At 73.1% G+C, this 115,343-nt stretch carries 99 protein-coding genes (1 of these 99 running past the window's edge); 49 read left to right on the top strand and 50 right to left on the bottom strand.

Annotated features, from left to right (window positions below):
• The 4 genes from IRY44_RS03745 to IRY44_RS03730 form a co-directional block, all read right to left on the bottom strand.
• Positions 1-1,116, bottom strand: the 5' portion of a protein-coding gene (locus IRY44_RS03745; protein WP_194799063.1) for a prenyltransferase/squalene oxidase repeat-containing protein. The gene continues 585 nt to the left of window position 1, outside the view; the window shows 1,116 of its 1,701 coding nt (coding positions 1-1,116); it begins with the start codon at positions 1,114-1,116; its stop codon lies beyond the left edge, outside the window.
• Positions 1,113-2,150 (bottom strand): UbiA family prenyltransferase, encoded by a 1,038-nt coding sequence (locus IRY44_RS03740; RefSeq protein WP_194799062.1) that lies wholly within the window; start codon positions 2,148-2,150, stop codon positions 1,113-1,115. Before IRY44_RS03740 ends, IRY44_RS03745 begins: the two co-directional genes overlap by 4 nt.
• Positions 2,147-3,166: a polyprenyl synthetase family protein gene (locus tag IRY44_RS03735; RefSeq protein ID WP_194799061.1), complete on the bottom strand. Its 1,020-nt coding sequence runs from the start codon at positions 3,164-3,166 to the stop codon at positions 2,147-2,149. Before IRY44_RS03735 ends, IRY44_RS03740 begins: the two co-directional genes overlap by 4 nt.
• 252 nt (positions 3,167-3,418) lie before the next feature.
• A complete protein-coding gene (locus IRY44_RS03730) occupies positions 3,419-4,444 on the bottom strand; it encodes a methyltransferase (protein ID WP_194799060.1) in 1,026 nt (341 codons plus the stop codon).
• Between the two features lie 161 nt (positions 4,445-4,605).
• Between IRY44_RS03730 and IRY44_RS03725 the strand changes: the two genes are divergently transcribed.
• On the top strand, positions 4,606-5,469 hold the full coding sequence (locus tag IRY44_RS03725) for a TauD/TfdA family dioxygenase (RefSeq protein WP_194799059.1): 864 nt from the start codon (positions 4,606-4,608) through the stop codon (positions 5,467-5,469).
• A 7-nt stretch (positions 5,470-5,476) separates the two neighbouring features.
• Here the strand turns inward: IRY44_RS03725 and IRY44_RS03720 are convergent, their stop codons facing one another.
• Positions 5,477-6,688, bottom strand: coding sequence for a cytochrome P450 (locus IRY44_RS03720; RefSeq protein ID WP_194799058.1), 1,212 nt, complete (start codon positions 6,686-6,688; stop codon positions 5,477-5,479).
• A gap of 157 nt (positions 6,689-6,845) precedes the next feature.
• Here IRY44_RS03720 and IRY44_RS03715 point away from each other — a divergent pair, with 157 nt between their 5' ends.
• Positions 6,846-8,009: a nucleotide disphospho-sugar-binding domain-containing protein gene (locus IRY44_RS03715; RefSeq protein WP_194799057.1), complete on the top strand. Its 1,164-nt coding sequence runs from the start codon at positions 6,846-6,848 to the stop codon at positions 8,007-8,009.
• Between the two features lie 10 nt (positions 8,010-8,019).
• The gene (locus IRY44_RS03710) at positions 8,020-9,222 is read left to right on the top strand and encodes a cytochrome P450 (protein ID WP_194799056.1); all 1,203 of its coding nucleotides are present in this window, start codon (positions 8,020-8,022) and stop codon (positions 9,220-9,222) included.
• Positions 9,223-9,238: 16 nt separating this feature from the next.
• Here the strand turns inward: IRY44_RS03710 and IRY44_RS03705 are convergent, their stop codons facing one another.
• On the bottom strand, positions 9,239-10,648 hold the full coding sequence (locus tag IRY44_RS03705; RefSeq protein WP_194799055.1) for a condensation domain-containing protein: 1,410 nt from the start codon (positions 10,646-10,648) through the stop codon (positions 9,239-9,241).
• Between the two features lie 65 nt (positions 10,649-10,713).
• Here IRY44_RS03705 and IRY44_RS03700 point away from each other — a divergent pair, with 65 nt between their 5' ends.
• The 3 genes from IRY44_RS03700 (at position 10,714) to IRY44_RS03690 (ending at position 13,088) form a co-directional block, all read left to right on the top strand.
• On the top strand, positions 10,714-11,394 hold the full coding sequence (locus tag IRY44_RS03700; RefSeq protein ID WP_194799054.1) for a 4'-phosphopantetheinyl transferase superfamily protein: 681 nt from the start codon (positions 10,714-10,716) through the stop codon (positions 11,392-11,394).
• Positions 11,395-11,468: 74 nt separating this feature from the next.
• Positions 11,469-11,762, top strand: a complete 294-nt coding sequence (locus IRY44_RS03695; RefSeq protein ID WP_232236583.1) for a phosphopantetheine-binding protein — start codon at positions 11,469-11,471, stop codon at positions 11,760-11,762.
• A gap of 12 nt (positions 11,763-11,774) precedes the next feature.
• Positions 11,775-13,088 (top strand): glycosyltransferase family 2 protein, encoded by a 1,314-nt coding sequence (locus IRY44_RS03690; protein ID WP_194799053.1) that lies wholly within the window; start codon positions 11,775-11,777, stop codon positions 13,086-13,088.
• A 29-nt stretch (positions 13,089-13,117) separates the two neighbouring features.
• Here IRY44_RS03690 and IRY44_RS03685 read toward each other — a convergent pair whose 3' ends face one another.
• The 4 genes from IRY44_RS03685 to IRY44_RS03670 all read right to left on the bottom strand — a co-directional run bounded on the left by IRY44_RS03685 (position 13,118) and on the right by IRY44_RS03670 (position 16,985).
• Entirely contained in the window at positions 13,118-14,356 is a 1,239-nt protein-coding gene (locus IRY44_RS03685; protein WP_194799052.1) for a beta-ketoacyl synthase, read from the bottom strand.
• Between the two features lie 65 nt (positions 14,357-14,421).
• The gene (locus IRY44_RS03680) at positions 14,422-14,682 is read right to left on the bottom strand and encodes an acyl carrier protein (RefSeq protein WP_013286876.1); all 261 of its coding nucleotides are present in this window, start codon (positions 14,680-14,682) and stop codon (positions 14,422-14,424) included.
• Positions 14,683-14,778: 96 nt separating this feature from the next.
• A complete protein-coding gene (locus tag IRY44_RS03675; protein ID WP_194799051.1) occupies positions 14,779-16,032 on the bottom strand; it encodes a cytochrome P450 in 1,254 nt (417 codons plus the stop codon).
• Positions 16,023-16,985, bottom strand: a complete 963-nt coding sequence (locus IRY44_RS03670; protein WP_194799050.1) for a PaaX family transcriptional regulator C-terminal domain-containing protein — start codon at positions 16,983-16,985, stop codon at positions 16,023-16,025. The genes IRY44_RS03675 and IRY44_RS03670 overlap by 10 nt, the downstream gene beginning before the upstream one ends.
• Positions 16,986-17,222: 237 nt before the next feature.
• On the opposite strand from IRY44_RS03670, the gene IRY44_RS03665 reads away from it, so the two are divergent.
• Entirely contained in the window at positions 17,223-18,569 is a 1,347-nt protein-coding gene (locus tag IRY44_RS03665; protein ID WP_194799049.1) for a PHB depolymerase family esterase, read from the top strand.
• A gap of 78 nt (positions 18,570-18,647) precedes the next feature.
• Here IRY44_RS03665 and IRY44_RS03660 read toward each other — a convergent pair whose 3' ends face one another.
• The 10 genes from IRY44_RS03660 to IRY44_RS03615 form a co-directional block, all read right to left on the bottom strand.
• Positions 18,648-19,403, bottom strand: a complete 756-nt coding sequence (locus tag IRY44_RS03660) for a GntR family transcriptional regulator (RefSeq protein ID WP_194799048.1) — start codon at positions 19,401-19,403, stop codon at positions 18,648-18,650.
• A gap of 88 nt (positions 19,404-19,491) precedes the next feature.
• The gene (locus IRY44_RS03655; RefSeq protein ID WP_198033260.1) at positions 19,492-20,694 is read right to left on the bottom strand and encodes a dipeptidase; all 1,203 of its coding nucleotides are present in this window, start codon (positions 20,692-20,694) and stop codon (positions 19,492-19,494) included.
• Positions 20,695-20,724: 30 nt separating this feature from the next.
• Positions 20,725-21,714: an ABC transporter ATP-binding protein gene (locus IRY44_RS03650; protein WP_194799047.1), complete on the bottom strand. Its 990-nt coding sequence runs from the start codon at positions 21,712-21,714 to the stop codon at positions 20,725-20,727.
• On the bottom strand, positions 21,698-22,681 hold the full coding sequence (locus IRY44_RS03645) for an ABC transporter ATP-binding protein (RefSeq protein ID WP_194799046.1): 984 nt from the start codon (positions 22,679-22,681) through the stop codon (positions 21,698-21,700). Before IRY44_RS03645 ends, IRY44_RS03650 begins: the two co-directional genes overlap by 17 nt.
• Entirely contained in the window at positions 22,678-23,514 is an 837-nt protein-coding gene (locus tag IRY44_RS03640) for an alpha/beta fold hydrolase (RefSeq protein WP_194799045.1), read from the bottom strand. The genes IRY44_RS03645 and IRY44_RS03640 overlap by 4 nt, the downstream gene beginning before the upstream one ends.
• Positions 23,511-24,692, bottom strand: coding sequence for a Xaa-Pro peptidase family protein (locus tag IRY44_RS03635; RefSeq protein WP_194799044.1), 1,182 nt, complete (start codon positions 24,690-24,692; stop codon positions 23,511-23,513). The genes IRY44_RS03640 and IRY44_RS03635 overlap by 4 nt, the downstream gene beginning before the upstream one ends.
• 2 nt (positions 24,693-24,694) lie before the next feature.
• The gene (locus tag IRY44_RS03630) at positions 24,695-25,576 is read right to left on the bottom strand and encodes an ABC transporter permease (protein WP_262011951.1); all 882 of its coding nucleotides are present in this window, start codon (positions 25,574-25,576) and stop codon (positions 24,695-24,697) included.
• Between the two features lie 61 nt (positions 25,577-25,637).
• Positions 25,638-26,591 carry an ABC transporter permease gene (locus tag IRY44_RS30990; RefSeq protein WP_194799043.1) on the bottom strand — a complete coding sequence of 318 codons (954 nt, stop codon included), beginning with the start codon at positions 26,589-26,591 and terminating at the stop codon, positions 25,638-25,640.
• Positions 26,592-26,625: 34 nt separating this feature from the next.
• A complete protein-coding gene (locus IRY44_RS03620; protein ID WP_281599421.1) occupies positions 26,626-28,251 on the bottom strand; it encodes an ABC transporter substrate-binding protein in 1,626 nt (541 codons plus the stop codon).
• Entirely contained in the window at positions 28,248-29,450 is a 1,203-nt protein-coding gene (locus IRY44_RS03615; RefSeq protein ID WP_194799042.1) for a dipeptidase, read from the bottom strand. The genes IRY44_RS03620 and IRY44_RS03615 overlap by 4 nt, the downstream gene beginning before the upstream one ends.
• Positions 29,451-29,808: 358 nt before the next feature.
• Between IRY44_RS03615 and IRY44_RS03610 the strand changes: the two genes are divergently transcribed.
• From IRY44_RS03610 to IRY44_RS03495, 24 genes are all read left to right on the top strand, one after another.
• On the top strand, positions 29,809-30,189 hold the full coding sequence (locus tag IRY44_RS03610) for a helix-turn-helix transcriptional regulator (protein ID WP_194799041.1): 381 nt from the start codon (positions 29,809-29,811) through the stop codon (positions 30,187-30,189).
• Positions 30,143-30,610, top strand: a complete 468-nt coding sequence (locus tag IRY44_RS03605) for an SRPBCC domain-containing protein (protein ID WP_194799040.1) — start codon at positions 30,143-30,145, stop codon at positions 30,608-30,610. Before IRY44_RS03610 ends, IRY44_RS03605 begins: the two co-directional genes overlap by 47 nt.
• On the top strand, positions 30,603-31,028 hold the full coding sequence (locus tag IRY44_RS03600; protein ID WP_194799039.1) for a DUF6069 family protein: 426 nt from the start codon (positions 30,603-30,605) through the stop codon (positions 31,026-31,028). The genes IRY44_RS03605 and IRY44_RS03600 overlap by 8 nt, the downstream gene beginning before the upstream one ends.
• Before the next feature lie 136 nt (positions 31,029-31,164).
• Positions 31,165-32,295 (top strand): ABC transporter permease, encoded by a 1,131-nt coding sequence (locus tag IRY44_RS03595; protein WP_194799038.1) that lies wholly within the window; start codon positions 31,165-31,167, stop codon positions 32,293-32,295.
• On the top strand, positions 32,292-33,017 hold the full coding sequence (locus IRY44_RS03590) for an ABC transporter ATP-binding protein (RefSeq protein ID WP_194799037.1): 726 nt from the start codon (positions 32,292-32,294) through the stop codon (positions 33,015-33,017). Before IRY44_RS03595 ends, IRY44_RS03590 begins: the two co-directional genes overlap by 4 nt.
• Positions 33,018-33,077: 60 nt before the next feature.
• Complete coding sequence (locus tag IRY44_RS03585; RefSeq protein WP_194799036.1) at positions 33,078-33,662, top strand: TetR/AcrR family transcriptional regulator; 585 nt, start codon at positions 33,078-33,080, stop codon at positions 33,660-33,662.
• Between the two features lie 474 nt (positions 33,663-34,136).
• A complete protein-coding gene (locus IRY44_RS03580; protein WP_194799035.1) occupies positions 34,137-36,164 on the top strand; it encodes an FAD-dependent oxidoreductase in 2,028 nt (675 codons plus the stop codon).
• Positions 36,165-36,227: 63 nt separating this feature from the next.
• Positions 36,228-37,304 (top strand): class I SAM-dependent methyltransferase, encoded by a 1,077-nt coding sequence (locus IRY44_RS03575; RefSeq protein ID WP_194799034.1) that lies wholly within the window; start codon positions 36,228-36,230, stop codon positions 37,302-37,304.
• Positions 37,304-37,615: a hypothetical protein gene (locus IRY44_RS03570; protein ID WP_194799033.1), complete on the top strand. Its 312-nt coding sequence runs from the start codon at positions 37,304-37,306 to the stop codon at positions 37,613-37,615. Before IRY44_RS03575 ends, IRY44_RS03570 begins: the two co-directional genes overlap by 1 nt.
• Positions 37,615-38,001: a nuclear transport factor 2 family protein gene (locus tag IRY44_RS03565; RefSeq protein WP_194799032.1), complete on the top strand. Its 387-nt coding sequence runs from the start codon at positions 37,615-37,617 to the stop codon at positions 37,999-38,001. Before IRY44_RS03570 ends, IRY44_RS03565 begins: the two co-directional genes overlap by 1 nt.
• A 99-nt stretch (positions 38,002-38,100) precedes the next feature.
• Positions 38,101-39,210 (top strand): ABC transporter substrate-binding protein, encoded by a 1,110-nt coding sequence (locus IRY44_RS03560; RefSeq protein WP_194799031.1) that lies wholly within the window; start codon positions 38,101-38,103, stop codon positions 39,208-39,210.
• 76 nt (positions 39,211-39,286) lie between these two features.
• Positions 39,287-40,066, top strand: a complete 780-nt coding sequence (locus tag IRY44_RS03555) for an ABC transporter ATP-binding protein (protein WP_120573737.1) — start codon at positions 39,287-39,289, stop codon at positions 40,064-40,066.
• 12 nt (positions 40,067-40,078) lie between these two features.
• Positions 40,079-40,939: an ABC transporter permease gene (locus IRY44_RS03550; RefSeq protein WP_091417004.1), complete on the top strand. Its 861-nt coding sequence runs from the start codon at positions 40,079-40,081 to the stop codon at positions 40,937-40,939.
• A gap of 100 nt (positions 40,940-41,039) precedes the next feature.
• Complete coding sequence (locus tag IRY44_RS03545; RefSeq protein WP_194799030.1) at positions 41,040-41,786, top strand: SDR family NAD(P)-dependent oxidoreductase; 747 nt, start codon at positions 41,040-41,042, stop codon at positions 41,784-41,786.
• Between the two features lie 35 nt (positions 41,787-41,821).
• Entirely contained in the window at positions 41,822-43,186 is a 1,365-nt protein-coding gene (locus IRY44_RS03540; protein ID WP_194799029.1) for a M20/M25/M40 family metallo-hydrolase, read from the top strand.
• Positions 43,183-44,010 carry an alpha/beta fold hydrolase gene (locus IRY44_RS03535; RefSeq protein ID WP_194799028.1) on the top strand — a complete coding sequence of 276 codons (828 nt, stop codon included), beginning with the start codon at positions 43,183-43,185 and terminating at the stop codon, positions 44,008-44,010. The genes IRY44_RS03540 and IRY44_RS03535 overlap by 4 nt, the downstream gene beginning before the upstream one ends.
• Complete coding sequence (locus tag IRY44_RS03530; RefSeq protein ID WP_194799027.1) at positions 44,007-44,471, top strand: Ohr family peroxiredoxin; 465 nt, start codon at positions 44,007-44,009, stop codon at positions 44,469-44,471. The genes IRY44_RS03535 and IRY44_RS03530 overlap by 4 nt, the downstream gene beginning before the upstream one ends.
• Positions 44,458-45,447, top strand: coding sequence for an EamA family transporter (locus tag IRY44_RS03525; protein WP_194799026.1), 990 nt, complete (start codon positions 44,458-44,460; stop codon positions 45,445-45,447). Before IRY44_RS03530 ends, IRY44_RS03525 begins: the two co-directional genes overlap by 14 nt.
• A 45-nt stretch (positions 45,448-45,492) precedes the next feature.
• Complete coding sequence (locus IRY44_RS03520) at positions 45,493-46,350, top strand: IclR family transcriptional regulator (protein ID WP_135240658.1); 858 nt, start codon at positions 45,493-45,495, stop codon at positions 46,348-46,350.
• Complete coding sequence (locus tag IRY44_RS03515) at positions 46,343-47,542, top strand: CaiB/BaiF CoA-transferase family protein (RefSeq protein ID WP_194799025.1); 1,200 nt, start codon at positions 46,343-46,345, stop codon at positions 47,540-47,542. Before IRY44_RS03520 ends, IRY44_RS03515 begins: the two co-directional genes overlap by 8 nt.
• Before the next feature lie 31 nt (positions 47,543-47,573).
• On the top strand, positions 47,574-48,413 hold the full coding sequence (locus IRY44_RS03510) for a cyclase family protein (protein WP_194799024.1): 840 nt from the start codon (positions 47,574-47,576) through the stop codon (positions 48,411-48,413).
• Positions 48,406-49,812 carry an MmgE/PrpD family protein gene (locus IRY44_RS03505; RefSeq protein WP_194799023.1) on the top strand — a complete coding sequence of 469 codons (1,407 nt, stop codon included), beginning with the start codon at positions 48,406-48,408 and terminating at the stop codon, positions 49,810-49,812. The genes IRY44_RS03510 and IRY44_RS03505 overlap by 8 nt, the downstream gene beginning before the upstream one ends.
• Positions 49,813-49,834: 22 nt before the next feature.
• A complete protein-coding gene (locus tag IRY44_RS03500; protein ID WP_194799022.1) occupies positions 49,835-51,298 on the top strand; it encodes a dihydroorotase family protein in 1,464 nt (487 codons plus the stop codon).
• Positions 51,299-51,310: 12 nt separating this feature from the next.
• On the top strand, positions 51,311-52,168 hold the full coding sequence (locus tag IRY44_RS03495; RefSeq protein ID WP_228531439.1) for a CoA ester lyase: 858 nt from the start codon (positions 51,311-51,313) through the stop codon (positions 52,166-52,168).
• A gap of 58 nt (positions 52,169-52,226) precedes the next feature.
• On the opposite strand, the gene IRY44_RS03490 is transcribed toward IRY44_RS03495, so the two are convergent.
• The 13 genes from IRY44_RS03490 to IRY44_RS03430 all read right to left on the bottom strand — a co-directional run bounded on the left by IRY44_RS03490 (position 52,227) and on the right by IRY44_RS03430 (position 63,474).
• Positions 52,227-52,862 (bottom strand): GntR family transcriptional regulator, encoded by a 636-nt coding sequence (locus tag IRY44_RS03490; protein ID WP_013286904.1) that lies wholly within the window; start codon positions 52,860-52,862, stop codon positions 52,227-52,229.
• A 29-nt stretch (positions 52,863-52,891) separates the two neighbouring features.
• Positions 52,892-53,641 (bottom strand): SDR family NAD(P)-dependent oxidoreductase, encoded by a 750-nt coding sequence (locus IRY44_RS03485; protein WP_194799021.1) that lies wholly within the window; start codon positions 53,639-53,641, stop codon positions 52,892-52,894.
• The gene (locus tag IRY44_RS03480; protein ID WP_194799020.1) at positions 53,638-54,795 is read right to left on the bottom strand and encodes a CoA transferase; all 1,158 of its coding nucleotides are present in this window, start codon (positions 54,793-54,795) and stop codon (positions 53,638-53,640) included. The genes IRY44_RS03485 and IRY44_RS03480 overlap by 4 nt, the downstream gene beginning before the upstream one ends.
• Complete coding sequence (locus IRY44_RS03475; RefSeq protein ID WP_194799019.1) at positions 54,792-55,676, bottom strand: hydroxymethylglutaryl-CoA lyase; 885 nt, start codon at positions 55,674-55,676, stop codon at positions 54,792-54,794. The genes IRY44_RS03480 and IRY44_RS03475 overlap by 4 nt, the downstream gene beginning before the upstream one ends.
• Positions 55,673-56,104, bottom strand: coding sequence for a heme-binding protein (locus tag IRY44_RS03470; protein ID WP_013286908.1), 432 nt, complete (start codon positions 56,102-56,104; stop codon positions 55,673-55,675). The genes IRY44_RS03475 and IRY44_RS03470 overlap by 4 nt, the downstream gene beginning before the upstream one ends.
• A gap of 10 nt (positions 56,105-56,114) precedes the next feature.
• On the bottom strand, positions 56,115-57,323 hold the full coding sequence (locus IRY44_RS03465) for a CaiB/BaiF CoA-transferase family protein (RefSeq protein ID WP_194799018.1): 1,209 nt from the start codon (positions 57,321-57,323) through the stop codon (positions 56,115-56,117).
• The gene (locus IRY44_RS03460; protein ID WP_194799017.1) at positions 57,320-57,619 is read right to left on the bottom strand and encodes a NifU family protein; all 300 of its coding nucleotides are present in this window, start codon (positions 57,617-57,619) and stop codon (positions 57,320-57,322) included. Before IRY44_RS03460 ends, IRY44_RS03465 begins: the two co-directional genes overlap by 4 nt.
• Positions 57,609-58,649: an amidohydrolase family protein gene (locus IRY44_RS03455; protein WP_151498808.1), complete on the bottom strand. Its 1,041-nt coding sequence runs from the start codon at positions 58,647-58,649 to the stop codon at positions 57,609-57,611. Before IRY44_RS03455 ends, IRY44_RS03460 begins: the two co-directional genes overlap by 11 nt.
• Positions 58,646-59,743 (bottom strand): ABC transporter permease, encoded by a 1,098-nt coding sequence (locus IRY44_RS03450; protein WP_194799016.1) that lies wholly within the window; start codon positions 59,741-59,743, stop codon positions 58,646-58,648. Before IRY44_RS03450 ends, IRY44_RS03455 begins: the two co-directional genes overlap by 4 nt.
• Positions 59,740-60,516 carry an ATP-binding cassette domain-containing protein gene (locus tag IRY44_RS03445; RefSeq protein ID WP_194799015.1) on the bottom strand — a complete coding sequence of 259 codons (777 nt, stop codon included), beginning with the start codon at positions 60,514-60,516 and terminating at the stop codon, positions 59,740-59,742. Before IRY44_RS03445 ends, IRY44_RS03450 begins: the two co-directional genes overlap by 4 nt.
• Positions 60,513-61,721: a substrate-binding domain-containing protein gene (locus tag IRY44_RS03440; RefSeq protein WP_194799014.1), complete on the bottom strand. Its 1,209-nt coding sequence runs from the start codon at positions 61,719-61,721 to the stop codon at positions 60,513-60,515. Before IRY44_RS03440 ends, IRY44_RS03445 begins: the two co-directional genes overlap by 4 nt.
• Positions 61,722-61,990: 269 nt before the next feature.
• Complete coding sequence (locus IRY44_RS03435) at positions 61,991-62,368, bottom strand: metal-sulfur cluster assembly factor (RefSeq protein WP_194799013.1); 378 nt, start codon at positions 62,366-62,368, stop codon at positions 61,991-61,993.
• Entirely contained in the window at positions 62,365-63,474 is a 1,110-nt protein-coding gene (locus tag IRY44_RS03430; protein WP_194799012.1) for an amidohydrolase family protein, read from the bottom strand. Before IRY44_RS03430 ends, IRY44_RS03435 begins: the two co-directional genes overlap by 4 nt.
• A 336-nt stretch (positions 63,475-63,810) precedes the next feature.
• On the opposite strand from IRY44_RS03430, the gene IRY44_RS03425 reads away from it, so the two are divergent.
• The 6 genes from IRY44_RS03425 (at position 63,811) to IRY44_RS03400 (ending at position 69,527) form a co-directional block, all read left to right on the top strand.
• Positions 63,811-64,656 (top strand): ATP-binding cassette domain-containing protein, encoded by an 846-nt coding sequence (locus IRY44_RS03425; protein ID WP_194799011.1) that lies wholly within the window; start codon positions 63,811-63,813, stop codon positions 64,654-64,656.
• Between the two features lie 44 nt (positions 64,657-64,700).
• On the top strand, positions 64,701-65,810 hold the full coding sequence (locus IRY44_RS03420) for a substrate-binding domain-containing protein (protein ID WP_194799010.1): 1,110 nt from the start codon (positions 64,701-64,703) through the stop codon (positions 65,808-65,810).
• Positions 65,811-65,871: 61 nt separating this feature from the next.
• A complete protein-coding gene (locus IRY44_RS03415) occupies positions 65,872-66,798 on the top strand; it encodes an ABC transporter permease (RefSeq protein WP_194799009.1) in 927 nt (308 codons plus the stop codon).
• Positions 66,795-67,814 (top strand): ABC transporter permease, encoded by a 1,020-nt coding sequence (locus IRY44_RS03410; protein ID WP_194799008.1) that lies wholly within the window; start codon positions 66,795-66,797, stop codon positions 67,812-67,814. The genes IRY44_RS03415 and IRY44_RS03410 overlap by 4 nt, the downstream gene beginning before the upstream one ends.
• A 46-nt stretch (positions 67,815-67,860) precedes the next feature.
• Positions 67,861-69,066 (top strand): CaiB/BaiF CoA-transferase family protein, encoded by a 1,206-nt coding sequence (locus IRY44_RS03405; RefSeq protein WP_194799007.1) that lies wholly within the window; start codon positions 67,861-67,863, stop codon positions 69,064-69,066.
• A 41-nt stretch (positions 69,067-69,107) separates the two neighbouring features.
• Positions 69,108-69,527, top strand: a complete 420-nt coding sequence (locus IRY44_RS03400; RefSeq protein WP_194799006.1) for a heme-binding protein — start codon at positions 69,108-69,110, stop codon at positions 69,525-69,527.
• A 53-nt stretch (positions 69,528-69,580) separates the two neighbouring features.
• Here the strand turns inward: IRY44_RS03400 and IRY44_RS03395 are convergent, their stop codons facing one another.
• Both IRY44_RS03395 and IRY44_RS03390 read right to left on the bottom strand, forming a co-directional pair.
• Positions 69,581-70,210: an enoyl-CoA hydratase/isomerase family protein gene (locus IRY44_RS03395; RefSeq protein ID WP_194799005.1), complete on the bottom strand. Its 630-nt coding sequence runs from the start codon at positions 70,208-70,210 to the stop codon at positions 69,581-69,583.
• Positions 70,211-70,219: 9 nt separating this feature from the next.
• On the bottom strand, positions 70,220-70,987 hold the full coding sequence (locus IRY44_RS03390; RefSeq protein WP_194799004.1) for an enoyl-CoA hydratase-related protein: 768 nt from the start codon (positions 70,985-70,987) through the stop codon (positions 70,220-70,222).
• A gap of 216 nt (positions 70,988-71,203) precedes the next feature.
• Here IRY44_RS03390 and IRY44_RS03385 point away from each other — a divergent pair, with 216 nt between their 5' ends.
• The 11 genes from IRY44_RS03385 to IRY44_RS03335 are packed head-to-tail and all read left to right on the top strand — an operon-like array spanning position 71,204 to position 82,935.
• Complete coding sequence (locus IRY44_RS03385) at positions 71,204-72,358, top strand: acyl-CoA dehydrogenase family protein (RefSeq protein WP_194799003.1); 1,155 nt, start codon at positions 71,204-71,206, stop codon at positions 72,356-72,358.
• Complete coding sequence (locus tag IRY44_RS03380; protein ID WP_194799002.1) at positions 72,355-73,188, top strand: cyclase family protein; 834 nt, start codon at positions 72,355-72,357, stop codon at positions 73,186-73,188. Before IRY44_RS03385 ends, IRY44_RS03380 begins: the two co-directional genes overlap by 4 nt.
• Positions 73,185-73,823, top strand: a complete 639-nt coding sequence (locus IRY44_RS03375) for a TetR/AcrR family transcriptional regulator (protein WP_194799001.1) — start codon at positions 73,185-73,187, stop codon at positions 73,821-73,823. The genes IRY44_RS03380 and IRY44_RS03375 overlap by 4 nt, the downstream gene beginning before the upstream one ends.
• Positions 73,820-75,154, top strand: coding sequence for a phenylacetate--CoA ligase family protein (locus IRY44_RS03370; protein WP_194799000.1), 1,335 nt, complete (start codon positions 73,820-73,822; stop codon positions 75,152-75,154). Before IRY44_RS03375 ends, IRY44_RS03370 begins: the two co-directional genes overlap by 4 nt.
• On the top strand, positions 75,154-76,320 hold the full coding sequence (locus IRY44_RS03365) for a thiolase family protein (RefSeq protein WP_194798999.1): 1,167 nt from the start codon (positions 75,154-75,156) through the stop codon (positions 76,318-76,320). The genes IRY44_RS03370 and IRY44_RS03365 overlap by 1 nt, the downstream gene beginning before the upstream one ends.
• Positions 76,317-77,720, top strand: a complete 1,404-nt coding sequence (locus IRY44_RS03360) for a 3-hydroxyacyl-CoA dehydrogenase NAD-binding domain-containing protein (protein WP_194798998.1) — start codon at positions 76,317-76,319, stop codon at positions 77,718-77,720. The genes IRY44_RS03365 and IRY44_RS03360 overlap by 4 nt, the downstream gene beginning before the upstream one ends.
• Entirely contained in the window at positions 77,717-78,562 is an 846-nt protein-coding gene (locus tag IRY44_RS03355; protein WP_194798997.1) for an SDR family oxidoreductase, read from the top strand. The genes IRY44_RS03360 and IRY44_RS03355 overlap by 4 nt, the downstream gene beginning before the upstream one ends.
• Positions 78,559-79,353 (top strand): CoA transferase subunit A, encoded by a 795-nt coding sequence (locus IRY44_RS03350; RefSeq protein ID WP_194798996.1) that lies wholly within the window; start codon positions 78,559-78,561, stop codon positions 79,351-79,353. Before IRY44_RS03355 ends, IRY44_RS03350 begins: the two co-directional genes overlap by 4 nt.
• Complete coding sequence (locus tag IRY44_RS03345; RefSeq protein ID WP_194798995.1) at positions 79,350-80,078, top strand: co-chaperone HscB; 729 nt, start codon at positions 79,350-79,352, stop codon at positions 80,076-80,078. The genes IRY44_RS03350 and IRY44_RS03345 overlap by 4 nt, the downstream gene beginning before the upstream one ends.
• A complete protein-coding gene (locus IRY44_RS03340) occupies positions 80,075-82,189 on the top strand; it encodes an acyl-CoA dehydrogenase family protein (RefSeq protein ID WP_194798994.1) in 2,115 nt (704 codons plus the stop codon). The genes IRY44_RS03345 and IRY44_RS03340 overlap by 4 nt, the downstream gene beginning before the upstream one ends.
• The gene (locus tag IRY44_RS03335; protein WP_194798993.1) at positions 82,186-82,935 is read left to right on the top strand and encodes an enoyl-CoA hydratase; all 750 of its coding nucleotides are present in this window, start codon (positions 82,186-82,188) and stop codon (positions 82,933-82,935) included. Before IRY44_RS03340 ends, IRY44_RS03335 begins: the two co-directional genes overlap by 4 nt.
• Before the next feature lie 69 nt (positions 82,936-83,004).
• Here IRY44_RS03335 and IRY44_RS03330 read toward each other — a convergent pair whose 3' ends face one another.
• From IRY44_RS03330 to IRY44_RS03300, 7 genes are all read right to left on the bottom strand, one after another.
• Positions 83,005-83,904: an ROK family protein gene (locus IRY44_RS03330; RefSeq protein ID WP_194798992.1), complete on the bottom strand. Its 900-nt coding sequence runs from the start codon at positions 83,902-83,904 to the stop codon at positions 83,005-83,007.
• Between the two features lie 95 nt (positions 83,905-83,999).
• A complete protein-coding gene (locus IRY44_RS03325; RefSeq protein ID WP_194798991.1) occupies positions 84,000-85,454 on the bottom strand; it encodes an argininosuccinate lyase in 1,455 nt (484 codons plus the stop codon).
• Positions 85,455-85,495: 41 nt separating this feature from the next.
• Positions 85,496-86,317, bottom strand: a complete 822-nt coding sequence (locus tag IRY44_RS03320) for a creatininase family protein (RefSeq protein ID WP_194798990.1) — start codon at positions 86,315-86,317, stop codon at positions 85,496-85,498.
• Positions 86,305-88,053, bottom strand: coding sequence for an iron ABC transporter permease (locus tag IRY44_RS03315; RefSeq protein ID WP_194798989.1), 1,749 nt, complete (start codon positions 88,051-88,053; stop codon positions 86,305-86,307). The genes IRY44_RS03320 and IRY44_RS03315 overlap by 13 nt, the downstream gene beginning before the upstream one ends.
• Positions 88,050-89,123, bottom strand: coding sequence for an ABC transporter ATP-binding protein (locus IRY44_RS03310; RefSeq protein ID WP_194798988.1), 1,074 nt, complete (start codon positions 89,121-89,123; stop codon positions 88,050-88,052). Before IRY44_RS03310 ends, IRY44_RS03315 begins: the two co-directional genes overlap by 4 nt.
• A gap of 61 nt (positions 89,124-89,184) precedes the next feature.
• Complete coding sequence (locus tag IRY44_RS03305; RefSeq protein ID WP_194798987.1) at positions 89,185-90,237, bottom strand: extracellular solute-binding protein; 1,053 nt, start codon at positions 90,235-90,237, stop codon at positions 89,185-89,187.
• A gap of 205 nt (positions 90,238-90,442) precedes the next feature.
• A complete protein-coding gene (locus tag IRY44_RS03300; protein WP_194798986.1) occupies positions 90,443-91,591 on the bottom strand; it encodes an ROK family transcriptional regulator in 1,149 nt (382 codons plus the stop codon).
• A gap of 524 nt (positions 91,592-92,115) precedes the next feature.
• On the opposite strand from IRY44_RS03300, the gene IRY44_RS03295 reads away from it, so the two are divergent.
• Positions 92,116-94,833 carry a sugar-binding protein gene (locus IRY44_RS03295; protein ID WP_194798985.1) on the top strand — a complete coding sequence of 906 codons (2,718 nt, stop codon included), beginning with the start codon at positions 92,116-92,118 and terminating at the stop codon, positions 94,831-94,833.
• Between the two features lie 94 nt (positions 94,834-94,927).
• On the opposite strand, the gene IRY44_RS03290 is transcribed toward IRY44_RS03295, so the two are convergent.
• The 8 genes from IRY44_RS03290 to IRY44_RS03255 all read right to left on the bottom strand — a co-directional run.
• A complete protein-coding gene (locus tag IRY44_RS03290) occupies positions 94,928-95,506 on the bottom strand; it encodes a VanZ family protein (protein WP_269697200.1) in 579 nt (192 codons plus the stop codon).
• A gap of 83 nt (positions 95,507-95,589) precedes the next feature.
• A complete protein-coding gene (locus IRY44_RS03285; protein ID WP_228531437.1) occupies positions 95,590-96,891 on the bottom strand; it encodes an MFS transporter in 1,302 nt (433 codons plus the stop codon).
• Positions 96,888-98,153, bottom strand: coding sequence for a KamA family radical SAM protein (locus IRY44_RS03280; protein ID WP_228531436.1), 1,266 nt, complete (start codon positions 98,151-98,153; stop codon positions 96,888-96,890). Before IRY44_RS03280 ends, IRY44_RS03285 begins: the two co-directional genes overlap by 4 nt.
• A 100-nt stretch (positions 98,154-98,253) precedes the next feature.
• On the bottom strand, positions 98,254-98,466 hold the full coding sequence (locus tag IRY44_RS03275) for an MbtH family NRPS accessory protein (RefSeq protein WP_135240728.1): 213 nt from the start codon (positions 98,464-98,466) through the stop codon (positions 98,254-98,256).
• A 94-nt stretch (positions 98,467-98,560) separates the two neighbouring features.
• A complete protein-coding gene (locus tag IRY44_RS03270; protein ID WP_194798983.1) occupies positions 98,561-99,784 on the bottom strand; it encodes a cytochrome P450 in 1,224 nt (407 codons plus the stop codon).
• Positions 99,781-106,959 carry a non-ribosomal peptide synthetase gene (locus IRY44_RS03265; protein ID WP_194798982.1) on the bottom strand — a complete coding sequence of 2,393 codons (7,179 nt, stop codon included), beginning with the start codon at positions 106,957-106,959 and terminating at the stop codon, positions 99,781-99,783. Before IRY44_RS03265 ends, IRY44_RS03270 begins: the two co-directional genes overlap by 4 nt.
• On the bottom strand, positions 106,956-114,854 hold the full coding sequence (locus IRY44_RS03260) for a non-ribosomal peptide synthetase (RefSeq protein ID WP_194798981.1): 7,899 nt from the start codon (positions 114,852-114,854) through the stop codon (positions 106,956-106,958). The genes IRY44_RS03265 and IRY44_RS03260 overlap by 4 nt, the downstream gene beginning before the upstream one ends.
• A partial coding sequence (locus tag IRY44_RS03255) for a phosphopantetheine-binding protein (RefSeq protein ID WP_194798980.1) occupies positions 114,851-115,343 on the bottom strand: 493 nt, incomplete at its 5' end. The genes IRY44_RS03255 and IRY44_RS03260, both read right to left, overlap by 4 nt.

Here is a 115,343-nt window from a genome sequence, read left to right as displayed (position 1 = left end):
GTCGCGGACCCACAGGCTCCACGAGCCGCGGCTGTCCTGCCGGCCGACGAGCCACGCCAGGCCCTGACGCAGCACCGGGTCGGCGCCGGCGCCGGGGAGTCCGGCGAGCGCGGAGAGGATCTCGGCGGACTCCAGCGTGACCGGCCAGCCCCGGGCGTTCGAGTAGCTCCACCCGCCCGGCGGCACGTCCAGGACCTCGAACGCCTCCGTCTTGCGGGCGGCGTGCAGGAACTGCCGGGTGGCGTGCAGCTGGGGGTCGTCGGCGTAGCCGGCCGCGATCAGCCCGGTCGCCGCGTACCCGGTACGGGTGAGGTCCAGATTGGTGACCGCGTCCCAGGAGCCGTCGGGGCGTACCGCGCGGCGCAGCCAGCCGACGACGGCGCGGGCGATGTCGGGGGCCTCGCCGCTGCGGGCCAGGCCGAGCAGGACGAGCGCGGCCGGCCACGGGTCCTCGCTGAGCGCGCCGGTGCGGCCCTCGTGGTCGTGGATGGACCGCAGCAGCCGTACCGCCGCCGGACGGGCGCGGCGCAGCGTGGCCCGGCGCAGCCGACCCGCGGGCAGCATGCCGGCCTGCATCAGGGCGAGCCCGACGAACGGCGCGGTACGGAACGACAGGCGCTGCCGGCGCACCCGGTCGAACAGCACGATCTCCAGCGGCAGCCGGCGCAGCGGGCCGGCCTCGGCGGTCATCCCGGCCATCGTGAGCAGTTGCCGGCACAGCAGCGAGATGGCCGGGTCGGTGATGGTGTCGACGCCGCCGAGCGCGGCCAGCCGGGCCCGGCCCGCCGCGATCGCGTCGGCGCTGTCCGCCGGTGCGCTCAGCGCCAGCGCGGCGACCGCCACGGCGGTGGGTACGACGGCGGTGCCGGCGCCCACCACGCCACCCCAGCCGCCGTCGTCGTGCTGCGCGCGGCGCAGCCAGGCGGTTCCGGCGTCGACCAGGTCGGCGCAGCCGGACGGGTCGGCGGCGTGCACGGCGGCTACCGCGCCGGCGGTGCCGAGCACCGAGGCGGGCGGGTCGTCGCCGAAGGCGCCGTCGGGGCGGCGGCGGCGGAACAGCGCCTCGGCGCCGTCGGTGAGGGCCTTCCCGACGGCCTCGGCGGTCACAGCGGTCATGGCGCGTCCTCCAGCGGCAGTCGACTGCGGGTGGCGAGGGTCAGGCCCGCCACCGGCGGGCCGAGTTCGTGTCGGACGCGCATGCCGCGCTGCGCCAGCCAGGTCAGCAGCACCATCGGCAACGCGAGCGCGAGCTGCACGGCGACGCCGAGGCCGAGCCCGACCGCCGCCGAGGCCAGCACGACCCGCTCGACGACCAGGACCGAGTGGGCGCGCAGCGCCACCAGGACGGGCATCCCGTCGCGGCGCGCCACCAGCGGGGCCAGCGCGACGACGCCGGTGGCCAGGACGACGAGCACAGTCGCCAGGTACGACATCCGCGTGCCCGTGCCGGCCAGCAGTCCGGCGGTCACCGCGGCGCCGATCGTGACGGCGTAGAGCGCCACCACGGTCCGCACGGCCACCGGCACGCCCCGGCCCACCGGCAGCGTCCGGTAGCCGCCGGCACGATCGCCGTCGATGTCGCGCAGCGCGCCGACCAGGTTGGACATGGCGTCGTGCGACCAGAACGCGACGACGAGCGCGAGCAGCACCGGCACCGCCCAGGCACGGTCCGGCGCGATCCCGGCGGCGAGCGCGCCGTAGCCGAGCGCGACCGCGCCGAGCGCGCCGCGGACCAGGTTGCCGGCGATCCCCCGGGCCTTGAACCACCTGCTGTACGCCACGATGCCGCACCCGGCAAGCAGCGCCGCCAGCGTGGTGCCCCATCCGTCCAGCACGGCGAGGACGCCGAGCGCGGCGAAGCAGGCGCTGCCGCACCACAGGGCCGTGCCCGCGCGCAGCCGGCTGGACGGGATCGGCCGGTGCGGTTTGCTGCCGGCGTCGAGATCCCGGTCGAAGTAGTCGCCGAGGTAGTGGCCGCCGAGCCAGCCGGCGGTGGGCGCGGCCCAGGCCGACAGCAGCAGCCACGGGTCGTGCCGGCCACCGGCCACTGCGGCGCCGGCGAGGCCGACCAGTCCGACGTACCAGAGGGTGTAGGGCCGCCAGGTCTCCACGTGAGCCCGCAGTGCTCGCACGGCACCGGCCGTGCTCACGCCATCTCGCTCGTCATCCAGGCCGCGATGCCGGTGAGCACGTCCGCGCTCGCGGACGGGGTGAGCGCTGCGAGTTCGGCGCGGGCCCGCTCGGCGTGCTCCACCATCCGCCGCCGGGCGCCGGCGACCGCGCCCACGTCGTCGAGCAGGGCGGTGACCCACTCGACGTCGCCGGGGCCGGCGCCGCGGCGGTGCAGCACCGCCAGCAGCTCCACCCGTGCGGTGTCGCCGATCGCGTCGTACGCCAGCAGCAGCGGCAGCGTGGGCCGGCCGTTGTTGAGGTCGCTCGTCGCCGGTTTGCCGGTCTGCTCCGGGGTGGACAGGTAGGACAGCAGGTCGTCGCGGATCTGGAACGCGGTGCCGAGGTGCTCGCCGTAACGGGCCAGTGCGGCGGAGAGCAGCGGGTCGGCGCCGCCGAGCAGCGCGCCGATGTGGCACACGGCGCGGAACAGCGAGCCGGTCTTGAGCCGGATCATCTCCGGATACCAGCGGGCGCCCGCGTCCAGGTCGCCGACGAGCCGCGCCTCCAGCGCCTGGCCCCGGCACAGGTCCTGGCCGGCCTCGGCGAGCGCGGTGACGGCGGCGACGACCGAGGCCGCGGGGACCGCCCGGCCGCTCTCCACGATCGCCTGGAAGGCGTGGAAGATGAGGTGGTCGCCGGCCACGATGGCGCCGGGGATGCCGTACGCGACAGGGACCGCCGGGCGGCCGCGGCGCAGCGTGTCGGCGTCGATGATGTCGTCGTGCACGAGCGTCGCGACGTGCAGGTACTCGGTGCCGAGCGCGGCGGCGAGGACGTCCCGTGGCGATCCACCCACCGCCTCGGCGGCGTGCAGCGTCATCATCGGGCGGAGCATCTTTCCCGCCGGCAGCAGCGCGTAGCGGACGATCGCGTCGAGCTGGTCGGGCGTCTCCGGCCACCGCCGGCCGAGTTCGGCGCGCAGCAGCCGCCCCGATTCGCTACGGGCCAGGTCGTCGATGAAGGGCGGATATCGCGTGGAGCCAGCAACCGTCATGACGCGTCGACCCTTTCGCCAGGGATCGGCTAGTCGCCACGCGAGACGTTACCGGTAGGCCCTCCCCGGAACAACCATTGATAAATGCGCATGGACATGGGTGGCCACAAATGTCGTGACAGCATTCTTCAGCACATTGACCGAAGCACCGAGAAATCCACCGTTTGACCCACGGCCGCCATGTCGATGCATATACGTCAATGTTCGGGCGCACGGGGCGGCACCAGACAGGTACCACCCGCTCCGCCCGGGTCAGGCGCCGGCGGCGAACTCCATGAGCGTCAGCCCGTCGGTGCCGTGGTAGGTGCGCCGGGGCGTCAGACCCGCGGCGGCGGCCAGCGCGGTGAACTCGGGCACCCCGCGCTCCCGGCCGCCGACGAGCACCAGCATCCGCAGGTCGTACGGCGACAAGTGCGGCACGTGCGGCATCGTCGGCAGCACCTCGATGACGAGCACCCGGCCGGTGGTCCCGGCCGCCTCGGCGCAGCGCCGCAGGATCGCGGTGGCGTGGGCGTCGCTCCAGTCGGTGAGCGCGCGGGAGACCACGTACACGTCGGCACCGGGCGGCAGCGGGGCGAAGAAGTCCCCGACCACGGTCTCGGCCCGGTCGGCCAGCCCGCACGCGGCGAACGTCGCGGCGGCGGTGGCCACCGGCTCGTCGCGGTCGACGAGGGTGCCGCGCAGGTGCGGATGGGCGCCCAGCACCTCCCGCAGCAGCCCGCCCGCGCCGCCGGCCACGTCGACCACGTGGCCGGCCTCGTGCCAGGGGTAGAGCGCGGCGACCTCCGGCGCGGTGAACCGCTGCTGGCTGAGCATCAGCGCGTCGAAGTAGGCCCGGTGGTCCGGGTGGGCGTCGAGGTCGGCCCAGAAGTCGCGCCCGTGCACCTCCCGGTAGCCGGGCCCGCCGGTGCGGATCGCGTGCGGCAGGCCCGTCCAGGCCAGGTCCATCCGCGCGCCGAGCCCGGCGAGGTCCAGGTAGGCGCCGTGGCCGCCGCCGTCGCGGTCGCAGAGCAGCTCGCCGACGTCGGTCAGGCCGAACACGTCCGGCGACACCTCGACGAACACGCCCCGGTGCACGAGGTAGCGCAGCAGGCGGCCCAGCGCGGCGGCGTCCGCCCCGCAGGCGTCGGCCAGCTCGCCCAGACCGGTGACGCCCGCGGCGATCCGGTCCGGCACGCGCAGCGTCACCGCCGTGCGGACCGCGAACGGGGTGGCCAGGTCGGTGAGCCGGTCGAGCCGCTCCCGCGCGTCACCCTCGATCCGGGCATCGATCGACACCGGCGCCTCCTCCCGCGTCGCGGGCCGGCACCGCCGCCCCCGCCGGTGCGCATGCTTCCAGGCGTACGGCGGGTGAGTCAACGACGACGGCTGGTGAGGACATTCATGGACGTGGAACAATTCGCGGGCCAGCGCAGGCGCGCAGACCGGAGGGATCATCGATGACCACATCCATCGCGGCCGAGGTCCGGCTCGTCTCCGGCGCGCTGGGCGCCGAGGTCCACGGCATCGACCTGAACACGCTCACCGACGAGGGCTTCGCGCTGATCCACGACCTGCTGCTCAAGCACCAGGTGGTCTTCCTCGCCGGCCAGACCGGGCTGACGCCGCAGGCGCACGTCGCGTTCGGCCGCCGCTTCGGCGAGGTGGAGCTGCACCCGTACCTGCCCCGGCTGGACGGGCACCCGGAGATCGTCGTCATCGACTCCGCCGACGGCGGCAAGGTCGACGTCTGGCACACCGACATGACGTTCCACCAGAGCCCGCCGATCGCCTCGATCCTGCACCTGATCCAGCTGCCCGAGGTCGGCGGCGACACCATGTGGACCAACCAGTACCGGGTCTACGAGGCGCTCTCCGCGCCGATGCGGGACCTGCTCGACGGGCTGACCGCCATCCACGTCATCCGGATCGGCACCGAGTTCACCAGCCGCGCCGAACACCCGGTGGTCCGGGTGCACCCGGAGACCGGGCGCCGCTCGCTGTACGTCAACCGGTTGTTCACGTCGCACATCCCGCAGCTGACCCGCAACGAGAGCGACGCGCTGCTGGAGCACCTGTTCACCTTCTCCGAGAGTCCCCAGTTCACCTGCCGCTACCGGTGGCGGACCGGAGACGTCGCGGTGTGGGACAACCGGGTCACCCAGCACTACGCCGTGAACGACTACGACGGGCTGCGGCGCGGGCAGCGGATCACCGTGCTCGGCGACCACCCGACCGGCGACGAGCCCCGGTGGGAGCACTACGTCCCGGCGCCGGGCGAGCGCTACTGGCCGGGCCGGGTCAACGCGGTGGAGAGCTACTGACCGGCGGTCACCAGGTGACCGGAAAGGAGGCGATGCCGCCGTTCATCCGGTCGTGCCGCCACGGGATCTCCGCCAGCGGCACGGCCGGCGACAGCGCCGGCATCCGGGTCAGCAGCGCCCCGAGCGACAGCTCCACCTGCATCCGGCCCAGCGCCGTGCCGAGGCAGAAGTGCGGCCCGAAGCCGAAGGTCAGGTGCGGTACGCCGGGCCGGCGGTCGATGTCGAAGACGTTCGGCTCGGGGAAGAACCGGGGGTCGCGGTTGCCGGCCCACGGGATCGCCATCACGCAGTCGCCGGCCCGCATCCCGACCCCGCCGAGGACCAGGTCCGCACGGACCACCTGCACCCGGAACATGGCGCTCACCGACGTGTAGCGCAGGATCTCGTCGGTGGCCGTGGCGAGCTTGCCCGGCGCGGCGCGCAGCTTCGCCAGCTGCGCCGGGTGCTGGAACAACGCGCGCAGGCCCGCGCTCGTCGAATTGATCTCCAGCCCGCCCAGCAGCACGCCCATGGCCAGCTCGACCAGTTCGGCGTCGACCAGCTCGTGCGCGCCGCCGCCGCGGACCCAGGCCGAGAGCAGGTCGTCGCCGGGCTCGGCCCGCTTGCGCGTCAGCTGCCCGGCCAGGTAGTCCCGCAGCTCGGCCTGCGCGGTCGCGGCGGCGGCCGAGCCGTACGCGGTGACCGAGTTCAGCCCCTCGATCCAGGCGTAGAACCGGGGCCGGTCGGCGGCCGGGACGCCGAGTACGTCGCACACCACGAGCACCGGCAGCGGCGCCACCAGTGCGGCCACCACGTCGGCCGGGCGCGGACCGGCGAGCATGGCGTCGACCAGCTCGTCCACCAGCCGCTGCACGCGGGGCCGGAACGTCCCGATGCGCCGGGCGGTGAACGCGCGGCCGGCCACCCGCCGCACCACGGCGTGCGCCGGGCCGTCCATGTTCAGCTCCCGGGGACCGCCGCCGTCCGGTGTCGCCGTCGCGCCCAGCGGCAGCCGGGAGAAACGGGGGTCAGCCAGGACGGTGCAGCAGTCCTCGTAGCCGAGCACGAGCCAGGCCGCCCGCCCGTCGGGCAGCCGAACCCGGCTGACCGGCTCGGCGACGACCATCTCCAGCAGCTCGGCGGGAAGGTCACCGGTGAACGGTTCGAACGGATAGGAACGCAGCCCGGAATTGACTGTCACCGGGCCACCGGGCGGCTGATCGCGGTCCACCTCGGACATCGGCTAAGAGTCCAGCATCGGTTAGTCCGGCGTCAATATCCGCCGCGTGCGTCCGCAGCCTTCCGCGTACCGGCGTCGATCCCCTAGCATCGGTTCTCCAGGGCTGCCGTTTCGCCGCGCGGATTGGTGGGTTTTGACTGCGCCGCTGCGAATTCTGATGTCGACGTGGGGCTGGCGGTCGCATTTCTACAGCCTGGTCCCGCTCGGCTGGGCGTTGCAGGCCGCCGGTCACGAGGTACGGGTGGCGAGTCATCCGTCGATGGCCGCCACGATCAGCGCGGCCGGGCTCGCCGCCGTACCGCTGGGCGCGGACGTCGACTTCGCCGAGGCGTTCGCCGGCCGGATCGGCGCGGTGGCCCCGCTCGCCGGTTCCGCGCCGGCCGGCGCCGTCGAGCCGGCGATCACCGCCGACGGCGGGGTGGTCCGGTTCGCCGACGCCGTCCTCGACGACCTGGTCTCCTACGGCCGGTCCTGGCGGCCGGACCTGGTCCTCTGGGAGCCGTTCAACCTGGCCGCGCCGGTGGCCGCCGCCGCGCTGGGCGTGCCGGGCGTGCTGAACCTGTGGGGGCCGGACTCCTCGACCACGCTGCGCCTGGACCCGGACGAGGTGGTCGGGCCGCTGGCCGCCCGGTTCGGGCTGCGCGCCGCTGACGTACCGCTGGACGGCGTCCTGACGCTCGACCCGGTGCCGCCGCCGATGCAGGTGCCGATGCGGCGTCCCGGCCGTCCGGTGCGATTCGTGCCGTACAACGGCCCGGCCGTGGTGCCGGACTGGCTGCGCCGCCCGGCGGAGCGGCCCCGGGTGTGCGTCACGGCGGGCACCATGATGGCCGGCGCCGGGTTGCACGACCGGCTCGACCTGGGCGGGGTGATCCGTGCGGTGACCGGGCTCGACGTGGAGGTCGTCGTGGTGGTCGAACCGCGCCAGCACGAAGGGCTGGGCCCGCTGCCGGCCCGGGTCCGCCTGGTCGACGGGCCGCTGGCGGTCCGCCTGGTGCTGCCCACCTGCGCCGCTCTCGTGCAGCAGGGCGGGGCCGGCACCACCATGACCGCGCTCGCGTACGGCGTGCCGCAGCTCGTCCTGCCCCGGGTCAGCGACCAGCACTTCAACGCCGGGCGGCTGGCGGTCACCGGCGCCGGCACGTGGCTGGCGGGCGAGCAGGCCACCGCCGACGCGGTCCGGGACCACGTCGCCGGCCTGGTCGGCGACGGGCCCCGGCGGCGGGCCGCGGCGCTGATGCGTGACCGGGTCCGCGCCATGCCCGCCCCCGCCGGCCTGGTGCCGACGCTCGCCGCCCTGGCCCGGGGCGGCCCGATCTGAGGAGTCGCAGATGACGCAGGACCCACCCGCCATCCCGTACCCGCTCGCGCCGGCTCCGACGATCTACCACCCGTCGCCGGACTACACCCGGATGCGCGAGTCGTGCCCGGTGGCCCGGGTCGAGCTGCCCGACGGGGCGTGCGCGTACCTGGCCACCCGGCACGCCGACGTGCGCCGGGTCTTCACCGACCAGCGGTTCAGCCGGGCCGCCGCGGCCGGCCCGAACCGCCCGACCCGGGAACTCGGCTCGCTCGCCGAGGACTCGCTGATCGGGATGGACCCGCCGCGGCACACCACGATGCGCCGCGCCGTCTCGCACGCGTTCACCGTCCGCCGGGTGGAGGAGCTGCGCCCGACGGTCGCGGCGCTGGTCGACCGGATGATCGACGACCTGGAGGCGGCCGGGCCGCCGGCCGACCTGATCACGCACGTCTCCGGTCCCCTGCCGATCTCCGTGATCAGCACGCTGTTCGGCATCCCGGAGCGGGACCGGGAGCGGGTACGCCGGTGGTCGGACGCGCTCGTCGGCGACTGGGACGCCGACCCGGACGCGCCGCGGGCGGCGCTGGAGGCGTTCCGCGAGCTGATCGACCTGCGGCGGCGCGAGCCCGGCGACGACCTGATGAGCGCGCTCATCAAGGTCTGGGACGACCACGACGACCTGACCGAACGGGAGCTGGTGTCGGTCACCGCCGGAATCTTCGTGGGCGGGCACGAGACCACCACCAACCAGCTCAACCTGTTCCTGCTGGTGCTGGCCCGTCATCCCGAGCAGCTCGCCGGGCTGCGCGGCGACGATCCGGTGGCGGTGGCCCGGGCGGTCGAGGAGCTGTCCCGCTTCATCCAGCTCGGCGACAACGGGGTGCTGCTGCCCCGGGTCACGACCGAGGAGGTGGAGCTGGGCGGCGTACGCCTGCCGGCCGGCGCCGCGGTGCTGCCGGCGATCGCGTCGGCCAACCGGGACGCCACTGTGTTCCCGGGCGCGGACACGCTCGACCTGGGCCGCGTGCACAATCCGCACCTGGCGTTCGGCGCCGGCCCGCACCACTGCCTGGGCGCGGCGCTGGCCCGGATGGAGTTGCAGGAGGCGCTGGGCGCGCTGCTGCGAAGGCTGCCAGGGCTGCGGCTCGCCGTCGACGAGGCGGAGCTGCGGTTCCGGCCGGGGCTGGTGGTGCGCAGCCTGGAGTCGCTGCCGGTGACCTGGGACGCGTGACCGGAGGGGTGGCCGGTCAGCCGCCCGCCGATCCGGGGACGACCCGGGTCGGCGCGGCGGGGTCGAGCGCCGCCTCCACCGCCACCTCCTCCACGCCGCGCAGCAGCCGTTCCGCCTGCTCCTCGGTGAAGCAGCCGAAGTCGAAGATGACCTGGAGGTGGACCGTCTCGGGCTGGTCCTCGACGGTGATGAAGACCTGCTCGGGCAGGTGGTCCAGCGGGCCGTCCCAGACCAGGAACGTCTCGTCGGCCCGGCGGCGGATCCGCTCGGCGGTCACCGGGTCGTCGTGCAGCCCGCCGTCGGCCGCCTGCCGGGTGGTCACCCGCCGGTCGTTGATCCGGCAGCTGATCCGGGCCGGGTACCCGCGTTCGGCGTCCAGCCGGTCCGAGACCTCGGCGAGCTGTGCCGGGTCGTAGTAGGCGTACTTCCCGGCGGAGACGGCGGCCCGTCGGGCCCGCGCCACCACCTCGTCCACAGTGGTGTCCGCGGTGTCGACGCGCAGCACGCCGTTCTGGCTGAGCGGGGCGATGGCCTCGGCGAAGCCCGGCCGGAACCGGTTGCCGACGATGAGCTTGGCGGTGAGCGGGCTGACGCCGGTGGCCCGGCCGATCGCGATCGCGATGACCGCGAGCAGCACGCGCGAGGTGTCCGTGCGGGTCCGCGCCGCGATGGCCCGCACCGCCAGGTACGCCGCGGGCGAGCTGAACCGGCCGTGCCAGTACCGGTGGCCCCGGCGCCCACCGGCCGCCGGCTCGCCGAACGTCAGCGGCGGGACGTCCCGCAGGTGTTCGGCCCAGTGACGCACGGCCCGGTCGCTGAGCCGGCGCAGCGGCGGCGTCTCCTCCCGCCGGCCCAGTTCGAGGATCTGCACGGTACGCGGGTCGGCTACCCGGCGGACCGGCCGGCCGGCCAGGCCGAGGTCGGCCAGGATGAGGGACGTGGCGGTGCCGTCGACCACGAGGTGGTCGATCGTCAGCACCCGGTGCACCAGCGCGCCGCGGTGCCGGATCACCGCCATCTTCACCGACCAGTCCCGGTAGAGGTCGTAGTGGCTGAGCAGGCGGGCGTGACCCAGGTCGTAGGCGAAAGCGGCCACGTCGGCCGGGTCCGCGTCGTCGGGCACGTCCATCACGTCCAGGACCGTCTCGCCGCTCGCCGACACGACCTGGCACGGGCCGCCGCCGTCGCCCGCGCCGAGCCGCATCCGCAGCGCCGGGTGCCGGGCCATCAGCGCGGCGAACTCGGCCGCCACCTGCTCGATCGTGACACCGGCGGGCATCGGGTGGGCGCCGCTGACGTTGTGCGTCCAGCCGGTCTCCCGCATGTCCTGCATGATGGCCTTCTGCCCCCAGGTCAGGGGCGCGGTGCCGGCGCCCGGCCCGGCGAACGCCACGGGAACCTGGGCCTGGACCGTCTGCGCTAACACCCGCTCATCAGAGCAACGCGCATCGGTGTGTGTCAACGTGACGGCGCAGGGTTACGCTGCCGTCCATGCGGGACGCCGTCCGGGTCTGGATCGTCGCGGCCGCGGTGCCGGCGGACGAGCTGGCCCGGTACCGGGCGGTGCTCGACGCGGACGAGCGGGACCGGGCCGCGCGGCTCGGCGCCGGGGCGCTGCGGGACCGGTTCACCGTGGCGCACGGCGCGCTGCGCGTCCTCGCCGGGCGGGCCACCGGCGCGCCACCGGCGGCGCTCACCTGGCGCCGCGGCCGGTACGGCAAACCGGCGCTGACCGGCCGGTGGAGCGGCCTGCACACGAGCCTGTCGTACTCCGGCGACCTGGTGGCGGTCGCGCTCAGCGAGGGCCGCCCGGTCGGGGTGGACATCCAGCACGTCGCGCCGGGCGGTGACCCGGTGTCGGCGTCCGCGCGCTTCTTCGACCCGCGGGAGGCCCGGCACGTCGCCGCCGGACCGGACCCGGCCGGCCGGGCGCTGCGGTTCACCCGGCTGTGGGCGCGCAAGGAGGCCGCGGTCAAGGCGGCCGGGGGCCGGCTGTGGCCCAACCTCGCCGTGCCGGTGCACCGGGTCGACGTGGTCGAGTGCGTCGAGCCGACCGGCCCGCACCGGCTCGCCGACCTGCCCACACCCGCCGGGTACGCGGTGGCGGTCGCGCTCGCCGGCGACCGGCCGTACGACGTCGAGTGCCACACCGGCCTCCGTCACGATCGGTGACGATCGCCGCACCCGTTGACACCTGCCGATGTCCCCTGCTCTGATGACTCCATGCCGACGCGCATGATCGACTCGTGGGACGCCCGGTGCTAGAACACGACGCGCCGGCCGACGCGCCGCCCCGTGACCAGGTCGTCGACCGCCTGACCGTCCTGCTGACCCGCATGCTCCGGCCGGACGCGCCGGTCACCGAGCAGACCCAGCTGATGGACGACCTCGGCCTCAGCTCCTCGCTCGGCCTGGAACTGCTGCTGTCGCTGGAGGACGAGCTGGAGATCCAGATCGACGTCGAGGAACTCGACGAGGATCGGATGGCCACGCTCGGCGACCTGGCCGACTACATCACCGCCAACTCCACCCCGCGCTGAGCAGGCCGAGACGTGGACCGGCCCGGCCTGAGTGTGGTGGTGCCCGCGCACGAGAACGGCTCCGCGCTCGACGCGACGCTGCGGTCGCTGACCCGGCAGACGCTGCCGCCCGGCGACTTCGAGGTGATCGTCGGTGACGACGGCTCGGCCGTGGCGCTGGGCCCGGTGGTGGACGCCTACCGGGACCGCCTGCGGATCGACTACGTCCGCAGCGAGCGGAACCGGGGCCGCAGCGCCAACCGCAACGCGGCGGCGGCCCGGGCCCGCGCGGACACGCTGATGTTCCTGGACGCCGACACGGTGGCCCATCCCGGGCTGCTGAAGCGGCACCGCGACTTCCACGCCGGGCGCGCCGGGCGGCCCGGGGTGCTGCTCGGGCAGCGGTACGACCTGGACTGGGCCGGCGCGGACGCGCTGCGCCGGGGTGAACCGGTCGCCCCGGCGATGCTCGACGCCGAACGCGGCGACCCGCGGCTGGAGGACATCGCCCTCCCCCAGCGGACGGACGACTTCCCGAGCGCGCCCTGGGTGCTTGGCCTGACCCACAACGCCTCGGTGGACCACGAGTCGTTCCGGCGGGTCGGCGGCTTCGACGAGGCGATGGTCAAGTGGGGCTTCGAGGACCTCGACTTCTTCTACCGGGTGTTCCACCTGCACGGCGCGCCGCCGGAGCTGTTCCGGCTGGACGTCGACGCGCTCTCGTACCACCTGCCGCACTTCCGCAGGACGTCGAACGGGCTCGCCTCGATGGACAACATGAAGTACCTGCTGCGCAAGCACCTGCGCTACGACGTCGAGGTGCTGTACGGGCTCAACACGTTCGGCCGGCACCTGGGCCGGATCCGGCTCTACGGCCAGGCCATCGAGGCGTACCGGGCCGGTGGGCTGGGCCGGCCGGACGTGCTGCCCGCGTCGTTGCGCGAGGAACTGGCGGCGAGCGCGGCGCTGGTCGTCGGCAACGGCGTGTCCGCACTGGACCTGGGCGCCGGGTCGCACACGTACGACCACGACGCGCCGGTCGGCGAGACGAACTCCCACCTGCTCGGCACCGTGCTCCAGCAGTTCAAGGCCGGTGCGCTGGACCTGATCGTCAACGTCGACATGTGGCGGTGCCTGCTCCCCGAGGACCTGCCCGCGTTCCTCACCCGAGGGCTGCTCAAGGCCGACCGGATCGAGCTGGTCGCCACCCGGACCGGCCCGGACCAGCGCGCCCTGCTGCCGGTGCCGCTGGTCGCCGACCTCGACTACGTGGCCGAGATGCTGCGCCCGCACTTCACCGTCGCCGTCGCCGCGTCCGACGCAGCGACCGTGATCACGCTCCGCTGAGATCCCGGCCGGGCGGGCGGGCCGGCCGCTCAGGCGGGGCGGGCCAGCACGAGGCTCACGTTGTGGCCGCCGAAGCCGAACGAGTTGGACAGCACCGCGTCCACCGCCACCGCCCGCGCCTTCTCGCGGATGTGGTCGACCTCGCCGTCGCGCTCCGGGTCGTCCAGGTTGTGGGTCGGCGGCAGCAGGCCGCGACGCAGCGCCTCGACCGCGATCGCCGCCTCGATCACGCCGGAGACCCCGAGCATGTGCCCGGTCACGCCCTTCGTCGAACTCAGCGGCGGCGGGGCGGCGCCGTACACCTCGGCGAGCGCGGCCAGCTCGGCGGCGTCCCCGGCCCGGGTGCTGGTGCCGTGCGCGTTGACGTACCCGATGTCGCCGGGCACCAGCCCGGCGTCGCGGACGGCCATCCGCATGCAGCGGGCCGCGCCGGCGCCGTCGGGGCGCGGCGTGGTCGGGTGGTGGGCGTCGTTCGTGGCGCCCCAGCCGAGCACGTCGGCATGCCGGTGGGCGCCCCGCGCGGCGGCGTGCGCGGCACGTTCCAGCACGAACACCCCGGCGCCCTCGCCGAGGACGAGCCCGTTGCGGCGCCTGTCGAAGGGGCGGCTCGCGGCGGCCGGGTCGGCCCAGCCGCGGGCCAGCGCGCGGGCGTTGCCGAACGCGTCGGCGAACGTCGGGAACAGCGGCGCCTCGGCGCACCCGGCGAGCACCACGTCCGCCTCGCCGGCGCGCAGGATGCGCAGCGCCTCGCCGATCGACTGCGCCCCGGCCGCGCACGCCGTGCCGATCGACGACGTGTAGCCGTGGATGCCGAACTTGATCGCGATGCGGGCCGCGCCCATGTTCGGCAGCGTGCCGGGCAGCATGTACGGGCTGACCCCGAACCGGCCCCGCCCGGCGCGGGCGAGCACCTGCTCCTCCAGCGTGGACAGACCGCCGACGCCGGAGACGACGACCGCCACCCGGTACGGATCGACGTCCCGGCCGATCCGCAGCCCGGCGTCGGCGAGCGCGTCCTCGGCGGCGCGCAGCACCATCACGATCGACCGGTCCACGACGCGGGACTCCGGGCCGGGCAGCACGCTCGCCGGGTCGATCGCCGGAGCGAACGCGGCGACGTCGACGACGCCGTGCAGCGGATGGCCGGCCGGCGGCCGGGTGAGCCCGGACCGGCCGTCGCAGACCGCGTCGAACACCTCGGCGGCGGTCGCGCCGACTGGGCTGACCAGTCCGATCCCGGTGACGGTGACCGGTTCGCGCACGCTCACCGGACCCGCCGCGCCGGCGTGGGCGCCGGGACGCCGCGCGGCCGGGTGCCGTGCCCCGACATCGGTCAGTGCGCCGAGGCCGGTGCGATGCGCGCCGCCACCGTCCGGCTGAACTCGCCGACGGTCATCATGGCGAGGTCCTCCGCCTCGTCGTCGTCGAAGGCGACCCCGAACCGGTCCTCCACGCGTACGGCCAGCTCGGCCAGGCCGAGGGAGTCCACGTCGAGCCCGGCCGGGCCGAAGACGGTGTCGTCGTCGACGTCGGAGACGTCGTACTTCATCTCGGTGAGTGCGGCGAGGAGGAACGCGCGGATCTCGTCGGTCATGTCCGGTGTTTCCCTTCCACGGTGTCCTGGCGGCGCGCTCGACCTGCTCGACGGAACCTGTGAGGCGCGGAGCGGACACTCCGCGTAGCATCGACCTTACTCGATCGGCTTGGTTTGGCAAGGTGCCCGGTCGGTCAGCCGTACCGGAAGCCGGTCGTACCCGCGCAGCATCAGCGCGCGGCGCGGGCCGGGCTCGGCGGTCAGCGCCGGGAAGCGGTCCAGCAGCCGGGGCAGCACCAGCCGCCCCTCGGCGCGGGCCAGCGTCGCCCCGAAGCAGTAGTGCGGCCCGGCGCTGAACGCCAGGTGCCGGTTGTCGGCGCGGGACGGGTCGAAGCGGTCCGGGTCGGGGAAGCGGCGCGGATCTCGGTTCGCGGCGCCGGTCAGCACCACCACGGTCCGGCCGGCCGGCACCGGCAGACCGGCGACCTCGGTGTCCACGGCGGCGTAGCGGACCGCGAAGTGCACCGGCGGCTCGTATCGCAGGATCTCCTCGACGTACGACGCGGCCAGCGACGGATCGGCGCGCAGCGCGTCCCGGGCGTCCGGCCGCTCGGTGAGCAGCACCAGCCCGTTGCCGAGCAGGTTCGCGGTGGTCCGGAACCCGGCGTTGTACATGATGATGAGGTTGGCCAGCAGTTCGTCGGAGGTCAGCCGGCCGGGTTCGTCGTCCAGGCCGCGCAGCAGCGCCGAGACGAAGTCGTCGCGCGGCGCCGCCCGGCGCGCGGCGACCAGGTCGGTGAAGTACGCGGTCAGCTCCGCCGCCGCCACGTTGGCGGCCCGGACCTCGCGCATGGACCGGCGGCCGATCTCCAGCACCGCGTCGAACGCGCGGACCCGGGACGGGAACCACTCCCGGTCCGCCCGCGGCACGCCCAGCAGCTCACCGATGACGTCACTGGGCAGCCGGAGCGCGAAGCGCGCCATGAAGTCGACCGTCCGGCCGTCCGCGCCCTCGGCGGCGAGCCCGTCGAGCAGGTCGTCGGCGATGCGCCCGATGGCCGGTTCCAGCGCGGCGACCCGGCGCGGGGTGAGCGCCTGGGAGAACAGGTGCCGGATCCGGAGGTGGTCGCCCTCGGCGGCGTTGAGCATCGACGACTGGAGGATCCGGATCACCTGGTGCTCGCGCCAGCGCACGCCGGTCCGGTCCAGGTACTCGGCGCCGAGCACCCGGAAGACCGGGTCGCGCAGCACCCGGTTGACCGCGTCGTACCCGTGCACGACGAGCGCGTGCGGGTCGGCGGGCCGCAGCGCGACCGCCTCCCCCGCCTCGTGCAGCCGGGCGTAGAACGGGTACGGGTCACGCCGTACCTCGTCACCGAGCAGTTCGTCGAGGGAGATGGTCACGCGCACGGCCGCTCCTCGCGAATGCCGGCGAGCATGTCGGCGGTGGTGTGCGCCCGGATGCCCGGCGGCACCGGCTCGGCGAACCGCGCGACGACCGCCCGGACGTGCGTCTCGGCGGCCTCGGCCAGTCCGTCGTAGACGGCCGCGAACACGTCCCGGGCCGCCCGGCGCGGCCACCCGGCCGGGAGCAGTTCCAGCGGCAGCCGCGGGTCGAGCGTGGGGAACCGCCGGTACGTGTCCATCACCTCGGTCCGGGCCCGTACGGCCGCGGCGCCGTCGACAGTGCCGAGCCGCGACACCATCGGGGTCCACCGGCGCAGGAAGGCCTCGTACTGTCCGCTGATCGCGTCGACGTCCCAGGCGTCCACGGGGGCGCGCTGACCGATCGCGTCCAGCGCGTCCTGCCGTCCCCGGAACACCGTGACCGCGCCGAGGGCGAGCGGGGCGAGCCGGGCCCGGGCGGGCGCGGTCAGCTCGTACGGCGAGATCCACAGCCCGTCGTAGAGCGGAGCGAAGCCGAGCCAGCGCAACTGGCCGCGCAGCGCCCGGCGTTGCGTCCCGTGGTCCTGCGGCAGCGAGAAGGCGACGACGGTCCAGCATCCGTCCCACGTCTGGACGTCGGCCGTGGAGGCGATGATCCAGTTCCCGCCGGCGGACAGGTACTCGGCGGCGGAGCGGCTGAGCCGGTAGAAGCTGTTGCGGCCCCGCCGGCTGCCCTCGAGCACCCCCCGGCGGGCCAGCCGGCTGATCGCGGTACGCGCCCCGGCGCTCGTCACCCCGGCCTCGCCGAGCAGGGCGACGATCGCCGCGGACGGCAGGTCGGCGCGGGTGCGCAGCGTGTAGTCGGCGAGCAGGGTCACCGCGACGCTCTGCGGCGAGGTGCCGGCCTGCCGCCGGGGCAGCCGCGCGGCGGGCCCCTCGTCCGGGTAGATCTCCTCGATGTCGAACGGGTTTGCCACACGCGCTCCGGCTCGGCTCAGGGACGGTGCACCGACTGTAGACGAACGCCGCCGCAGCTCATCGGAGCACATCGATTGACACTTCAGCGCCCGGCGGGAACACTATGTGCCACACGACGGAGCCAGGGCCGGGCGAGACACGTCAGTGGGCGAGACGCGACACCGCGGCGGTCCGGGCCGCCGACGCGGCGCGCACCCGCCCGTCACCGCCCGCACAGGGCGATCGAAGGAGATTCCGTGAGAATCAGAGCCAAGATGGTGGTGGCCCTGGCCGCGTCGCTGGCGGCGGCCGGCCTGGTGATCCCCACCGTCCAACCCGCGTACGCGGCGTCGCTGACCGAGGTGACCAGCTTCGGCGACAACCCCGGCCGGATGCGCATGCACGTCTACGTCCCGGACACCCGCCCGGCCCGGCCGGCCACAGTGGTGGCCATGCACGGCTGCGGCGGCTCCGGCCCCGGCTTCTACTCCGGCAGCGAGTTCGCCGGACTGGCCGACCGGTACGGCTTCATCGTCATCTACCCCAGCGCGACCCAGCAGGCCGGCTTCGGCAACTGCTTCGACACCTGGTCCGACGCGGCCAAGCGGCGCGGCGGCGGCAGCGACCCGGTGTCGCTCATCTCGATGGTCCGCTACGTCCAGCAGCAGTACGGCGCCGACCCGGACCGGGTGTACGCCACCGGCAGCTCGTCCGGCGGCATGATGACCAACCACATGCTGGCGCTCTACCCGGACGTCTTCAAGGCCGGTGCGGCGTTCATGGGCGTGCCGTTCAACTGCTTCGCCGGCGCCGCCGACTATCCGCCCGGCTCCAGCCAGTGCACCGGCGGGAACATGAACCGCACCCCGCAGCAGTGGGGTGACGCGGTCCGCCAGGCGTACCCCGGCTACACCGGCCCCCGCCCCCGGGTGCAGTTGTGGCACGGCACCAACGACACGCTGGTGCCGTACTCGCTGCTCCAGGAGACGATCGAGCAGTGGACGAACGTGTTCGGGCTCAGCCAGAACCCCACCTCCACCGACACCCCGCAGTCCGGCTGGAACCGGCGGCGCTACGCCGACTCCACCGGCACCGTGCAGGTCGAGGCGTACAGCATCCAGGGCGCCGGGCACAGCCTGCCGTCGTCCGGCATGGCCGCGGCGGCGATCGCCTTCTTCGGCCTGACGAGCACGCCCGGGCCGACCACGCCCCCGCCGGGCCCGACCACGCCGCCGCCCGGCCCGACCACGCCTCCGCCGGGCCCGACCACGCCCCCGCCCGGCACCGGCGCCTGCTCGGTGCGCATCGAGCTGAACGCCTGGAACAACGGCCTGACCGAGAACATCACCATCAGCAACACCGGCTCGACCGCGGTGAACGGCTGGTCGCTGGCGTTCACGCTGCCCGGCGGCCAGACCATCACCTCCGGCTGGAACGCCTCGTACTCCCCCTCCTCGGGCCAGGTGACGGCGCGCAACGTCTCCTACAACGCGGCCATCCCGGCCGGCGGCTCGACCACCATCGGCTTCCAGGCCACGCACACCGGCAACACCGCCCGGCCCGGCTCGTTCAGCCTCAACGGCGCACCCTGCACACTCGCCTGACCGGCACTCCACACTCCGGCGTTCCTTCCCACGGCGCCGGGGGCGGCCCCGCGACCCGAGAGGTCGCGGGGCCGCCGTCTACTCGGCCGGCGAGGCCGGTTCCGGCTCCCCGCCGCGACTGATCCGCAGGGTCAACACGTCGGTGCGAACCGTGATGTGGCCGTGGAACAGCGGCGCGCCGCCCGTCCCGTAGCCGACCTGGGTCGCGGTGACCAGTGGGTGTCCGATCGCCACGCCGAGCCGCTCGGTGGCCTCCTCGTCGGCGAGCACCGCGGAGAGTTCGATCTCCGCCCGCCGCACCGGCATGCCGGTCGCGCTGGCCAGGAACTCGAACATGTCCAGGTCGATGCTGAGCAACCCGGACGGGTCGAGGTCGCGGCCGTCGAAGCGCAGCGGCAGGTGATCACGGATCCAGGCCGCCGGTACCCCGTCCACGGCGAAGAGCCGGTCGACCCGCCACACCGGCGAGTCCGGCTCCAGGCCGAGGACGCGGGCGCAGTCGGCCGGGCACTTCGCCCGGCTGACCGCCGCGTCCTGAAGCGTCGGACGGTGGCCCGAGGCGGTGATCCGGTCCCGCAGCGCGGTGACGTCCCCGATGGACACCGGCACCCGTTCGGCGTCGTCGTGCACGAAGGTGCCGATCCCCCAGGTCCGGGTGACCACCCCCTCGGCGACGAGCTGCCCCAGCACCTCGCGTACGGTCGCGCGACTGACCTCCAGACGCTCGGCCAGGTCCCGCTCGTTGGGCAGCTTCTCCCCCGACCGGAACTCGCTGCCGATCAGCTGCCGTAGCCGGCCGTGCGCCGCCTGTAGCGCGGTCTCCCGCCGAGCCATCCGCCCTCACCTCATCACTGCCCGCCGCCGCGTCGGCGTACGGAGTGTAGTTCGTCCGCGTGCGCTCAGCCGATCACCCGGGACGGCGTCACCAGACCTGCTCCAGCACCCGGATCGTGTTGCCGCCGATCACCTTGGCGATCTCGTCGTCGGAGTAGTCGTGCGCCACCAGCCAGCCCACGATGTTGCCGAACGCCTCGCCCGGATTCTCCAGCCCGGACACGTACTCCACCCGCGGGTGCTGCGGACGGTTGCCGGCGTCGTGGGCGTAGTTGCCGGCGTAGGTGTCGTGCACCCCCACGTGGTCGCCGAACATGGTGTCCGGGCCGAACGTGACGTGGTCGATGCCGACCAGGTCGACGCAGTAGGTGAAGTGGTCCATCACCGACTCGATCGAATGGTGCTGGTGCGCCTGCGAGAGCGTGGTGTGCGGGGCGGCCTCGATGCCGATCACGCCACCCCGCTCGGCACAGGCCCGGATCACCTCGTCCGGCTTCATCCGGGAGGTGTCCCAGACCGAGCGGGCACCGGCGTGGGTGATGAACACCGGCACCCGGCTGGCCTCGATCACATCCAGGCAGGTCTGGTCGCCGGAGTGCGAGATGTCGATGGCGATGCCGAGCTTGTTCATCCGGTCCACCGCACGCCGGCCGAAGTGCGTCAGCCCGCCGTCGTGCTTCTCCGACAGGCCCCCGCCCAGCATGTTCGCCTGGCTGTACGCGATACCGAGCTGGCGTACGCCGAAGCCGTAGAGGATGTCGATCCGGTCCAGCTCGTTCTCGATCGGACTGCTGCACTCCAGGCCGGCCACCAGGGCCAGCCGGCCGTCCCGCTTCGCGGCGTGGATGTCGTCCAGGGACGTGGCCAGGAAGACGTGGTCCTGCTTGTAGAGGTCGCTCATCCGCATCCCGAGGGCGTAGACGAGGTCGTTCCACTTCCAACCGTTCTCGCTCGTCACACAGGAGGCGCCGGCCATGAAGTTGTCGAAGACGGCGGTCAGGCCCGAGCGCGCCAGCCCCTCGTACCCGGTGCGCTGGCGGGCGGTGCGGTTGTAGGCCCGCAGCTCACTGACGTCGGCGGGCAGGACCACCGGATGCTCGTGCAGCGAGATGGCCGCGTGCTCGGTGAGCAGCCGCGTCACCCGCGCCCGCTGGGCGTCGGTCAGGCCGAGGTCGTGCTCCGGCACCCGGCCGATCTCCTCGGCCAACGTGAACACCCGGTAGTCCGAGTGCGGCTCCAGGTACGAGTACGACCTGTGACCCTTGTACCGGGGGGCGGGTTCTTGCAGCAAGACGCTTCTCCTTTGGGCGATCGCCGGCCGTCACGCGGCCAGCGGGAAGTGGCAGGCAACCGGATGCGGCCCGGCGGCCAGCGGCGGCTCGGTGCTGGCACAGGTGTCGGTCGCCTGCCAGCAGCGGGTCCGGAAACGGCAGCCGGAGGGTGGGTCGACCGGGCTGGGCGGGTCGCCGGCCAGCAGGATGCGCTGCCGCTGCCGCCGGCCGGCCGGGTCCGGCACCGGCACGGCCGACAGCAGCGCCCGGGTGTACGGGTGCCGGGGCGACTCGTAGAGGTTGGTCTCCGGGCCGGTCTCCACGAGCTTGCCCAGGTACATCACGGCGACCCGGTCGGAGATGTGGCGCACCACGGACAGGTCGTGGGCGATGAAGACGTACGCGACGCCGAGTTCCTCCTGGAGCCGCTCCAGGAGGTTGACCACCTGCGCCTGGACCGACACGTCCAGTGCGGAGACGGGCTCGTCGCAGACGATGACGTCGGGGTTCAGCGCGAGCGCCCGGGCGATGCCGATGCGCTGACGCTGCCCGCCGGAGAACTGGTGCGGGTAGCGGTCCAGGTGCAGGCCGGGGTCGAGACCGACCAGGTCGAGCAGCTCCTTGATCCGCTCGACCCGGCGCCGGCGGTCCAGCACGTCGGGATGGATCTCGAACGGCTGGAGCAGGATCTCCCGGATCGTGCGGCGGGGGTTCAGCGAGGTGTACGGGTCCTGGAGCACGATCTGGATCCGCCGGCGCAGGGCCCGCAGCTCCCGCCCCCTGGCCTGGTGCACCACTGACGTGCCGAAGCGCACCTCACCGGAGGTGGGCTGCTCCAGCCCGACGAGCATGCGCGCCAGCGTGCTCTTGCCGCAGCCGGACTCGCCCACCACGCCGAGTGTCTCGCCCCGGCGCAGGTCGAAGGAGACACCGTCGACGGCCTTGACCACGCCACCGGAGGTGAACGGGACCCGTCCCTTTACCGGGAAGTGCTTGACCAGGTTCTCGACCCGCAGCACGACCTCATCGCCGGGTGGCATCGAGCACCTCCTCGTGGTGGTGACAGGCGCTGGCGCGGTCGGCCGGCAGCGCCAGCAGCGGCGGCAGGACGACCCGGCACTCGTCGGTGGCCCGGGGGCAACGCAGGTGGAACGGGCAGCCGGTGGGAAGCCGAGCCGGGTTGGGCGGAGCGCCGGGAATCGCGTAGAGCTGCTCGTCGCGCCGGTCCACCCGGGGCATCGAGTTGAGCAGCCCTTCGGTGTAGGGGTGCGCCGGGCCGGCGAAGATCTGCTCGACGGTGCCTCGTTCGACGATCCGGCCGGCGTACATCACCGCCACGTCGTCGGCGACCTCGGCGACCACGCCCAGGTCGTGAGTGATCAGGAGCAGGCCCATTCCGCTGTCCCGCTGGATCTCCGCGAGCAACTCCATCACCTGGGCCTGCACCGTCACGTCCAGCGCGGTGGTGGGCTCGTCCGCGATCAGCAGGTCCGGTTCCAGGGCGATGGCCAACGCGATCATGATGCGCTGGCGCATGCCCCCGGAGAACTGGTGCGGATAGTCCCGGATCCGGTCCTTGGCCGCCGGGATCCGCACCCGGTCGACCAGTTCGACGGCGCGGCGGCGGGCGTCGGCCCGGGACATGCCCCGCCGGACCCGCAGCACCTCCACGATCTGGTGTCCGACGGTGAAGACCGGGTTGAGCGCGGCCATCGCGTCCTGGAAGACCATCCCGATCTCTTCGCCACTGACCCGCTCCCGCTGCTTGCGGGGCAGGGTCAGCAGTTCCCGGCCCCGCAGCTGGACCGAGCCGGTGACCGTCGCCGGTGGCACGTCGAGGATGCCCGTCACCGCCTGCGCGGTGACGCTCTTGCCGGAGCCGGACTCACCGAGGATGGCAAGGGTCTGGCCCGACTCGACACGCAGCGACACCCCGTTCACCGCGTTCACCGGGCCGGTCGGGCCCGGGAACGCGACCCGCAGGTCGGCGATCTCCAGCAGGCTCATCGGAGCACTCCGGCCCGGCTGAGGAAGTCCCGCACCACCTGCTGGAACCGCTCCGGCTCCTCCAGCTGCGGCGAGTGGCCGGAGGACTCGAAGACCACCAGCTCGCCACGGGGCACCAGGTCCGCGATGACCTGCGAGGCGGCCACCGGGGTACGCCAGTCGTGCCGGCCCACAGTCACCAGGGTCGGGCACGTGATCGACGGCAGCTTCGGCTTCAGGTCGTAGCGCGGCATGTTCTGCCCGAAGGCGGCGTTGTGGGTGCGGTAGTGGAACCGGGTGGCGGCCAGCCGCGCCTCGTCCTTGGCCGGATCGTGCTGGTGGTCGTAGAGCGGCAGGATCGCTCGCCAGTACTCGCGCAACTGCTCGTTGCTCTCGAACCGGCCGGTGCCGATCCGTTCGATGACCCACTCCGGGATCACCGAACGGTCGGTGTTGCGGGCCCGCTCCACCGCCAGGTGGTCGTGCGCGGTGTCCGCGGCGGTGTCCCGCAGCACCAGCGCGGAGACCCGGTCCGGGTGGGCGATGGCGTACTCCATGGCGATGAACCCGCCGTACGAACCGCCGGCCATGACGATGGTCTCGTAGCCGAAGTGCGCGCGGATGGCGTCCACGTCGGCCACCCACTGCTCGTGGGTGAACGGTCCGTCGTCGCTGGACTCGCCGGAGCCGCGGGCGTCGAAGACGATGACCCGCATCCGGTCGGCGAACGGGCCGAACGAGCGCTTCGGCTCCTGGCGGGAACCGAGGCCCGGGGCACCGTGGTGCACGATCATGGCCGGGCCGTCGATCGGGCCGAACGCCTCGACGACCAGTTCCGCTCCGTTGATTCTCATCGGATCCCCTCGATGATGTTGGATGCCAGGTCACGCGGGTACCGGGTGAGCCGGCGCGGGCCGTCGTCCTGCACCAGGACCGTGTCGGAGATGCGGTAGCCGGCGTGGCCGGGCACGTAGACGCCTGGCTCGCTGGACAGCAGCATCCCGGGGGCGAGGACCGTGTCGTCGCCGTCGGCGACCCACGGCGCCTCGTGGTTCTGCAAGCCGATGCCGTGGCCCTGCCGGTGCCGGATGTAGTCGCCCAGCCCTCGTTCCCGCAGTACGTCCAGGCAGATCCGGTTGACCTCGGCGCAGGTACGCCCGGCGACCATCGCCTGGGTGCCCACCTCCTGGGCCTCCTGGTCGGCCTCGTAGTAGCGCACCTGCTCGGCGCTGGGCTCGCCGATGACGAACGTCCGTTCGCTCTCCACGAACCGGCTGGCCACCGCCGCGCCGAGGGAGAGGATCAGGGTGTCGCCCGGCTGGAGCCGACGACGGGTCGGCAGGCCGTGCGGCAGGGCGGAGTTCGGGCCGGCGTAGACCAGCCCGCCGGCCAGCTTGGTGGTGTAGACGACCAGGTCGTACTCGGCGTACATCCGGTCGGTGCCGTAGCCGATCACGTGCCGGGCGATCTCGTCCTCGCGCGGCAGCGGCCCTCCGGCGGCGAGCGCCTCCTCGATCAGGGCCCGTCCGGCGGCCAGCATGTCGTCGCAGATCCGCGCGGCGGCCTCGTGGAACGGGATCTCCTCGGGGAACTTGCGCAGCCGCAGCTCGGCGACCGCGTCCGTGGTCTCCAGGGTGGCCCCGTCGATGGCCCCGGCCAGCGCCCGGAACGTGCCGACCGAAAGGCCCGCGCCCACGCCGATGCGGCGGACCGGGCCACCCGGGCGGGACAACGCCGAGGCGAGCGTCTCCTCGGCGGTGACCACGCCCGGGTACTCGAAGTAGGTGACGGTCGGGACCGTCACGCCCTGCTGGGCCGCGTACTCCTCGTCGAGGCGCGGGATCACCAGCAGCGGATCCCCCACACGCGGCAGCCAGAGATACACCGGACGTTCGGTGGCGATGTAGAAGAAGCCGCTGAGGAAGGCGACCTCCGCCGGCGAGGTGGCCAGGAACCCGTCCAGACCACGTTGTTCGAGCGCCTCGGCGAGCCGGCTTCGGACGCTGTGGTAGAAGCTCTCGGGCAGTCGCATGGTCAGCCTCCGTTGCGACGGGGGTCGCGGGTGTCGTTGAACCGGGTTCCGGCGAGGGTCGCCGCCAGCACCAGGAACAAGATCGCCAGGGACGGGAAGAGCGTCTGCCACCAGGCGATCGCGATCGTGCCGCTGCGCTGGGCGTTGAGCAGGATCCGCCCCCAGGACCAGGCGTCCGGGTCGCCGAGGCCGAGGAAGCTCAGGCCCGCCTCGGAGATCACCGCCCGGGAGGCGGTGAGCAGTACGCTGACCACCATCAGCGAGACGACGGCGGGCAGGATCTCCCGGGTGACGATCCGCCAGCCGGTGGCCCCGAGCACCCGGGCGCCGTCGATGTAGGGCATCGCGCTGATCACCAGGCCCTGCGACCGGATCAGCCGGGCGACCTCGGGCCAGGCGAAGAACCCGATGATCAGGGTCAGCGTCGTGACGCTCGGGCTCACCACCGCCGCCAGCATGATCATCAGCGGCAGGGTGGGCAGCGCCAGCATCACGTCGGTGATCACCGTGGCGACCGCGTCGAACGGCCGGAAGTACGCCGCGGCCAGCCCGATCGCGGTGCCCAGCACGATGGCGAGCAGTGACGCGGCCAGGCCGATCACCATGCTGGTCCGGGTGCCCCAGACCACCTGGGCGAAGATGTCCTGCCCGAGGTCGTCGGTGCCGAACCAGTGCGCCCCGGAGGGGGGTTGCAGCACGTCCGCGCCGGCGCCGGCGGGCTCGTCGGCGATCAGCGGCGCGAAGATCGCCAGCAACGCCATCACGAGCAGCACCAGCACGGACAGCGCCACGACGGGCTGACGCAGGTAGCCGGAGAGGAAGGACCGCTTGGGCGCGGCCGGGGCCGGCGGCAGCGCCTGCTCGGTCAGCACGGGGGCACTCACGGCACCCTCCCTTCGGTGGCGGCGGACGGATCCGGGCGACGTGCCGCGACGCTGCGCGCGTTCACAGCCGGATCCGGGGATTGAGGACCGCGTAGAGCATGTCGGTCAGGGCGTTGGCGATCACCACGGTGACGGCGAGCATGATGAACGCACCCTGGATGACCGGGTAGTCCTGCTGCCCGACCGCCTCGTAGATCAGCCGGCCGACCCCGGGGTAGGCGAAGACCGTCTCGGTCAGCACCGCACCGCCGACCAGGGTGCCCAGTTGCAGGCCCATCAGGGTCAGTGCCGGCAGGATCGCGTTGCGCAGGCCGTGCTTCCACACCCGGCGCCGGGCCGAGAGACCACGCGCCTGCGCGGCGCGGATGTAGTCCTCGCCGAGGACTTCGATCATGTTGGTACGGAGGGTCAGCGCGTACGGGCCGAGCTGCACCAGGACCAGCGAGAGCACCGGCAGCACCAGGTGGTGGGCCAGGCTCAGGTAGGCCGCCGCGCCCCGGGTGTCCGGGTCGATCGCCCCACCGATCGGGAACCAGCCGAGCTGGGCGCCGAAGAAGACCAGCAGCAGGATCGCGACGCTCGGCACGAACAGCGCGTTCGCGCTGATCCCGAAGCCCTGCAACGCGCGGTCGAGCCACTTGCCGCGGTTGACCGCGGCGGCCACGCCGATCGGGATACCGACGGCGATGGTCAGGACGAACGCGCTGCCGGCCAGCAGCAACGTCCAGGGCAGCCGGTCGAGGATGATGTCGGTGACCGGCTGGATCTGACGGAACGAGATGCCCAGGTTGCCCTGGACCAGCTCGCGCAGGTACGACACGTACTGCTCCCACAGCGGACGGTCCAGTCCGTACGTCTTGAGCAGCGCCGCCTGCATCTCCGGTGTCATGTCGCCCTCGACCATGAGGGTCGTGGGGTCCCCCGGCAGGAGCCGGAGCAGAAAGAACGTCGAAGTGATCGCAATCCACACGGTCAGGACGGCCTTCAGTGCCCGGCTGAGCACGAAACGCGCCACGGGGGACCCCTCCTCTCCCTCTAGGTTGGGTGGGTTACTTGACCGGAGTGACCTGGGCCAGCGAGTACGCGGTGACCATGCCGAGCAGGTCCGACGGCGACGGGACGAAGCCGGTGAACTTGCTGGCGTTGTAGGCGAACTGGAAGTTCTCCACGTACAGCGGGGTCAGGTACGCCTGCTCGTGCACGACCTTGTCAATGTTCTTGATCTTGGTCTTGAACGCCTCCGCGTCGGTGGTGCCGGCCGCGTCGTTGATCAGCGCGTCCATCTCCGCCGACTCGAGCAGGTTGTAGTTGATGCCACCCGGGTTGCTGGACAGGTAGGTGCTGCGCAGCTGGTCCATCGGGTTGTCGAAGACACCCCACTGCGAGGCGTCGATGTCGTACTCGCCGTTCTTGGTGCGGGTGAGGAAGGTGTTCCGCTCCACGCACTCGTTCTCCAGCTTCACGCCGGCCTTCGCCGCGCTCTCCCGGAACAGCTGCACGACCCGGGTGATGTTGGCGTTGGACTGGTCGCACGCCACGCCGAACGTCAGCTCGTCGAAGAAGCCGTCGTTGTTGGCGTCCTTGTAGCCGGCCGCGCTCAGCTTGGCCTTGGCGCCCGCCGGGTCGAAGGGGTACGGCTGCAGCTCGGTGTTGTCGTACTCGGAGAAGATCGGCGAGATCGGGCCGGCCATCTGCTGGCCGTCGCCCTGCAGCACGGCCGAGATGATCGCCTTGGTGTCGACCGCCATCGACAGCGCCTGCCGGACGTCCTGGTCGGCGAGGTACTTGTTCTTCATGTTGTAGGTCAGGTGCGCGAAGCCGAGGGCGCCGACCTTCTTCAGCTTGATCTTGTCGTCGTTCTCGAAGGTCTTCGCCGCCGAGACCGGCACCGGGGTACCCATCATGTCGATGTCACCGTTGCGCAGCGCCAGCATCATGGTGTTCACGTCCGGGTAGACCCGGTACTCGACCTGGCTCACCGCGGCCTTGCCACCCGGCGCGAGCGGGTAGTGCTCGTTGCGCTTCATGACGTAGCGCTGGCCCTTGGTGATGCTGTCCAGGACGAACGGCCCGGCGCCGACCCAGTTGGAGTCGTTGGCGAACTTGGACAGGTCACCGGCCGGCTCGAAGATGTGCTTCGGCACGACCGACATCCAGAAGCCGACGCCCTCGGCGAACGGCGCGTACGGCTGGGAGAGCTTGAACTTGACGGTGGTGGCGTCCGGCGCCTCGACCGACTCGACCCAGGTCAGCTTCGCCGCGACGTTGCCGAGCTTGTACTTCATGATCGACTCGGCGGAGAACTTCACGTCCTCGGCGACCACCGGCTTGCCGTCGGTCCACTTGAAGTCGTCGCGCAGCACGAAGACGGCGGTCTTGCCGTCGTCCTCGTAGCGGTACTCCTTGGCCAGCTCCGGCGACTTCTTCGCGTTCTCGTCGATCCGCAGCAGGTGCGGGTACATCGCGTTGAGGATCCACGAGTCCGTCTTGCTCAGCGACTGGAGCGGGTTGAAGTTGCTCACGTCGGTGGTGGTGCCGATCCGCAGCACCGAATCCGACGACGAACCGCCGGAGGAGGACGTCTCCTCGTTCAGGCCGCAGCCGGAGACACCGAGCGTGGCCGCCATGCCGAGCGCGACAGCGAGCCGCCACCGACCCTTGACTGTCTTGTTCACCAAACCTCCTGAAGAACCCGGATGATGTTGCCGCCGATGACCTTGGCGATCTCCTCGTCGGAGTAGCCGTGCGTGACCAACCACCCGACGATGTTGCTGAAGCACTCCGCCGGGTTCTCCATGCCACTCACGTACGGAACCCGGGGGTGGTCCACCACGCCGTGGGCCTTTCCGATCGCCAGGTGCTGGGTAAAGCTGTCGTGCAGTCCGACGTGGTCACCGAAGTTGGTGTCCGGGCCGAACGCGACGTGGTCGATGCCGACCAACTCCACGCAGTAGGTGAAGTGGTCCATCACCGACTCGATCGAGTGGTGCGGGTGGTCGCCCGAGAGGGTGGTGTGCGGAGCGGCCTCGATGCCGATCACTCCACCCCGCTCGGCACAGGCCCGGATCACCTCGTCCGGCTTCATCCGGGGGGTGTTCCAGACCGAGCGGGCACCGGCGTGGGTGATGAACACCGGCACCCGGCTGGCCTCGATCACGTCCAGCGACGTCTGGTCGCCGGAGTGCGAGATGTCGATGGCGATGCCGAGCTTGTTCATCCGGTCCACCGCACGCCGGCCGAAGTGCGTCAGCCCGCCGTCGCGGTCCTCGGAGAGGCCGGAACCGAGCATGTTCGCCTGGCTGTACGCGATGCCCATCTGGCGTACGCCGAAGCCGTAGAGGATGTCGATCCGGTCCAGCTCGTTCTCGATCATCGTGGCTGCTTCCAGGCCGGCCACCAGGGCGATCTGCCCGTTGCGCTTGGCCTCGAAGATCTGTTCGAGCGTGGTCGCCACCACCACGTGGTCCTGCTTGGCGACGTCGGCGAAGCGCAGGCCGATGTCGTAGATGACGTCGTCCCACTTCCAGGCGTGCTCGCTGGTCACGCAGCCGGTGCCGTTCATGAAGTTGTCGAAGACCGCGGTCATGCCGGAGCGGGCCAGGCCCTCGAAGCCGAAGGCGTTGCGGCCGGTCCGGTTGTAGTCGCGCAACTGCGTCACATCGGCCGGCAGGATCTTCGGGTGCTCGTGGAGCGAGATGGCCATGTGCTCACGCAGCAGCCGGGAGACCCGGGCTCGCTGCTCGTCGCTCAGGCCGAGGTCGTGTTCCGGCACCCGGCCGATCTGCGGCGCGAGCTCGAAGACCTTGTAGTCCACATGCGGCACCAGGTAGTCGAAGGACCGGTATCCGGCGTAGCGGGGGGCGGGTTCCTGCACTGGTCTGCTCACCTCGTCAGCTAGAGGCATGAGGATCGAGGTCTGACCTCATGCCTCGTGGAACGTACCGAGCACGACCGCGCCGCAGGAATACCTCGTGACCTTTCCGTTACCCGAATCGGGGAACATTCCCGCAGGTCGGGACAGGTGTTGCCGCCCAGGTCAACACAACCGAGCCAGACCGGACCGAACGCCCGAGGCCGTCGCGCCGAACAGGTGAGCGACCGCGATCCACCCCACCACCACCCGCGATTCCTCAAGGTGGTCAGACCACTGCGCAGCGGCTCGCAACCGAGGCGGATAGCCCCGGACCGGCAAAACGTTGAACCTATCGGTTCAGTGTCGTACGGTGAACCTTGTGGTTCAGCAAGAGACGCTCGACCGGGTGTTCGCCAGCCTGGCCGATCCGACCAGGCGCGACATCCTGATCCGGCTCGGCGCCGGCCCGGCCACCATCAGCGAGCTCACCGAGCCCACCGGGATGACCCTCACCGGCATGCGCAAGCACGTCCGCGCGCTGGAGGACGCGGGCCTCGTGGTGACGTGCAAGGTCGGCCGGTCCCGGCAGTGCCGGCTCAGCGAGGCGCCGCTGGACTCGGCGATGGCCTGGATCGCCTTCTACCGACGGCTCTGGGCCCGTCGTCTCGACGGCCTCGACGCCTACCTCACACTCACCACGGAGGACCGCGACCATGACGCTCCACATGCGAGTGACACGACACCTTCCGGGCACCCCTGACGAGGCGTTCGACGCCTACACCGACGCCGGCAAACAGAAGATCTGGTTCGGCATCCTCGACGAGGAGCCCGGCATCGTGGAGATCGACGTCGACCTGCGGGTCGGCGGAAGGCAGACCGCGGTCTGGGGTCCCTCCCCCGACATGCTGTTCCGCGAGACGCAGACGTTCCTGGAGATCGACCGCCCGCACCGGCTGGTCACCGAGTCGACGGGCACCGGCCCGGACGGCACGACCATGACCACACGCATCGAGGTCACCTTCGAGGCGCGCGACGGCGGCACGCTGATGACTGTGGTGCAGAGCGGCTTCCCCACCCCGCAGCTGCGCGACTTCTTCGTCGGCGAGGTCTGGACCGGGGCGTTCGCCCGCATCGAGGCGTACCTGACCCGAGCGCACGCAGAGGAGACCTCCCGTGGCTGACCTGTCCCGTACCGCCGTCGTCGCGCTCGCCACCGCCGTCGCGGTGGTCGTCAACCTGATCATGTACGGGATCGGCCGCGCGGCCGGCGGCAGCTTCCTGTTCACCGCCGACGACCGGCGGGTCGAGGTCGACGCGGTGACCGTCGCGGGCTTCAGCGCGCTGCCGCTGGCGCTCGGGCTCACCGCCGTCGCCGTGCTGGCGCCCCGATTCGCCTGGGTGGTCCGGGCGGCGCTGATCATCGGCCCGGCGCTCGCGGTCCTCACGATCGCCACCATGACGCTGCCCGCCGACCTCGACACCACCAGCACGATCACGCTGGCGGTCTGTCACCTCACGCTCGCCCCGATCATCGTGGTCGCGGTGACCGCCCTCGGCCGGCGCGCGCGTCGCGCCGCCGCGGGCCCGGTCGCCGCCTGACGCTGGGCACGACAGGCCGCGCATCACCGGCCCCGTCACGGAGTGTGGCCGGGTAGACAACCACCACCACCATCTTGCCGACACCGCGTTGCTAACATGGCGACATGGTGTCGACAAGTTTGAGAGGTGGCGGCTGATGTTCCTGGCCATTCGCGAGCTGGGGTTCGCGCGGCTGCGGTTCGCCCTGATGGGGGCCGTGATCGCGCTGATCTCGGTGCTGATGGTGATGCTGTCCGGCCTCTCCGTCGGGCTGGTCCGTGACGGCGTCTCCGGCCTGCAGAACCTGCCGGTCACCTCGTTCGCCTTCGCCCACGGCGTGCAGCACGACTCGGCGTTCTCGCGCAGCGTGGTGGACGCCTCGGCGGTGGACACCTGGCGCGACCAGCCGGGCGTGGCCGAGGCGACCCCGTTCGGCAACACGCTCGTCAACGGGCGTACCGACGGGGGCACCGAGGTCGACCTGGCCCTGTTCGGCGTCGAGACCGACTCGTTCCTGTCGCCCGCCGTCAGCGAGGGCGACCGGCTCGGCCCGGCGGACGGGATCGTGGTGAGCCCCACCGCCATCGACGCGGGCCTGCGCGTCGGCGACACCGTGACGGTGGACCGGCTGGGCACGCGTCTGCGCGTCGTCGGCGTCACCCAGCAGCAGGACACGTTCGGCCACGTCGACGTGGCGTACGTGCCGCTGGCGACATGGCAGGCGGTCAAGTCCGGCACCCCGGCCGGCGCGCAGACGCCGGCGCAGGCGGCCCAGGAGATCACCGCCGTCGCGGTCCGCGCGGCCGACGGCGACTCGGTGGACCTGGCCGCGGGCGACAAGGCGGCGGGCACGGAGAGCCTGACGCTGGACGAGTCCTACGGCGCCTCGCCCGGCTACACCGCCGAGACGACAACGCTCCAGCTGATCCAGGGCTTCCTCTACGCGATCTCGGCGCTCGTGGCCGGCGCGTTCTTCGCGGTCTGGGCGATCCAGCGCAGGCAGGAGGTCGCCGTGCTGCGGGCACTTGGCGCCTCGACCGGCTGGGTGCTGCGCGACGCGCTCACCCAGGCACTCATCCTGCTGGCAGTCGCCATCGCGGTCGGCATGGGGATCGGCCTCGGTCTCGGCGCGCTGATCTCGGGCGGCAACGTCCCGTTCGCGCTGCACCCGCAGAGCATCGCCGCCGCCGCGGCCGGCCTGCTCGTGCTCGGCCTGGTCGGCGCGGCAGCCGCCGTCGTCCGCCTCACCTCCATCGATCCGGCGACCGCCCTGGGAGGCAACCGATGAGCAGCCGGCCCACCTCGTCCCCCTCGACGGCGGGCACCGCCCCGGCCGACCTCGGCCTGGTCATGCGCGGCGTCCACCTGCGGCACGGCGACGGCGCGGAGACCGTGCACGCGCTCGACGACGTGGACCTGACCGTCGCGCCCGGTGAGCTGGCCGCGATCGTCGGGCCGTCCGGCGCGGGCAAGTCCAGCCTGCTCGCCGTGGCCGGCGGGCTGGCCCGCCCGGACGAGGGCACCGTCACCGTGGCCGGGCACGACATGACCGTGTCCAGCCGCCGGGCGCGCACCGAGCTGCGCCGCCGGCACGTGGGGTTCGTGTTCCAGTCGGGCAACCTGCTGCCCGCGCTGACCGCCGCCGACCAGCTGCGCCTGCCGCTGCGGCTGGGCGGGCGGCGGGAACGGGCCGGTCGTGACCCGCTGGAGATGCTCGCGCACGTCGGTCTGGCCGGTAAGGCCGACCGGCGGCCGCACCAGCTCTCCGGCGGCGAGCGCCAGCGCGTCGGCATCGCCCGGGCGCTGATGACCGAGCCGTCGGTGCTGCTGGTGGACGAGCCGACGGCGGCGCTGGACCGGGCCCGCAGCCACGACATCGTGCAGCTGCTCGCCCAGGAGGCGCGGGAGCGCTCGGTGGCCGTCGTGATGGTCACTCACGATCACGACGTGCTGCAATACTGTGACACCATCTACGAGATGATCGACGGCAAGCTCGCCACCAGCAGCTGACCGACGACCAGGGAGCGACGCGGGCCGGACACGGGCGGCGGGAGACACGGGGAGGTCGCGGTGCCGAAGATCCAAGCCTCGACCGTCGCGGAACACCGGGCCGCGCAGCGGGCGGCGTTGCTCGACGCCGCCCGCGCCCTGCTCTCCGAGCATCCGGAGCAGATCCCGAGCCTGGCCGACGTGGCCCGGCACGCCGGGCTGGCCCGGTCCAGCGCGTACTCGTACTTCAAGTCCCGCACCGACATGTTCGACGTGCTGGTCGCCGACACCTTCCCCCGGTGGTCGGCCTTCGTCGAGGAGCGGATGGCCGAGGCCCGCACGCCGGGGGCGAGGATTCTGGCGTACGTCGAGGCCAACCTGCAACTGGTTGCCCGGGGCGACCACGCGCTGGCCCGGGCACTGGCGTCGGCGGGCAACAGCGAGGTGTTGGCGACCTCCAGCCGGCTGCTGCACGACAGCCTCGAGGCGCCGTTGCGCGCTGCGCTCACCGAACACGGGGCGAGCGACCCGGACCGGATGGCGGAACTCGTCCAGTCGGTCGTCTACGCCCTGAGCCGCATGATCGAGAACGGTCTCGACCTTCCGGCGGCCACGGGCCTCGCCCGCGAGCTGCTCACCCCGTACCTGCGTCCGGACGCCGGCTGACCGCGCCCCTCCGGAACGGCCGGCGACCGCGCCTCCACCACATCCGCTGACGGACGACGGCCCGGGTCGTCGCGCCGGCCGCACCCACCGGCACGGCCGGGCGACGGCCCGGGCCGCTGCGTGCCCGCAGCCGCGCCGGGGAGACCTGCCGGCGCTCCCGGCGAGGGCCGCCGACGCGTCCGGTGCGGCCGTCCGAACGATCGGCACGGGCCGCCGACCGGCGAGCGGCGGCCGGCACTGTCGTCCGATCAGGAGGAACCGAACGATCGACCGCCGCATCGACGGTCATCATCGGTCAGCGTTCCGCCTAGTGGAACAGCAGCTCAGAGGCGGTGCGGTGAACTAAGTTACTGATCAGTAGCCCGTTGACGGCATGTGAACCCGGCCCTACCGTTCCACTCAATCGAACGGCGTACGGTTCATCCGAACGCTCTCGGCCTCGCCGAGTGCGGCCCGAAACAGGAAGTCCGAGGCATGCCTGACGACAAGCTTCTCGCTCTTCTCTCCCCCACCCGGCTCGGTCGTCTCACATTGCGGAACCGGGTCTTCGTCCCCGGCCACACCACCAACTTCGGACTGAACAACGTGCCCACCGCCCGCCACGTCGCCTACCACGCGGAGCGGGCGCGCGGCGGCGCCGGCCTGATCATCACCGAGGCCATCCGTGTGCACCCCACGAGCGCGGGCCGCAGCATCAGCCTCGGCAGCTTCGACGACTCGTCGATCCCGGCGTACGCGGCGGTGACCGAGGCCGTGCACGAGCACGGGGCCCGCATGTTCGCCCAGATCATGCACGCCGGACGCCAGGCCAACGGCGACGCGACGCGTACCGCCGCCTGGTCCTCGTCGCCGGTGCCGTGGGCGGCCGGCTCGCACGTGCCGCACGCGATGGGACGCCGGGACATCGCCGTCGTCGTCGAGGCGTTCGCCGCCGCCGCGCGGCGCATGCGCGAGGCCGGCTTCGACGGCCTGGAGGTGCACGCCGGCCACGGCCACCTGCTCCAGCAGTTCCTCTCGCCACACACGAACACCCGCGACGACGTGTACGGCGGCAGCCTCGACAACCGGATGCGCCTGACCCGCGAGGTGCTCACGGCGGTTCTCGCCGCCGCACCCGAGCTGCCCGTCGGGCTGCGGGTCAGCGCCGACGAGTTCCTGCCCGGCGGCCTCGACCCGGCCGCCGTGCTGGAGATCGTCGGGAAGCTGCGCGCCGAGTTCCCCCTCGCCTACGTGCACGTCAGCCACTCCGCCTACCACGGCAGCTTCTCGCTCGCGACGCAGATGGCGGACATGAGCTTCGGCCACGCCCCGTTCCGGCACCACGCGGCGCTGTTCAAGCAGGAGTTCCCGGACCTGCCGGTGCTCGCGGTGTGCCGGCTGGACAGCCTGCCGGAGGCGGCCGAAGTCGTCGCCGCGGGCGAGGCCGACCTGGTCGGCCTGGCCCGCCCGCACATCGCCGACCCGCACCTGGTCCGCAAGGCCGAGCAGGGCCGCCAGCACGAGGTACGCGCCTGCCTGGCCTGCAACCAGGGTTGCATCGGCCGGCTGGAGACCAGCCTGCCCATCTCCTGCGTGGTGAACCCCGAGGTCGGCGCCGAGCGGGAATGGGCCGACGCCTGGCCGGAACTGCCCGGGCCGTCCGGCGCGCGGGACGTCCTGGTCGTCGGCGGCGGTCCGGCCGGCTTGGAGGCAGCCCTCTCCGCGCACCGGGCCGGGCACCGGGTGACAGTGGTCGAGGCACGCGACCGGCTCGGCGGGCAGGTCGAGGTGGCCGCGCGCGTACCCGGACGGGAGCGGCTCGGGCTACTCACCCGTGATCTGGCCCGCGACGTCGAGGCCGCCGGCATCCCGGTCCGGCTCGGCCACCGCGCCGCCGTCGAGGACGTGCTGTCCGGCGGCTACCAGGACGTCGTCCTCGCCACCGGCTCCCGGCCCGCCCGGCGGGAGCTGCCCGGCGGTCCGCCGGTGATCGACATCTGGCAGGCCGTCGACCACCTGGCCGACCCCGGCTACCGGCCGGCCGGCACCGTCGTCGTGCTCGACGACGAGGGCACCTGGTCGGCGGCGTCGGTGGCGGAGGCGTTCGCCCGGCGGGGCGCCCGCGTCCACCTCGTCTCCCCCACCGCCACGGTGAGCGCCAAGATCACCACGTACTCACGGCTGGCGCTGCTCAAGCGCTTCGCTGACCTGGGGATCGCGGTCCACCCGATGCGGGCCGCCCGCGCCGCGGGCGCCACCGCGGTGGCGCTCGGCGGCCCGCTCGCCGGCGGCGACACGATCGTCGAGGACGTCACCACTGTCGTCGACGGCGGTTCGGCGCAGGCCGCGGACGAGTTGTACCGGCAGCTCGACGCGCTGCCCGACGGACCCCGCATCCACGTCGTCGGCGACGCGAACGCCCCCCGCACCGCCTTCGAGGCCGTCTACGAGGGACGGATGGCCGGCGCGTTCCTCGGCGCCTTCGACACCGCGTCCGCCCAGCGCGTGCGGTACGCCCACTGACCCGTCCACCCCGGTCGCGGTGCACCGCGGACCGGACCTCCCCCACCTGTAGAGGAGACAAGCATGCTGGACATCGAGGAGCGCCTCACCCTGGATGAGCGTTCCGCCGTGGACTTCGTCCTCGGCCTGCGCAAGCGATGGGCGGACACCGTCTACCCGGCGCTGCGCGACGAGTACGGCGCCACCGGGGCGTCGGCCACGACGATCGCCGACGCCGGTCAGGTGCTGCGTGGTCTTCCGCTCTACCCGTGGTTCAGCCACCTGGAGCGGGTGCAGCAGAAGATGCTCTGGAAGGTCGCGGGCGACGCGGTGCTCAGCCGCCGCGAGGAGCTGACCGACCAGCTCACCTCGCTGCCCGAGCAGCCGAAGGGCTCGCTGGAGCTGAACCCCGACCTGGAACTGCCGGACTGGTACACCGACTACGACATCCACATCCAGCCCGGCAGCTTCTTCTCCGACGACATGTCGGCCTACGTGTACGAGTTCGGCGCGCGCATCGTCATGCTGCGCGACAACGACGGCTACAAGTTCCACACGCTGTTCGCCAAGACCGCGCTGCCCGAACTGCCGGCGGCGACCCGGATCGTCGACATCGGGTGCGGTTTCGGCAAGAGCACCCGCCCGCTGCCGGCCAAGTACCCGACCGCGCAGGTGATCGGCGTGGACCTGGCCGCGCCGGGTCTGCGCCTGGCCCACGCCGAGGCCGAGGCGACCGGACTCGCGATCGACTACCGGCAGGCCGACGGCCGGGCCACCGGCATCGAGTCGGACAGCTGCGACGTGGTCACCGGCACGATGGTGCTGCACGAGATGCCGGCCGCCGCGATCCGGGAGACGATCCTGGAGGCCGCGCGCCTGCTCAAGCCGGGCGGCTCGCTGCGCTTCCTGGAGTTCATGCTCACCGGCGACCCGCTGCGCGACGCCACCGTCTACGAGCACGCCGAGCGCAACAACGAGCCGTTCTTCCACGACCTGTTCGGCTCCGACCTGATCGAGGTCTGCACCGAGGCCGGTCTGACCGACGTGTCGTGGACCCCGTTCGACGAGCGCCGCAACGGTGTCCAGCCGCAGGGCTGGGGCGACCGTCCCGAGTGGCACTTCCCCTGGGCCGTACTGGCCGCGACCAAGCCGGAGGCGTGATGAGCAACGAGTTCGACTACTTCGGAGACCCCAAGGTCGGCAAGCTGCTCGACCTGGTGCTGCAGCTCTCCACCGAGCTGCACGTGACCCGCCAGCGAGTACGCGTCGTCGAGGCGCTGCTGACCCGCTCCGGCGCGCTCACCGCGGGCGCCGTCGACGAGTTCGTCTCCACCGAGGAGGAGCAGCAGGTCCTCGACCGGGAGCGGGACGCGCTGCTGGCCCGCCTGATGCGCATCCTCACCGAGCACGGCCCCGCGGAGCACCCGCTGCGGGACCAGTGGGAGGCGGCGCTGAGCGAGAAGACCGGCTGATGAGCACACCGGACGCGCCCGGTCTGATCGACAGCTACCTGCAGCTGTGCGAGGACCGCGAACTCGACGAAGCGGGGCGCTTTCTCGCGGACGGGGCGCGGTTGGTCTTTCCGGGCGGCCGGGAGTACTCGTCGCTGCGGGAGATGGCGGCCGCGTCGACCGGAACCTACCGGTGGGTGCGCAAGCACCGGGACCGCTACCTGGTGGGCGAGACCGACGGGCGGGTCACGGTGACCTCGCTCGGGCGGCTGTACGGGGAATGGCTCGACGGCACTCCGTTCGAGGACATCCGCTACGCGGACGTCTTCGTGCTCGACGGCGGACTGATCGTCGAGCAGCACGTCTACAACGATCTGGCACTCGTCGCGCAGCAGCGCGACGCCTGACGGACAACGGTCGCGCGGCAGCGCGACAGCTGATTCCCCCACCTCCGCCGCTCCGGCGGCGGAGGTGGTCTCCCCCGACTCATGACGAGGTGTGTGCATATGAAACGAAAGTGGGCTCTGCTCCCGGCGGCGTTGGCCACCGCGCTGGTCCTGGCCGCGTGCGGCGGCGGCTCCGACGACGAGGCCGGTGGCGAGGGCAAGGAGGCGAAGCTGACCATGGCCATCGCCTCCGCCGTGATCGGCCCGAAGGAGGAGGTGGCCGTCTACGCGGTCGCCAAGGAACTCGGCTACTTCGCCGAGGAGAAGCTGACCGTCGAGACGATCAACGCCGACGGCTCGGTCGCCGCCCTCCAGGCGGTCGCGTCCGGCAGCGGCGACATCACCCCCGCCGACGCCGGCTCGGCGCTCGGCGCGGTGGAGAAGAACGTGCCGATCAAGGCCGTCGGCGGCCTGGTGCAGAACTGGCCGTGGGTGATGGCGGTCAAGCCGGACTCCCCGATCACCGGCGGCGCGGACCTGCGCGGCAAGAAGATCGGCGTGATCAGCCTGGCCTCCGGCTCGGCCCCGTACGCCCGCGCCTACGTCAAGGCCGCCGGCCTGGACCCGGCCAAGGACGTCGAGCTGCTGCCGGTGGGCGTCGGCGCGCAGGCCGCCGCCGCGCTCAACGACGGCAAGGTCGACATGCTGGCGCTCTACACCCAGGCGTACGCGGTCATCGAGAACGCCGGCACCGAGCTGAAGTACCTGACCAACCCGGACGTGTTCTCCGGCATCCGGTCGCTCACCTTCAGCGTCGGCGCCCGTGACTTCGACGCCAAGAAGGACTCGTACGAGCGGTTCCTGCGCGCGGCGTACAAGGCGATGCTCTTCTCGGCCAAGAACCCCGAGGCCGCCATGAAGATCGGCTACAAGGTGTTCCCGCAGATCCTCGCTGGCAAGTCCGCCGACGAGCGCCTCAAGGCGGACACCGAGAGCCTGGCCGCCTGGCTGAAGACGGCCACCCCGGCCAGCGGCGACCCGGAGCAGTTCGGCGACTGGGGCGCGATCAGCGACGAGGAGTGGGCGAAGACCCAGGCGTACACCAAGGAGGCCGGGCAGATCACCGGCGAGGTCGACCTCAAGAAGCTGTGGGACCCGAGCCTGCTCTCCGGCGCCAACAACTTCGACAAGGCCGCGGTGCTGAGCAAGGCCGCGAACTACACCGCCTAGGCAGCGGACAGCGGAAGGGATTTCGATGGCCATCAAGGCGACGGCCCGCCGGGCGCAGACGCAGGCTCCGGCATCGGTGTCGGAAGACTCCTGGATCGAGATCGACGGGCTGGACAAGGAGTACCGGCCCCGGAAGTCGGCACCGACCCAGGCGTTGAGCGACATCAACCTGACGGTACGTCGCGGCGAGTTCATCTCGGTCGTGGGACCGTCCGGGTGCGGCAAGACCACTTTGCTGAAGATCCTCGCCGGGCTCAGCCCGAAGTCCGGCGGCGCGGTACGGATCGCCGGGCGGGACGTGACGAAGCCCCTTCCCGAGGTCGGGATGGTGTTCCAGGCACCGACGCTGCTGCCGTGGCGCACCATCTTCGACAACGTGATGGTGCCGGCGGAGATCCAGCGACTGGATCCCCGCCGGCACCGGGAACGCGCCCAGCAACTGCTCGAGATGGTCGGTCTCAACGGCTTCGAGCAGAAGTACCCGCACGAGCTCAGCGGCGGCATGCAGCAGCGGGCCGGCATCTGCCGGGCGCTCGTGCACGACCCGGCGGTACTGCTGATGGACGAGCCGTTCGGCGCACTCGACGCGATGACCCGCGAGTACATGAACGTGGAGCTGCTGCGCATCTGGCAGGAGAGCAACCAGACGATCGTGCTGGTCACGCACTCCATCCCGGAGGCGGTCTTCCTCTCCGACCGAGTGGTGGTACTCAGCCCCCGGCCGGGCCGCATCGCGGAGGTCATGGACATCGACCTGGAACGGCCGCGTGACCTCGGTGTCATGTCGTCCGACCGGGCCGGGGTCTACGTGGAGCGGATCCGCCGACACTTCAACGCCGCCGGCGTTATCGACTGACGAGGGACAGCCATGGCAACAAGCAACCTGGTCCGCGAGCCGGCCCAGCCACCGGCGCCGTCCGCCCGGCCCGCCCGGCCCGCCCGGCGCAAGTTCGACCTCCGCGAGAAGCCCCAGCTCTGGCTGGTCCCGACGGTCTTCGTCGTGGTCGTGCTGGCCTGGGAGTACGGTGTCCAGCTCATCGGCGTCGACGAGTACGTCCTGCCGCTGCCGTCGAGCGTGGTCGAGTCGCTGTGGCAGCAGCTCGGCGACGACCAGTTCTGGGGTCACTTCTGGGTGACCACCCAGGAGGCGCTGCTCGGGTTCGTGATCGGTGTCGGGGCGGCGCTGCTCCTCGGCACGTTCATCTCCCAGATCAAGATCGTCGAAGCCACCCTGATGCCGTACATCGTGGCCTTCCAGACCGTGCCGAAGGTCGCCCTGGCCCCGCTGTTCGTGGTCTGGTTCGGTTTCGGCCTGACCAGCAAGGTGGTCATGGCCGCGGTGATCTCGTTCTTCCCGATGCTCGTAAACGTCATCGAGGGCCTGCGGGCGGCCGACGCCGACAAGATCCAGATGCTGACCGTGTTCGGCGCGAGCAAGACCCAGATCTTCCGGATGGTCCGGCTGCCCAGCGCACTGCCGTTCATCTTCGCCGGCCTGGACATCGGCATCGTCTTCGCCATCCTCGGCGCGGTCGTCGGCGAGTTCATCGGCGCCAAGGAGGGCCTGGGCTACCTGCTGCTGCAGACCAACTACAACTTCGACATCGCCGGCATGTTCGCCGTCCTGGTGGTGCTGTCGGTGATGGGTCTGGTGGCGCACTTCGTGATCCGGCTGCTGCAGAAGCGGCTGGCCTTCTGGGCCGAGGACACGAAGGTGATCGGCGCGTGACGACAGCTGACGGGACCGCCGTCACGCGTGCGGAGCACCGGCCGGGCGTGGTTCACGCCCGCCCGGCCGGTGGCCGAACGGGAAAGGCAGGACACAAGACATGAACACCGATCCGAACCGGTTCGACGGGCGGGTGGCACTGGTCACCGGCGCGGCCCGCGGCATCGGCGCCCGCATCGCCGCGACCCTCGCCGAGCGCGGCGCGACGGTGGCGCAGGCCGACCTGCTCGACGACTGGGCGGAGGCCGAGCTGACCGGCGGCGCGCACACCCGCCACCGGGTGGACGTCCGGTCGGCCGCCTCCTGCGCCGGCCTGGTGGCCGAGGTCGTGGACGCCCACGGGCGCCTGGACCTGCTCGTCAACAACGCCGGGATCGTCCGGCGCGGGCCCGCCGCGACGATGTCCGAGGAGGACTTCACCACCGTCCTGGACGTCAACCTGACCGGCACGTTCCGGATGAGCCAGGCCGCGTACCCGGCGCTGCGGCAGACCCGCGGCGCGGTGGTGAACATCGGCTCCACGAACGGGCACATCGCGGTGCTGAACACGCTCGGGTACTGCGTCAGCAAGGCCGGCGTGATGCACATGGCACGCGTGCTGGCGCTGGAGTGGGCGCCGGACCGGATCCGGGTCAACGCCGTCGGACCCACGATCGTGCCCACCGACATGACCGCCGACGTCCGCGGCGACGACGCGTACCTGGCCGACAAGATGGCCTCCATCCCGCTGGGCCGGATGGCGCAGCCGCAGGACGTCGCGAACGCGGTCGCCTACCTGCTCAGTGACGCCGCCGCCATGACCACCGGGCAGACGATCTTCGTCGACGGCGGCGTCACCATCCACTGACTTCCCCCTCTCCGACCCCTTCTGTGAGGACCACCATGCCCAAACCGGATACCGCGGCCGCCCTGGCGGCCGTCGACAAGCACTTCGACGAGTTCGTCGAGGAGCTCCAGCAGCTGTGCCGCATCCGCAGCCGCCGCCAGGAGCCGGAGCAGATGGAGGCCACCGCCGAGTTCATCGCCGGGTCGGTCCGCCGCTGGGGCGGCGAAGCCGAGATCATCCCGTGGGAGCAGTCGTACCCGTACGTGCTGGCCGAGGTGCCGGGCGAGGGTGACAAGGCGCTGCTGCACTTCACCCACTACGACGTGGAGGTCGAGCCGGCCGGTGACGACGCCGACTGGATCAGCCCGCCGTACGCGGCGGAGATCCACGACGGCCGGCTGTACGCCCGGGGCGTGGCCGACGACAAGGGCGTCGTCATGTCCCGCATCCACGCGGCGGCGGCCTGGAAGCTGGCCGGGCTGACCCCGCCGGTGACCAACCGGATCATCTTCGAGGGCAAGAAGTGGCTGCACAGCCCGGGTCTGGGCTCGTTCGTGCAGGCGCACGCCGACCGGCTCGCCAGCGACGCGGCCCTGTGGGAGAACTCCTGGCTCGACGGCGAGGATCGGCTGCTGCTCAAGCTCGCCGAGAAGGGCGTGCTCTACCTGCGGCTCACCGCGCAGACCCTGCCGCGCGACCTGACCAGCCAGAACACCGCGCTGCTGCCGGCCGCCACGGCCCGGCTGGCCGCCGCCCTGGCGCAGTTGCAGCGGCCCGACGGCACCGTGACGATCCCCGGTTTCGCCGACGACGCCCGGCCGCCGACGGACGAGGAGCGGGCGCTGCTGGAGAAGGTGGCGTTCGACGGGGACTTCCTGCGCAAGCGGGCCCAGGTCGACCGGTTCACCGGTGACCTGGACGACCAGGGCGCCGCGGTCGCCATCCGGACCGTGCCGACGCTCACCGTCGCCGGTTTCGCCGGCGGCGACATGCGCGACGACGTGACGCTCGGCATCCCGTCGACCGCCTCGGCGAAGCTGGAGATCCGGCTGGTGCCGGGCCAGGACCCGGACCGGGTGCTCGGCTGCATCCGCGACCACCTGGCGGCGACCGGCTTCGGTGACCTGCGCATCGAGGTGATGGCGACCAGCCGGCCCAACCTCACCGACCACCGGGACCCGTTCGTCGCGCTGGTCGCCGACGCGGCCCGCCGGGTGTACGGGACCGAGCCGGTGATCGAGCCGTACACGCAGTGGATCGGCAACCAGGGCGTGATCGCCGACCGGCCGATCGTCGGCGTCGGTGTGTCCCGCGCCGACTCCGGTGTGGACGGCCCGAACGAGAACATCCGGCTGGACGACTACAAGGCCGGCATCAAGCACGTCATCGAGGTCATGGCGGCGCTGGCGGTGACGGAGTGACCCGGGCCCGCGGCGTGGCCCGCCGCGCCTACGTCGACGTGCCGTGGGGTCAGGTGCACTACCGGCACGGCGGCGACGCCGACGCCCCGGTGCTGCTGATGCTGCACCAGTCCCCGCTCTCCTCGGCCACCTACGACGCGGTGATCGAGCCGCTGGCCCGCCGCGGCCTGCGGGTGATCGCCCCGGACACGCCGGGCTTCGGCATGTCCGACGCGCCCCCGCGCCCGTGGTCCATCCCGGAGTACGCGGCCGGGGTGTGGCAGTTCGCCGACGCCCTCGGGCTGTCCCGGGTGCACCTGCTCGGGCAGCACACCGGCGCGATCGTCGGCGCGGAGGCGCTGATGTCGGCGCCGCAGCGGGTGCACCGGCTGATCCTGCAGGGCATCCCGCTCTACGACGAGCAGGAGCGGGCGGAGAAGAAGCGGTCGTACGCGCCCGGCTACTCCCCGGCGCGCGACGGCGGGCACCTGAAGGTGATCTGGGACCGGGTGTACGGCCTGTACCCGCGCCTGACCCCGGAGGAGGCGAACCGCCAGGTCACCGAGTACCTGCTGACCGGTCCGGACTACGCCACCGCGTACCGGGCGGTGTTCGACCACCACGTGGACACCGCCGCCCTGGACGCGCTGCCCATCGTGCTGCTGCACGGCGCCGACGACCTGCTGGACCGGATGACGCCGCAGGTGCGGGCCGCGCTGCCCGGCGCCGAGCTGGTGACCATCCCCGGCGGCACCGACTTCGTGGCCGACGAGCAGCCGGAGGCGTTCGCCGACGCGGTCGCCGCGCAGGTGCACGCCGACCTCGGGCGGGAGGTGGCGGCATGAGCGCCGGCACCCCGGCCGCCGACGCGAAGGTCGTCCCGGCGAACACGCTCTACACCGCCACCGTCGAGGTCTCCGGCGGCCGGGGCGGCAGCGCCCGGTCGCGGACCGGGTCGCTGCGGGTCGACCTGACCCGTCCCGCCCAGCGGGGTCCGGACGCGCCCGGCACCGACCCGGAGGAGCTGTTCGCGGCCGGCTACGCGGCCTGCTTCGACAGCGCGCTCGCGGTCGCCGCCCGGCAGGCCGGCGTCAAGCCCGGCCCGACGACGGTGACCGCCTCGGTCTCCCTCGGGCAGACCGAGGACGGCCGGTACGCGATCGCCGTGGTGCTGGACGTGTCCGCGCCGCAGTGCCCGCAGGCCGACCTGGAACGCGCCGTGGAGCTGGCCGACCAGATGTGTCCCTACTCGAACGCCCTGCGGGGCAACACCGCGGTGGCGATCCGGGTCGATGGCCACCGCTGACCTGACCGAGCCCGCAGCGGTCCGCCACCCGGCGGATCCGCAGCGGCCCGCCGGCCCGATGGCCCTCGCCGTCGGGCTCGGCGCGGTCTACCTGATCTGGGGCTCGACCTACCTGGGCAACCGGGTGGCCCTGGACAGCATCCCGCCGCTGGTCGCCACCTCGGCCCGGTTCCTGGCCGCCGCGCTGCTGCTGTTCGCGGTGGCGGCGCTGCGCCGGGGACCGGCCGGGCTGCTGCTGCCCCGGCAGCAGTGGGGCGGGGTGGGCGCCAGCGGGCTGCTGATGGTCGGTGCGGGCAGCGCACTGCTAGCCCTGGGCCAGCAGTACGTGCCGACCGGGCTGACGTCGCTGGTGGTGGCCGGCATGCCGCTGTGGGTGCTGGTGCTGCGGCTGGCGGTCGGCCCACGGCCGTCGGCACTCGCGGCGGTGGGCGTACTGGGCGGTGTGGCCGGGCTGGCGCTGCTGTTCTCGGTGCCGACGAAGGGATGGCACCTCGGCGGGATGCTGCTGCTGGTGGTCTCCACGATGGTCTGGGCGCTGGGCTCGACGCTGTCGCAGCGGCTGCACATGCCGGCCGACCACCTGGTCGGCACCGGCTGGCAGATGCTCGTCGGCGGCGTCGCGGTGGCGGTGGCGAGCGTGGTCAGCGGTGAGCTGGGACGGTTCGACCCGGCCGGCGTCACCGGCCGGTCCTGGCTGGCGTGGACCTACCTGATGCTGGTGTGCACAGTGGTCGGCTTCAGCGTCTACACGTGGCTGCTGCGCAACGCGCCGATCCAGCTCGCGTCCACCTACGCGTACGTCAACCCGGTGGTGGCGGTCCTGCTCGGCATGATGGTGCTGGATGAATCGTTGTCCGGACGACAGGTGCTCGCCGGTGCCGTGGTGCTCGCCTCGGTGGCGCTCGTCATCGCGCGGGAGCGACCCCGGCAGGCCGACGGCCTTCCGCCCGGGAAGACCCCCGTCGCGCCCGCCTGACGCCCGGCGACCCCACGCACGTACGTCGACAGTGGAGGAACAGAGATGATCACGACAGCGGTCGTCGAGAGCACCGCCGGCCGGACCCGGTCCGGTCTGGGACGCGCCCTCGACATCGTCAACATCATCGCCGAACGGGCACCGGAGACCCTCGGCGTGTCGACGATCGCGCGGGAACTGGGCCTGCCGAAGGCGGTCGCGCACCGCATCCTCAAGGAGCTGGTGGCCGACAACTTCCTCACCTTCAACGAGGAGACCAAGCGGTACCGCCTCGGCACCGGCGCGCTGGCGGTGGGCCTGGCCGCGCTGCGTGCCCTGGACGTGCCGGACATCGCGCGCCGGTACCTGGTCCGGCTGGTCCGCGACAGCGGCGAGACCGCCACGCTGTCGGTGCGGCAGGGCTGGTCGCGCGTCTACATCGACCAGGTGCTCTCGCCGCACGAGGTCCGGATGTCGGTGTCCCTGGGCACCAGCCACGCGCTGCACTCCGGGTCGTCGTCGAAGGCGATCCTGGCCGCGCTGCCGGACGCCGAGGTCGACGACTACCTCGGTCACCACCCGCTGGACGCGGTCACCCCGGCCACCATCACCTCCACCGCCAAGCTGCGGGCCGACCTGGCCCGGATCCGGCGTCAGGGGTACGCGGTGAGCATGGGCGAACGGCAGAACGGCGCGGGGAGCGTGGCCGCGCCGGTGCGGTACGCGACCGGGCAGGTGTTCGGCTCGATCTCGCTGTGCGGGCCGCAGAACCGGTTCACCCCGGAGGTGTGCGCGGCGCACGGCGCGCTGGTCGCCGCGGCGGCGGCGGAGATCTCCGCCGAACTGGGTTTCCGGCCGCCGGCGCAGCGCGTCGCCGGCCGGACGGGTCAGGAACAGAACTGGGGAGGTGGAACAGGTGAGTGACGGACCGCTGACGGGCCTGCGGGTGCTTGACGTCTCGACGATCCTCGCCGGGCCGCTGTGCTGTCAGATCCTCGGCGACTACGGCGCCGACGTGATCAAGATCGAGCACCCGACCATGGGTGACAGCATGCGCGGCCACGGCAAGGCCAAGGACGGCCATCCCCTGTGGTGGAAGGAGATCTCCCGCAACAAGCGGCTGGTCGGGCTGAACCTGTCCGCGCCGGAGGGCGCGGCGCTGCTGTTGCGGCTGGCCGAGCGGGCCGACGTGCTGGTGGAGAACTTCCGGCCGGGCACGCTGGAGCGCTGGGGCGTCGGCCCGGAGGAACTGCACCGGGTCAACCCCGGTCTGGTGATCGCCCGGATCACCGGTTTCGGGCAGACCGGCCCGTACGCCTCCCGCGCCGGGTTCGGCACGCTGGCCGAGGCGATGAGCGGCTTCGCCCACCTGACCGGTACGGCCGACGGCCCGCCCACGCTGCCCGCGTTCGGGCTGGCCGACAGCATCTGCGGCATCGCCACCTCGTCGGCGGTGATGATGGCGCTGTGGCACCGGGAGCGCTCCGGCGGCCGGGGCCAGGTCGTCGACATGAGCCTGCTGGAGCCGATCATGACCGCTGTCGGTCCCGGCCCCACGGTCTACGACCAGCTCGGCGTGGTGGAGCAGCGGCAGGGCAACCGCTCGACGAACAACGCGCCGCGCAACACGTACCAGACCAAGGACGGGTCGTGGGTGGCGATCTCCACCAGCGCCCAGGCCATCGCCGAGCGGGTGCTGCGGCTGGTGGGCCACCCCGAGGTGATCGACGAGCCGTGGTTCCGTACCGGCGTCGGGCGGGTGGCGCACGCGGACCTGCTCGACGAGTACGTGGGGTCCTGGATCGCCGAGCGCACCCGCGACGAGGTGACCGCGGCGTTCGCCGAGGCCGGCGCCGCTGTCGCACCGGTCTACAGCGCCAGGGACATCGTCGAGGACCCGCACGTCCGGGCCACCGAGATGATCACCACGGTCGACGATCCGGACCTCGGCCCGATGCGGATGCACAACGTCATGTGGCGGATGTCGGAGACGCCGGGCCGGATCCGGTTCACCGGCCGCTCCCCCGGCGCCGACACCGACGCCCTGCTCGTCGAGGAACTCGGCTGCGACCCGGCCGAGATCGCCGACCTGAAAGCCCGTGGCGTCGTCGCCTGACGACGCCGACAGCCGAAACGCGAGGAACCCCGTGGGCACCACAGCCAGAACCGCCGACCGCCTGCTCGACGCCGTGCAGGCCGGTGTCACGATCTACGACCTGGGCCGGCGGCTGACCGTCGGCATGCCGCAGTCACCGAACCACCCGGCGTTCGGGCTCACCCTGCCGCGCCGCCACGGCGACATGGTGCGCGCCGACGGCGGCTCCGCCGCCAACGACCTGCTGGTGATGGGCACGCACGTCGGCACGCACGTCGACGCGCTCGCGCACGTCTCCCAGGACGGCCGGCTGCACGGCGGCGCCGACGCCGCCGCCGCGCAGGTCGGCGGCCGGTTCGACGAGCTGGGCGTGCACACCGTCGCGCCGATGGTCCGCCGGGGCGTGCTGCTGGACGTGCCCGCCGCGCTGGGCGTGGAGGCCTGCGAGCCCGGCTACGAGATCACCCCCGCCGACCTGGACGCCGCGGAGTCCCGGCAGGGCACGCCGGTGGGCGCCGGTGACGTCGTGCTCATCCGCAGCGGGTGGGGCCGGCTGTTCGACCACGAGGACCGCAACCAGTACATCGGCAAGGACTCCGGCGTGCCGGGGGTCGGCGCGGACGGCGCGACCTGGCTGGCGCAGCGCCAGGTGCACGCCGCCGGCGCGGACACCATCGCCTTCGAGTGCCTGCACCCGGGCAAGGGCCACAGCTCGCTGCCGGCGCACCGGATCCTGCTGGTGGAGCACGGCATCTACCTGATCGAGACGATGGCGCTGGAGGAGCTGGCCCGCGACGAGGTGCACGAGTTCACCTTCGTCATGGCGCCGCTGCCGCTGTACGGCGCCACCGGCTCCCCGGTGCGCCCGCTGGCGGTGATCAGCCGTGGCTGAGCCGACCCTGGGCCGCCACCTGGCCACCTTCGCCGCCGACACCGCCGCCGAGACGCTGCCCGACGAGGTGGTCGCCAGCGTCCGGGCCCGCGTCCTGGACGTGCTCGGGCTCTGCGTGGCGGCCCGGCCGCTGCCGACCAGCCAGGCGGCCCTCGCCTACGTCGAGGAGCAGGGCGGCCGTGGTCAGGCCACCGTCGTCGGCCTGGACGAGAAGGCACCCGCGGCGCTGGCCGCGTTCGCCAACGGCGTGCTGGCGCACTCGCTCGACTACGACGACACGCACCTGCCGTCGGTGCTGCACCCCAGCGCGTCGGTGGTGCCGGCCGCGCTGGCCGCCGCCGAGGCGTCCGGTGCGTCCGGGCAGGAGACCGTCGCGGCCATCGCGGTGGGCCTGGAGGTGTGCGTGCGGCTCGGCATGGCCGGGTACGACCCGGCCGCCGGCAACTCCGTCTTCTTCGAGCACGGGCAGCACGCCACCTCGATCTGCGGCACGCTCGGCGGCGCGGTGGCGGCGGCCCGGCTGCTGAAGCTGGACGCCGACGGCGCGCTCGACGCGCTCGGGGTGTCCGCCTCGATGGCGGCCGGTCTGATCGAGTCCAACCGCAACGGCGGCACCGTCAAGCGGATCCACTGCGGCTGGGCCGCGCACGCGGCGGTGAGCGCCGCGCAGCTGGCCCGGCACGGCGTGACCGGCCCGCCGACCGTGCTGGAGGGACGCTTCGGCTTCTTCCAGGCGTTCCTGCGCGGCGAGTTCGACGGCGACGAGATCGTCCGCGGGCTCGGCACCGACTGGGCGGTACCGGGCATCTTCTTCAAGCCGTACCCGGCGAACCACTTCACCCACGCCGCCATCGACGCGGCGATCGCGCTGCGCGAGCGCGGGTTGCCGCTGGACGAGATCGAGTCGATCACGCTCGGCGTGCCGACGCCGACGGTGCGCACCATCGGCCAGCCCATCGAGCGCAAGCGGGCGCCGCAGACCGGCTACGAGGCGCAGTTCAGCGGCCCGTACGCGGTGGTCGCCGGCCTGATCGGCGGCGGCGGTCTGGGCGTGGACCTCGCCGACTTCACCGACGCCCTGGCGCACGACCCGCAGCGGCGGGCGCTGATGGCGCTTGTCGACGTGGTGGGCGACGAGCGGTGCGACGCGATCTTCCCGCACCAGTTCCCGGCCGTGCTGCGGGTGGTCACCCGCGACGGGCGGGAGTGGGTGCAGGAGGTGCTCGCCAACCGGGGCGGGCCGCAGCGTCCGCTCAGCGACGCCGAACTGGCGGTCAAGTTCCGCACCAACGCCGCCGCCCTGCCGGCGGCGACCGCCGACCGCATCACCGAGGAGGTCCACCGGCTGGACCGGGCCCCCGACGTCCACGGCCTGATGGGCCTGATCAACCGCCGCTGAACCGAGCACGAGGAGCAACACCATGAGCACGTACGACCTGCTGCTGACGAACGTCCGCGTGGTCCGGCACGACCGGCCCGAACCCGAGCTGATGGACATCGGCGTCACCGACGGGCGGATCAGCCGCGTCGCGCCGCAGATCGACCGGGCGGAGGCCGCCCAGGTCGTCGACGGCGGCGGCCGGCTCGCCTTCCCCGGCGTGGTGGACGCGCACCAGCACTGGGGCATCTACAACCCGCTGAGCGAGGACGCCGTCTCGGAGAGCCGCGCGTCGGTGCAGGGCGGCGTCACCACGGCGCTGAACTACATGCGCACCGGGCAGTACTACCTCAACCGCGGCGGCCGGTACGCCGACTTCTTCCCCGAGGTGCTGGCCGCGACCGAGGGCCGCTCCTACATCGACTACGGCTTCCACCTCGCGCCGATGTCGCGGGAGCACATCGGCGAGGTGCCGTCGCTGGTGGAGGAGCACGGGGTCACCTCGTTCAAGATCTTCATGTTCTACGGCAGCCACGGCCTGCACGGCCGGTCCACCGACCAGAACTCGTTCCTGATGATCCCGGAGGGCGAGCGGTACGACTACGCCCACTTCGAGTTCGTGATGCGCGGCGTCCAGGCGGCCCGGGAGCGTTTCCCCGAGCTTGCCGACGAGATCTCGCTGTCGCTGCACTGCGAGACCGCCGAGATCATGAGCGCGTACACCAAGCAGGTCGAGCAGGACGGCACGCTGCGCGGGCTGGAGGCGTACCACGCGTCGCGGCCGCCGCACTCCGAGGGACTGGCCGTGTCGATCGCGTCGTACCTGGCGCACGAGACCGGTCTGCCGAAGATCAACCTGCTGCACCTGACCTCGGAGAAGGCTGTCGACGCGGCGCTGCGGATGGCGCGGGCGTTCCCGCACATCGACTTCCGCCGCGAGGTGACCATCGGCCACCTGGTCGCCGACATCGACACCGCGCACGGGCTGGGCGGCAAGGTCAACCCGCCGCTGCGCCCGCGCGCCGACGTCGAGGCGCTCTGGGGGTACGTCCTGGACGGCAAGATCGACTGGGTGGTCAGCGACCACGCCTGCTGCAAGGACGAGGTCAAGTTCGGTGAGCCGCGCGACGACATCTTCGTCGCCAAGTCCGGCTTCGGCGGCGCCGAGTACCTGCTGCCCGGCCTGGTCACCGAGGGCAACCGGCGCGGTCTGTCGTACCAGCGGGTGGCGGAGCTGACCTCGTGGAACCCGGCGCAGCGCTTCGGCCTGCGCAACAAGGGCGCGCTGCTGCAGGGCTACGACGCCGACATCTGCCTGGTCGACCCGGACTCGACCTGGACGGTGCGCGCCGAGGACTCCGAGTCGACGCAGGAGTACACGCCGTTCGAGGGCTTCGAGCTCACCGCCCGGGTCACCGACACCTTCGTCCGCGGGCAGCACGTGCTCGTCGACGGCAAGGTGACCGGCGAGCCGGCCGGCCGCTACCTCGCCCGCCCGCAGCGGTAGGGGGAACGACTGATGGCGGTGGCGCGCAGTTACCTGTACGTGCCGGGCGACCGGGCAGACCTGCTGGACAAGGCGGCCGGGCGGGGCGCGGACGCGCTCGTGCTCGACCTGGAGGACGCGGTCACGCCGGCCCGCAAGGCGCAGGCCCGGGAGACGGTCGCCGGGTTCCTGGGCGCCGCCGCGCCGTCCGCACCCGAGCTGTGGGTGCGGATCAACAGCGACCAGGTCGAGGCGGACGTCGAGGTCCTCTCCCCCGCCGCGGCCGGGGTGTGGGTGCCGAAGGCCGAGCCGGAACTGCTCGCCGAGGTCGACGCCGCGCTGACCCGGGTGCAGCGGCGGCTCGGCCCGGACGCCCCGGCGTTCCGGGTGGTGGCGCTGATCGAGACCGCCCGGGGCGTGCTCACCGCGCCGCGGGTGGCCGCCGCGCCCCGGGTGCTGCGGCTCGGCCTCGGCGAGGCGGACCTCGCCGGTGAGCTGGGGCTTCAGCCGGGGCCGGACCGGGCGGAGTTCGCCCCGATCCGCTCCCAGGTCGTCGTCGCGTCGGCGGCCGCCGGCATCGCCCCCGCGGTGGGGCCGGTGGAGACCACGCTGCGCGACCCGGAACGGCTGGAGCGGACCACCCGGGCGCTGCTGCGGCAGGGCTTCCGGGCCCGCAGCGCCATCCACCCCGGGCAGATCGCGACGATCAACGAGGTGTTCACCCCCACCGAGGCCGAGGTGGCCTCCGCCCGGGCCGTGCTGGCGGCGCTGGAGCAGGCCGAACGCGGCGGCTCCGGGGTGGCCACCGACGCCGGCGGGCGGCTGCTGGACCGGGCGGTGGTGCGCGCCGCCACCGAGGTGGTACGCCGCGCCGAGGCGTCCGCCGGATGACCCGGAACGCCGGGCCGGGGACCGTCGACGGGTACGACGTGTCCCGGCCCGGCGTGGGTCAGGGCGTGCCGAGGGTGGCGCGGGCGGCCAGGATGTGCGCCCGCATCACCGAGCCGGCCCAGGCCCGGTCGCGCGCCTCGAACGCGTCGATCAGCTCCCGGTGGTGCGACATGCTGCGCGCCATCGCCGCCTCGTCGTACCGGCGGAACGTACGGTTCACCAGCGGCGTCTGCACCACCGCCCCGAGCAGCGCGCTCAACCGGCGGTTCCGCCCGGCGCCCAGGATGATCTCGTGGAACTGCGCGTTGCAGACCGCGATCCGGTCCGCCCGGTCCCGCCGCTGACCGGCCGCGTAGCCCTCCATCTCGGCGCACAGCTCGCGCAACCGGGCGATCTCCTCCGGCGTGATCCGGGTCGCGGCCAGCTCGGCGCCGTACCCCTCCAGCAGGGCGCGCAGCTCGAAGATCTCCTCCAGGTCCTGCTCCCGCCAGGCCGGGACGGTGGCGCCCCGGTTGGCCTCCCAGTCCACCAGGCCCTCGGCGTGCAGCCGGCGCAGCGCCTCCCGCACCGGGGTGCGGCTCACCCCCACCGCGGCGGCGAGATCCTCCTCGGAGAGCTTCTTCCCCGGCTCGTACGCCCCGCCGAGGATGCGCGTCTTGATCGACTCGTACGCCGACTGCGTGGCCCGGCCCATGCGTCCCCCTCTGTTCACCGATGGTGAACCTACATCGACGCGGTGGAACCGCCGTCGACGGCGTACTCGGAGCCGGTCACCTGCCGGGCCCGGTCGCCGGCGAGGAACAGCACCACCTCGGCGACGTCCTCCGGCTCGTTCATCCGGCCCAGCGGCAGCCGGCGCAGCTCGTGCACGACGTGGTCGGCGGCGGCGGAGACGTCGATGCCGAGCCGGAGCGCGACCGACTCCAGGTAGGCGTGCATGGTCGCGGTCCGGGTCGGGCCGGGCGCGACGGTGTTCACCCGCACGCCCCGGGAGCCGTACTCCAGGGCGAGGCCCTTGGCGAGGCTGAGCAGCGCGGCCTTGCTGACCGCGTAGTCGAGCATGTGCGGCTTCGGGTGCCGCGCCGCCTCGGAGCCGATGGTGACCACGCTGCCGCCGCCCCGCTCGACCATGAGCGGCACGAGCGCGCGGCACAGACGTACGCAGGACATCACGTTCACGTCCCAGGTGCGCTGCCAGGCCGCGTCGTCGATGTCGGTGAACGCGTCCCGGTACGGTGCGAGCGCCACGTTGTTGACGAGCACGTCCGCGCCGCCGTACCGGCTGGTCACCTCCCGCACGACGGCGGCGACGCCGGCCGGGGTGCCCAGGTCGGCGGTGACCGGGACGCCCACGCACGCGGAGACGTCCAGGTCGGCGGAGAGCACCTCGGCGCCCTCGTCGGCCAGCCGCCGGGCCACGGCGAGCCCGATCCCCGATCCGGCGCCGGTGACGACCGCTACCCTGCCCCTCATCCGCTTCCCCCCTCGGTGCCGCCACCGGCGAGCACCTCGTCGGTGTGCTCGCCGAGCGTGGGTGCGAGCCGGCCGGACGGCAGTGGCGAGCCCGACATGACGATCGGCGAGGCGATGCTGCGCAGCCGCCCGGCCACCGGGTGCTCGACGATCGACACCAGGCCGGTCCCGGCCGCTTCCTCCGCGCGCAGGATCTCCTCGTAGCCGGCCAGCGGCGCGCAGGGCACGTCGATCGCGGACAGCTCCGCCAGCCACTCGGCGGTGGTACGCCCGCGCAGCACCTCGGCCACCACCCGGTAGAGCCCGTCGGCGTTGGCGATCCGCTTGCCGACGGTGTCGTAGTCGGGGTGGCGCAGCAGGTCGGCGCGCCCGACCAGGGTGAGGAACCGGTCCCACTGCCGGCCGGTGTAGATCAGCACGCACAGGTGCCCGTCGGCGGTGGCGTACGGACGGCGGTTCGGCGCTGCGGTACGCGGGTAGAGCGGCGGCCCGGTGGGTGGGTCGAACGTCCAGCCGTCGAGCTGTTCGAGCAGGCCGAAGGCGACCATCGTGTCGTACATCGGCACCTCGACGCGCTGCCCCTCGCCGGTGGCGTCGCGATGGCGCAGCGCGGCTAGCACGGCGGTGGACGCGGTGAGCCCGGTGATCTTGTCGGCGAGCGGCGTGACGACGTACCCGGGCTGGTCCTGGTTGACGCTCTGCAGCCGGGCGATCCCGGAGGCGCCCTGGATCACGTCGTCGTACGCGGGCCGGTCGGCGTGCCGGCCGGTGCCCCGGAAGCCGGGGATCGCGCAGTAGACGATCGCCGGATGCAGCGCGCGTACGTCGTCGTAGGTGAGCGCGAGCCGGGCCACGGCGGCCGGGCGCATGTTGTGCACAAGCACGTCCACCGTCGGCACCAGCCGGTCGAACGCGGCCCGGTCGGCGGGCGCCTTGAGGTCCAGCAGGACGCTCTTCTTGCCCCGGTTCATGTTGAGGAACACCGCCGCCATGCCGGGGGTGCGGGCGGCGCCGAGCTGGCGGGCGATGTCGCCGCCCGGCGGCTCCACCTTGATCACCTCGGCGCCCAGGTCGGCCAGCATCAGCGTGCAGTACGGACCGGAGAACGTGCTGGTCAGGTCCAGCACCCGCACTCCGGCCAGCGGCCCGGTCACGGGAACCCACCGGCCCGGCTCAGCATGCCCGGCAGCTCGGCGCCGAACACCTCGCCCAGCCACCTGGCGTTGCCGATCGCGGCCTCCTGCGACACCCCGGTCGGTGTCCCGGAGCGTTCCAGCGCGTACACCACGTCCTCGGTGGCCACGTTGCCGGTGGCGGCCGGGGCGAACGGGCAGCCGCCGATACCGCCGACGCTGGCGTCGATCGCCCGCGCCCCGGCCCCGACGGCGGCCAGGACGTTGGCCAGGCCCAGGTTGCGGGTGTTGTGGAAGTGCCCGCGCAGGCTCGCGCCGGTGCGCTCGCGCACGGCCGTGAACAGCCGCTCCACCTGGGACGGCACGGCCACGCCGATGGTGTCGGCGAGCGCCACCTCGTCCGGTGCCACCGGTGCCAGGTCGTCGACGACGCGCAGCACGCGCTCCGGCGGCGTCTCCCCCTCGAACGGGCAGCCGAACGCGGCCCCGACCGTGACCGACGCGCGCAGCCCCTGCTCGCGGGCGCGGGGCAGCAGCCGCCGCACCTCCGCGACCGCCTCCGCGGTGGTCGTGCCCTGGTTGCGCCGGCAGAACGTGTCGGTGGCGACCACCACGAAGTTGACCTCGGTGACGCCTGCGGCGACGGCCCGGTCCAGGCCGCGTCCGTTCATCACCAGGCCGATCGAGGCCAGGCCCGGCTCGTCACGGACCAGCGCCATCAGCGCGTCGGCGTCGGCGAGCTTCGGCACCTTCGCCGGGTTGACGAAGCTCGTCACCTCGACCCGCCGACTGCCCGCCGCGACGGCCCGGCGTACCAGTTCGGCCTTCTGCCCGGTGGTCAGCTCCGCCGGGTGGTTCTGCAGGCCGTCCCGGGGGCCGACCTCGACGATCTCGACGCTCAAGACAGCGCCTTCAGTCCGGCCTGCGCGACCTCCATGTCCTGCGTGTAGTGGCCGCCGCTGACCCCGATGCCGCCGACCAGCACGTCGTCGACCTTGACCGGATAGCCGCCGCCGAAGGTCACCAGCCGGTCGATCGCGGGCGGGGCGCCCATCGCCAGCGGGCCGTCGTCCTTGATGAAGTCGTACCAGCCGTCGCTGCTCAGCCCGAAACCGACTGCCGTGTACGCCTTGTCCTGCGCCAGCTGCACGCTCACCAGCGGCGCGCCGTCCATCCGCTCGTACGCCTTGAGCACGCCGCTCTCGTCGCACACCGCGACGGTGACCGCGAAGCCCATCTCCTCGGCCCGGGCGACGGCGGCGGCCACCATCGCCCGCGCGGCCGGCGCGGAGATCGAGCGCTTCTTCACCACGTACGGGTTCTTCGCCATGACTGCCTCCTCAGATCGCGCCGGCGGCGCGCAGTTCGGTGATCCGGTCGTCGGCCAGGCGCAGCACCTGGCGCAGGACCTCGTCGGTGTGCTCGCCCAGCCGGGGGCCCACCGAACGCAGCCGGCCCGGCGTGCGGGACAGCCGGGGCGCGACGTTCTGCATCGGGAACGCGCCCATCTCCGGGTGGTCGAGTTCGACGATCGCCTCGCGCGCGGCGAAGTGCTCGTCGGCCAGCATCTCCCGGGCGGTGTAGACCGACCCGGCGGGTACGCCGCCCAGATGCAGCAGCCGCAGCAGCGCGGCCGGCTCGAACGTGACGGTCCACGCCGCGATCAGGTCGTCCAGTTCGGCCTGGTGCGCGCCGCGGGCGGCGTGGGTGGCGTACCGCGGGTCGTCGGCCAGGTCCGGGCGGCCCATCACCGCCGCCAGGCGGCGGAACACCGTGTCCTGGTTCGCGGCGATCAGCACCGTGGCGCCGTCGCGCGTCGGGTACGCGTTGCTGGGTGCCACGTTGGGCAGGATCGAACCGGTCCGCTCCCTGACGTAGCCGGTGAGCGCGTACTCCGGCACGAGCGACTCCATCAGCGCCAGCACCGACTCGTAGATGGCACTGTCCACCACCTGCCCCTGGCCGGTGCTGCCCGCCACCCGCAACGCCATCATGGCGCCGAGCGCGGCGAACGTGCCGGCCAGCGAGTCGCCGAGGCTGACGCCGATGCGGCTCGGCGGCGTGGACGGGTCGCCGGTGACGTGCCGGATCCCGCCCATCGCCTCGCCGATCGAGCCGTAGCCGGCGCGGGAGGCGTACGGGCCGTCCTGCCCGAACGCGGTGACCCGCACGACGACCAGCCTCGGGTTGATCCGGTGCAGTTCCTCCGGCGCGAGCCCCCAGCGCTCCAGCGTGCCGGGGCGGAAGTTCTCCACGAACACGTCGGCGTCGGCGAGCAGGTCGCGCATGAGCTGCTGCCCCTCCGGCACCCGCAGGTTGCAGGTGACCGACTTCTTGTTGCGGGCCACCACCGGGAACCACAGCGACTTGCCGTGCGGCTTCTCCCGCCCCCACTGCCGCATCGGGTCACCGCCGTCGGGCTGCTCGACCTTGATCACCTCGGCGCCGAAGTCACCGAGCAGTTGCGCGCAGAACGGCCCGGCCAGCAGCACGCCGGCCTCCACCACCCGTACGCCGGTCAGCGGCCCGTCGGGAAAGCCGCCGGTCATCCGGCCGGCTCCGACAGTCCGAACATCTTCTCGATGCGCGCCTCGGCGAACCGGGAGACCGCGCCCGCCCGGGTCACCGAGCGGACACCCTCGATCTTCAGCAGCGCCGGGCGGACCAGCGAGCCCATGGTGACCGGCGCCGACGGGCAGGCCGCGCAGCGGCCGTGGAACGTCACCCGGGCGTCGCCGCGGGCGTCCACGTCGACTGTGACGCCGCCGCCGTGCGCCTCGACGAGCTGGCGTACCTTGCCGTCGAGCGCGCGGTCGGCGGCCTTCGCCGTCTTGTCAGCGCCCATCCTTGCGGCCCTTCTTCGCGGACTTCTTGCCGCTCTTGCCGTACAGCTCCTTCTTCTTGGCCTTCACGTCGATGCCGAGCACCCGGGCGAAGTTCAGGCCGAAGATCTTCTCCTTGATCTCGTCGGTCAGCTCCGGGTAGCCGTAGCCGTCCTGGAGGTCCTCCGGCATCTGCATCTCGGCGAACAGGTCGATGTATGCCTGCACCTTCGGCCAGACGAACGCCTCGGAGCCCCACAGCAGCCGGTCTGGGCCGACGTGCAGCAGGCACTTGCCGATGGCGTGCAGCGCGGCGCGGGGCGCGACCGGGTACTGGTTGATCCAGGCGGTGAGCGCGAGGTGGATGTTCTCGTACCGGGCGGCGATGTTGATCGTCTCGTTGATGAACGGCTCACCGAGGTGGTGCACGATGAACGTCATCTCGGGGAAGTCCTGCGCCGCGCGTTCCAGGTCGTACGGCGCCAGGTCGGCGATGTGCTGGGTGTTGAACGCCAGCCCCTTGTGGAACTGCACGTTCGTCACGCCGTGTTCGAGGGCGGTCTCCCACAGCGGGTACGCGACCTGCCGGTCGTCGATCTTCCAGGACAGGCCGCCGGAGTGCGCCTGGTAGAACTTGAAGCTGGTGGCGCCCCACTCCTCGATCTGCCGGATCATCTCGGTCACCGCGCCGTAGCGGCCGTGGGTGATCGGGTCGACGCCGCCGCAGAACAGCACCCGGTCCGGGTACGCCTCCTTGAGCTTGTAGTTGTTCTCCGCCGGCGAGAAACCCAGCTTCCAGCCGCCGTGGCTGGGCACCGTCTGGGCCATCGCCATGTCGGTGTCGGACTCCTCGAACATCAGCCGGTACGCGTCCTCGACGGACAGTTCGCGGCCGGAGATGTCGTCGTACGGGTAGCCCGGGGCGGAGTACTTGCGGGCGTACTCGACGAGCGCGTTCGTCGACTTCTTCCCGCCGTGGTTGAAGTCGATGTTCTCGTCGGTGAGCTTGTACATGTGGATCGCGTTGTCGAGGACGAAGAAGCCGTTCTTCATGGGGTGGGACGTCCCTTCGGGGTGGTGTCGTGCTCCAGGCGTTCGACGTGCCGGACCGCGAGCTGTCGGCGGCGCCGCACCGACCAGGCGGCGACCGAGACGCCGGCGATGACGGCGAGGCCGTTGAAGACGCGCTCGATCCAGGTCGCGGCGCCGAGGTGTTGCAGGCCGGCGATGGTGAAGGTGATGAAGTACGCGGCGATCACGGTGCCGAGGATGTTGACCCGGCCGGGTCGCAGCGCGGCGGCGCCGAGGAAGGCGGCGGCGAAGGCGGGCAGCAGGAACTGCTCGCCGACCGTGGGCTGGGCCGAGCCGATCCGCGAGGCCAGCAGCACCCCGGCGAGCGAGGCGAGCACCGCCGCGCCGACGAACGCGCGGACGGTGTAGCTGCGGACGTCGATGCCGGCCCGGGCGGCGCCGCGCAGGTTGCCGTCCATCGCGTAGAGCCGCTGCCCGAACGGTGTCCAGACGACGATGAACTCCAGTGCCAGCACCAGCACCACGAGGTAGATCAGCGGCAGCGGGATGCCGCCCAGGTCGCCGCGGGCGATCTCGGTGAACGCCGGCGGCACGTTCTGGTACAGCACCCGGCCGCCGGTGACCATGTAGAGCAGACCCATCAGCAGGCTGCCCACGGCGAGCGTCGCGATGATCGAACTCATGCCGAACTTCAGCACCAGCAGGCTGTTGAGCAGGCCCACGGCGACGCCGACGGCGAGCACCGCCAGCAGGGCCAGCCAGATCGGTACGCCCTGCACCGCGATCAGCCAGATGCTCACGCCCTGCGCCAGGCCGAGCATCGGGCCGACCGACGCGTCCAGGTAGTGCGCCAGCAGCGGCAGCGTGGCGGCCATCGCCACGATCACCGTCACGGTCTGGTTGACCAGGATCAGCCGGAAGTTCGTGGTGGTGAAGTAGGTGTCCGGGGTGAGCACGGAGAAGACCGCGATCACCAGGACGAGCATGCCGAGCAGCCCGAACCGGCTCACCCCCTCGACCGCCCGCTCCCCGGCCCCGGCGCGGGACCGGTCGGCGCTCTGCTTGACGACGGTCCGGCCGCCGCCCGGGGGCGTCTGCGTGGTGGCGGTGGTCATCGGACCGCCTCCCCCGCCGTGGCGAGCGTGCCGGCGACGATCAGCTGCACGCACCGTTCGACGTCGAGCCCTTCGGTGGGGCCGTGGTAGACGTTGCGGCCGCCCTTCATCACCAGCAGCCGGTCGGCCATCGACAGGATCTCCGGAATCCGGTGGCTGATCACGATGACCGCGTAACCACGGTCGCGCAGCCGGCGGATCAGCGCGTTGACGCCGTCGGACTCGGTGGTGCCGAGCGCGGCGGTCGGCTCGTCCATCACCATCACGCGCGGCTCGTTCTCGGTGACCAGCGCGCGGGCGATGGCGACCATCTGCCGCTGCCCGCCGGAGAGCCCTTCGACCAGCACGTTCATGTCGTGCAGGTCGATGCCGAGTTCCTCCAGCACCGCGCGGGTGCGCTCGCGCATCGCCCGCTTGCGCAGCACCGGCAGGCCGCGTACGCCGCCGGTCCACTCGCGACCGAGGAAGACGTTCTCGACGATGCTCAGGTTGTCGGAGAGCCCGAGGTCCTGGTAGATCATCTCGATCCCGGCGGACCGGGCCGCGCCGATGGTGTGCGGCGTCAGGTCCCGGCCGGCCACCCGCAGGCGGCCCGTGTCCGGCGCCAGCGCACCGCTGACCATGCTCATCAGCGTGGACTTGCCGGCGCCGTTGTCCCCGACGACGCCCAGGATCTCGCCCGGGCGTACGTCGAAGGAGACGTCGGTGACGGCGCGTACCCGCCCGTAGGACTTGCTGACGCCCACCGCCTCCAGCACCGGGGCGGCACTCATCGGGCTTCGCTCCACATCTTCTCGTAGCGCTCGGCGTAGTTCACGTAGCTGTTCCAGTCGACAGCGCCGTCCTTGGGCGCGTTCGACTTGTCGAAGACGGTGGCCGGGATGCCCTGCTCGGCGTCGGGCAGCGCGGGCTGACCGGCGGCGAGCCGGCCGACCTGGTCGATGGCGGCGTAGGCGTTCCAGCCGCGGATGGCGCCGAAGTCGGCGAGCTGGTCACCGGCGGCCACGCTGCCCAGCCGCTCCGGCTCGGCGTTCTTGGACAGCACCTTGATGTCGTTGCGTCCGGCGGCCCGGATGGCGGCGATGACGGACTCCACCCCGTTGCCGTACGGCGTGAGGATGTACTGCAGGTTGTCGCCGTGCTTCTGGATCAGCGAGGTGGTGATGTTCTGCATCTCGATCGGGTCGACCGCCTGCGCCAGCGTGCGCTCGCGGACCTCCAGCAGCTCGCAGCCGGTGCAGCCGGCGAGCACGCGCTTGCTGGCGTTGAGCGCCTCGACCAGGTGCGGGTAGCCGACGTCCCAGAGGAAGACGACCTTGGCCTTGCCGTTGGAGTCGGCGACGGCCTTCGCCGTGGCCAGCACCGCCTGGAACGTCTCCCGGCTGGACACGTGCGCGTCGTAGCCGACCGCGCCGCCCTCGGCGACGGCGGAGACGCCCACCACCGGGATCTTCGCCTTCTGCAGCTCGGCGATGCCGTCGGCGACCTGGTTCTCCGGGATGGCGACGGTGATGACGGCGGTGGGCTTGTTGGCGGCGGCGGTGGCCAGTGCCTTCTGGTAGCCCTCCGGGGTGCCCTGGCCGTCCAGGATCTCGGCGCTCCAGCCGAGCTTCTCGGCGATGGCGGTGGCGCGCTTGCCGACCTCCTCGCAGGAGGTGCCGATCTTGCAGACGATGATGTTGAGCTTGCCGTTCGCCGGCGGCTTCACCGAGGTCGTCGGTCCGGACCACTCCTCGTAGACCTTGATCTTGTCGAGGGTGATGTCGGCTTCCTTGCCCTCGAAGTAGAGCATTCCGCCGGTGCCGGCGGCGATCAGCTTGCGGGCCGTCTCGGTGTATTCGTCGTTGACCGCGGCGGGCGTGTCGGAGGCCGCGCTGTCCTCACCCGATCCGCAGGCGGCGGTGGTGAGCAGAAGGGCGGCCACCCCGAACGCGGCGGCGGCGGCGCGGAGCCGGCGGGCTCCGAAAGTGTGTGTCACGGTGCTACTCCCTCGGTGGGTGGCAGTCGTCGAAAGAAGCGAATCGATGAATCGGCGCAGGGAGGGGCGAAAATGAACCCGGCGCGTGACGGGCGCTTCGGGTTGCATGCAATCGCAGTCCAACACGATCAACATCGACAGTCAATAGTTCACAATGCCGAAACATAAGCCCTGTTAGCGAGCGTTTCGCCAGCCCACGAGGGAGGCGCATTCGCCCCGACCGGGCGGAGAAATTGTATTTTTCCGACGTGGAGCTCTCGGGGTACGCGTCAGCGGACGGGTGCTGCGGAACGCCCGATGCGCAGGATCGCGCGGCCGTGCTCGGTCATCAGCGCCTCGGACCAGCCGGTGCTGTCGCCCCACTCGACCTCGACGTCGTCGACCTCCGGCGCCACCCGTCCGACCTCCCGGCGCACGCTCTGCTCGAAGAACGGCGTGTACATGCAGAACGGACCGGTGGTGATCAGGTCGAGCGTCACCCGCAGCCGGCCGTCCGGCTCCCGGTGCGCCCGCACGTCGCGTACCAGCCCCATGTCGACGATGCCCACCCGCCGGCCGACGCCCAGCCCGCAGGGGTCGTACACGGCGTTGCACGCGGTCAGCAGCCGGGACCGCAGGTCGGCGGCGACCGGGTCGACGCCGTTCACGCGGCCAGCCGTTCCCGGTGCAGCGCCCAGGGCCGGGGCGCGTGCGCGAGGTAGTCCTCGCGACGCCGGGCCAGGTCGTCCCCGGCGACCGCCGCGCGGACCGCGCTCTCGTCCAGGCCGTGCAGGCGCAGCGCGTTGCCGCCCATCAGCTTGGCGAGCACCTCCGGGGTGAACTCCGGGAAGCCCCACCCCTCGACCAGGTCCCGGGGCATCTCGAACGCCGTCAGCGCCTCGATGATCGGCTGCGGGTGCGCGGACGGCACGCCGGTGGCGAACATGATGCGATCCGTGCCGCCGTGCATCATGAGCATGCCGACGATCTCGGCGAACCGGCGCGGCTTGCGCACGATCATGTTCGACACCGACTCGATCGTCGCCCAGATGTTCGGGTGCGTCCGCAGTTGCAGCGCGCAGTCCTCCAGGAACGCCCAGCCGCTGTGCACCACCTCGAACGTCAGGTCCGGGAAGGCGATCGCCGCGCAGGTCACGTCGTCGACGTGGTTGAGCACCCGCGGACCGGCTCCGGCCGGCACCGCCTTGTGCGCGCCGATGTGCCGGACGCCGAGGTCGAGCGCCTTCTGCAGGTAGGGGAACGCCAGCTCGCGGTCGTCGAGCAGCATCAGCTTCGAGGAGTTCACCTCCGGGTCGATCAGCCCGTTCGTCGGATAGAACTTGAACCCGTCGATGTCGTCCTCTTCGGCGCGCTGCTGCATCAGGTCCAGCTCGGCGGGACCGCGCAGCGGGTCCACCGGCGCGAACAGCAGCACCCGGTCCGGGTACCGCCGCTTCAGCTCGCGGCCCAGCTCGTACGGCGAGGCGCCGCCGTCGAAGAACCCGTCGATCTCCACGCCGTGGTAGATCATCACATCGACGGCGCTCTCCACGAACACGATGTCCGCCAGCTCCTCGGCGGTCCAGCCGGCGGTGAACTCGTCCCGCGTCATGAGGTAGCCGGGCGCCGGCGACTCGACCGAGGTGTGGCCGATGCGGTACAGCGCGTTCACCATGCCGTCGTACGCGGCTTGGGAGCAGTGCGGCGCCCGGTTCCCGGGCCGGAAGTCGTACCCGTGGACGACACCGTCCACCACGACCATCCCATTGATCATGTCAACTCCGTTCTCCTGTCGACGGGAGCGTGACGAGCGGTGGACGGGCGCGGCCGGCCACCGCGCCGGCCGCCCGTCGCGGCAGTGCGCGGCATGTGATCGCGGCCACCATCGGCCCGAGAATGTACACAACATAGGGGCGCAGGTCGGAGCGGTCAAGACGGTCTCGTCGTCGGTGCATGGGGCGAGCCCGCACCTCCACCGGCATCCTCACCTCGGAGTTTTCCCGATTTTCTCGACACGTCGGGTCGAATACGACTCGACGGTGAGCGCTGCGGCCATTGACCTGCCGCAGATCCTTGACAGTGATTGCATACATTGCTTGACTCTCTCGCCATGACAGAGCAGGCAGCGGCAGTCTCTCGTACCGGGGACGTCGAGCGCCGCCGGGACGAGGTCCCATCCCCCACCACCACACCGGTCCTGCAGGCGCGCGGCATCGCCCGCAGCTTCGGTGCCGTACGGGCCCTGCGCGACGCGTCGCTGACGTTGCGGCGGGGCGAGGTCATGGCGCTGATGGGCGACAACGGCGCCGGCAAGTCGACGCTGGTGAAGACGCTCGCCGGCGTGGTCACGCCGGACCGCGGCGAGATCCTGGTCGACGGCGCGCCCCGCCGCTTCGCCGGTCCCGCCGACGCGCTCGACGCCGGCATCGAGACCGTCTACCAGGACCTGTCGCTGATCGACTCGATGAGCGCGGCGGAGAACGTCTTCCTGGGCCGGGAACCACTGGGCCGCGGCCCGATGTCCCGGCTGCTGCGCCTGGTGGACCGCCGCGCGATGGCGGAGCGGACGCAGCAGGCCGTCGACCGCATCGGTGCCCGGCTGCCCTCGCTGTCCTCGCACGTGTCCTCGATGTCCGGCGGACAGCGCCAGGCGCTCGCCGTCGCGCGGGCGACCATGTGGGGCCGCAACATCGTGATGCTCGACGAGCCGACCGCGGCGCTCGGCGTCACCGAGTCCGGGCACGTCCTGGAGATCATCACCGCGCTCAAGCAGCAGGACGTCGCGGTGCTGATGATCTCACACAACCTCGAACACGTCTTCCGCGTCGCGGACCGGGTCACGGTCATGCGACAGGGACGCACTGCCGGCGAGCTGACCACCGCCGAGGCGTCCTCCGGCGACATCGTCGCCCTGATCACCGGTGCGGCGCCCGCCGTGCCGGTGCCCGAGTCATGACACCGGCCACACCGGCCGAAGCAAGCCCGAGAGAAGGGATCAGAGTGAGACGCAGATCGTTCGCGAGCGCCGCGCTCGTCGTCGCGCTGGGCATGACGGCGACGGCCTGTTCCACCGAGGGGGCCGCCCCGGCGGCCCCCGCGGAGGGCAAGGCGCTGGAGGCCAAGGACGTCCGGATCGGGTTCGCCAACTTCGCCGAGCCGGCCAGCCCCGTGCTCGGGGCCATCGACGTCGGCATGCGCAAGGAGGCCGAGAAGCGCGGGTGGGAGATCCTCGTGCTCAACAACGACCGGGACGGGCCGACCGCGGTGGCGAACGCCGAGACCATGGTCTCCCGCGGCGTCACCCACGTCGTGGAGTTCCAGGGCGATGGCAAGGTCGCGCCGCAGATCATGGACATCTTCAACAAGGCCGGCATCCCGGTCATCGCGATCGACATCGCCCACCCGGGCGCGCACTTCTTCGGGATCAACAACGTCGAGTCGGGACGGCTGTCCGGCCGGGCCGGCGGGACGTACGCGAAGGAGAAGTGGGGCTGCAAGCCGGACCTCGTGACGGTGCTGGAGAACGAGGAGTCCGGTGACGTGGCGCTGCTGCGCACCGAGGGCATCCTCAAGGGACTCAAGGAGGTCTGCCCGGACATCGACGGCGTCATCACCCGGCGCAACTCGCCGACGACGCCGGACGGCGCCCAGGGCGTCGCCCGCGACATCCTGGTCTCCAAGCCCGACGCGAAGAAGATCCTGGCGCTCGGCGGCAACGACAACATGATCATCGGCACCATCAACGCCGCGGAGCAGCTCAGCCGCGCCGGTGAGATCTACGGCTACGGCCTCGGCGCCGACCTCATGCTGTTCGGTGTCGACACGCCGGGACTCGGCGGCTCGACCGCGTTCTGGTACGAGGGCTACGCCAAGCAGATCTACACGATCCTCGACCGGATGGTCGGCGGCGAGAAGATCCCCGTGGTCGACTCGCCGAAGGATCCGAACGCGCTGTTCAACCCGGTCTGCGCGTTCCCGAAGGACGCGGTGTCGTCCATCCCGCCGCTCAAGGAGCGGATCGACGCGCTCTACGCCAAGGACGCCCCGGCCAAGTCTGCCGCCGAGCAGTACTGTCCCGCGGGCACCGAGACGTACGGGCTCGGCAAGTGAGCACCTGACCATGTCCGTGTCTGCCCCGCAGGCAGCCGTCCGGCGGAGCACGGGTCTTCCCGTGCTCCGCCGCCACGGCGCCACACTCGCCCTGGCCGTGCTCTGGGTGGCGCTGGTGCTGGCCACCGCCGTGAAGTCGCCGGCCTTCCTGTCCCACCAGACCGTCATCGCGGTGGCCTTCAACATGGCGTTCATCGGCGTCCTGGTCGTCGGCGTCAGCCTGGTGATGCTCAGCGGCGCCGAGTTCGACCTGTCCGTCGGCGTGACGGCGGTGGCCGCCGCGCTGATCGCCGCCCAACTGCTGACCGACGGCGCGCCGTTCGCCCTCGTGCTGGTCGCGGCGCTGGTGTTCGGCACGCTCATCGGCGTCGTCAACGCGGTGCTGATCGTGCGCGTGCGCATCCACCCCATCGTCGCCACCCTCGGCACGATGTTCCTGGTCAGCGGCACCACCCGGCTGTTCATCGAGTTCGTGCCGATCCCGCGCGACAGCTTCCTGCGCCGGCACGTCGCCGGCGACCTGTTCGGCGTACCCCGGGTCTTCTGGGTCATGGTGGTGCTGCTCGCCGCCGTCGCGTTCGTGGCCGGCCGCACCCGCCTGGGCCGGCACCTCGTCGCGGTCGGCGGCAACCGGCAGGCCGCGCTCGTGCGCGGGCTGCGGCCGGACCGGATCCAGGCCGGCGCGCTGGTGTTCTGCGGCCTGGTCGCCGGCCTGGCCGGGCTGGTCCTCGCGTCCCAGGGCGACATCGTCCAGTCCACGCTGACCCCCGGTACCGAGTTCCGGGTGATCTCGATCCTGCTGCTCGGCGGGATGGCGCTCACCGGCGGCCGGGGCAGCTTCCTCGGCGTCGCCGCCGCGCTGCTGCTGCTCAACACGCTGCCCACAGCGATCGTCACCTGGGGCGTCTCGTCCAGCTGGCAGCCGGTCGTCGAGGGAGTCGTGCTCGCGGTCGCGCTCGCCGTCAACAGCGTCAGGAGCGCACCATGACGACCACCGGTACCCGGCCCGGATGGACCGCGCTGCTCAGCCGCCCGTCCACCACGAGCGTGCTGCTGTTCGTGGTCGCCGTGGCCGCCGCGCTGAGCTTCGCGCCCGACTTCGCCACCCGCGCCAACATCTCCAGCATGCTCGGCGACCTGCTCGCCCCGGCGATCGTCCTGCTCGCGGCGAGCCTGGCGATGACCGGCGGCGTCGCCGACCTGAGCGTGGGCTCGGTCCTCGGCCTCGGCGCCGTCGTCTACGCCACCGTCTACACCGTCTCCGGCTCGTGGCAGATCGGCGTGCTCGCCGCTCTCGGCACCGGGCTGCTGGCCGGACTCACGAACGGCGGCCTCGCGCTGGTGTTCGGCGTCTGGCCGCTGATCGCCACGCTGGGCATGCTCGTCGCCGCCCGCGGCCTCGCGAAGGTGATCAGCGACGGCAGCTCGGTGGCCGCGTACACCCCGGAACTCAGCACCGCGCTGAAGACCACGATCGGGCCGCTGCCGGTTCCGGTCCTGGTGGTGCTGGGGCTCGCCCTGGTGTGCGGCGCGCTGGTCCGCCGGTCCCGCTGGGGAACCCACCTGCGCGCCACCGGCGGCGACGAGGTGGTCGCCGCCCGCGCCGGCATCCGGGCCGGCCGGGTCCGGCTGGCGCTGTTCGTGCTGACCAGCACCGCCGCGGCGGTCGCCGGCTGCATCCAGGTGATGCGCACCGGCGCCTCGGCCGTCACCCTCGGCGAGGGCACCGAACTGTACGTCTACGGCGCGCTGCTGATCGCCGGGTTCCGGCTGGCCGGCGGCGGGCACGGGAACCCGATCACGGCGTTCCTGAGCCTGCTCTCGCTGAGCATCGTGCTGAACATCTTCCGGCTGCGCGGCATGCCGTTGCCGCTGGGCGACATCCTGCTCGGCGTCACGCTGCTCGGCGCGGTGTCGCTCGGCTGGATCCGCCAGCGCACCCAGCGGCACTCCCCCGCGCCGGAACCCGAGCCGGAGGCCCGGCCGCACACCGTGCCGGCCTGACCTCCACCCGCACCACCGGAACGACCGACGAGAGAACAGGGACGACATGAACGACTATGCCCGCGGCCCGCTGTCCGGCTTGCGCGTGATCGAAGCCGGGGTCCTGCTGGCCGGGCCGTTCTGCGGCCAGATCCTCGGCGACCTGGGCGCCGACGTGATCAAACTGGAGGAGCCGGGCCGGGGCGACCCGATGCGCGAGTGGGGACGCGAGCGCCCGTACGGCAAGTCGCTGTGGTTCCCGGTGCTCGGCCGCAACAAGCGCTCGGTCACCCTCAACCTGCGCGTCCCGGAGGGGCAGGAGGTGCTGCGCCGGCTCGCCGCCGAGGCCGACGTCCTGGTGGAGAACTTCCGGCCCGGCACGCTGGAGCGCTGGGGCGTCGGCCCGGACGTGCTGTGGGACATCAACCCGCGGCTGGTGATCGTGCGGGTGTCGGCGTACGGGCAGTCCGGACCGTACGCCGAACGCGCCGGGTACGGCTCGATCGGCGAGGCGATGGGCGGCATCCGCTACACCACTGGTGACCCCGAGTCGCTGCCCAGCCGGGTCGGCATCAGCATCGGCGACTCGCTGGCCGGCACGTTCGCCGCCGTCGGCGCGATGGGCGCGCTGCGGGTGGCCGAGGCGACCGGCCGGGGCCAGATCGTCGACAGCGCCATCTACGAGTCGGTGCTCGCGCTGATGGAGTCGCTGGTGCCGGAGTACGCGATCGGCGGCTACATCCGGGAACGCACCGGCTCGATCCTGCCGAACATCGCGCCGAGCAACGTCTACGTCGCCTCCGACGGCGGCATGGTGGTGATCGCCGCGAACCAGGACACCGTGTTCCGGCGGCTGGCCGAGGCGATGGCGCAGCCGGAACTGGCCACCGACCCGCGGTTCACCGGCCACACCGACCGCGGCCGGCACCAGCGCGAGCTGGACGAGCTGATCGCCAAGTGGTGCGCCGGATACGCCGGGGACGAACTGCTGGAACTGCTGCACCGCCACGGCGTCCCCGCCGGCCGGATCTACACCGCCAAGGAGATGCTCACCGACCCGCACTTCACCGCCCGGGAGGCGATCGTCCGGCTGGAGCACCCGGACCTCGGCGAGTTCCCGATGCAGAACGTCGTGCCGAAGCTGACCGCGACGCCCGGCGGCATCCGCCGGGTCGGGCCCGAGCTGGGCGAACACACCGACGAGGTGCTCCGCGACGTCGCCGGACTCGACGGCGACGAGATCTCCCGCCTGCGCGCCGCGGGCGTCGTCTGAGCCCTGGCCCACCCCACCCACCACCACGGAAGGAACCTCTCATGGACAACTTCACCAAGACGTCGGTCACGATCGGCGCCGCCCAGCGGATCCTCGCCGCCGCGATCGCCAAGGCCGAGCAGATGACACTGCCCTGCGTCATCGCCGTCGTCGACGAGAGCGGCGTGCTGAAGGCGTTCGCCCGGATGGACGGCGCCGCGCTGCTGTCGGTGCAGGTCGCGCAGGACAAGGCGTACACGGCGGCGGGCTTCGGCATGCCCACCGACGGCTGGTACGACTTCATCAAGGACGACGCGCCGCTGGCCACCGGTGCGACCACCGGCATCGACCGGCTCGTCGTCTTCGGCGGCGGCTACCCGATCACCGCCGACGGCGCGGTGATCGGCGGCATCGGGGTCAGCGGCGGCCACTACACGCAGGACATGGAGGTCGCGCGCGCCGGCCTGGAGGCCGTGGCCTGATGCGCCGGCACCGGACTCGGGGGACCGCCGCAGCGGCGGTCCCCCGCCCCGGTTCACCCGACGCCGGCCAGCCAGGACTCGTAGTCCAGCGCGGCAGTCAGCTCCGGCCGGTCCCGGCCGCGCAGCGCGCGGGCCAGCGCGGACGCCGTGCCCGCGCCGATCGCGCCGACCCGTGCGGCGAGCGCGGCCCCGGCGTCCGGGTCGGCGGACACGGACCCGACCAGGCCGTGCCGCAGCGCCTCCTCGGCGTCGAGCGTGGCGCCGGTCCAGGCCAGGTGTGCCAGCACGCCGGTGCCGGCGACACCGGCGAGCAGCCGTCCGGCGCCGCCGGCCAGGAACGCCGCGGGCGAGCCGGTGCCGAACGTGGCGGTGGGCGCGGCGACGCGCAGGTCCGCCGCGAGCGCCAGGCCGAGCCCGAGGCCGCGTACCGCGCCGTCGACGTGGACGATCACCGGGCCGGGCGCTGCGTGCATCCGCAGCACCAGCTCGTGCAGCTGTCCGCGTACCACCGGCTGGGCCAGGTCGTCCGGCTCGTGCCGCCAGGCGTCGCCCTCCACGCGGATCAGCAGCGGCTCCCCCGGCGTACGGGCGTGGCGCTTGAGCGCGTCGAGCAGGTCGGCGCGGGCGGCCGGGCCGAGCCGTTCGCCGGCGCCCGGGTCGGTGGCCTCGTGTACCTGCGTCACGTGTCTCTCCTATCTGCCGGTGAAGCGGGCCGGACGCTTCTCCAGGAACGCGTCGATGCCCTCGATGTGGTCGTCGGTGGACAGCAGCGTCAGCAGCAGCGAACGCTCGTGGGCGAGGCCGGCGGTCAGGCCGACCTCCTCGGCGGTACGCAGGGCCTGCTTGCCGAGGCGGGCCGCGACCGGGCTGCGGGCGGCGATCGAGGCGGCCAGCGCGATCCCCGCCTCGACCACCCGTTCGGCGGGCACCACCTGGCTGACCAGGCCCATCCGCTGCGCGGTCCAGGCGTCCACCAGCCGGCCACCCAGCACCAGTTCGGCGGCCCGGAACCGGCCGGCGACACGCGCCCAGCGCTGGGTGCCGCCGGCGCCGGGGATGATGCCGAGGTTGATCTCCGGCTGGCCGAACACGGCGGAGTCGGCGGCGACCACCGCGTCACACGTCATGGCCAGCTCACACCCGCCACCCAGGACGTATCCGGCGACCGCGGCGACGGCCGGCTTGCCGAAGCGGGCGAACCGGTTCCAGCACTCCAGCCGCTCGGAGAGCAGGTAGTCGGCCGGGGACGTCCGGCGCAGTTCGCGGATGTCGGCGCCGGCGGCGAACAGCCGCGGGCCGCCGGTCAGTACCAGCACCCGTACCTCCGGGTCGGCCTCGGCCCGGTCCATCGCCGCGGCGAGCGCGCGCAGGACGTCGGCGCTGAGCGCGTTGCGTGTCTGCGGCCGGTCGATGGTGGCGACCGCCACCGCGTCGTGTACCGCGTAACCGACGGGTTCCACGGATCACCTCCCTGTCGTCCGCATCAGGCGAACATACTCGCGGGTATGTCGTCAAGATCCGCGCTGCCGTCGCAGGATGCCCGGCTTTACAAGGGAAAACAGCATCCGGGATGCGCTTGACACCGACAACAAGCACCGCCTAGACATCTCGACATACGCAGCGGTATGGCGCGGCGCGCAACGACCGGCCCGCGCCGGAGAACCGGGAGGCACCACGTGTCCGTGATCTGGGAGCCACGCCTGGACGACGAGGGACGCCACTGGCGCGACCTCGCCCGGGACGTGGCGGCGCGCCACTTCGCGCCGCTGGCCGAGGAACTCGACAGGGAGCAGCGCTACCCGTGGGAGAGCGTTCGGGTGCTCGTCGAGGAGGGGCTGGCCGGGCTGCTCGTGGAGCGCGAGCACGGCGGGCGGGGCGCGTCGTTCGTCACCGCCTGCGCGGTCATCGAGGAGGTCTCCCGCGCCTGCCCGTCGACCGGCGCGATCCTCACCGCGTACGCGCTGGGCGCCACCCCGCTGGTGCTGGCCGGCACCCCCGAACAGCGCGAGCGCTACCTGGGCGGTCTGGCCCGGGGCGAGGCGATCAGCTTCGCGCTGACCGAGGAGGGCGCCGGCAGCGACGCCGCCCGGATCCGCACCACCGCCGAGCGTGAGGGCGCAGGCTGGCGGCTGCGCGGCGAGAAGATCTACATCGGCAACGGCGGCGCATCGCGGTACTACGTGGTCTTCGCGCTCACCGACCCGCAGGCCGGCACCCGCGGCATCACCGCGTTCCTGGTGGACAAGGACGCCGACGGCGTGGTCATCGACAGGTACGAGGACAAGATGGGCATCCGCGGGACGCTCACCAGCAACCTCAAGCTGGACACCTGGGTGCCCGACGGCGACGTGCTCGGCGACCTCAACCGGGGCATGCGGCTGGCCATGCAGACGCTGTCCGCCGGGCGGATCAGCGTCGCGGCCCAGTCGCTCGGCGTCGCCCTGGCCGGCTTCGACGTCGCGTCGCGGGAGGCGACCCGGCGGGAGACGTTCGGCCGGCCGATCATCGACAACCAGGGCATCTCGTTCCCGCTGGCGGACGTCGCCACCGGCATCACCGCCGCCCGGATGATCACCTTCGAGGCGGCCCGGACGCACCAGGAGGGCGGCGACGTCGGCATCCTCGGCGCGATGGCCAAGCTGTACGCCAGCGAGGTCGCGCACCGCGCGGTCGACACCGCGGTGCAGGTGTTCGGCGGCGACGGCTTCTGCAAGCCCTGCCCGGCCGAGCGGCTCTACCGGGACCAGCGGATCCTGGAGATCTACGAGGGCACCTCGGAGATCCAGCGGCTGGTGCTGGGCCGGGCGATCAAGGCGTCGGTGGCGGCATGAGCGCGCCCTGGCGGCTGCGCGTCGACTGGCCCGCGTCCGGCCCGACCCGGGTGTTCGACCTGGCGCAGCAGATGTACACAGGCATCCCGCACCACCCGAACCACCCGCCGTACAGCTTCACGCTGACCAAGCGGCACGGCGAGATCATGTACCCGGACGGCGTCTCCGCCGCCGCCGAGATGATCACCACGGGCGGGCACGTGGGCACCCACGTCGACGGCCTCGCCCACGTCTCCCGGCTCGGCAAGGTGTACGGCGGCGTGGACGTCACCGCGAGCCAGTCGTACGCCGGCGGGGTGCCGGACGTGTCGGTGCACGAGCTGCCGCCGATGCTGGCGGCCGGTCACCTGGTGGACGCGACAGTCGCGCTCGGCCGGCCGCTGACACCCGCCGACGGCGTCGGCGCGGAGCTGTTCGAGCGCTGGTTCGCCGACCGGCCCCGCCCCCGCCCCGGTGCCGTGGTGCTGGTGCGCACCGGCTGGGACGAGAAGTGGACGGACAACGCCGCGTACCTCGGTGTCGCCACCGGCGCACCCGGCGTGGACGTCAGCGGCGCGCGCTGGCTCACCGACCACGGCGTGGTGGCGGCAGGCGCGGACACCATCGCGTTCGAGCACATGCCCAGCCCCGCGCTCGCGGTGCACTGCCACCTGCTCGTCGACCACGGCGTACCGATCATGGAGGCGATGAACCTCGCGCCGCTGGCTGCCGAGGAGGTCTGGGACTTCTTCTTCATCGCCGCCCCGCTGTCCATCCGCGGCGGCACCGGATCACCGATCCGCCCGCTCGCCGTCGTACCCGACACCACCGCACCGGAGACCACCGCATGACCGCCGACGACGACGCCACCGCGCGCCCGGCCGCCCCCGGCCGGCGGGACATCCTGGAAGCAGCCGCCACCGCGTTCACCCGCAACGGGTACGCGGCCACCACCATCGACGACATCGCCCGCGAGATGGGCGCCACGAAGGGGCGCGTCTACCACTACTACCGGGCGAAGGCGGACGTCTTCCTGGACATCGTCACCACCGGTATGCAGGAGCTGATCGACGGCATCGAACCGATCGCCGGCAACGGCGGCCTCGACCCGGCCACCCGGCTCTGGCGGATGGCGCACCACCACGCCGGGCTGATGATGACCCGCAACTCGTTCCAGCGGGTGGCGATGCGCGCGGTCGAGATGCGCCGCCTCGGTGAGGCCCCGGCCCAGCAGCAGGCGTTGGAGACCGTGATCGCCATGCGCGACCGGTACGAGCAGATCTTCGCCGACGTCATCGACGAGGGCCGGCAGGCCGGGGTGTTCCGCGAGGTGGACAGCCGGCTGGCCACCAAGCCGCTGCTCGGCGCGCTGAACTGGATCAGCCTCTGGTACGACCCGCAGCGCGGCGACTACAACACCCGTCAGCGGCTCGCCGACGAGTACGCCGACTTCATCGTCGGCGGGCTGCGCCGGAGCCCGCGATGACCGGGCCGTTCTCCGCGCGCCACTGGCACGAGGCCGAGACGTGGCCGCGCGAGCGGCTGGCCGCGTACCAGCTCACCCGCCTGAAGGCGCAGCTGTCCTACGTGTACGCTGCCAGCGACTTCTACCGCACCCGGTGGAACGCGCTCGGCTTCCACCCGGGCGACGTCCGGGACCTGGCCGACCTGCGCCGCCTGCCGCTGGTCGGCAAGGCCGACTACGTGGCCGATCTGGCCGCCCACCCGCCGTGGGGCAGCGCCGTCGCCGCGCCGGTGGCCGACCGCCGCCGGGTGCACTTCTCCTCCGGCACCACCTCGAACCCGACCCCGGTGCTGTGGACCGCGCACGACCTGGACCGTTGGGCCGACCTGTACGCGCGGGCCGCGTACAGCCAGGGCGTGCGGGACACCGACGTCTACCAGTGCCTGTTCAGCTACGCCTGGTTCGTCGGCGGGCTCGGCGCCACGGCGGGCTACCAGCGCATCGGCGTGACGCTGCTGCCCGCCGGGTCCGGCGACACCCAGCGTCAGATCGACACCATCTTCCGGTACGGCACCACAGCCGTCGGCGGCACGCCGTCGTTCATGCTGCACCTGGCCGAGACGGCGGAACGGGCCGGCACGCCGCTGCGCGACTCACCGGTGCGGCGGATCCAGGTCGGCGGCGAACCGGGCGCCGGGGTGCCGGCCACCCGCGCGCACATCGAGCAGCGGTGGGGCGCGAAGTGCTTCGACGGCTACGGCAGCCTGGAGTTCCAGCCGATCGCCTGGGAGTGCGAGGAACAGGCCGGCGGCCACCTGGCCGAGGACTTCGCGTACGCCGAGGTGCTCGACCCGTACACCCACGAGCCGGTGCCCGACGGCACCCCCGGCCTGCTGGTGCTCACCCACCTGGACAAGCGGGCGAGCCCGCTGGTGCGGTGGGCGACCGGCGACGTGGTGGTCCGCGACAGCACGGCCTGCCCGTGCGGGCGCACGCTCGCCCGGCTGCCCGGCGGCGTCGTCGGCCGGGCCGACGACATGCTGGTGGTACGCGGGGTCAACCTGTTCCCCTCCGCCGTCGAGCAGGTCGTCCGCGCCACGCCCGGCACCTGCGGCGAATACCTCATCCTCCTCGACGAGGACGTCACCGACCCGGCGACCGGCTACCTCACCGGCATCAAGCTGCGCGTCGAGGTGACCGGGGACGACAAGCGGGTGGCCCGCGAGCTGGCGCACGCCGTGCGCGCCGAGCTGACGGTGCGCGCGGTGGTGGAGACCGTCCCCGAGGGCACGCTGCCGCGCAGCACCCACAAGAGCAAGCGCGTCGTACGCGCCGACCGAGAGGCTCCGTGATGGACAGGCAAGCGTTCCTGGTCGGCGCCGTGCGCACCCCGCACGGCCGGTACGGCGGCGCGCTGCGCGACGTACGGGTGGTGCGCCTGGGCGGGCTGGCCGGCGCCGAGGCGCTGACGCGGGCCGGGGTGCCCGCCGAGGCGGTGGACGAGACGGTGGTCGCCAACTGCCGCCAGGCCGGCAACGGCCCGAACCCGGGTCGGCAGATCTCGCTCGCGGCGGGCGTGCCGGTGCCGGTGCCGGCCCAGACGATCAACATGGCGTGCGCCTCCGGCCTCAAGGCGGTGCAGCTCGCCCACCGGTCGGTGCTGGCCGGCGAGGCCGACGTGGCGCTCGCGGTGGCCGCGGAGAGCATGAGCACGATGCCCTACCTGGCGCCGTACACGCTGCGCTGGGACGGGGTGCGGCGCGGCGACGTCCTGCTCCAGGACGGCTGGCGCGACGGCGGCACCGACCCGATCTGCGGCATGAGCATGGGCGAGACCGCGGAGAAGGTGGCCCGTGAGTTCGGGGTGTCCCGCGCCGACCAGGACGCCTGGTCGGCGCGCAGCCACCAGCGGCTGGCCCGGGCCTGGGAGTCCGGCGCGGCGGCGCGGGAGGTGCTGCCGCTGGACGAGCTGGACCGCGACGAGACGGTACGCCCCGACACCACACCGGACCGGCTCGCCCGGCTGCGTCCGTCCTTCACCGACGGCGGCACGGTCACCGCGGGCAACGCCAGCCAGATGGCCGACGGCGCCGCGGCGGTCGTGGTGGCGAGCGGCGAGGCGGTACGGCGGCACGGGCTGACCCCGCTGGGCCGGATCGTCGGGTTCGCGGCGGTCGGCGTGGACCCGACGATGATGGGCGTCGGACCGGCCGAGGCCATCCCGCTCGCGCTGCGCCGGGCCGGGCTGACCGTCGGCGACGTGGACCTGTTCGAGATCAACGAGGCGTTCGCGGCGCAGATCGTGCAGAACGTCCGCGCGCTCGGCCTGGACGAGGAGCGGGTGAACGTCAACGGCGGCGGAATCGCCCTCGGTCACCCGACCGGCCAGAGCGGCGCCCGGCTGGTCGTCTCGCTGCTGCACGAGCTGGCCCGCCGCGACGGCCGATACGGCGTGGCGAGCCTGTGCGTCGGCGGCGGGCAGGGCATCGCCGCCGTGATCGAGCGGGTGACCCGGTGATCGCCGTCGTGGTCGGCCTGGGCCCGATGGGCCGGGGCATCGCACAGGTCCTCGCCGCGGCGGGGCACACCGTCCGGGTCGTCGACGCCACCGCCGAGCTGGGCCGCGCCGGCCTGGAGCGGATCCGCGCCGACGGCGCGACCGGCGACCTCGACGCCGCCGCCGACGTCGAGACCGCGCTCGCCGGGGCGGACGTGCTGGTCGAGGCGATCCTGGAGGACATGGCAGCCAAGCGCGACCTGCTCGCCCGGGTCGCCGCCGCGGGCGGCCCGGACCTGCTCGTCGCCTCGAACACCTCGTCGCTGAGCGTCAACGAGATGGGCCGCGCGTTCGGCGCCCCGAAACGCCTGCTCGGCCTGCACTTCTTCAACCCGCCCACCCGGATGCGCCTGGTGGAGGTGATCGTCGGCGCGGCCACCGACGCGACGACGGTGCGGCGGGCGCTGGCGCTCGTGGAGTCGCTCGGCAAGACCGCCGTGGTGTGCCGGGACTCGCCGAACTTCATCGTCAACCGGATCTGCCGGCCGCTGTACTACGAGGCGCAGCTCCTCCTGGCGCAGGGCGTCGAGGCGGCGGTGGTGGACGCGGTCGCCCGGGGCGCGCTCGGGCACCCGATGGGACCGCTGCAACTGCTCGACTTCACCGGGCTGCACACCCACCTGGCATCCTCGGAGACCGCGCTGCGCGAGTTCGGCGACCCCCGCTACCGGCCCATCCCCCAGGTGCGCGGCCTGGTCCGGGCCGGCCTGACCGGCAAGGCGGCCGGCCGCGGCTTCTACGACTACGCCACCGAGTCGCCGCGCGACGCCAACGCCCGGGTGGTCCGGCAGCCGGGGCAACCGAACGGCCCGGCGGCCCCCGTGGTCAGCCTCGGCGCGCCGACCCCGCAGCGGGTGTCGGAGCTGGCCGGGCTGGCGGCCCGGCAGAACGTGGTGCTGGACAGCTCGGACGCCGGCTGGGCCGACGTGCTTCCCCCGGAGGTCGGCTGGATCCGGCTGCACCGGCGCGCCGACGACGCCGTGTTCGCCGAGGTCGTCGAGGACCCGGTAGCGGGCATCACCGTCCCCGCCTTCGTCGACCGGCTGCTGGATCACCTCGGCGCGCCGTCGGTGCGGGTGCCGGCGCTGCCCGGCCTGGTCGGCGACCGGCTCGCCCACTGCCTGGTGAACGAGGCGGCCACGGTGGTCGAGGAGGGCACCGCCACCGCCGAGGACGTGGACGTGGCGTTGCGCCTGGCGATGAACCATCCGCGTGGGCCGTTCGAGACGCTGCGGTCCGCCGGGGCGGGGACGGTGTACGAGGCCCTGCGGTCGATGGCTGACGCGTTCGGCGACCCCCGCTACCGGCCGGCGCAACTGCTGCGGCGGCAGGCGATCGGCGAGGCGAGGGCCGCCCGGTGACGCGGGACGACGACAGCGACGTGCGCGTGCTGCGCCCGGGTGTGCTCGCCGGACGGCACGCGGTGGTCACCGGCGCCGGCAGCGGCATCGGCCGGGCGGTGGCGGTACGCCTGGTCGAGCTGGGCGCCCACGTCACCGGACTGGGCCGGCACGCCGACACGCTCGCCGCCACCGGAGAGCTGGCCAACGGCGGGGCGGCCACCGGCGAGGCCGCCGGCGGGGACGGCCGATACGCGTACGCGGTCTGCGACGTCCGCGACCACACCCGTACCGCCGCCACCGTCGCCGAGGTGGGCGACGCCCACGGGATCGACCTGCTGGTGAACAACGCCGGCGGGCAGTTCTTCGCCCCCGCCGCGCGGATCTCGGCGCGCGGCTGGGCCGCGGTGGTCGACCTGAACCTCACAAGCGTCTTCCACCTCACCACCGCCGCGTACCCGTACCTGCGGCGCAGCCGCGGCGCGGTGGTGAACATGTCGCTGTCCGGGGTGGAACGCGGCGGGCAGGGCATGGCGCACGCGGTCGCGGCCCGCGCCGGCGTGCTCGGGCTGACCCGCACGCTGGCCCTGGAGTGGGCCGCCGACGGCATCCGGCTCAACTGCCTCGGGCCGGGTACGGTGCTCACCGCCGCGCTCGACGCGGAGGCGGACCGGCACGTGCGGGACAACCTGGTGGACCGGGCCACGCCGCTGCGCCGCCCGACACGCGCCGAGGAGGTCGCCGAGCTGGTGGCGTTCCTGGCCGGCCCGGCCGCCGCCATGATGACCGGTCAGCTCGTCCAGCTCGACGGAGGCGCGCACCTGGGCCCGGGGCTGCACATGCTGGCAGAGGCGTACCGGTGAGCCGCGCCCTCGCCGACGCCGTCGCCGAGCACGTCGGCCCCGGCCGGCGGGTCTACCTGGGCAACTTCGGCGCGCAACTGTTCGCCGTGGGTCACGAGATGATCCGGCAGCGGATCCGGGACGTGGACGTCGTGATCGCCTCCGGCGGGCTGCTGATGGACCAGCTGCTCGGCGCGGGGGTGCTGCGCTCGGCCACGTACGGCCACTGCTGGAGCCCGGTCGGCCCGGCGCCGGCTTGGAACTTCCGGCGGGCCGCGCAGGACGGCGACGCCCGCGTCACGCTGCACGAGCTGAGCCTCGGGCTGCTCACCGCCGCGCTCACCGCCGGCGCCTGGCGGGTGCCGTTCATGCCGGTGCCGGACCTGCCCGGCACCGGCTACCTGGACGAGGACTGGAGCCGGGGCCGGCTGTCCCGGGTGGACTCGGCGTTCGGGGCGGCCCGGGTGGTCCGGGCCGAGCGGCCCGACGTGGCGTTCGTGCACGTGGACCTGGCTGACGAAGACGGCAACGGGGTGATCCGCGGTCCGCTGGGTGAGGTGCTCGTCGCCGCCCAGGCGGCCCGCCGCACGGTGCTCGTCGCCGAGGAGGTCACCGACGCCGAGACGGTACGCGCCGCCGGGATCAGCATCCCCGGGCTGCTCGTCGACACGGTGGTCGAACACCCCGGCGCGGTACGCCCCGACGGCGCGGTCGGCCGGTACCCGCGGGACGTGCGGGCGTACGAGCGGTACGCCCGCTGCTCGGCCACCGTTGACGGTTTCCGGCGGTGGCTGGCCGAGGAGGTGCGGTGAGCACCGCGGACTTCCTGGTCCGGGCGGCGCGCGAGTTCCGGCGCGGCGGCTGGGTGTTCACCGGCTTCCACTGGCCGGTGCTCGCCGGCCAGTGCGCGTACGCGCTGCCCGGCGAACCGTTCAGCCAGGTCTTCGAGGCCGGCGCCAGTGCGCACCGGCCCGGCGACGACGTGCCGACGAGCACCACCGACTACCCGGCGTACGCCGGCGGGTTCGGCTGGCTGGGCGGCACCGCCGACGTGCTGCTGGCGATGGGACACCGGTTCGACCGGGTGGTGCTCGACGCCGGCAACGTCGACCTGCGCGGCCGGATCAACTCGTCGTACCTGGGCCCCCGGGAGCGGCCCACGGTACGGCTACCAGGTGGCGGCGGCGCGGCCGACATCGCGGCGGCGGCACGGGAACTGGTGCTGCTGCACGGCGCCCGGGATCCGCGCCGGATCGTGCGGGCGGTCGAGCACGTGACCGCCGCGCCCGCGCCGGACGCGCTGGTGCGGCTGCACACCCGGTGGGGCGTGGTGCGGCTGGGCGCCGATCCCCGGCTGGAGGAGGTCACCGCGGACGGCGAGGTGCTGCGCGCCCACCTGGCCGCGCTCGGCGTACCGGTCGACGGCGCGGTGCCCCGGCCGCCGGTCGGCACCGCCGAACGCGCCGCGGCCGTGGACGTGCTGCGGCGGGCCGCCGTACGCGGCTACTCAGTGGCGAAGGGAACGGACAGAGGATGACTGACGACGATCTCGGTGAGCTGCGCCGGCAGGTGCGGAGCCTGGTCGGCGAGTGGCGCGACGGCGACCGGTTCCGACCGGTGTGCGACGCGTGGCTGCGCTCGTACGACACGGAGTTCAGCCGCGCGCTGGCGGACCGGGGCTGGATCGGCCTGACCTGGCCGCGCGAGTACGGCGGGCAGGCCCGCTCGAACCGGGCCCGGCTGGTGGTCACCGAGGAGCTGCTGCGCGCCGGGGCGCCGGTGGCCGCACACTGGATCGCGGACCGGCAGATCGGCCCGGCCGTCCTGCGGTACGGCTCCCCCACGCTGCGCGAGCGGTACCTGGCGGCGATCGCCGCCGGGAAGGTGACGTTCTGCCTCGGCATGAGCGAGACCGAGTCCGGCAGCGACCTCGCCTCGGTGCGTACCACCGCCCGCCCGGACGGCGACGGCTGGCGGCTCACCGGCGGCAAGATCTGGACCAGCCACGCCCACCGGTCCACGCACGCGTACGTGCTGTGCCGCACCGGCACCGGCGGCGACCGGCACGAGGGCCTGACCGAGCTGATCGTGGACATGTCCGCGCCCGGCGTGACCGTCCGGCCGATCGTCGACCTGCGCGGCGAGCACCACTTCAACGAGGTCCTCTTCGACGACGTGCACGTGCCCGGCGACCACGTGCTGGGCACCGCCGGCAACGGCTGGACGCAGGTCACCGAGCAGTTGTCCTTCGAGCGCGGCGGGATGGAGCGGGTGCTGAGCACGTACCCGCTGCTGGCCGCCACCGTCGACGCGTGCGCCGCGCGGCGGGACGCGGACGCCGCGCTGGGCGAGGCGCTGGCCCGGCTGGCCGGGCTGCGCGGCCTGGCCTGGCGGATCGCCGGTGAGCTGGACGCCGGGCAGGCCCCGGTGCACGCGGCGGCGGTGCTGAAGGACCTGGGCACCGAGTTCGAGGCCGACGTCAACGAGATCGCCCGTGCCGTGCTCGACGTCGAGCCCGACCCCGACGGCGACGGACCGGCCGGGTTGCTCGCGCAGGGGCTGCTGGCCGCGCCGGGCTTCTCCATCCGCGGCGGCACCACCGAGGTGTTGCGCACCATCATCGCCAAGGGTGCCGCCCAGGCGCCCCGGCACGGCGGCGACGAGCTGCGGGAACTTGCCGACGACGTGCTCGGCGGGCACGGCGGCGACCCGGAGGGCCTGCCCGCGCTCTGGTCCACGGTGCACCGGCTGGGCTGGACCGGCGTGTCGGTGCCGGAGGGCGCGGGCGGCTCGGGCGGCACGCTGACCGACCTGGCGGCGCTCGTACGCGGGCTGGGCCGCCACGGCGTCTCCCTGCCGCTGGCCGAGACCGTGCTGGCCGCCCGGCAGCTCGCCGCCGCCGGTCGCGGCCTGCCCGACGGCGTCGCCACGGTGGTCACCGGCGACGGGCTCGCGGTGACCGGCGGGCGGCTGCGCGGCACCGCCGCCCGCGTGCCGTGGGCCGCCGCCGCGCGGACACTGCTGGTGTACGCGGGCGACGACGCGTTCGTGGTGCCCGCCGACCACCCCGGCGTGCGGGTCACCCCCGGCCGCAACCTGGCCGCCGAGCCACGCGACGACATGACGCTCGACGTGCCGGTCACCGACGGCGTGCGGCTCACCGGCGTCGCGCCCGCCGCGACGGTACGCGCCGAGGCGGCGGTGCTGACCGCCGCCGCGCTCACCGGCGCGCTGGAGACCGCTGTGGAGCACACCCGGCAGCACGTGACGACGCGGGAGCAGTTCGGCCGGCCGCTGCTGGCGTTCCAGGCGGTCGGCCAGACGCTGGCCCGGATGACCGCGCACACGCTGCTGGCCGGCACCGCGCTGGACGCCGCGCTGGCCGGCCCGGACCCGCTGCGGGCGGCCGCCGCGCGGGTGCTCACCGGCCGGGCCGCGACCCTGGTGGCGCGCGGTGCGCACCAACTGCACGGGGCGATGGGCGTGACCCGCGAGCACCCGCTGCACCTGTCCACCCGCAGGCTCTGGTCCTGGCGGGACGAGAACGGCACCCAGCGGTTCTGGGCCGCCACGCTCGGCGCGGCGCTGGTGCCGCGCGGCAGCGCAGGCGTCTGGTCCTGGCTGACCGAGCAGGAGGATGAGTCATGAGCAAAGTGGAACTGCACAACGCGGACGGGCGCTGGACGCTCACGCTGAACGACCCGGACCGGCGCAACGCCATCGACGCGGAGATGCGCGACGCGCTCGGCGACGCGATCGCCGAGGTTGCGGCCGACCGGCACGCCCGCACGCTCGTGGTCACCGGCGCGGGTACGGCGTTCTGCGCCGGCGCCGACCTGCCCGCCATGTTCGGCGAGCCCGGCCGCAGCGTCGCGGAGATCCGCGCCGACCTGCACCGCGTCTACGACAGCTTCCTGCGGGTACTGGCGCTGCCGATCCCGACGATCGCCGCCGTGCAGGGACCGGCGGTGGGCGCCGGGCTGAACCTGGCGCTCGCGTGCGACACCCGGATCGTCGGGCCGAAGGCGAAGCTGATCGCCTCGTTCACGAAGCTCGGCCTGCACCCCGGCGGGGGCTGCACCTGGTTCCTCACCCGGGCGCTCGGCCCGGAACGCGCCCTGCAACTGCTGCTCGACGGCGGGAGCGTGGACGGCCCCGAGGCGGTACGCGTCGGGCTCGCCGCGACGCTCGCGGACGACCCGCTGGCCGCCGCGCACGAGCGCGCCGAACGGTGGGCGGCGCTGGACCCGGCGCTGGCCCGGGACATCAAGACGTCGGTGCGCACCGCGGAGACGGCCGGTTTCGCCGCCGCCCTGGAGTTCGAGTCGTGGGCGCAGGCGTCCTCGGCGACCGGGCCGGCGATCCAGGAGGCGGTAGCCGCGTTCCGCAGGTGATCCGGCCGCACCGGACCGGGCGGGGCGCACCGCTGCGCCCCGCCCGGCGGCGTTCCACGGTGGTGGCGGTCAGACCGCGGCGGGCTGGGCCTCAGTGGCCAGGGCGAGCGCGCCGAGCAGCGCGGCGTCCTGCGCGAAGTCCGACAGCACGACCTCCGGCGGGTACGGCAGCGTGTGCGTGAGCCGTTCGGTCAGCAACTCCCGCACCAGGTCGTTGCCGGCGACGCTGCCGACCAGCACGATCCGCTGCGGGTCGAGCAGCAGGCAGCAGGTGACCAGCTGGCGGGCCAGTTCGTCGACGCGCAGGCGGAGCTGCTCGCGTACCGGGCCGGGCTGCTCCGCGGCGGCGCACAGGCCGGCCGCCCGGCCGTCGACGCCGAGGCGCTGCGCCAGCTCGTCGAGGGCCCGGCCGGAGAACGTCGCCTCCAGCATCGGTTCCAGCCGGGGCGGCCAGCTGAGGTCGGTCAGTCCGTAGGCGATCTCGCCGGCCGCGCCGTGGCGGCCCGGCAGCACCTCGCCGTTCACCGTCACCGCCGCGGCCACCCCGGTGCCGAGCCCGACGACGAGTCCCGGATCGGCGTCGCGCAGCGCACCGAGCCGCAACTCGGCGTGGGCCGCCGCCTTCAGGTCGTTCGTCACCCGCACGTGCGCCAGGTTCAGGTGGGCGCGGACCGCCTCGGCCAGCCGCAACTGCTCCCAGCCGGGCACGTTCGGCGCCAGTTCGATGCCGTCGTCGTGGACGACGCCGGGCGAGGCGATGCCCGCCGCGACGATCGTGCCGCCGGTCTGCTCGGCGAGTTCGCACGCCCGGTCCAGGGCCCGGGAGAGGGCCTGCTGCGCGCCCTGCTCGGCGATCGTGGGCAGGCGCTCGGAGACGAGCAGCCGGCCGTCGGTGTCGCCCACGCCGATGGCCATCTTGGTGCCGCCGAAGTCGATGCCGAGCAGGCGCGGATTTGCCGGTCGTTCCATGGTGATGTCAGATCGCCCTTCGGGCCGTCGGTCCAGATCACGTGGTCGCCGCGACACGACGTCCGCGACCACGGCCAGCTGCGTCTGCCGCCCCGTCACGGGCCTACCCTCGCCGCGACCGCCTCGGCGAGAGCCGCGTCGGCACGGGTCAGCCGCTCGCGCAACGCCTGCGCCCGCTCCTGCACCGCGTCGAGCATTGTAGACAGTCGTCCGACCTGGTCCCGGACGGCCGCCTCGCCGGGGCCGTCGGCCTGGGCGCGGCGCAGCACGAGTTCGGGGCGGACCGCGGCGGCCAGCAGGTCCCGTACCGCGGCGTCGTCGAGCGCCAGGCCGAGGTCGGCGGCGGTGGACCGGACCAGTTCCTCGGTCCAGGTCGCCGGCGCGCCGCCGCGGACCAGCCGGCCGAGCAGCGAGTGGGCGCCCCGGAACGGCACGCCGTGGCGGGCCAGCGCGTCGGCCGCCGCGGTGGTGGTGGCGCCGGAGGCGACGATCTCCTCGCCGGACGGCGGGCGCTGCGGATCCAGCTTCTCGATCAGGCCACCGAGCAGGGAGAAGAAGCGGTACGCCCGGTCGTCGCCCTCCCAGAGCCGGGACTGCACGTCGGTGGTGGCGTTGTTCGAGTCCTCCCACCAGGCGGCGCCCACGTTGTTGAGCACGCTCGCCGCGTCGGCCGCGGCGGCGCCGGCCATCGAGACGAGGTGTTCCAGCACCACCGGGTTGCGCTTCTGCGGCATGATGCTGCTGCCCTGGGTGAACTCGCCGGGCGTGACCACCCAGCCCCAGCTCAGCCAGTCCATCAGGGTGCGGGCGAGCCGGGCGCCGGTGGCGAGCGCCTGCGCGTTGAGCGTGGCGACCCGGACCAGGTGGTCGGCGCCGGCCACCGCCTCGTACGAGTTGACGATGAGCTGGTCGAAGCCGAGCAGGTCGGCCAGCCGGCGCGGCGAGATGTCCAGGTCGGTGCCGGCGAAGGCGCAGGAGCCCAGCGGCGAGCGGTTCATCTCGTCCAGCAGGCCGGCGTACGCGGCGGCCTCGCCGGCGAGCGCCTCGGCGTAGCCGGCGAAGACGTGCCCGATGCTTGTCGGCTGGGCCGGGCGGCGGTGCGTGTAGCCGGTGATCACCACGTCGGCGTGCCGGTCCGCGCGGTCCAGCACGGTACGGCCGGTGGCCAGCAGGGCGTCGAGCACCTGGAGCAACTGGTCACGCAGCACCATCCGGAAGACGCCGGCGTCGAGGTCGTTGCGGCTGCGCGCGAGCTGCACGCTGAGCTGCGACACCTCGATGCCGGCCGCGGCGGCGAGGCGCTTCTCCAGCGTGTAGTAGACGTCCTCGACGCTGCCGTCGTACTCCAGTTCCTCGGGCCGGTCACCGGTGAGGGTGACCAGGCCGCGCAGCATCGTCGCGGCGGCCTCGTCGGAGATCAGTCCCTGCTCGGCGAGCATGACGACGTGGGCCTTGCTGGCCGTGACCATCGCCGGGTAGAGGTTGGCGACGTGGTGGTCGAACACGACGCGCAGGTGGTGCTGTTGGTAGACGGTCAGTGACGGGCTCATGGAGGCCTCCCGAGGTGGTGCGTGGTCCTGGGGCGTGACTGTCATCCGGTCGGCTGGTCGGGCCGGTCGGCGCCGGGCGGCCCCGGCAGCGGCGCGGCGAGCCACGCCCCGACCAGCTCGCGCAGGCGGGCGCCGGCGGTGGCGCGGATCCGGCCGCCGGCCTCCTCACCTGCCAGCGAGACGTGGCCCGACCAGCCCTGCCAGGGGTCGGGGCGCGACTCCACCAGCACGTACGGGTACGGGGTGGGCAGTTTCGGCTTGGGCGGCAGGTCCGGCGCCGCGTCCAGGCGTACCGCGGCCGGGTCGAAGCCGAGCACCGCGGAACTCTCGTACGCGCCGCCGTGTCCCCGGGCCGGCAGCTCACCGAACATCTCGGTGGTCTCGTCCGGGCCGACGAGCTGGAACCAGTTCACCAGCATCATGCTGGCCCGGTGCCGGCCGGACACCCACTCCATCGCCGCGCGGACGGTGGACATGTTGGCGTCGTGCCCGTTGACCACGAGCACCCGGGTGAAGCCCGCCTCGACGATGCCGGCGAGCACGTCGGCGAGGTAGCCGACGGCGATCTCCGGCCGCAGCGCCACGGTGCCCGGCCACGGGCGGGTCTGGCCCGGGCAGGCGGCGTACGGCGTGGCCGGGAACAGCACCGCCCGGGCGGACCCGGTGGCCAGTTCCCCGGCGAAGCCCTCGGCCAGGATCAGGTCGGTTCCGATCGGCAGATGCGGACCGTGCCACTCGACCGCGCCGACCGGCAGCACCGCCAGGTCGGCCGCCTCGGTCACGGCGGCGAACGCGTGCCCGGGTACCCGGGTGACCGGGAGCAGCCCTCCCCCGGTCCGCCACCGCTCGATCAGTTCGTCCACTGCTCGGCCCTCCGGGTCGCGGTGCGGCTGCTCTCCAGCCGCCCGGAGAACCACATCACCACGAAGATGAGCAGCACCTGGAGCATGCCGTAGGCGGCCGCGGTGCCCAGCTCGAAGCTGTACATGCGGTTGTTGATGGCCACCGAGATCGGCACCGTCGACGAGGTGTAGATCAGCACCGAGGCGACGAACTCGCCGACGCCGTGCACGAACGCCAGCAGCGCGCCGGCGAGCACACCGGGCAGCATCAGCCGCACGGTGATCGTGTAGAAGGCGCGCAACCAGGAGGCGCCCAGGTTGCGGGCGGCGTCCTCCAGCGACGGGTCGATCAGCGCCAGCGTCGCCGAGCTGGACCGGAACACGATCGGCAGGAACCGCACGAAGTAGGCGAGCGGCAGGATCCAGAACGTGCCGACCAGCACCTGCCCGAAGCTGAACGCGTTGCCGGTGCTGAACGCCGAGATCAGGTTGATCGCCACGACCGTGCCGGGCAGCGCCCAGGCGATCATCACGGCCACGTCGAGCAGGCCGCGTCCGACGAACGTGAGCCGCCGCACCGCGTACGCGATGAGCACGCCGATCACCACACAGCCGACGACCGCCAGCAGGCTCATCTGCACCGAGTTCAGGATCGGCTCGAACGCCTTGGGGTCGGTGAAGATGGTGACGAAGTTCTCGAACGTGTACGTCGGCGGCAGCACCTCGGTGGTCCAGGACCGGTCCTCGGAGAACGCGACGAGCGCGATCGCGCCGACCGGGGCGAGCAGCACCAGCGTGGCCAGCACCGAGGCGAGCGGGGCGAGCCAGCGGCCGATCGGGTTGGTGATCTCCCGCCGGACCGCCGAGACACCCTTGGACTGCGACTGGTAGTTGCGCCGCCCCTCGTACCAGCGCATGGCCAGCAGGAAGATGATCGACACGATGCCGAGCACGGAGGCGTACGCCGAGGCCATCGGCAGGTCGCCGTTGGTGCGGTTGATGTAGATCTGCATCGTCATGGTCTGGCTGACGTTGAACAGCAGTGGCGCGGTGTAGGACGCCAGCGACGTCATGAAGACCAGCAGCGACGCCGAGATCAGCGCGGGGGTGAGCATCGGCAGCAGAACGGTGCGCCACACGCGTACCCGGCCCGCGCCGAGGTTGTACGCCGCCTCCTCGACCGACGGGTCCATCCCGGCCAGCGCCGCGGAGGCGGCCAGGTAGAAGAACGGATACATGGTGAACGTGTGCACCACGAGCACACCGGCGATGCCGTCGAAGGCCAGGACCGGCTTGTCGGTACCGAGCAGCGCCTGGAGGCCACGCGGCACGATGCCGATGTTGCTGTAGAGAAGCTGGAAGGACACGGCGCCGATCAGCGGCGGCAGGGCCGCCGGCACCAGGATGAACGCCTCGATGAGCCGCCGGCCGCGGAAGTGGAACCGCTTGAGCAGGAAGGCCATCGCCACGCCGACGATGCCGCAGAGCAGCACGCTCGCCGCGGAGATGAACAGCGAGGTGAACAGCGACTCGCGGGCCACCCCGGAGGAGGAGAGGAACTGGAGGTAGTTGTCGGTGCCGTTGGCGCTGACGCTCTCCCGGAAGGTGGCGAACATCGGCTGCACGACGAAGCCCCACAGCACCAGGACCAGCGGCAGCACCAGCAGGTAGGGGAACCACCGGGAGTTCGCCCCGCCGGCTAGGCGCCGGCCGAGGGCCGCCGCCCAGCCGGGGGCGGTCGGCGTCGCCGCGGTCACGGCTTGACCACCCAGAGCCGCTCCGGTACGAGCCGCAGGCCCACGACGTCGCCGAGCGCCATCCCGGCGGGCGCGTCGACCAGGGCGGCCATCACCTCGTCGCCGTCGACGTCGACGGTGACGTGGGTGGCCATGCCGGTGAACTCGACGTGGCTGACCCGGCCGCGCATGGCCGCCGTGTCGTCGTCGCCGCCGAGCGCGATGTGCTCGGGGCGGGCGGAGACCAGGGCGGTGTCGCCCTCGGTGAGCCCGTGTCCGGTGGGAGCACCCACCTCGATCGTGGCGCCGCCGGGCAGGCGTACCTGGACGCGCTGCTCCGTCGCGCCGGTCACCGGCAGGCTCAGCACGTTGCTGCGTCCGATGAACCGGGCCACGAACGCGTTCGCGGGCTGGTAGTAGACCTCGTGCGGGGTGCCGACCTGCTGGACCCGGCCGGACTCCATGACCGCGATCCGGTCCGACATCGCCATCGCCTCGGCCTGGTCGTGCGTGACGTAGATCGAGGTGGTGCCGCTCTCCCGCTGGATGCGCCGGATCTCGGCGCGGGTCTCCTCGCGCAGCTTCGCGTCGAGGTTCGACAGCGGCTCGTCGAGCAGCATGGTGCGGGGACGGATCACCAGGGCCCGCGCCAGCGCGACGCGCTGCTGCTGGCCGCCGGAGAGCGCGTCGATGCGCCGGTCACCGTACCCGGCGAGGTGCACCTGCTCGAGCGCCTCGGTGACCCGGCGGGCCTGGTCGGCGCGGGAGACCCGGCGGACCTTGAGCCCGTACGCGACGTTCTGCGCCACCGTCATGTGCGGGAACAGCGCGTAGTTCTGGAACACCATGCCGGTGTCCCGCTTGTTCGGCGTCCAGTGGGTGACGTCGTCGTCGCCGAAGTGGATGTGACCGGAGGTCGGGAAGTAGAAGCCGGCCACCATGCGCAGCGTCGTCGTCTTGCCACAACCGCTCGGCCCGAGCAGCGTGAAGAACTCGCCGGCCCCGATGGTGACGGTGACGTCATCGACCGCCGCGGAGTCGCTCGACTTGGCGAAGCGCTTACTGACCGCCGTCAGTCGGACATCGATCATTTCGTGGGTCCTTCCAGGACGAAGCCGGGCCGTGCCGGAGCACGGCCCGGTTCCGAGCGTCTTAGCCCTTGCCCTTGATCTGGGCGTTCCAGTGGGTGATCCAGGCGGTCTCGTTCTTGCCGATCACGTCCCAGTCGACGTCCATCGGCTTGAGGTCGAGCTTGGTCAGCCACTCGGGCTTCTCGGCGATCTCGACGGCGGGGATCTGGAAGTAGTCCTTTGCGAGGCTGGCCCGCAGCGAGTCGTCGAACAGGAACTCGAGGAACTTCTTCGCGCCCTCGCTGTTGCCGCCCTTGACCGCGGCCACACCGTCGACGAGCACCGGCGCGCCGGAGGCCGGCATCACGTAGCCGAACGGCATCTTCTCGTTGGCCTGCAGCAGGATGTCCTGGAGGTTCCAGGCACTGACCACGCCCTGCTCACGCGACATCTTCAGGTAGAGGTCGCTGGGGTTGGCGGCGTACTCGACGGTGTTGGCGTCGAGCTTGCGCAGCCAGTCGTAGCCGGGCTGCGGGTTGGATCCGTCGGCCGTGTAGCGCTGGATCATCGAGGCGTAGATCGAGCGCATGGTGCCGGAGGCGGCCACGTCCCGGATGATGATCTTGTCTTTCCACTTCGGGTCGATCAGGTCGTCCCAGTCCTTCGGCGCGGTCTCCGGGGTCAGCGCCTTGTTGTTGTACATGATGACCTCGGGCAGCAGGATCTCGCCGAACCAGCGGCCCTCGGCGTCCTTGTACCGCGCGTCGATCTTCGAGGCGAACGACGGCTGCCAGGACTCCAGCAGGCCCTCGGACGCGCCGGCGGCGAGGCCCTGCTGGGTGCCGCCCCACCAGACGGACGCCTGCGGGTTGGCCTTCTCGGCGCGGACCCGCTCGAGCACCTCCTGGGCGCCCATGTTGAGCACCTCGACCTTGCCCTTGTACTCGGGGTTCTTGTTAGTGAACTGCTCGACGACGTAGTCGGTGACCGACTTGTCGCGGGCGCTGTAGATGACGACCTTCTCGGCGGACGCGGAGCCGGAGGAGCCGGTGTCCTTGTCGTCGTCGCTGCTGCCGCATGCGCTGACGGCCAGCAGCGCGCTGAACGCGACGGCCAGGGCCAAACGACGTTTCATTGGTACCTCCACTGTGCGGGGGAACTATCGGAAGCGGGAAGGAAGATCAGCGCGTCGCGCCCGGACCGGGGCGCGACGCATCGCGCCGCGACCTGTCGTCGGTGGGTACGACGCGGGTCGCCGCGACGGCGTTCGGTGAGGTGGGTGGTGGGTCGGGGTGGTGGGTGCCGGGGTCGGGGTCGGGGGTCGTCGGGGCCGGGTTCGGTCAGGGAAGCGAGGGGCGGGGCACCGCTGCCGAGAGCGCGTAGCTGATCGCTCCGTGCAGCACTGCCTGGTCGCCGAGGGTGGCCCGGCGTACCTCGGTGGGAGCCGGGGTCCGGGCCGAGACGAGGGTCTGGAGCTGGTCGAGGGCCGCGTCGTCGAGTTCGGCGGCGGCGCCGCTGAGCAGCACCAGCCCCGGATCGACGACGCAGGCGCAGGAGAGGATGAGCCCGGCCCAGGCGCCGAGGACCTCGTCGAGGTAGTCGCGGGCCGGCGCGGAGGTCGCGGCGAGCCGGCTCAGCTCCCGTACCGGTGACTCGGGCCGGCGGCCCGGGTTGAGCGCGACGACCCGCTCCGCGATGGCGTTCACCGACCACCGGGCCTCGAACTCGCCGACGCCGCTGTAGGGGCGCTCGGCCGCGCCGCCCAGCGGCAGGAAGCCGACCTCGCCGGCGGCTCCGCTGGCGCCGCGGCGGACCTTGCCGTCGAGCACGAGGCCGGCGCCGATGCCGTCGGCGACGTGGATCAGCAGCAGGTTCGCCACGTCCGCGCCGGCGCCGGCGACACACTCGCCGGCGGCCATGAGGTTGACGTCGTTGTCGACGACCACGGGTACGCCGAGCCGCCGTTGCACGGATTCGCCGATCGGCCACGCCTCGACCAGTCCGACCGACGGCGCGAGGCGTACCGCGCCGTTGCTGGACACGCCGGGCACCGCGATGGCGACGCCGCGCAGCGAGGGCAGATTGTCGCCGACCAGGTCGAGGACGAACTCGCAGACGGTCTCCACCACGTTCGCGCCGAGCCGCGCGACGCGGTGCGCGATGACCGCGCCCTCGCTGTCGGCGATCTCGCAGCTGATCCGGGGTGGCTCCAGTGACACCGCCGCGACGAGCTCGGCGCGGGGGTTGAACTCGAGCATCTCCCGGGGCCGGCCGGTGGTGGGCGCGCCGGGCCCGCGTTCGATGAGGTAGCCCTCGGCGACGAGTTCCCGCACGAGCGCGGTCACAGTGGCCGCCGAGAGGCCGGTCATCTCGGCCAGGTCGACTCGGGACAGCCGCCGGGCCTGCCGGGCGGCCAAGATCACCGAGAGACGCTTGATCTCACGGGACCGCTCACGGCTGACCGGGCTGGTCGGGGCTTTGTCAGGCACACTTTCTTCCTAGTGAGAAAAAATTCTGCCGTCAAGTAACGAGATGATCTCGGTCCGCCGACCAGGGAAAATTCTGCGACCGACAAGCCGGTCGGGCCGGGGCCAGCCCGACATGATGCGCAAAACCGAGCCCTACGGTCCACATTGGGGTCCCAAAACCGGACATAGCCTGTCCACAGGTCATGGCCGACCCCCCGATGATCGCCCTGAGCAGGCACGATCGTTTATTCGGATAAGGAAGAAAGTCGTCCGGAGCTATTGACGACGCCTCCGCAAGATCCCTAGGTTACGGCCCGAAGGCCTTCCGGTGGACCGACGTCGCCACCGTGCGTACCACTCACCCCGTGACGGTGCGCGAGCACCACCATCCCGTTGTCGAGCACCACGACCCCCGAGGACCTCACGGTCCTCTGTGGACAGCTGTCTGCAACACGGCCCGGCACGAGCCACCGTGTCAGCCGGCCCGTGCCGGGCCGACCGTCCCCAGCCGCAGCACTCTCGCTTCGAGACGAAGAGGTATGCCCATGAGATGGCGCACCAGCGCAGCGATCGCCATGTGCGGTCTGCTGTCGTTGGGCCTGGCCACTCCGGCCCAGGCCAACCCCCAGCAAGCAGCACCGAAGCCCCAGGCCAAGAAGTCCGACAAGCCGGTCGACCTGGACATCATGTTCATCGGCGCCCACCCGGACGACGAGGCCGGCCAGCTCGGCATGCTCGGATACTGGAACGAGTATCACGGCATGAAGGCCGGCGTCATCACCACCACCCGCGGTGAGGGCGGCGGCAACGCCACCGGCCTCGAGGAGGGCCCGGAGCTCGGCATCCTGCGGGAGGCCGAGGAGCGCAAGGCCGTCGGCTGGGCCGGCGTCGAGCACATCTACAACCTGGACGCGCTGGACTTCTGGTACACCGCCAGCGCTCCCCTGACCGAGGAGGTCTGGGGTCACCAGGAGACGCTGTCCCGGATCGTGCGGGTCCTGCGGACCACCAAGCCCGAGGTCATCCTCACGATGAACCCCTCGGCGACGCAGGGCAACCACGGCAACCACCAGAAGGCGGCCATGCTGGCGGTGGAGGCCTTCTACGCGGCGGCCGACCCGAAGGCGTTCCCGGAGCAGATCAAGAAGGAAGGGCTCAAGCCCTGGCGGGTCTCCCGCATCTTCCAGACCGGCGGCAGCGGCACCACCGGCACCAACGGCCCCGCCTGCGAGACCACGTTCACGCCGGCCGAGGCCAGCAACGTCATCTTCGGCACCTGGCAGGGCTACGAGTCGGCGCGCCACGACGGCAACCGGTGGAACACGGTCCAGACCTGGGCCCGCCGGGAGTACGTGTCGCAGGGCTGGGGCAACAGCTCCTTCCCGTCGACCGACCCGAACGCCATCGGCTGCAACCGGCTGACGCTGATCGACACCCGCACGCCGTACCCGGACCCGAACGTGGGCGCCGGCACCGGTGCGCTCCAGGGCGCCACCCTGCGCGCTCCGGGCGGCCTGCCGCTGGGCACCGAGGTCCACGTGCGTCCGCGCACCTGGGAGGCCGTCGGCGGCCAGCCCATCAAGGTGGACACCGTCCTGTACGCCGAGAAGGCAGTTCCGGGGGCCAAGGTCACCCTGAGCGTCCCGGCCGGCTGGACGGTCAGCGGCAACGGCAACGTCGGCACGCTGACCCCGGGCAAGGAGGTCGTGAAGACCTTCACCGTCACCCCGCCCGCGCAGGTCGAGGTGGGCACCCGCTTCAAGCTCGACGCCACGCTGACCAGCAAGAAGGACGGCAGCGGCACCAGCAGCGCCCGGGTTCAGGGCACCGCGCCGGTGCGCGGCACCCTGGAGCCGCTGGAGGAGATCGCCGACTTCCGCGCGTGGACCGTGCGGAACAAGACCCAGCAGCTCGACGCTCTCATCGAGTCCCTGCTGAACATCCCCAGCGGGGGCACCCGCAGCGTCAAGGTCAACCTGACCAACCACGGCACCCGGGTCGAGTCCGGCGCGGTCAAGCTGAACGTCCCCGCCGGCTTCTCGGTGGCCGAGCAGCAGGTGCCGTACAGCGGCCTCCAGCCGGGCGCCAGCACCTCGGTGACGTTCACCGTCTCCAACACCGACACGTCACTGCCGACGGCCAACCGCGCCCCGGACAACGGCGCCTACCGGGTGCAGATCGAGACCAGCTACACCGGTGGCAGCGCGAGCGAGCCGGGTGCGTTCAACCTGGTCCCGGTCACCACGATCCCGAAGGCCGCCACCGCGCCGACGGTGGACGGCCACGGTCACGACCACGAGTACACCGGCGAGGTCATCGACATCTCCACCCGCTGGGAGGGCACCGCCGCCCCGGCGTCGGACATCTCCGGCACCGCCCAGCTCACCCACACCGATGACGCCCTGTACGCCATCTTCAACATCACCGATGACGTGCTCGGCACCGTCCTGCCGCCGGAGGACTGCAAGCGTCCGCGGCGTAACGACAACATCGAGTTCGGCATCGACCCGCGCGGCAACTCGGCGAACACCTCCACGGTGTTCAACATGGCGCTCTTCCCGGCCACGAACGACCCGGCCAACGGAAACCCGCCGTGCTTCGCCCGGGAGCGGGACAACCACCAGGGCGGCCCGGAGACCGCTCCGGGTGTGGAGATCGCCTCCGTGGTGACCAGCCCGTACACGGGGTACCGGATCGAGGTCAAGATCCCGTTCAGCGTGCTGCCGGACACCATCGACCCGAACCGGATGGGCCTGAACATCCTGGTCAACGACTCGGACACGCAGGACCTCAGCTCGCAGACCCGGGTCGGCTGGTCGACCTGGAGCGGCGTACGGGCCGACCCGTGGCGCTGGGGCAACGCGACGCTGCCGGACCTGGCGGCCAAGCCGTCGGCGCCGAAGGCTCCGATCATGCCCGACACCGCGGCGCTGAGCGTCGACTCGCCGCAGACCCTGCTGCAGTCCGTCTCGGACGGGGTTGCGCCGGGTGGTTACGCCAAGCTGGCGGACAACACCGTGAAGATCAAGAAGGTCACCCGCACCGCGAGCAAGGTGTCCGTGCAGCTCCAGGTGAAGAAGGCCGGCACCGCCCGGGCCTTCCTCTGGGACGGCACCCGGGTCGTGGCGGAGGCCAAGGCCGAGTTGCGTAAGGACGGCACCCTCGTCCTGCCGCTGAGCGGGTCGCTTCCGGCCGGCACCTCGCTGCTCGTCTCGTACGAGCACGGCGGCGCCACCACCGCTGCGGCCAAGAAGATCTGCTGAGCGGACGATGATCGCGTCGACCTGACGCACGCGACGGGCCGGGCCGGCAGGTCCGGCCCGTCGTGCGTCCCGGGCGGTCCGGGCCGCGGCCCGCTCAGCGAACCGGTGCCGGGCCGGTCGCGACCGGTGACGACTCGGCCGGTGCACGCCACCAGCGGCGCGACGCCAGCGCGGCCAGGCCGGCGCCGGCGGTGTTGAGCAGGACGTCGTCCACTGAGGACACCCGGTCCAGCCGCAGGGCGTACTGCGCGACCTCGACCAGGACCGAGCAGCCGGCCGCGAGCACCAGGATCCGCGACACCGACGCCAGCGCCGCGAACCGCAGCGGGCCGAAGAACCCGAGCGCCGCGAACACCAGCAGGTTGCCGACGATCTGGACCGTCACGGTCAGCGGCCCGCCCGCGAGGACGGTGAGCAGGTCCCGCAGCGGCACCAGGCGCACCCGGCCGGGGACCACACCGGCGCCGTCGCCCGGCAACATGATCATCCAGACCCACGGCACGGTCCCGTAGACGATGCCCACCTCGGCCAGCGACCGCCGCCACGCCGGACCGCCGCCGCCACGCCGGCGGGCCAGGACCCACACCAGCAGCGCGGCCGCCGGCAACGCGGCCACCGTGAGCAGCACGACCCCGTTGATCGTGCCGAACCAGCCGTGCCACCCCTCGATCACGCCGCCCCCACCTCCGTCCGGCCGACGGCCGTCCGGAGCCATCCTGCCTCCCGGCGGGCCGCCGGCCGCGGTCGCCTGCTCGGTTACGGCGATTCCTGCGTGTTCATCGACCGGATCCCACTGCTCAGCGTCGCGGTCACCGCCGAGACCGCGACGAGACCGGCGAAGACCAGCATGGTCACGGCCACCGGGAACCGGGCCAGCAGCAACCCGGCCAGACCCGGGGCGAGGGCGGCGGCCGAGGTGGCGGCCAGGAAGATCACGCTGACCACCCGGCCCTGCAACCGGTCCGGAGTGATCGCCGCCTGGTAGCCGAAGAGCACCGCGTTGGCTGTCGGCGCGAGGAACACCGCAGCCGCCAGCGGCACCGCGGCGAGCACGCTCGACGGCACCAGCGCGCTCGCCGCCATCAGGACGGTGGTGGCCCAGCACAGCACGATCACCAGGGTCGGCAGCCGCAGCCAGCGCTGGACCGCCGGCGCGGCCAGCGCGCCGAGGAACCCGCCCAGACCGAAGATCGTGCTGGCCAGGCCGACCACCACCGAGGCGGTGCCGGCCCGCTCCAGGGCCACGATGATCGTGAATATCATGCCGGTGAAGGCCATGTTCAGCGGCGCCGCGATCACCAGCAGCGCCCGGAGGAACGGATTGGCCAGCACGAACCGGATGCCCTCGGCCATCGCCGCGCCGCCGGACTGCGGCGCCTGCTCGGTGCGGGGCTGCTCCATCGGCCGGCGGATGAGCAGCACCGCCAGCAGCGAGAGCAGATAGGACGCGGCGTTGCCGACGAACGGCAGGGACCGGCCGAGCCCGTAGAGCAGGCCACCGAGCGGCGGCCCGGCGAGCTGGGTTCCGTAGGAGCGGGCCTCGTTGCGCGCGACAGCGGTGGTGAGCTGCTCGGCGGGCACCAGGTTGCGGACCGCCGCGTGTTCCGCGGTGCCGAAGACCGCGTTGGCCGCGGCGCCGACCACGGTGACCACGATGATCATCGGCAGGCCGGCCACCCCGGCGAGCACCGCGCCGGCCAGCCCCAGGTACGCCACCAGCCGTACCACGTCGCAGACGATGAGCAGCGTACGGCGGGAGAACCGGTCGGCCACGACGCCGGCGGGCAGCCGGCAGGCCAGCGTGGTGAGCAGCCCCAGGCTGCCGACCAGACCGGCCTGCGCGGCCGAACCGGTGAGGAAGAGCACCAGCAGCGGCATCGCCAGGTTCGACATCGCCGCGCCGAGGTCGGACAGGCACTGGCTGATCCAGAGCAGGTTGAAGTCGCGGTTGCGCCAGAGGCTGACCGGGCGCTCCGGCCCGGTCACCGGCGGATCGGTGACGGTCGGCATCTGTTCCTCGTCGGTCGCGGTCAGGGTCGGTTCGGTGGCGGCGGTCATGCCGGCCACCAGGAGCCGGGAGCGGGGCGCAGGTCGTCGAACCACTCGGCCGCCGGGTCGTGCCGGGCGAAGAACTGCCGGCCGACGTGGGCCGCGTCGCGGGCCTGGAGCATACGCAGGCTGAACATCTCGGTCCCACCGACGCGCACGACGCCGTCCACGAGCACCTTGCCCGGGGCGGCCGACATGACCGGCCCCCGGGCCGTCCGCGCCAGCCCGGACACCGACCGGACGGCGTCGGTGTAGATCTGCCAGGCCCGGGTCAGCGGCAGGCTGAAGTAGCTGCGGGCGCCGGTGTCGCGTTCCACGAACATGTAGTACGGGACGACGCCCAGCTCCACCAGGCGCTGCCACATCGTGGCCCAGTCCCCGGCCCGGTCGTTGACGTGCGCGATCAGCGGCGCCTGTGCCCGGATCACCGCGCCGGTGGCCCGGATCCGGGCGATCGCCCGGCGGACCTCGCCGGTGGCCAGTTCCCGGGGGTGGGAGAAGTGGGCCATCACCGCGACGTGCCGGCCGGCGGCCGTGATCCGCTCGAAGAGACGCAGCAGGTCGTCGGCGTCCGGGTCGGTGGTGAACCGGGCCGGCCAGTACGACAGCGCCTTGGTGCCGAACCGCAGCGTGCGGATGTGGTCGAGGGCCGGGTCCAGCAGGGGCGACACCCAGCGCTCCAGCACCGCCGCGCTCATGATCATCGGGTCGCCGCCGGTGAACAGGACGTCGGTGACACCCCGGCTGTCCTCCAGGTACGCGACCACGTCGCCGACGTCCGAGGCGGCCTGCCGGATCTCGGCGTTGCCGACGAACTGCGCCCAGCGGAAGCAGTAGCCGCAGTAGGAGTGGCAGGTCTGCCCCTGGGACGGGAAGACCAGCACCGTCTCGGCGTACTTGTGCTGCACGCCGAGCAGCCGGCGTCCCCGGTGGGTCGGCACGTTCGCCTCGAGCTGGGCGCCCGGGTTCGGGTTGAGCCGGGCGTGGGCGTCGCGGGCCGCCTTGCGGATCACACCCGGCTCGGCGGCGGACAGGTGCAGCGCCGACAGGTGGTCGAAGATCTCCGGCGGCAGCATGTCCCGGTGCGGGAACGTGAGCCGGAAGATGGGGTCGTCCGGGACGGCGGACCAGTCGATGAGCTCGTCCACGACGTACTGATTGACCTTGAACGGCAGCACCGAGGAGACGACCCGCAGGTCGTGCAGGTATTCCTCGGGCATGCCACGCGCGCCGGCGAGCCGCGCCAGACGTTCGTGGGAGTAGACCTTCATCACCGTCGCCTCGTTGTCAGCGGGATGGGACAGGGGTGGCCGCCGGACGGCGGCCGGGCCGGGGCGGATCCGTGCGGACCCGCCCCGGCCGGTGGGCGGTTCAGCCCTGCGCGGCGGCCATCCGCTCGCGCAGGCTCTTGGGACGCATGTCGGTCCACACCTCGTCGATGTGGGCGAGGCAGTCCGCGCGGTTGCCCTCGAAGCCGGTGGCGGTCCAGCCCGCCGGGAGTTCGCGGTCGGCGAACCAGATCGAGTACTGCTCCTCGTGGTTCATCACGACGCGGTAGGTGCGGTCATCGTCGTCGACGGCCATCGCCGTTCTCCTTCTCGTTCGGTTCCTCGGTTGGGACGGATCCCGGCCGGGCGGCCGGGGGGTGTGCGGCGCGGGCCCGGACGGCCCGCGGGTGTCAGAGCCGGACCGGCAGCGCGGCGAGGCTGCGGTTGAGCAGCGACGGCTGCCACCGCACCTCGGTGCCGGCGGGCGCCAGGCCGGGCGCCGCGGCCAGCAGGTCGGTCAAGGCGGCGCCGGCGACCAGCCGGGCCAGCGGGGCGCCCAGGCAGAAGTGCCCGCCCTGCCCGAAACCCAGGTGCGGGTTCGGGTGCCGGCGCAGGTCCAGCTCGTCCGGGCGGTCGAAGCGGGCCGGATCCCGGTTCGCCCCGGCGGTGACCACGTAGAGCCGCTGGCCGGCGCGCAGCCGCTGCCCAGCCAGCTCGACGTCGTCCTTGACGTGCCGGATGGACATCTTGGACGGCCCGTCGAAGCGCAGCAGTTCCTCCACCGCCACCGCGGCCAGCTCCGGTTCGGCCCGCAGCAGGGCGAGCTGGCCGGGGTGGCGCAGCAGGTTCCAGGTGCCGACCGCGATCAGGTTGCTGGTGGTCTCGCCACCGGCGAACGCCACGTGGGTGAGCATGGCGACGAACTCGTCCTCGCTCACCGAGTCGCCCACCAGGCCGTTGGCGAGCGCCGCGCTGATCAGGTCCTCGCGGGGCGCGGCCCGCCGGGCCCGCACCAGCACCCGCAGGTAGTCGAACAGGTCCAGCAGCGCCTGCTGCGAGCGCTCGTGCTCCTCCGGCGACTGCACCGAGCCCAGGGCCAGGTCGCCCACCTCGATCGCCCAGCGCTGGAACATCGCGGTGTCCTCGGCCGGCACGCCCATCCAGGCCGCGGCGACGGTCGCCGGGAGCGGGCGGGCGAAGTCGGCCACCAGGTCGATGGTGCCCTCGCCGCCCCCGGCCCGGGCGGCCAGCCGGCTCACCGCCTCCTGCACCATCGGGCGGTTGCGCCGCACCTGCCGGGCCCCGAACGCGCCGCGGAAGACGCTGCGCAGCCGGCGGTGCTCGGGCGGGTCCACGAAGACCATCCAGCCGGCCATGATGGAGAACGCCCGGGCCGCCTCGGGGCTGAGCAGTTCCAGCGGCGTCCGGGCCAGCATCGGGCTGATCCGGTCCGCGGAGATCTCCGGCATCGTGTAGCAGGCGGCGGCGGGCTCGTAGCCGGTGACCAGCCAGGCCCGGTGCACCGGGCTCCAGTGCACCGGTTCGGCGGCCCGCAGCGCGGCCAGGTACGGGTACGGGTCGGCGACAAGGTCGTCGTCCAGCAGATAACGGTCGGTCAGGATCGCGGTGCTCATGCCGTACGCTCCAGCAGCTCGGCGGCGAGGGCGGCGACGGCCGCCACGCCCGGTTCGGTGACCATGCTCCGGTGGGTGCCGGGCAGGTGGTGGACGGTGAGCGCGTCCGGGAACATCTCCCGGCAGCGCCGCTCGTAGGCGGACCCGTTCTCCCCGGCGACCACCGAGGGGCGGCCCGGTCCGGCGGTGGCCGCCTCGGCGGTGACCAGCAGGTGCGCGGGCCCGCGGTAGGGCTGCGGGCGGTAGCCGGCGGCGGCGCGCAGCAGCGCCGTCCACATCGCCACCGGCCAGTCGGCGCCCAGCGCCGCCTCGGACTCGTCGACGCCGGCCGCCAGCAGGGTGGCCACCAGCTCGCGCTCCTGGCTGAGCCGGGCCGGGGTGCCCGGTGTCAGCTCCCGGATCGCGGCGCGCATCGCGACCGCCCGGTCGAGCAGGTCCAGCGCCTCGGTGACGGCGAACATGCCGGTCTCGTCCGGCACCGCCGGTTCGAGCAGCAGCAGGACGTCCGCCTGCTGGCCGGCGGCGGTCAGCCGGATCGCCATCTCCTGGGCGATGTTGGCGCCCATCGACCAGCCGAGGAGCGCGTACGGGCCGTGCGGCTGGTGCGCGCGCAGCTCACGCAGGTAGTCGTCGGCCAGGCCGGTCATCGTGTCGGCGTCGACGCCGCCGTCGATCCCCCGGGCCTGGAGGCCGCGCACCGGGCGGCCGGCGGGCAGCGCCTGCGCCAGCGGCAGGTACCAGGCGACGCTGCCGCCGCTGGGGTGCACGCACCACAGGGGGCGCAGGCCGGGGTCGCCGTCGCGCAGGGTCACCACGACACCGCCCTCGTGCCGTACCGCCGCTCCTTCCGGACCGCGGTCGCGGGCGGCGATCGCGGTGGCCAGCGCCGCGACGGTCGGGTGCTCGACCAGGTCCGCCACCCCGACCGGCAGGCCCAGGTCGCAGGCGCGGGCGGCGAGCCGCACGATGGCCAGCGAGTGCCCGCCGAGGTCGAAGAAGTCGTCGTGCACGCCGACCCGGTCCAGTCGCAGCGTCTCCGCCCACAGCTTCGCCAGCGTCGCCTCGACCTCGGTGCGCGGCTCCACGTACGGGCGTTCCGGCGCCGCCGTCGGCTCCGGCAGCGCGGCCCGGTCGAGCTTGCCGTTGCCGGTCACCGGCAGCGCGTCCAGCGCGACGAACGCGGACGGCACCAGGTAGGCGGGCAGCCGCTCGCGCAGCCAGCGGCGCAGCACGTCGGCCTCGGGCAGGTCCAGCCCGGCGACCGGCACCAGGTACGCGACGAGCCGGGCGTCGCCGGGCTCGTCGGCGCGGGCGGCCACCGCCGCCATCGCCACGTCGGGACGTGCGGACAGCGCCGCCTCGATCTCGCCGAGCTCGATGCGCCGGCCGCGGATCTTGACCTGTCCGTCGACCCGCCCGCCGAAGTCCAGCGTGCCGTCGGCCCGCAGGCGTCCCCGGTCGCCGGTGCGGTAGAGCCGCCGCCCGCCACCGGCCGGGTCCGGCACGAACCGGTCGGCGGTCAGCCCCGGCTGCCCGAGGTAGCCGCGCGCCAGCGCGTCGCCGCCCAGGTAGATCTCGCCGGCCACGCCGACCGGCGCCGGGCGCAGCGCGTCGTCGAGCACCAGCACAGTGGTCCGGGCCAGCGGCCGGCCGATCGGCACGCTGACCGCGTCCGCCGGCAGGTCACGGACCTGGTGCGCGGTGACGACGAAGATCGTCTCGACCGGGCCGTACCCGTTCACCAGGCGCAGGTGCGGCCAGCGCGTGGCCAGGTCCCGGCAGTGCGGCGCGGACGCCGCCTCCCCGCCGAAGACGATCTGCCGCAGCTCGCCCAGCTCCGCCGGCACCTGCTCGACCGCCAGGTTGAACAGGGTGGTGGTGAGGAACGCGGTGGTCACGCCGTGCCGGCGGATCGCGGCCACGATGCCGGCCGGGGTGAGCGGTTGCGCCGGATAGAGCGCACAGGTGCCGCCGTGCAGCAGCGGGCCGAAGATCTCGAACAGCGCCGCGTCCCAGTTGACGCTGCTCAGGTGCAGCACCGTCTCGTCCGGGCCGAGGTGGGCGAAGTCCTGCCCCAGCAACGAGTCCACGATCGCCCGGTGGGTCACCGCGATGCCCTTGGGCCGTCCGGTGGAACCGGAGGTGTAGAGCACGCAGGCCACGTTGTCGGCGTCCGGCCCCGGCGCCGGCGGCCCGGCCGGCTCCCCGGCGAACGTCTCCTCGGCCAGCGTGACCACGGCCCCGGCCGGCACCTGGTGCCGCCAGGCCGGCTGCGCCAGCACCAGGTCCGCCCCGGCGTCCGCCGCGAGCAGTTCCAGACGGGCGCGCGGGTCGCGCGGGTCCAGCGGCAGGTACGCCGCGCCGGACTTGAGGATGCCGAGCATGCCGACGATCAGGTCCACCGAGCGTTCCGCGCAGAGCCCGACGACCCGCTCCGGGCCGGCGCCGTGCCGCCGCAGGTGGTGCGCGACGCGGTTGGCGCGCGCATCCAGCTCGGCGTAGCTCAGCGTCGTCCCGTCGAGGACCAGCGCGACCCGCTCCGGCCCGGCGGCGACCCGGGCGGCCAGCACGTCGACCACGCTGCGCGGGTCCGCCGCGGCGGCCGCGGCCGGCGTCCGGGTCGCGCCGTCGGCGGCCGGCAGACCCGGCGCCGCCTGCGGGTCGGCGACCATCGCGGCCAGCAGCGCGCAGTACGCGTCGGCGAGCCGCTCCACCTCCCCCGGTGACATCCGCCCGGCGTCGGCCTCGACGGACACGCCCTGCGGGCCGGTGGTGACCATCAGCCCGAAGTTGGTGCGGGCGATCTCCTCGATCTCCTGCTTGTGCTCGCTGCCCAGCGCGTGGAAGTGCACGTAGTTGAAGGCGGTGTCGACGAGCACCTCACCGGCCCACCGGCCGCGCTGCACCTCGGCGAGCGGGAACCGGCGGTGCGGCAGCAGGTCCCGTTCGGCGGCGAACACGTCCCGGAGCAGCCCCAGCCAGGTCGTCGCGGACGACCGGACGCCGAAGGGCACCACGTTGAGGAACAGGCCGCGCATGCCCTCCGCGCCGGCCCGCTCGGGCCGCCCGTTCGTGGCGAAGCCGGTCGAGTACGCCTCGCCGTCGGCGAGCTGCCCCATCAGGTGGTAGTAGGCGGTGAACAGGACCGTCTTGCGGGGCACCCCGGCGCGGGCGGCCAGCGCGTCGATGCCGTCGCGCAGGTGCGCGTAGTCGCGTACCACCTCGCACGTCGACTTGTCGGCGGGTGCCGCGCCGACCGAGCGGGGCACCCGTACCGGCGGGAACCGCTCCACCATGTCGTCCCAGAACGCCCGGGCCGCCGGGTCGTCCACCGCGGCGCGTTCCAGCGCCACGTACTCGGCGAAGCGCGGCACCGGACCGGCCGCCGGCTCCGGGCCCGCGCCGGTGACCGCACGGCGGTGCCGGTCGACCAGCTCGGCGATGAGCGAGGTCAGGCTCCAGCCGTCCAGGACGGCGTGGCAGTCGGTGATGGTGAGCCGGTACTCGGCGTCGTTCAGCACGTGCACGTGCAGCCGGATCAGCGGCGGCTCGGCCAGTTCGAACCAGCGCACCGACTCGGCGTGCAGGTACTCCCGGACCCGCCGGGCCTGCTCCGCCCCGGTCAGGCCGCGCAGGTCGTCCACCCCGACCGGCAGCGCGGCCCGCTCGTGCACCAGTTGCAGCGGCTCCTCGTAGGAGCTCCAGTCGAAGCCGGTGCGCAGGATCTCGTACCGGTCGGCCACCGCGTCCGCCGCGGCCTGCATGGCGGCGGCGTCGAACCCGGCCGGCTCCTGCACCCGGAAGCTGGTCACGTTGTGGTACGCGCCCTTGCCGGCGTCGGCGAGCAGCTCGTAGAGCATGCCCTGCTGCATCCGGGTCAGCGGGTACGCGTCCGCCAGGCCGGCGGGCAGCCGGTCCCGGTCGGCCGGCGCGACCATCGCGAACGGCTCCACCGGCCCGGCCGCGGCGGAGCCGCCGTCGGCGGCCGCGTCGACGGCCCGGGCCAGCTCGCCGAGTGCCTGGTGGGCGAAGACGTCGCGCAGCGCCACGGTGAGACCGCGCCGCTCGGCGAGCCCCACCACCCGCAGCGCGAGGATCGAGTCCCCGCCCAGGTCGAAGAAGCGGTCGGTGACGCCGACCCGGTCCACCCCGAGGGCGGCGCACCACACCTCGGCCAGCGCCCGCTCGGTGGGGGTGGCCGGTGGGACGTACTCGCGGGTGGCGTCCAGCGCCGGGCCGTCGGTGTCGGGCAGCGCCCGCCGGTCCACCTTGCCGTTCGCGGTCAGCGGCAGCGCCGGCAGCACGGTGAACGTGGCGGGCACCATCGCCTCGGGCAGCCGGTCGCGCAGCCAGCGCCGCAGTTCCTCACCGGTCAGCCCGGCACCGACCACCAGGTACGCGTGCAGCCGGTGCTCACCGCTGCGGGTGCCCCGGGCCACCACGGCGGCCTGCGCGACGGCGGGATGGCGCAGCAGCGCGGCCTCCACCTCGCCCAGCTCGATCCGGTGCCCCCGGATCTTCACCTGGTCGTCGGCGCGTCCCCGGTACTCCAGTTCGCCGCCGGGCAGGTGACGCGCCCGGTCGCCGGTGCGGTAGAGCCGCGCCCCCGGGACGGTGGAGAACGGGTCCGGCACGAACCGCTCCGCGGTCAGCCCCGGCCGGCCCAGGTAGCCGCGGGCCAGTCCGGCGCCGCCGACGTACATCTCGCCGGTGGCCCCGATCGGGACCGGCCGCAGGTGCCGGTCCAGCACGTGCACGGTCAGGTCGCCGAGCGCCCGCCCGATCGGGGAGACGGCGTCGCCGGTCAGGTCCGCGGCGGTCACCAGGCGGTGGGTGACGTGCACTGTGGTCTCGGTGATGCCGTACATGTTCACCAGCCGCACCCCGGCGCCCGGGCCGTCCAGCCAGCCGTCCAGTTCGGGCAGGTCGAGCTTCTCGCCGCCCAGCACCACGTGCCGCACGCCCAGGCCGGCCAGCGGCCGGTCGCCGAGCGCCGCGCGCAGGTTGCGGAACGCTCCCGGGGTCTGGCTGAGCATCGTCACGCGCTCCCGTGCCAGCAGGCCGGCGAAGCGCTCCGGGTCGCGGGCGGTGTCCCGGTCGACGAGCACGACGGTGCCGCCCCGGGTCAGCGCGCCCCACAGCTCCCAGACCGAGAAGTCGAAGGCGTACGAGTGGAACAGGCTCCACACCCCGCCCGGCGGCAGGTCCAGCGCGTCCACGCAGGAGTCGAGAAGGCGGACCACCTGCCGGTGCGCGACGCCCACGCCCTTGGGCCGGCCGGTGGAGCCGGAGGTGTAGATGACGTACGCGAGGTGGTCGGCGTCGGTGACCGCCTCCGGATCCGTCGTCGGCTCACCGTCGAGCGTGTCCAGGCGCAGCACCCCGGCCGGCGCCACCGGCACCCGGTCGGCGAGCTCCGGTGAGACGACGGCCAGCCGTACGCCCGCGTCGGCTACCACGTACGCGAGCCGGTCCCGCGGGTGCTCGGGGTCCAGCGGCACGTACGTCCCGCCGGCCTTGAGGATGCCGAGGATGCCGACGGCCAGGTCGGCGTCGCGGCGCACGCAGAGCGCCACAGTCGTCTCCGGTCCGACGCCGGCCGCACGCAGCCGGTGCGCGAGCTGGTTCGCCCGTGCGTTCAGGCCGGCGTAGTCGACCCGCTGCTGTCCCGCCACCACCGCGATCCGGTGCGGGTCGGCGGCCACGTGGCGGGCGAACCGCTCGTGCAGCAGGTCCGGCGAGGGGTACTCGCGGACCGGGGCGGTCCAGCCGGCGATCAGGTGCCGCTCGTCGGCGGGCAGCAGGTCCAACTCGGCCAGCGGGGTGTCCGGGTGGGCGACCGCCTGTTCCAGCAGCCTCAGGTACTGCCCCGCCCAGCGCCGCGTGGTCTCCGGGTGCCACAGGTCCGCCCGGTGGAAGAAGGCGGCGGCCAGCCCGTCGGGACGGCGCGCGGTCTGCAGCATGAGGTCGAACTTGACCGCGTCGAGGTCCAGGTCGAACCGCGCGCCGCTGACCGCGCCGAGGCGTACCGGGCGGTCGTCGGCGTCGTCGTCGAGGCTGAACATGGCCTGGAACAGGGGTGTGCGGTCGAGGCTGCGGTCCGCGCCGACCCGGTCGACGACCCGCTCGAACGGCGTCTCCTGGTGGTCGTACGCCCCGAGGGCGTCGGCGCGGACCCGGTCGAGCAGGTCGCCGAAGGACGGGTTCCCGGCCAGGTCGGCCCGCAGCACGAGCGTGTTCACGAAGAAGCCGACGACCTGTTCGACCTCCGGCCGGGTCCGGCCGGCAACCGGGGTGCCGACACCGAAGTCGACCTGCCCGCAGAGCCGGGACAGCAGAACCTCGAACGCCGCCAGCAGGACCATGTACAGGGTGGCGCCGCGCTCCTTGGCGAGCTGCTCCAGCGCGGTCACCAGCTCCGGCCCGACGGTGAAGTCGCAGGTGGCCCCGGCGGTGGAGCGTCCGGCCGGGCGGTCGCCGTCGGTGGGCAGCGCCAGCGGCGGCAGCCCGCCCAGCCGGTCGGCCCAGTACGCGAGGTCCCGCTCCACCCGCTGCTCGGTGGCGGTGCGGCGCTGCCAGGCCGCGTAGTCGGCGTACCGCACCGGCGGCTCGGGCGACGGGTCGCCGGTGTAGAACGCCTCCAGGTCGCGGACCAGCACGCCCATCGACCAGCCGTCGGCGACGATGTGGTGCAGGGTCAGCAGCACCACGTGGTCGGTGGGCGTGAGCCGCCACCCGGTGACCCGGAACAGCGGGCCGGTCTCCAGGTCGAACGGCTCCCCCGCCGCCGCCCGGGCCGCGGCGGCGACCTCGGCGGCGTCGGTGGCGACCCGCCAGTCGACGCCCGCCCAGCCGTCCACGATGTCCTGCCGGACCACCCCGTCGACGACGGTGAACCGGGTACGCAGCGACTCGTGCCGCCGGACCAGGGCCGCGAACGCCGCGTCGAGCCGCTCCCGGTCCAGCGGCCCGGTGAGCCGCCACGCGACGGGGATGGTGTACGCCGCGCCGGCGCCGTCGAGCCGGTCGAGGAAGACCAGGCGTTCCTGCCCGAAGGAGACCGGCAGGTCGCGGGTGCCGCTGCCCCGGATGATCCCGGCCGGGGCGGTCGCGGGGGCCGCTCCGGCGAGCCGCCGGCGGAGCAGCTCGTGCTGGGCGGGGGTGAGGGCGGTCATCGGGTCTCCTCCAGTTTCCGGGCGAGCCGGGCGATGGTGCGGGCTTCGAAGAAGGCGCGCAGGGTGATCGGGGCGGCCAGCCGGTCGCGCAGCCGGGAGATGACGCGCAGCGCGGTGAGCGAGTGGCCGCCGAGGGCGAAGAAGTCGTCCTCGACGCCGACGTCGGGCCGGTCCAGCAGCTCGGCCCAGATCTCGGCGACGACCCGCTCGGTGCCGGTGCGCGGGGCCACCCGGTCCACTGCGGGCCGCCCGGCCCGGATCTCCGGCAGCGCCGCCCGGTCGACCTTGCCGTTGCCGAGCAGCGGCAGGGCGTCGAGGAGCAGCAGCTCGGCCGGGATCATCGCGTACGGCAGGCGGTCCTCCAGGTGGCGGCGCAGATCCGCCTCGGTGACGCCGGCGCCCGGGATCCGCTGGGCGTAGCCGGCCAGCCGCCAGCCGTCCGGCCCGTCCGGGCGGGCCACCACGGCCGCGGCGCCGACCGCGGGGTGAGCGGCCAGGGCGGCCTCCACCTCGGCCGGTTCGACCCGGACGCCGCGTACCTTGACCTGCCGGTCCAGCCGGCCCCGGAACTCCAGCGTCCCGTCCGCCAGCAGGCGTGCCGCGTCGCCGGTGCGGTACATCCGCGCGCCGGGCGGTCCGGCCGGGTCCGGCAGGTACGCCGCCGCGGTCAGGCCGGGCCGGTTGCGGTAGCCGCGGCTGACCCCGGTGCCGCCGATGTGCACCTCGCCGAAGACGCCCACCGGCACCGGGCGCAGCGCCTCGTCGAGCACCCGCACGTACGTGCCGGGCATCGGCACGCCGATGGTGACCGACTCGTGGGGCGTCCCCGGGTCGAGGTCGGCGACAGTGGTGGTGACGGTTGCCTCGGTGGGGCCGTACTGGTTGACGACCCGGCGCAGCGCGGGCAGCGCGGTGTGCACCTTGGCGAGCAGCTCCGGGGTGCACGGCTCGCCGCTTAGCACCAGCAGCCGCAGCGCGGGCAGCGTCGCCGCGGCGACGTCACCGGTGTCGAGGAGCTGGTGCAGCAGCGACGGGACCATGCTCAGCAGCGCGGTCGGCGCGGGCCGGCCGGGCAGGTCGGTGGCGATCGTGGACAGGTCGGAGCGTTCGGCGATCAGGACCGTCGCGCCGACGGTGAGCGGGCCGACGCAGTCGCGCAGGAACGCGTCGAACGCGGGCGAGGCCCGTTGCAGGACGACGTCGTCGGCGCCCAGCAGATAGTGGGCCAGGATGGTGTCGAGGTACGCGGTGACCGCGCCGTGCTCGGCCAGCACGCCCTTGGGCCGTCCGGTGGATCCGGAGGTGTAGACCAGGTAGGCGAGCCGGGCCGGGTCGGCGGCGACGGCCGGCGGGTCGGCCGGCGGGTCGGCCGGCAGGACTTCGGTCCGGCTCCGGGCCAGCGTCTCCGGGTCGAGCACCAGCCGTACCCCGGCGTCGTCGGCGAGTTGCGCCAGGCGGCGCGGCGGCAGGTCCGGGTCGAGGCCGACGAACGCCGCCCCGGCCTTCCAGACGCCGAGCACGGCGACCACCGTGTCGACGCCGCGGGGCAGCCGCAGGCCGACCCGGTCCTCCGGGCCGACGCCCCGCGTGCGCAGGTGGTGGGCCAGCTGGTCGGCGCGCCGGTCCAGCTCCGCGTAGGTCAACTCGCCGCCGGGGCCGACCAGCGCGGTGGCGTCCGGGGTGGCTCGCGCCTGGTCGGCGATGCGGTCGGGCAGCGACCGGAACGGCGTGGCCGGCCGGGTCACCGCCGCCGGCGCGACCGGGTCGGCCAGCGGCAGGTCGCCGATCCCGGCCGCCGGGTCGGCGGCCACGGCCCGCAGCACCCGCTGGTACGCCCCGGCCATCCGCCGGATCGTGTCGGCGTCGAAGATGTCCGTGGTGTAGTCCAGCGAGCCGGTCAGCCCGTCCGGGCCGTGCACCAGCTCCAGCGTCAGGTCGAGCTTCGCGGCGCCCCGGTCGACCGGGTGGACGGCGCCGGCGGCGGATCCGAGCCGTAGCGTGTCGAGCGTCCAGTCGTTGTAGCTGAACAGCGCCTGGAACAGCGGCGACCGGCTCAGGTCCCGGTCCGGGCTCAGCTCCTCGACAAGCCGCCCGAACGGCAGCTCCTGGTGCTCGTACGCGGCGAGCGCGTCGTCGCGGACCCGGCCGAGCAGCTCGGTGAAGGTGGGGCGGCCGGTCAGGTCCGCCCGCAGCACGAGCGTGTTGAGGAAGAACCCGACCACGTCGCGGACCTCCGGTCGGTCCCGCCCGGCCACCGGCGTGCCGACGGCGAAGTCGGTCTGGCCGCTCCACCGGCCCAGCAGCACCTGGTAGGCGGCGAGCAGCGTCATGAACAGCGTCGCGCCGTGCGCGGCGCCGAGCCGTTCCAGCGCGGCCACGGTGTCCGGCTCGACGTGGAAGCCGACGCTCGCGCCGGCGCCGTCGCGCACCGCCGGCCGCGGCCGGTCGGTGGGCAGTTCCAGCGTCGGCAGGCCGGCCAGCCGCTGCCGCCAGTGGGCCAGCTCCCCGCGCAGCCGGTCACCGGCGAGCCGCTGCCGCTGCCAGGCGGCGAAGTCGGCGTAGCGAACCGGCGGCCGGGGCAGGGCGGTCCCGTCGTACCCGGCCTCCAGCTCTCGGACCAGCACCGCCGCCGACCAGCCGTCGGAGACGGCGTGGTGCATGGCGAGCAGCAGCAGGTGGACGTCACCGGCGTGCCACAGCACGGCCCGGAACAGCGGGCCGGTGGTCAGCGCGAACGGCCGCCGGGCCTCCCGGGCCAGCGCGTCCGCCGCCTCGGCCTCGGTGGCGGCGACGCGCCGGTCCAGGCCGTCCCAGCCGGGCAGCACGTCCTGGCGGACCACGCCGTCGGCGAGCGTGAAGCGGGTACGCAGCGACTCGTGCCGGTCGACGAGCGCGTCGAGCGCGGCGGCCAGCCGGCCGGCGTCGAGCGGTCCGGTCAGCCGCCAGGCCAGCGGGATCGTGTACGCCGGGCCGGCGCCCTCCAGCCGGTCGAGGAAGACCAGCCGTTCCTGCCCGAAGGAGACGGGCAGCCCGGTGGTGGCGGTGTCCCTGCCGATCGGGGTGACGAGCGGCTCGGCCTCGTCGAGCAGGCGGGCCAGCCCGGCGATGCTGCGGGCGGTGAACAGGTCCCGGAAGGTGAGTTCCCGGCCGGTGCGCGCGGCGACCGCGCCGACCACCTTGATGGCCAGCAGCGAGTGACCGCCGAGGGCGAAGAAGTCGTCGTCCATGCCCGGGTCGGCGACGCCGAGCACCTCGGTGAAGATCTCCGCGAGGTGCCGTTCCAGTTCCGTGGCCGGTTCGCGCCGGCCCGCGCCGGCGGCGTACGACGGTTCGGGCAGGGCGGCCCGGTCGACCTTGCCGTTGCGGGTCAGCGGCAGCTCGTCGAGGACCACCACGGCGGCCGGCACCAGGTACGCCGGCAGCGTCCGTCCGAGGTGGGCCCGCAGGTCGCCCAGTTCCGCCGGGTCGGCGGCGACGTACGCGACCAGGCTGAGCACACCCGCCCGGTCGGGGCGGGCGAGCACCACCGCGTCGCGGACCGCCGGGTGGCGGCGGACCGCCGTCTCGATCTCGCCGGGCTCGACTCGGAACCCGCGGACCTTCACCTGGCCGTCGGCCCGGCCGACGAACTCCAGCACCCCGTCGGCGGTCCAGCGCACCAGGTCACCGGTGCGGTAGACCCGGCCTCCCGGCGCGCCGAACGGGTCCGGCAGGAACCGCTCGGCGGTGCGGGCGGGCGCGCCGACGTACCCGCGGGCCAGCCCGGCGCCGCCGAGCATCAGCTCACCGACCACCCCGACCGGGACGGGCCGCAGCGCCGGGTCCACCACGTACGCGGTGGTGTGGTGCATCGGGCGGCCGATCGGGACGCTGCCCGCGCCGGCCGGCGCGGTGACCTGGTGCCAGGTGCCGAAGGTGGTGGACTCGGCCGGGCCGTACATGTGCAGCAGCCGGCCGGGGCCGCCGTGGGCGAGCAGGCCGTCCACCGCGGCCGGGTCGGCGGCCTCCCCGCCGAACAGCACGTGCCGCAGGCGGCCCAGGACGTCCGGGCGTTCCCGGGCGACCTGGTGGAACAGCGCGGTGGTGAGGAACAGCGTGGTGACCCGGTGCCGCGCCAGGTGCGCGGCCAGGGCGGCGGTGGACAGCGCCACGTCGGGCGGGGTGACCACGAGCGTCGCACCGGCGACCAGGGTGGCCCACACCTCGAAGGTGGCCGCGTCGAAGACCGGGTTGGCGGCGAAGGCGACCCGGTCGTCCGGCCCGAGGGTCAGGTACCCGCCGTCGTGGACGGTACGGACCAGACCGCGGTGGGTGATCCCGATGCCCTTGGGGCGGCCGGTGGAGCCGGAGGTGTAGACGACGTAGCCGAGCTGTTCCGGGTCGACCGGGATCGCCGGGTCGGTCGCCGGCCGCCGGTCCACCTCGGCGGCGTCGCGGACCAGGTCCACGACGCGGCAGTCCAGGCCCGCGCCGTCGTGGTGCCCGCCGCCGGTGACGAGCACCGTGGCGCCGGTGTCGGCGATCATGTGCCGGCTGCGCCCGGCCGGCTGGTCGGCGTCCAGCGGCAGGTAGGCGCCGCCGGCGCGGAGCACGGCGAGCTGCGCGCGGACCAGGCCGGCGCCGCGGGGCAGGCTGACCGCCACCACGGTCTCCGGGCCCACGCCGAGGGCGATCAGGTGGTGGGCCAGCCGGTTCGCCTGCCGGTCCAGTTCGGCGTACGTCCAGACGACCGGGCCGTCGACCACGGCGGCACGGTCGCCGCCGGTGGCGACCCGGTCGGCGACGAGGTGGTGCAGCGGCCGGGCGGGCAGCTCCGGTGCCGCGGCGGTGCCCGCCGCGCGCAGCGCGTCCCACTCGGCGGGGTCGACGGCCGGCCAGTCGCCGAGCCGGGTGCCGGGGTCGTCGGCCAGCGCGTCGAGCAGCCGGGCGTACGCACCGGCGAGCCGGTCCACGGTGGCCGGGGTGAACAGGTCGGTGGCGTACTCGAACAGACCGGTGAGGGTGCCGTCGGGCGCCTGGTCGACGAAGAGGGTGAGGTCGAACTTGGCGGTACGCCAGCCCAGCGGCAGCTCGGTCACGGTCCGCTCGGGCAGCCGCAGCGCGGTCACCGCGGTGTCCCGCAGCGCGAACATGGTCTGGTAGACCGGGGTGCGGCTGAGGTCCCGCTCGGGCCGCAGCTGCGCGACCACCTGCTCGAACGGCACGTCCTGGTGGTCGTAGGCGCCCAGGGTGGCCGCGCGGACCCGCCCGACCAGCTCGGTCAGCGTGGGGTCGCCGGTCAGGTCGGCGCGGACCGCGAGCGTGTTGACGAAGAAGCCGACGACGTTCTCCAGCTCGCCGCGTGTCCGGCCGGCGACCGGGGTGCCGACGGCGAAGTCGTGCTGGCCGCTCCACCGTCCGAGCAGCGCCTGGAACGCGGCCAGCAGGACCGTGTGCACTGTGGTCCGCTGCTCCCGGGCCAGCGCGGCGAGCCGGGGCAGCGCGTCGTGCGGCAGCGCGAAGCGGTGGGTGGCGCCGTCCGCGCCGAGCACCGCCGGCCGGGGCCGGTCGGTGGGCAGTTCCAGCGCGGGTACGCCGTCGAGCGTGTCGCGCCACCAGTCCAGTTCGGCGGCGACGCGGTCCGGGCTGAGGTCGGCGCGCTGCCAGCGGGCGAAGTCGGCGTAGCGCACCGGCGGTGCGGGCGGCGTCGCGCCGGCGTACAACTCGGCGAGTTCGCGCGCGACGACGCCGAGCGACCAGCCGTCGGCGACCAGGTGGTGCAGCACGAGCAGCAGCACGTCGTGCCCGGGCAGGCGGACCAGCGTGGCACGCCACAGCGGCCCGGCAGCCAGGTCGAACGGCTCGCGGATCAGCGCGGCGGCCGCCTCGTCGGTCCAGGCGGCGGCGTCGAGCCGGGTCAGCGCGACGGTGGGCTCCGGGTCCACCACCGGGGTGTCGCCGGTGAAGCGGGTACGCAGCGCGTCGTGCCGGGCGGCGAGCCGGTGCAGGGCCCGGCGCAGCGTGTCCTCGTCGAGGTACCCGTCGACGCGCCAGGCGACCGGGATGACGTAGCTGGGGCTGTCCGGATGGATGCGGTGCAGGAACAGCAGCCGCTCCTGGCCGAACGACGCCACCGCCGGGGCGTCGTCGGCTCCGGCGACCAGTGCCGGCGCCGGGTCGGTGGCGGGCGCGTCCGCGACGGTCTCGGCCAGGGCGGACACGGTAAGTCCTTCGAACAGGTCGCGCAGCGACACCTCCACGCCCAGTTCCTCGCGCAGGCGGGCGATCAGCCGTACGGCAAGCAGGGAGTGCCCGCCGAGGGCGAAGAACGTGTCGTCGACGCCGACCCGGGCGACGCCGAACACGTCGGTCCAGACCTTGGCGAGGCGTTCCTGGACCGGGTTCTCCGGGGCCCGGTACGCCACGGCCATGTCCGGGCGGTCCGGGGCGGGCAGCGCCTTTCGGTCCAGCTTGCCGCTCGGGGTCAGCGGCAGCTCGGCCAGCGGCACGAACGTCGACGGCACCATGTAGCCGGGCAGCCGTCCGGCCAGCCGGTCCCGCAGCTCGCCGACGTCGAGACGGTCCCCGACGACGTAGGCGACGAGGCGCTTCTCGGCGGCCTCGCCGGTGGCCACCACCACCGAGGCGCGTACGCCGGGCTGGTCGTCGAGCACCGCCTGGATCTCGCCCAGCTCGACCCGGTTGCCGGCGAGCTTGACCTGCTCGTCGACCCGGCCGAGGTAGTCGACCACGCCGGGTCGGTGCCAGCCGGCCAGGTCGCCGCTGCGGTACATCCGCCCGCCCGGCTCGCCGTGCGGGTCGGGCAGGAACCGCTCGGCGGTCAGGCCCGGCCGGCCGACGTAGCCGCGTGCGAGCTGCACACCGGCGAGGTACAGCTCTCCCGGGTCGTCGCCGGTCACGGGACGCAGTTCGGGGTCCAGGATGTGCAGCTGGGTGTTGTCGACGGCCGCGCCGATCGGCACACTCGCCCCGGTCCACTCCGGCCGGCAGGCCCAGGCGCTGACCTCGATGGACGCCTCGGTCGGGCCGTACAGGTTGTGCAGTTCGACGTCGGGCAGGACGCGCAGCACCCGGTTCTGCAGGTCGGTGGGGAGCGCCTCGCCGCTGGCGAGGATGCGGCGCAGGCTGTGGCATTCGGCGACGCCGGGTTCGCCGGCGAACAGCGCCAGCATGGTCGGGATGAAGTGCACGCTGGTGATCTCCCGGCTGCGGATGATCTCCACCAGGTACCGGGTGTCCCGGTGCCCGCCGGGCCGGGCGAGGATCAGCCGCGCGCCGACGGTCAGGGGCCAGAACAGCTCGTGCACGGACACGTCGAAGGCGTACGGGGTCTTCTGGAGCACCCGCTCGTCGGAGGTCATGCCGTACTCGTGCTGACCCCAGCGCAGCCGGTTGACCACGCCCCGGTGCTCGACGACGACGCCCTTGGGCCGCCCGGTCGAGCCGGAGGTGTACATGACGTAGCAGGCGTTGCGCTCGTCCACGGCGACGTCGCACGGCTCGGCGGACTCGTCGGCCGTGTCGGCGACAGTCAGTTCCGGCAGGCCGGGCAGGCCCAGGTCGACGTCCATGCCGGGGCCGCGGACCACTGCCACCGCGCCGGCCTGGCCGGCCATGTAGGTCAGCCGGTCGGTGGGCAGCTCCAGGTCCAGCGGCAGGTACGCCGCGCCGCTCTTGAGGACACCGAGCAGGACGACCAGCAGGTCCAGGGACCGCTGGGCGCCGACGGCGACGACCGTCTCGGGCCCGGCGCCGCGGCGGCGCAGGGCGTGGGCGAGCCGGTTCGCCCGCCGGTCCAGCTCGCGGTAGGTCAGCTCCGCGCCCTCGAACTCCAGGGCGACCGCGTCCGGGGTACGCCGGACCTGCGCCTCGACCAAGCCGTGGATGGTGCTCATGCCTGCTGCTCCTTCAGTGCCTGCTCGACGTCCTCGTCGCTCATCGCGGCGATCTCGGCCATCAACCGGTCCTCGACTGCTACCGCGAGTCGCGCCACGGTGGGCTGTTCGAAGAGGGTGCGGACGGCCACCTCGCAGCCGAAGACCGCGCGCAGCCGGATGGCGACCCGGGTGGCGAGCAGGGAGTGGCCGCCCAGGTGGAAGAAGTTGTCGTGGATGCCGATCCGGTCGACGCGCAGCACCTGCCGCCAGACGTCCGCGATCGCCTCCTCGGTGGGCGTACGCGGCGGTTCGGTGTCGGCGCCGGGCGCGGCCCGGTAGCCGGCCGGGTCGGGAAGCCGGTCCCGGTCGACCTTGCCGCCGACCGTGCGCGGCAGTTCGTCGAGGACGATGACCACGGCGGGCACCATGAACCCGGGCAGCCGCTCGCCCAGCCGGTCGCGCAGGTCGTCGACGGAGACCGCGTCGCCGGCCAGGTAGGCGACGAGC

This window comes from Micromonospora sp. ANENR4 (assembly GCF_015354395.1).
Lineage (GTDB): Bacteria > Actinomycetota > Actinomycetes > Mycobacteriales > Micromonosporaceae > Micromonospora > Micromonospora aurantiaca.
Note: the sequence above shows the minus strand (reverse complement) of the source record. Positions and strands in the feature narration are given on the sequence as shown.

Coding starts and splice junctions, on each gene's coding strand:
- IRY44_RS03605 (WP_194799040.1), top strand. CDS start 30,143: ATGACGCTCCACATGCGAGTGACACGACACCTTCCGGGCACCCCTGAC.
- IRY44_RS03280 (WP_228531436.1), bottom strand. CDS start 98,153: ATGAAGGTCTACTCCCACGAACGTCTGGCGCGGCTCGCCGGCGCGCGT.
- IRY44_RS03490 (WP_013286904.1), bottom strand. CDS start 52,862: ATGGGCCGGGCCACGCAGTCGGCGTACGAGTCGATCAAGACGCGCATC.
- IRY44_RS03645 (WP_194799046.1), bottom strand. CDS start 22,681: ATGAGCCTGCTGGAGATCGCCGACCTGCGGGTCGCGTTCCCGGGCCCG.
- IRY44_RS03635 (WP_194799044.1), bottom strand. CDS start 24,692: ATGCGACTGCCCGAGAGCTTCTACCACAGCGTCCGAAGCCGGCTCGCC.
- IRY44_RS03340 (WP_194798994.1), top strand. CDS start 80,075: ATGACTGACGACGATCTCGGTGAGCTGCGCCGGCAGGTGCGGAGCCTG.
- IRY44_RS03310 (WP_194798988.1), bottom strand. CDS start 89,123: ATGATCGATGTCCGACTGACGGCGGTCAGTAAGCGCTTCGCCAAGTCG.
- IRY44_RS03485 (WP_194799021.1), bottom strand. CDS start 53,641: ATGAGGGGCAGGGTAGCGGTCGTCACCGGCGCCGGATCGGGGATCGGG.
- IRY44_RS03660 (WP_194799048.1), bottom strand. CDS start 19,403: ATGGCTCGGCGGGAGACCGCGCTACAGGCGGCGCACGGCCGGCTACGG.
- IRY44_RS03295 (WP_194798985.1), top strand. CDS start 92,116: ATGAGATGGCGCACCAGCGCAGCGATCGCCATGTGCGGTCTGCTGTCG.
- IRY44_RS03470 (WP_013286908.1), bottom strand. CDS start 56,104: ATGGCGAAGAACCCGTACGTGGTGAAGAAGCGCTCGATCTCCGCGCCG.
- IRY44_RS03430 (WP_194799012.1), bottom strand. CDS start 63,474: ATGATCAATGGGATGGTCGTGGTGGACGGTGTCGTCCACGGGTACGAC.
- IRY44_RS03570 (WP_194799033.1), top strand. CDS start 37,304: ATGAGCAACGAGTTCGACTACTTCGGAGACCCCAAGGTCGGCAAGCTG.
- IRY44_RS03710 (WP_194799056.1), top strand. CDS start 8,020: ATGACGCAGGACCCACCCGCCATCCCGTACCCGCTCGCGCCGGCTCCG.
- IRY44_RS03270 (WP_194798983.1), bottom strand. CDS start 99,784: ATGAGCACCGCGATCCTGACCGACCGTTATCTGCTGGACGACGACCTT.
- IRY44_RS03460 (WP_194799017.1), bottom strand. CDS start 57,619: ATGGGCGCTGACAAGACGGCGAAGGCCGCCGACCGCGCGCTCGACGGC.
- IRY44_RS03525 (WP_194799026.1), top strand. CDS start 44,458: ATGGCCACCGCTGACCTGACCGAGCCCGCAGCGGTCCGCCACCCGGCG.
- IRY44_RS03720 (WP_194799058.1), bottom strand. CDS start 6,688: ATGTCCGAGGTGGACCGCGATCAGCCGCCCGGTGGCCCGGTGACAGTC.
- IRY44_RS03455 (WP_151498808.1), bottom strand. CDS start 58,649: ATGAAGAACGGCTTCTTCGTCCTCGACAACGCGATCCACATGTACAAG.
- IRY44_RS03545 (WP_194799030.1), top strand. CDS start 41,040: ATGAACACCGATCCGAACCGGTTCGACGGGCGGGTGGCACTGGTCACC.
- IRY44_RS03565 (WP_194799032.1), top strand. CDS start 37,615: ATGAGCACACCGGACGCGCCCGGTCTGATCGACAGCTACCTGCAGCTG.
- IRY44_RS03650 (WP_194799047.1), bottom strand. CDS start 21,714: ATGCCACCCGGCGATGAGGTCGTGCTGCGGGTCGAGAACCTGGTCAAG.
- IRY44_RS03735 (WP_194799061.1), bottom strand. CDS start 3,166: ATGACGGTTGCTGGCTCCACGCGATATCCGCCCTTCATCGACGACCTG.
- IRY44_RS03410 (WP_194799008.1), top strand. CDS start 66,795: ATGACGACCACCGGTACCCGGCCCGGATGGACCGCGCTGCTCAGCCGC.
- IRY44_RS03265 (WP_194798982.1), bottom strand. CDS start 106,959: ATGACCGCCCTCACCCCCGCCCAGCACGAGCTGCTCCGCCGGCGGCTC.
- IRY44_RS03375 (WP_194799001.1), top strand. CDS start 73,185: ATGACCGCCGACGACGACGCCACCGCGCGCCCGGCCGCCCCCGGCCGG.
- IRY44_RS03275 (WP_135240728.1), bottom strand. CDS start 98,466: ATGGCCGTCGACGACGATGACCGCACCTACCGCGTCGTGATGAACCAC.
- IRY44_RS03640 (WP_194799045.1), bottom strand. CDS start 23,514: ATGAGAATCAACGGAGCGGAACTGGTCGTCGAGGCGTTCGGCCCGATC.
- IRY44_RS03325 (WP_194798991.1), bottom strand. CDS start 85,454: ATGAGCCCGTCACTGACCGTCTACCAACAGCACCACCTGCGCGTCGTG.
- IRY44_RS03365 (WP_194798999.1), top strand. CDS start 75,154: ATGGACAGGCAAGCGTTCCTGGTCGGCGCCGTGCGCACCCCGCACGGC.
- IRY44_RS03405 (WP_194799007.1), top strand. CDS start 67,861: ATGAACGACTATGCCCGCGGCCCGCTGTCCGGCTTGCGCGTGATCGAA.
- IRY44_RS03330 (WP_194798992.1), bottom strand. CDS start 83,904: ATGGAACGACCGGCAAATCCGCGCCTGCTCGGCATCGACTTCGGCGGC.
- IRY44_RS03715 (WP_194799057.1), top strand. CDS start 6,846: ATGTCGACGTGGGGCTGGCGGTCGCATTTCTACAGCCTGGTCCCGCTC.
- IRY44_RS03500 (WP_194799022.1), top strand. CDS start 49,835: ATGAGCACGTACGACCTGCTGCTGACGAACGTCCGCGTGGTCCGGCAC.
- IRY44_RS03550 (WP_091417004.1), top strand. CDS start 40,079: ATGGCAACAAGCAACCTGGTCCGCGAGCCGGCCCAGCCACCGGCGCCG.
- IRY44_RS03540 (WP_194799029.1), top strand. CDS start 41,822: ATGCCCAAACCGGATACCGCGGCCGCCCTGGCGGCCGTCGACAAGCAC.
- IRY44_RS03400 (WP_194799006.1), top strand. CDS start 69,108: ATGGACAACTTCACCAAGACGTCGGTCACGATCGGCGCCGCCCAGCGG.
- IRY44_RS03520 (WP_135240658.1), top strand. CDS start 45,493: ATGATCACGACAGCGGTCGTCGAGAGCACCGCCGGCCGGACCCGGTCC.
- IRY44_RS03680 (WP_013286876.1), bottom strand. CDS start 14,682: ATGACCGACGAGATCCGCGCGTTCCTCCTCGCCGCACTCACCGAGATG.
- IRY44_RS03425 (WP_194799011.1), top strand. CDS start 63,811: ATGACAGAGCAGGCAGCGGCAGTCTCTCGTACCGGGGACGTCGAGCGC.
- IRY44_RS03700 (WP_194799054.1), top strand. CDS start 10,714: ATGCGGGACGCCGTCCGGGTCTGGATCGTCGCGGCCGCGGTGCCGGCG.
- IRY44_RS03450 (WP_194799016.1), bottom strand. CDS start 59,743: ATGACCACCGCCACCACGCAGACGCCCCCGGGCGGCGGCCGGACCGTC.
- IRY44_RS03560 (WP_194799031.1), top strand. CDS start 38,101: ATGAAACGAAAGTGGGCTCTGCTCCCGGCGGCGTTGGCCACCGCGCTG.
- IRY44_RS03465 (WP_194799018.1), bottom strand. CDS start 57,323: ATGACCGGCGGCTTTCCCGACGGGCCGCTGACCGGCGTACGGGTGGTG.
- IRY44_RS03495 (WP_228531439.1), top strand. CDS start 51,311: ATGGCGGTGGCGCGCAGTTACCTGTACGTGCCGGGCGACCGGGCAGAC.
- IRY44_RS03725 (WP_194799059.1), top strand. CDS start 4,606: ATGACCACATCCATCGCGGCCGAGGTCCGGCTCGTCTCCGGCGCGCTG.
- IRY44_RS03370 (WP_194799000.1), top strand. CDS start 73,820: ATGACCGGGCCGTTCTCCGCGCGCCACTGGCACGAGGCCGAGACGTGG.
- IRY44_RS03445 (WP_194799015.1), bottom strand. CDS start 60,516: ATGAGTGCCGCCCCGGTGCTGGAGGCGGTGGGCGTCAGCAAGTCCTAC.
- IRY44_RS03285 (WP_228531437.1), bottom strand. CDS start 96,891: ATGACCGCCGCCACCGAACCGACCCTGACCGCGACCGACGAGGAACAG.
- IRY44_RS03335 (WP_194798993.1), top strand. CDS start 82,186: ATGAGCAAAGTGGAACTGCACAACGCGGACGGGCGCTGGACGCTCACG.
- IRY44_RS03575 (WP_194799034.1), top strand. CDS start 36,228: ATGCTGGACATCGAGGAGCGCCTCACCCTGGATGAGCGTTCCGCCGTG.
- IRY44_RS03260 (WP_194798981.1), bottom strand. CDS start 114,854: ATGAGCACCATCCACGGCTTGGTCGAGGCGCAGGTCCGGCGTACCCCG.
- IRY44_RS03580 (WP_194799035.1), top strand. CDS start 34,137: ATGCCTGACGACAAGCTTCTCGCTCTTCTCTCCCCCACCCGGCTCGGT.
- IRY44_RS03530 (WP_194799027.1), top strand. CDS start 44,007: ATGAGCGCCGGCACCCCGGCCGCCGACGCGAAGGTCGTCCCGGCGAAC.
- IRY44_RS03380 (WP_194799002.1), top strand. CDS start 72,355: ATGAGCGCGCCCTGGCGGCTGCGCGTCGACTGGCCCGCGTCCGGCCCG.
- IRY44_RS03595 (WP_194799038.1), top strand. CDS start 31,165: ATGTTCCTGGCCATTCGCGAGCTGGGGTTCGCGCGGCTGCGGTTCGCC.
- IRY44_RS03590 (WP_194799037.1), top strand. CDS start 32,292: ATGAGCAGCCGGCCCACCTCGTCCCCCTCGACGGCGGGCACCGCCCCG.
- IRY44_RS03305 (WP_194798987.1), bottom strand. CDS start 90,237: ATGAAACGTCGTTTGGCCCTGGCCGTCGCGTTCAGCGCGCTGCTGGCC.